General features: G+C 72.7%; 91 protein-coding genes and 2 CRISPR repeat arrays (1 of these 93 running past the window's edge). Of the genes, 38 read left to right on the top strand and 53 right to left on the bottom strand.

Going from position 1 to position 115,343, the window contains the following annotated elements:
* Positions 1 to 465 precede the first annotated feature (465 nt).
* Positions 466 to 1,185 carry an ABC transporter ATP-binding protein gene (locus FHS22_RS25620; protein ID WP_184945623.1) on the top strand — a complete coding sequence of 240 codons (720 nt, stop codon included), beginning with the start codon at positions 466 to 468 and terminating at the stop codon, positions 1,183 to 1,185.
* Positions 1,182 to 2,000: an ABC transporter permease gene (locus tag FHS22_RS25625; protein WP_184945625.1), complete on the top strand. Its 819-nt coding sequence runs from the start codon at positions 1,182 to 1,184 to the stop codon at positions 1,998 to 2,000. The genes FHS22_RS25620 and FHS22_RS25625 overlap by 4 nt, the downstream gene beginning before the upstream one ends.
* A gap of 36 nt (positions 2,001 to 2,036) precedes the next feature.
* On the opposite strand, the gene FHS22_RS25630 is transcribed toward FHS22_RS25625, so the two are convergent.
* Positions 2,037 to 2,621, bottom strand: a complete 585-nt coding sequence (locus FHS22_RS25630; RefSeq protein ID WP_184945627.1) for a TetR family transcriptional regulator — start codon at positions 2,619 to 2,621, stop codon at positions 2,037 to 2,039.
* A 187-nt stretch (positions 2,622 to 2,808) separates the two neighbouring features.
* Here FHS22_RS25630 and FHS22_RS25635 point away from each other — a divergent pair, with 187 nt between their 5' ends.
* The 5 genes from FHS22_RS25635 to FHS22_RS25655 all read left to right on the top strand — a co-directional run bounded on the left by FHS22_RS25635 (position 2,809) and on the right by FHS22_RS25655 (position 9,128).
* Complete coding sequence (locus tag FHS22_RS25635; RefSeq protein WP_260408279.1) at positions 2,809 to 4,143, top strand: glycosyltransferase family 4 protein; 1,335 nt, start codon at positions 2,809 to 2,811, stop codon at positions 4,141 to 4,143.
* A 45-nt stretch (positions 4,144 to 4,188) separates the two neighbouring features.
* A complete protein-coding gene (locus FHS22_RS25640; RefSeq protein WP_221474116.1) occupies positions 4,189 to 5,883 on the top strand; it encodes a serine/threonine-protein kinase in 1,695 nt (564 codons plus the stop codon).
* 51 nt (positions 5,884 to 5,934) lie between these two features.
* A complete protein-coding gene (gene gndA / locus FHS22_RS25645; RefSeq protein ID WP_221474126.1) occupies positions 5,935 to 7,365 on the top strand; it encodes an NADP-dependent phosphogluconate dehydrogenase in 1,431 nt (476 codons plus the stop codon).
* Positions 7,366 to 7,476: 111 nt separating this feature from the next.
* Entirely contained in the window at positions 7,477 to 8,103 is a 627-nt protein-coding gene (locus FHS22_RS25650; RefSeq protein WP_184945631.1) for a nucleoside/nucleotide kinase family protein, read from the top strand.
* 50 nt (positions 8,104 to 8,153) lie between these two features.
* A complete protein-coding gene (locus tag FHS22_RS25655) occupies positions 8,154 to 9,128 on the top strand; it encodes a D-2-hydroxyacid dehydrogenase family protein (RefSeq protein ID WP_338047943.1) in 975 nt (324 codons plus the stop codon).
* A 36-nt stretch (positions 9,129 to 9,164) separates the two neighbouring features.
* On the opposite strand, the gene FHS22_RS25660 is transcribed toward FHS22_RS25655, so the two are convergent.
* From FHS22_RS25660 to FHS22_RS25725, 14 genes are all read right to left on the bottom strand, one after another.
* Positions 9,165 to 10,031 carry an NAD(P)-binding domain-containing protein gene (locus FHS22_RS25660; RefSeq protein ID WP_184945632.1) on the bottom strand — a complete coding sequence of 289 codons (867 nt, stop codon included), beginning with the start codon at positions 10,029 to 10,031 and terminating at the stop codon, positions 9,165 to 9,167.
* Positions 10,032 to 10,049: 18 nt separating this feature from the next.
* A complete protein-coding gene (locus FHS22_RS25665; RefSeq protein WP_184945633.1) occupies positions 10,050 to 10,208 on the bottom strand; it encodes a hypothetical protein in 159 nt (52 codons plus the stop codon).
* Positions 10,209 to 10,245: 37 nt separating this feature from the next.
* Positions 10,246 to 11,283 carry a WD40 repeat domain-containing protein gene (locus FHS22_RS25670; protein WP_184945634.1) on the bottom strand — a complete coding sequence of 346 codons (1,038 nt, stop codon included), beginning with the start codon at positions 11,281 to 11,283 and terminating at the stop codon, positions 10,246 to 10,248.
* 162 nt (positions 11,284 to 11,445) lie between these two features.
* A complete protein-coding gene (locus FHS22_RS25675; protein WP_184945635.1) occupies positions 11,446 to 11,850 on the bottom strand; it encodes a TerC family protein in 405 nt (134 codons plus the stop codon).
* 448 nt (positions 11,851 to 12,298) lie between these two features.
* Positions 12,299 to 15,498: a CRISPR direct-repeat array (repeat unit 29 nt; unit sequence CGGTTCACCCCCACGGGCGTGGGGATCGG).
* A gap of 88 nt (positions 15,499 to 15,586) precedes the next feature.
* Complete coding sequence (cas2e, locus tag FHS22_RS25680) at positions 15,587 to 15,889, bottom strand: type I-E CRISPR-associated endoribonuclease Cas2e (protein ID WP_184945636.1); 303 nt, start codon at positions 15,887 to 15,889, stop codon at positions 15,587 to 15,589.
* A 12-nt stretch (positions 15,890 to 15,901) separates the two neighbouring features.
* Complete coding sequence (gene cas1e / locus FHS22_RS25685) at positions 15,902 to 16,840, bottom strand: type I-E CRISPR-associated endonuclease Cas1e (protein ID WP_184945637.1); 939 nt, start codon at positions 16,838 to 16,840, stop codon at positions 15,902 to 15,904.
* A 65-nt stretch (positions 16,841 to 16,905) separates the two neighbouring features.
* A complete protein-coding gene (locus FHS22_RS25690) occupies positions 16,906 to 17,538 on the bottom strand; it encodes a type I-E CRISPR-associated protein Cas6/Cse3/CasE (RefSeq protein ID WP_184945638.1) in 633 nt (210 codons plus the stop codon).
* Positions 17,535 to 18,284 carry a type I-E CRISPR-associated protein Cas5/CasD gene (gene cas5e / locus FHS22_RS25695; RefSeq protein WP_184945639.1) on the bottom strand — a complete coding sequence of 250 codons (750 nt, stop codon included), beginning with the start codon at positions 18,282 to 18,284 and terminating at the stop codon, positions 17,535 to 17,537. Before cas5e ends, FHS22_RS25690 begins: the two co-directional genes overlap by 4 nt.
* Entirely contained in the window at positions 18,281 to 19,420 is a 1,140-nt protein-coding gene (gene cas7e / locus FHS22_RS25700) for a type I-E CRISPR-associated protein Cas7/Cse4/CasC (RefSeq protein WP_184945640.1), read from the bottom strand. The genes cas5e and cas7e overlap by 4 nt, the downstream gene beginning before the upstream one ends.
* Positions 19,417 to 20,061 (bottom strand): type I-E CRISPR-associated protein Cse2/CasB, encoded by a 645-nt coding sequence (casB, locus tag FHS22_RS25705; protein WP_184945641.1) that lies wholly within the window; start codon positions 20,059 to 20,061, stop codon positions 19,417 to 19,419. The genes cas7e and casB overlap by 4 nt, the downstream gene beginning before the upstream one ends.
* Positions 20,058 to 21,620, bottom strand: a complete 1,563-nt coding sequence (gene casA, locus FHS22_RS25710; RefSeq protein ID WP_184945642.1) for a type I-E CRISPR-associated protein Cse1/CasA — start codon at positions 21,618 to 21,620, stop codon at positions 20,058 to 20,060. The genes casB and casA overlap by 4 nt, the downstream gene beginning before the upstream one ends.
* Before the next feature lie 348 nt (positions 21,621 to 21,968).
* A complete protein-coding gene (cas3, locus tag FHS22_RS25715) occupies positions 21,969 to 24,668 on the bottom strand; it encodes a CRISPR-associated helicase Cas3' (RefSeq protein WP_184945643.1) in 2,700 nt (899 codons plus the stop codon).
* Between the two features lie 205 nt (positions 24,669 to 24,873).
* Positions 24,874 to 28,074: direct repeats of the CRISPR family, unit length 29 nt; unit sequence CCGATCCTCACGTCCGTGGGGGTGAACCG.
* Between the two features lie 50 nt (positions 28,075 to 28,124).
* Positions 28,125 to 29,384: an IS256 family transposase gene (locus tag FHS22_RS25720; RefSeq protein WP_420830012.1), complete on the bottom strand. Its 1,260-nt coding sequence runs from the start codon at positions 29,382 to 29,384 to the stop codon at positions 28,125 to 28,127.
* A 437-nt stretch (positions 29,385 to 29,821) separates the two neighbouring features.
* The gene (locus FHS22_RS25725) at positions 29,822 to 30,268 is read right to left on the bottom strand and encodes an NYN domain-containing protein (RefSeq protein ID WP_184945644.1); all 447 of its coding nucleotides are present in this window, start codon (positions 30,266 to 30,268) and stop codon (positions 29,822 to 29,824) included.
* Positions 30,269 to 30,375: 107 nt separating this feature from the next.
* Here FHS22_RS25725 and FHS22_RS25730 point away from each other — a divergent pair, with 107 nt between their 5' ends.
* The 4 genes from FHS22_RS25730 (at position 30,376) to FHS22_RS25745 (ending at position 35,150) form a co-directional block, all read left to right on the top strand.
* The gene (locus tag FHS22_RS25730) at positions 30,376 to 31,173 is read left to right on the top strand and encodes a hypothetical protein (protein WP_184945645.1); all 798 of its coding nucleotides are present in this window, start codon (positions 30,376 to 30,378) and stop codon (positions 31,171 to 31,173) included.
* 97 nt (positions 31,174 to 31,270) lie between these two features.
* Positions 31,271 to 32,374, top strand: a complete 1,104-nt coding sequence (locus FHS22_RS25735; protein WP_184945647.1) for a hypothetical protein — start codon at positions 31,271 to 31,273, stop codon at positions 32,372 to 32,374.
* The gene (locus FHS22_RS25740) at positions 32,371 to 33,840 is read left to right on the top strand and encodes a hypothetical protein (protein ID WP_184945649.1); all 1,470 of its coding nucleotides are present in this window, start codon (positions 32,371 to 32,373) and stop codon (positions 33,838 to 33,840) included. Before FHS22_RS25735 ends, FHS22_RS25740 begins: the two co-directional genes overlap by 4 nt.
* Complete coding sequence (locus FHS22_RS25745) at positions 33,837 to 35,150, top strand: AAA family ATPase (RefSeq protein ID WP_338047944.1); 1,314 nt, start codon at positions 33,837 to 33,839, stop codon at positions 35,148 to 35,150. Before FHS22_RS25740 ends, FHS22_RS25745 begins: the two co-directional genes overlap by 4 nt.
* Positions 35,151 to 35,235: 85 nt before the next feature.
* On the opposite strand, the gene FHS22_RS25750 is transcribed toward FHS22_RS25745, so the two are convergent.
* Positions 35,236 to 36,171, bottom strand: a complete 936-nt coding sequence (locus FHS22_RS25750) for a helix-turn-helix transcriptional regulator (RefSeq protein WP_184945814.1) — start codon at positions 36,169 to 36,171, stop codon at positions 35,236 to 35,238.
* 107 nt (positions 36,172 to 36,278) lie between these two features.
* Here FHS22_RS25750 and FHS22_RS39025 point away from each other — a divergent pair, with 107 nt between their 5' ends.
* Positions 36,279 to 37,655 carry an MFS transporter gene (locus tag FHS22_RS39025; RefSeq protein ID WP_184945650.1) on the top strand — a complete coding sequence of 459 codons (1,377 nt, stop codon included), beginning with the start codon at positions 36,279 to 36,281 and terminating at the stop codon, positions 37,653 to 37,655.
* A gap of 104 nt (positions 37,656 to 37,759) precedes the next feature.
* On the opposite strand, the gene FHS22_RS25760 is transcribed toward FHS22_RS39025, so the two are convergent.
* Positions 37,760 to 38,737, bottom strand: a complete 978-nt coding sequence (locus FHS22_RS25760; protein WP_184945652.1) for a GNAT family N-acetyltransferase — start codon at positions 38,735 to 38,737, stop codon at positions 37,760 to 37,762.
* A 187-nt stretch (positions 38,738 to 38,924) separates the two neighbouring features.
* On the bottom strand, positions 38,925 to 40,571 hold the full coding sequence (locus FHS22_RS25765) for an MDR family MFS transporter (protein ID WP_338047945.1): 1,647 nt from the start codon (positions 40,569 to 40,571) through the stop codon (positions 38,925 to 38,927).
* Positions 40,572 to 40,687: 116 nt separating this feature from the next.
* On the opposite strand from FHS22_RS25765, the gene FHS22_RS25770 reads away from it, so the two are divergent.
* The 3 genes from FHS22_RS25770 to FHS22_RS25780 are packed head-to-tail and all read left to right on the top strand — an operon-like array spanning position 40,688 to position 42,021.
* Complete coding sequence (locus tag FHS22_RS25770; protein WP_184945654.1) at positions 40,688 to 41,239, top strand: TetR/AcrR family transcriptional regulator; 552 nt, start codon at positions 40,688 to 40,690, stop codon at positions 41,237 to 41,239.
* A complete protein-coding gene (locus FHS22_RS25775; protein ID WP_184945655.1) occupies positions 41,236 to 41,547 on the top strand; it encodes a DUF4031 domain-containing protein in 312 nt (103 codons plus the stop codon). The genes FHS22_RS25770 and FHS22_RS25775 overlap by 4 nt, the downstream gene beginning before the upstream one ends.
* Positions 41,548 to 41,571: 24 nt before the next feature.
* Positions 41,572 to 42,021 carry an ATP-binding protein gene (locus FHS22_RS25780; RefSeq protein WP_184945657.1) on the top strand — a complete coding sequence of 150 codons (450 nt, stop codon included), beginning with the start codon at positions 41,572 to 41,574 and terminating at the stop codon, positions 42,019 to 42,021.
* On the opposite strand, the gene FHS22_RS25785 is transcribed toward FHS22_RS25780, so the two are convergent.
* From FHS22_RS25785 to FHS22_RS25795, 3 genes are all read right to left on the bottom strand, one after another.
* Positions 41,986 to 43,422 carry a WS/DGAT/MGAT family O-acyltransferase gene (locus FHS22_RS25785; protein ID WP_184945659.1) on the bottom strand — a complete coding sequence of 479 codons (1,437 nt, stop codon included), beginning with the start codon at positions 43,420 to 43,422 and terminating at the stop codon, positions 41,986 to 41,988. The genes FHS22_RS25780 and FHS22_RS25785 overlap by 36 nt on opposite strands.
* A gap of 3 nt (positions 43,423 to 43,425) precedes the next feature.
* Complete coding sequence (locus tag FHS22_RS25790; RefSeq protein ID WP_184945661.1) at positions 43,426 to 43,581, bottom strand: hypothetical protein; 156 nt, start codon at positions 43,579 to 43,581, stop codon at positions 43,426 to 43,428.
* 176 nt (positions 43,582 to 43,757) lie between these two features.
* Positions 43,758 to 44,606, bottom strand: a complete 849-nt coding sequence (locus FHS22_RS25795; RefSeq protein WP_184945663.1) for an SDR family NAD(P)-dependent oxidoreductase — start codon at positions 44,604 to 44,606, stop codon at positions 43,758 to 43,760.
* 75 nt (positions 44,607 to 44,681) lie between these two features.
* On the opposite strand from FHS22_RS25795, the gene FHS22_RS25800 reads away from it, so the two are divergent.
* The gene (locus tag FHS22_RS25800) at positions 44,682 to 45,317 is read left to right on the top strand and encodes a TetR/AcrR family transcriptional regulator (RefSeq protein ID WP_184945664.1); all 636 of its coding nucleotides are present in this window, start codon (positions 44,682 to 44,684) and stop codon (positions 45,315 to 45,317) included.
* Positions 45,318 to 45,407: 90 nt separating this feature from the next.
* Here the strand turns inward: FHS22_RS25800 and FHS22_RS25805 are convergent, their stop codons facing one another.
* On the bottom strand, positions 45,408 to 46,313 hold the full coding sequence (locus FHS22_RS25805) for a helix-turn-helix domain-containing protein (RefSeq protein ID WP_184945666.1): 906 nt from the start codon (positions 46,311 to 46,313) through the stop codon (positions 45,408 to 45,410).
* 101 nt (positions 46,314 to 46,414) lie between these two features.
* On the bottom strand, positions 46,415 to 46,666 hold the full coding sequence (locus FHS22_RS25810; protein WP_184945668.1) for a DUF397 domain-containing protein: 252 nt from the start codon (positions 46,664 to 46,666) through the stop codon (positions 46,415 to 46,417).
* Positions 46,667 to 46,971: 305 nt separating this feature from the next.
* On the opposite strand from FHS22_RS25810, the gene FHS22_RS25815 reads away from it, so the two are divergent.
* Positions 46,972 to 47,793, top strand: a complete 822-nt coding sequence (locus FHS22_RS25815) for an SAM-dependent methyltransferase (protein ID WP_184945670.1) — start codon at positions 46,972 to 46,974, stop codon at positions 47,791 to 47,793.
* Between the two features lie 39 nt (positions 47,794 to 47,832).
* Here FHS22_RS25815 and FHS22_RS25820 read toward each other — a convergent pair whose 3' ends face one another.
* Positions 47,833 to 48,468, bottom strand: coding sequence for a hypothetical protein (locus tag FHS22_RS25820; protein ID WP_184945672.1), 636 nt, complete (start codon positions 48,466 to 48,468; stop codon positions 47,833 to 47,835).
* Between the two features lie 17 nt (positions 48,469 to 48,485).
* Between FHS22_RS25820 and FHS22_RS25825 the strand changes: the two genes are divergently transcribed.
* Positions 48,486 to 48,695, top strand: a complete 210-nt coding sequence (locus FHS22_RS25825; RefSeq protein ID WP_184945674.1) for a hypothetical protein — start codon at positions 48,486 to 48,488, stop codon at positions 48,693 to 48,695.
* Between the two features lie 32 nt (positions 48,696 to 48,727).
* Here the strand turns inward: FHS22_RS25825 and FHS22_RS25830 are convergent, their stop codons facing one another.
* The 3 genes from FHS22_RS25830 to FHS22_RS25840 all read right to left on the bottom strand — a co-directional run bounded on the left by FHS22_RS25830 (position 48,728) and on the right by FHS22_RS25840 (position 51,783).
* Complete coding sequence (locus FHS22_RS25830; protein ID WP_184945676.1) at positions 48,728 to 49,681, bottom strand: cation diffusion facilitator family transporter; 954 nt, start codon at positions 49,679 to 49,681, stop codon at positions 48,728 to 48,730.
* A 54-nt stretch (positions 49,682 to 49,735) separates the two neighbouring features.
* Complete coding sequence (locus tag FHS22_RS25835) at positions 49,736 to 50,071, bottom strand: ArsR/SmtB family transcription factor (protein WP_184945678.1); 336 nt, start codon at positions 50,069 to 50,071, stop codon at positions 49,736 to 49,738.
* Between the two features lie 89 nt (positions 50,072 to 50,160).
* Entirely contained in the window at positions 50,161 to 51,783 is a 1,623-nt protein-coding gene (locus tag FHS22_RS25840; protein WP_221474118.1) for a methyl-accepting chemotaxis protein, read from the bottom strand.
* A gap of 213 nt (positions 51,784 to 51,996) precedes the next feature.
* Between FHS22_RS25840 and pgm the strand changes: the two genes are divergently transcribed.
* Entirely contained in the window at positions 51,997 to 53,634 is a 1,638-nt protein-coding gene (gene pgm, locus FHS22_RS25845) for a phosphoglucomutase (alpha-D-glucose-1,6-bisphosphate-dependent) (protein WP_184945679.1), read from the top strand.
* Positions 53,635 to 53,693: 59 nt separating this feature from the next.
* On the opposite strand, the gene FHS22_RS25850 is transcribed toward pgm, so the two are convergent.
* Positions 53,694 to 54,851 (bottom strand): anhydro-N-acetylmuramic acid kinase, encoded by a 1,158-nt coding sequence (locus tag FHS22_RS25850; protein ID WP_184945681.1) that lies wholly within the window; start codon positions 54,849 to 54,851, stop codon positions 53,694 to 53,696.
* A 146-nt stretch (positions 54,852 to 54,997) separates the two neighbouring features.
* On the opposite strand from FHS22_RS25850, the gene FHS22_RS25855 reads away from it, so the two are divergent.
* Complete coding sequence (locus FHS22_RS25855) at positions 54,998 to 56,011, top strand: N-acetylglucosamine kinase (protein ID WP_221474119.1); 1,014 nt, start codon at positions 54,998 to 55,000, stop codon at positions 56,009 to 56,011.
* Between the two features lie 32 nt (positions 56,012 to 56,043).
* Here FHS22_RS25855 and FHS22_RS25860 read toward each other — a convergent pair whose 3' ends face one another.
* Positions 56,044 to 57,600: a glycoside hydrolase family 10-like protein gene (locus tag FHS22_RS25860; protein WP_184945682.1), complete on the bottom strand. Its 1,557-nt coding sequence runs from the start codon at positions 57,598 to 57,600 to the stop codon at positions 56,044 to 56,046.
* 156 nt (positions 57,601 to 57,756) lie between these two features.
* On the opposite strand from FHS22_RS25860, the gene FHS22_RS25865 reads away from it, so the two are divergent.
* Positions 57,757 to 59,337: a glycoside hydrolase family 3 protein gene (locus FHS22_RS25865; RefSeq protein ID WP_184945683.1), complete on the top strand. Its 1,581-nt coding sequence runs from the start codon at positions 57,757 to 57,759 to the stop codon at positions 59,335 to 59,337.
* A 185-nt stretch (positions 59,338 to 59,522) separates the two neighbouring features.
* Positions 59,523 to 60,422: a MurR/RpiR family transcriptional regulator gene (locus FHS22_RS25870; RefSeq protein WP_184945684.1), complete on the top strand. Its 900-nt coding sequence runs from the start codon at positions 59,523 to 59,525 to the stop codon at positions 60,420 to 60,422.
* 119 nt (positions 60,423 to 60,541) lie between these two features.
* Here FHS22_RS25870 and FHS22_RS25875 read toward each other — a convergent pair whose 3' ends face one another.
* The 4 genes from FHS22_RS25875 to FHS22_RS25890 all read right to left on the bottom strand — a co-directional run bounded on the left by FHS22_RS25875 (position 60,542) and on the right by FHS22_RS25890 (position 63,363).
* A complete protein-coding gene (locus tag FHS22_RS25875) occupies positions 60,542 to 61,408 on the bottom strand; it encodes an AraC family transcriptional regulator (protein WP_184945685.1) in 867 nt (288 codons plus the stop codon).
* Between the two features lie 170 nt (positions 61,409 to 61,578).
* A complete protein-coding gene (locus FHS22_RS25880) occupies positions 61,579 to 62,052 on the bottom strand; it encodes an NUDIX domain-containing protein (RefSeq protein ID WP_184945686.1) in 474 nt (157 codons plus the stop codon).
* A gap of 43 nt (positions 62,053 to 62,095) precedes the next feature.
* On the bottom strand, positions 62,096 to 62,326 hold the full coding sequence (locus FHS22_RS25885; protein WP_184945687.1) for a hypothetical protein: 231 nt from the start codon (positions 62,324 to 62,326) through the stop codon (positions 62,096 to 62,098).
* Between the two features lie 50 nt (positions 62,327 to 62,376).
* Positions 62,377 to 63,363, bottom strand: a complete 987-nt coding sequence (locus tag FHS22_RS25890; protein ID WP_184945689.1) for an aldo/keto reductase — start codon at positions 63,361 to 63,363, stop codon at positions 62,377 to 62,379.
* Between the two features lie 404 nt (positions 63,364 to 63,767).
* Between FHS22_RS25890 and FHS22_RS25895 the strand changes: the two genes are divergently transcribed.
* Entirely contained in the window at positions 63,768 to 65,411 is a 1,644-nt protein-coding gene (locus FHS22_RS25895; protein WP_184945690.1) for an OmpA family protein, read from the top strand.
* Between the two features lie 75 nt (positions 65,412 to 65,486).
* Here the strand turns inward: FHS22_RS25895 and FHS22_RS25900 are convergent, their stop codons facing one another.
* From FHS22_RS25900 to FHS22_RS25945, 10 genes are all read right to left on the bottom strand, one after another.
* Positions 65,487 to 66,641, bottom strand: coding sequence for a serine hydrolase domain-containing protein (locus FHS22_RS25900; protein ID WP_338047946.1), 1,155 nt, complete (start codon positions 66,639 to 66,641; stop codon positions 65,487 to 65,489).
* Entirely contained in the window at positions 66,634 to 67,551 is a 918-nt protein-coding gene (murQ, locus tag FHS22_RS25905; RefSeq protein WP_184945692.1) for an N-acetylmuramic acid 6-phosphate etherase, read from the bottom strand. Before murQ ends, FHS22_RS25900 begins: the two co-directional genes overlap by 8 nt.
* Before the next feature lie 164 nt (positions 67,552 to 67,715).
* A complete protein-coding gene (locus tag FHS22_RS25910; RefSeq protein WP_260408280.1) occupies positions 67,716 to 67,991 on the bottom strand; it encodes a hypothetical protein in 276 nt (91 codons plus the stop codon).
* Positions 67,988 to 68,998, bottom strand: a complete 1,011-nt coding sequence (locus FHS22_RS25915; RefSeq protein WP_184945694.1) for an ABC transporter ATP-binding protein — start codon at positions 68,996 to 68,998, stop codon at positions 67,988 to 67,990. The genes FHS22_RS25910 and FHS22_RS25915 overlap by 4 nt, the downstream gene beginning before the upstream one ends.
* The gene (locus tag FHS22_RS25920; protein WP_338047947.1) at positions 68,995 to 70,113 is read right to left on the bottom strand and encodes an ABC transporter ATP-binding protein; all 1,119 of its coding nucleotides are present in this window, start codon (positions 70,111 to 70,113) and stop codon (positions 68,995 to 68,997) included. Before FHS22_RS25920 ends, FHS22_RS25915 begins: the two co-directional genes overlap by 4 nt.
* A 1-nt stretch (position 70,114) precedes the next feature.
* On the bottom strand, positions 70,115 to 71,014 hold the full coding sequence (locus tag FHS22_RS25925; protein WP_184945696.1) for an ABC transporter permease: 900 nt from the start codon (positions 71,012 to 71,014) through the stop codon (positions 70,115 to 70,117).
* An 82-nt stretch (positions 71,015 to 71,096) separates the two neighbouring features.
* On the bottom strand, positions 71,097 to 72,137 hold the full coding sequence (locus FHS22_RS25930) for an ABC transporter permease (RefSeq protein ID WP_184945697.1): 1,041 nt from the start codon (positions 72,135 to 72,137) through the stop codon (positions 71,097 to 71,099).
* 3 nt (positions 72,138 to 72,140) lie between these two features.
* Positions 72,141 to 73,952 (bottom strand): ABC transporter substrate-binding protein, encoded by a 1,812-nt coding sequence (locus tag FHS22_RS25935; protein ID WP_184945699.1) that lies wholly within the window; start codon positions 73,950 to 73,952, stop codon positions 72,141 to 72,143.
* Positions 73,953 to 74,150: 198 nt separating this feature from the next.
* Positions 74,151 to 75,536: a sensor histidine kinase gene (locus tag FHS22_RS25940; RefSeq protein WP_377297022.1), complete on the bottom strand. Its 1,386-nt coding sequence runs from the start codon at positions 75,534 to 75,536 to the stop codon at positions 74,151 to 74,153.
* Complete coding sequence (locus FHS22_RS25945; RefSeq protein WP_184945701.1) at positions 75,533 to 76,186, bottom strand: response regulator transcription factor; 654 nt, start codon at positions 76,184 to 76,186, stop codon at positions 75,533 to 75,535. Before FHS22_RS25945 ends, FHS22_RS25940 begins: the two co-directional genes overlap by 4 nt.
* 143 nt (positions 76,187 to 76,329) lie before the next feature.
* Here FHS22_RS25945 and FHS22_RS25950 point away from each other — a divergent pair, with 143 nt between their 5' ends.
* The 7 genes from FHS22_RS25950 to menC all read left to right on the top strand — a co-directional run bounded on the left by FHS22_RS25950 (position 76,330) and on the right by menC (position 83,283).
* Positions 76,330 to 76,848, top strand: coding sequence for a hypothetical protein (locus FHS22_RS25950; RefSeq protein WP_184945704.1), 519 nt, complete (start codon positions 76,330 to 76,332; stop codon positions 76,846 to 76,848).
* Entirely contained in the window at positions 76,845 to 77,915 is a 1,071-nt protein-coding gene (locus tag FHS22_RS25955) for an efflux RND transporter periplasmic adaptor subunit (RefSeq protein ID WP_338047948.1), read from the top strand. Before FHS22_RS25950 ends, FHS22_RS25955 begins: the two co-directional genes overlap by 4 nt.
* On the top strand, positions 77,912 to 78,706 hold the full coding sequence (locus tag FHS22_RS25960; RefSeq protein WP_184945706.1) for an ABC transporter ATP-binding protein: 795 nt from the start codon (positions 77,912 to 77,914) through the stop codon (positions 78,704 to 78,706). Before FHS22_RS25955 ends, FHS22_RS25960 begins: the two co-directional genes overlap by 4 nt.
* The gene (locus FHS22_RS25965) at positions 78,703 to 79,905 is read left to right on the top strand and encodes an ABC transporter permease (RefSeq protein ID WP_184945707.1); all 1,203 of its coding nucleotides are present in this window, start codon (positions 78,703 to 78,705) and stop codon (positions 79,903 to 79,905) included. The genes FHS22_RS25960 and FHS22_RS25965 overlap by 4 nt, the downstream gene beginning before the upstream one ends.
* Before the next feature lie 156 nt (positions 79,906 to 80,061).
* Positions 80,062 to 81,354, top strand: coding sequence for a M20/M25/M40 family metallo-hydrolase (locus FHS22_RS25970; protein ID WP_338047949.1), 1,293 nt, complete (start codon positions 80,062 to 80,064; stop codon positions 81,352 to 81,354).
* Positions 81,339 to 82,136: a GNAT family N-acetyltransferase gene (locus FHS22_RS25975; RefSeq protein ID WP_338047950.1), complete on the top strand. Its 798-nt coding sequence runs from the start codon at positions 81,339 to 81,341 to the stop codon at positions 82,134 to 82,136. Before FHS22_RS25970 ends, FHS22_RS25975 begins: the two co-directional genes overlap by 16 nt.
* Positions 82,137 to 82,173: 37 nt before the next feature.
* Complete coding sequence (gene menC, locus FHS22_RS25980; protein WP_184945709.1) at positions 82,174 to 83,283, top strand: o-succinylbenzoate synthase; 1,110 nt, start codon at positions 82,174 to 82,176, stop codon at positions 83,281 to 83,283.
* A 66-nt stretch (positions 83,284 to 83,349) separates the two neighbouring features.
* Here the strand turns inward: menC and FHS22_RS25985 are convergent, their stop codons facing one another.
* Positions 83,350 to 84,540 (bottom strand): alpha/beta hydrolase family protein, encoded by a 1,191-nt coding sequence (locus tag FHS22_RS25985; RefSeq protein WP_221474120.1) that lies wholly within the window; start codon positions 84,538 to 84,540, stop codon positions 83,350 to 83,352.
* Between the two features lie 222 nt (positions 84,541 to 84,762).
* Positions 84,763 to 86,148 carry a serine hydrolase domain-containing protein gene (locus FHS22_RS25990; protein WP_338047951.1) on the bottom strand — a complete coding sequence of 462 codons (1,386 nt, stop codon included), beginning with the start codon at positions 86,146 to 86,148 and terminating at the stop codon, positions 84,763 to 84,765.
* A 44-nt stretch (positions 86,149 to 86,192) separates the two neighbouring features.
* On the opposite strand from FHS22_RS25990, the gene FHS22_RS25995 reads away from it, so the two are divergent.
* The 3 genes from FHS22_RS25995 (at position 86,193) to FHS22_RS26005 (ending at position 88,628) form a co-directional block, all read left to right on the top strand.
* Positions 86,193 to 86,468 (top strand): tryptophan-rich sensory protein, encoded by a 276-nt coding sequence (locus tag FHS22_RS25995; protein WP_184945714.1) that lies wholly within the window; start codon positions 86,193 to 86,195, stop codon positions 86,466 to 86,468.
* 98 nt (positions 86,469 to 86,566) lie between these two features.
* Positions 86,567 to 88,048: an amidohydrolase family protein gene (locus tag FHS22_RS26000; RefSeq protein ID WP_184945716.1), complete on the top strand. Its 1,482-nt coding sequence runs from the start codon at positions 86,567 to 86,569 to the stop codon at positions 88,046 to 88,048.
* Positions 88,049 to 88,151: 103 nt separating this feature from the next.
* Positions 88,152 to 88,628, top strand: coding sequence for a low molecular weight protein-tyrosine-phosphatase (locus FHS22_RS26005; RefSeq protein WP_184945718.1), 477 nt, complete (start codon positions 88,152 to 88,154; stop codon positions 88,626 to 88,628).
* Between the two features lie 54 nt (positions 88,629 to 88,682).
* Here the strand turns inward: FHS22_RS26005 and FHS22_RS26010 are convergent, their stop codons facing one another.
* Positions 88,683 to 89,645 carry an NAD(P)-dependent alcohol dehydrogenase gene (locus FHS22_RS26010; protein WP_184945720.1) on the bottom strand — a complete coding sequence of 321 codons (963 nt, stop codon included), beginning with the start codon at positions 89,643 to 89,645 and terminating at the stop codon, positions 88,683 to 88,685.
* 166 nt (positions 89,646 to 89,811) lie between these two features.
* On the opposite strand from FHS22_RS26010, the gene FHS22_RS26015 reads away from it, so the two are divergent.
* Complete coding sequence (locus FHS22_RS26015) at positions 89,812 to 90,951, top strand: helix-turn-helix domain-containing protein (protein WP_184945722.1); 1,140 nt, start codon at positions 89,812 to 89,814, stop codon at positions 90,949 to 90,951.
* Here FHS22_RS26015 and FHS22_RS26020 read toward each other — a convergent pair.
* Both FHS22_RS26020 and FHS22_RS26025 read right to left on the bottom strand, forming a co-directional pair.
* Positions 90,893 to 91,864, bottom strand: a complete 972-nt coding sequence (locus FHS22_RS26020) for an alpha/beta hydrolase (RefSeq protein ID WP_184945724.1) — start codon at positions 91,862 to 91,864, stop codon at positions 90,893 to 90,895. The genes FHS22_RS26015 and FHS22_RS26020 overlap by 59 nt on opposite strands.
* A 165-nt stretch (positions 91,865 to 92,029) precedes the next feature.
* The gene (locus FHS22_RS26025; protein WP_184945726.1) at positions 92,030 to 92,914 is read right to left on the bottom strand and encodes a DMT family transporter; all 885 of its coding nucleotides are present in this window, start codon (positions 92,912 to 92,914) and stop codon (positions 92,030 to 92,032) included.
* Positions 92,915 to 93,088: 174 nt separating this feature from the next.
* On the opposite strand from FHS22_RS26025, the gene FHS22_RS26030 reads away from it, so the two are divergent.
* Entirely contained in the window at positions 93,089 to 94,501 is a 1,413-nt protein-coding gene (locus FHS22_RS26030; protein WP_184945728.1) for a dihydrolipoyl dehydrogenase family protein, read from the top strand.
* A 28-nt stretch (positions 94,502 to 94,529) separates the two neighbouring features.
* Here the strand turns inward: FHS22_RS26030 and fxsT (FHS22_RS26035) are convergent, their stop codons facing one another.
* Together fxsT (FHS22_RS26035) and FHS22_RS26040 are read right to left on the bottom strand one after the other, a co-directional pair.
* Positions 94,530 to 97,001, bottom strand: a complete 2,472-nt coding sequence (gene fxsT / locus FHS22_RS26035) for an FxSxx-COOH system tetratricopeptide repeat protein (RefSeq protein WP_338047952.1) — start codon at positions 96,999 to 97,001, stop codon at positions 94,530 to 94,532.
* Between the two features lie 304 nt (positions 97,002 to 97,305).
* Positions 97,306 to 97,551, bottom strand: coding sequence for a hypothetical protein (locus FHS22_RS26040; protein ID WP_184945732.1), 246 nt, complete (start codon positions 97,549 to 97,551; stop codon positions 97,306 to 97,308).
* A gap of 194 nt (positions 97,552 to 97,745) precedes the next feature.
* On the opposite strand from FHS22_RS26040, the gene fxsT (FHS22_RS26045) reads away from it, so the two are divergent.
* The 3 genes from fxsT (FHS22_RS26045) (at position 97,746) to FHS22_RS26055 (ending at position 103,645) form a co-directional block, all read left to right on the top strand.
* Complete coding sequence (gene fxsT / locus FHS22_RS26045) at positions 97,746 to 100,382, top strand: FxSxx-COOH system tetratricopeptide repeat protein (RefSeq protein WP_184945734.1); 2,637 nt, start codon at positions 97,746 to 97,748, stop codon at positions 100,380 to 100,382.
* 10 nt (positions 100,383 to 100,392) lie between these two features.
* A complete protein-coding gene (locus tag FHS22_RS39365; RefSeq protein ID WP_184945736.1) occupies positions 100,393 to 102,375 on the top strand; it encodes an nSTAND1 domain-containing NTPase in 1,983 nt (660 codons plus the stop codon).
* A 232-nt stretch (positions 102,376 to 102,607) separates the two neighbouring features.
* A complete protein-coding gene (locus FHS22_RS26055) occupies positions 102,608 to 103,645 on the top strand; it encodes an LLM class F420-dependent oxidoreductase (protein ID WP_184945738.1) in 1,038 nt (345 codons plus the stop codon).
* 63 nt (positions 103,646 to 103,708) lie between these two features.
* Here the strand turns inward: FHS22_RS26055 and FHS22_RS26060 are convergent, their stop codons facing one another.
* The 3 genes in view from FHS22_RS26060 to FHS22_RS26070 are tightly spaced (at most 15 nt apart) and all read right to left on the bottom strand, a layout consistent with a single transcriptional unit that may run on beyond the window.
* Entirely contained in the window at positions 103,709 to 109,240 is a 5,532-nt protein-coding gene (locus tag FHS22_RS26060; protein WP_184945740.1) for a type I polyketide synthase, read from the bottom strand.
* The gene (locus FHS22_RS26065) at positions 109,237 to 114,453 is read right to left on the bottom strand and encodes a non-ribosomal peptide synthetase (protein ID WP_184945741.1); all 5,217 of its coding nucleotides are present in this window, start codon (positions 114,451 to 114,453) and stop codon (positions 109,237 to 109,239) included. The genes FHS22_RS26060 and FHS22_RS26065 overlap by 4 nt, the downstream gene beginning before the upstream one ends.
* Positions 114,454 to 114,468: 15 nt before the next feature.
* On the bottom strand, positions 114,469 to 115,343 hold the 3' portion of the coding sequence (locus FHS22_RS26070) for a thioesterase II family protein (RefSeq protein ID WP_184945743.1). It continues 394 nt past the right edge of the window; only the last 875 of its 1,269 coding nucleotides appear in the window; the start codon falls outside the window, past its right edge; it ends in the stop codon at positions 114,469 to 114,471.

The following is a 115,343-nucleotide window of genomic DNA, read 5'->3' on the forward strand; positions in this document are numbered from 1 at the left end:
ATGCACTGGCTTTTAACACACTGTTGAGTTCTCAAGAAACGGACGCGTTCACCATCGGCCGACTCCGACCCGTGGTCGGTCCCGGCGTCCGGGGCGTTTCGTTCGCTTCGTTGTGTCTTTATTCTTTCAGACCGGCTTTTCCGTGTCAATTTGACCCGTTCGAGCTGATCTGTCGGGAATTCCGACCACCCCGCTTCCGGGGCAACCCCTCTAACTTACTCCCGCATCCGTTCCATGTCGAATCGAATGGCGCGGGCGATCGTCAGAGGGGATTTCCCGGGCTTCCGGCGTCACCGCCGTCGCGCTCGGGCCTGTGAAGGTTACGAACCTTCTCCGGGACCGTCAAATCGGCCCGCGCCCCGCGGCCAGACGTCTGCGCGCCCCACCGCCCCGGGCGTCCGGGCGTCCGGGCGTCCGGGTGAAAATCCTTTGCCCCGCGTGGGTGGCGGAGCGCACGCTTGACTGGTGTCGATTCTCGAGGCCGCCGCGCTGACGAAGAGGTTCGGGCCCGTGACCGCCGTCGACGGGATCAGCCTCGACGTCGGCCCAGGCGAGATCATCGGCCTGCTCGGCCCCAACGGCGCGGGCAAGTCCACCACCCTGCACATGCTGCTCGGGCTCATCACCCCCGATTCCGGGAGCATCCGTATGTTCGGCCTGGAACTGGGCGCCCACCGCATCGAGGTCCTCAGCCGGATCAACTTCGCCGCGAGCTACGTGGACCTGCCCGGGGTCCTGCACGTCCGCGAGGTCCTGGACGTCTTCGCCCGCCTGTACGGCGTGCGGAACCCCAAGGCCCGCGTGGCGGAACTCCTCGATCTCCTGGAGCTCGGCCCCCTGCGCAGGCGCCGGGTGATGGAACTCTCCTCGGGCCAGCGCACCCGCGTCCAGCTGGCCAAGGCCCTCGTCAACGAGCCGAGCCTGCTCATCCTCGACGAGCCGACGGCCAACCTCGACCCGGACGCGGGCGACCGGATCCGGAACCTCCTGGTCCGCCTCGCCCGGGAGAACGGCAGGGCGATGCTGATCACCTCGCACAACATGCAGGAGGTGGAGCGCATGTGCGACCGCATCCACTTCATGTCCGCCGGCCGCGTGGTCGCCAGCGGCAGCGCCGCCGAGCTCACCGGCGTCTACGGCGCCGACAGCCTGGAAGAGGTCTTCCTCAAGGTGGCCCGATCATGACGATGACACATCCCCCGCTCGGCGCGGCCGCCCGCCGTACACGGATCGCGGGCGTGGTCCTGCGGGACTTCGCCGCGCTGCGCCGCAGCCCGATCCGGATGTTCGAGATCGTGTTCTGGCCCACGATCGAGTTGCTCGTCTGGGGCTTCGTGACGCTCTTCCTGCAGTCGCAGCGGGTCCCGTTCGTGGCGGCCTTCCTGCTCGGCGCCGTACTGCTCTGGCAGGTGCTGCAGAAGGCCAGCAACGAGATCTCGATCGCGTTCCTGGAGGACATCTGGAGCAGGAATCTCCTCAACGTCCAGGTGAGCCCGCTCTCCACCGTCGAGTACGTGATCGGCCTGATCGTTTTCTCCTTCGGCAAGGTGCTCTTCGCCATCGCGGTCATGGCGGGGCTCGCTCTGGCCTTCTACGGGTTCGGCGTCACGAGCTTCGGCGTGGGCGTGGTCCCGTTCATGGCGCTGCTGCTGGTGATGGGCTGGTCCCTCGGCCTGGTGGGCATCTCGGCGGTGCTCCGCTTCGGCGAGAACGCCCAGGTGATCGCCTGGTCCCTCGTCTTCGTCGTGCAGCCGCTGGCCGGGATCTTCTACCCGGTCGAGGTGCTGCCCGCCCCGCTGCAGGCCGTCGCCTCGTTCCTGCCCGCCACCCACGTCTTCACCGGCATGCGGACCGTGCTGGGCGGCGGCGCCGTACCGTGGGACAGCCTGGCCTGGGCCGCGGCGCTGGACGCCGGCTACCTGGCCGCGACGCTGGGCCTGTTCGCGTGGGCGCTGCGCCACGCCCGCGCCCGGGGGCGGCTGTCCCGCTTCGGGGAGTGACCCCGCTCCCCCGGGGCAGCGCCCGGCGGGGGCCCGTCAGCGGGCCACGGTGGCGGACATCGCCGCCACGATCACGCTGACGAGCCCCTCCACGACCTCGGCGCGGTCGACCTCCGGGTGCTCCAGCCACCAGTCGCCGGTGGCCTGGACCATGCCGACGAAGGCGTGCCCGAGCACCTGCGCCCGGAGCGGGTCGACGCCGCCCGGAACGGCGGCGATCACCTCGCCGAGCTCCTCGCCCAGGCCGCGGACGATCGCGGTCATCTGCGAGTGCGTCTGGCTGTCCTCCGCCCCGGCCCGGTGGAACAGGAACCGGTAGAGGCTCAGGTTGGCCTCGATCATGTCGAGGTAGGCGGTGATCGTCGACCGGGCGCGGCCGCGCAGGTCGGTGTCGGACGCGTCGAACCGCTGCCGCAGCAGACCGATCACGGTGTGGACGTGCCGGCTGGCCAGGGCCTGGTAGAGGCCGCTCTTGTCGCCGAAGTGCCGGTAGAGGATGGGCTTCGTTATCCCGGCCTCCGCCGCGATCGACGCCATCGACGCCTCCGGGCCCTCCCGCCGGATCACCCTGTCCGCGGCGTCCAGGAGTGCCCGACGCCGGTCCGGATCCCGTCCGCTCACGTATGTCCCCTCTCGCGAGAGATACAGGATAGGTGCGACAGCCGATCACGGCCCGGTGGTGTGATCGCGGAGCGGTGAGCCGCCGTCCACCTGCGGCGCAGGACTGCCCGCCCGCTTCCGGGGTAGGGCGGAGCTCCGGGAGGGATGCCTGTCGCGGACAGGGAACCGGTCGTGCAGGGGGATTCCATTGGCATCGGCGAGGAGAATCCGCGCGGCGGCCGCCCGGGCGGCGCTGCGGTTGCTGGAGGCGCGCAACGCGAGGCGGGCGCGCCGGGCGCCCGCGTCCGGCGCCGGGACCGTGCGGATCCTGCTGCAGCACGCGTACGGCATGGGCGGAACCATCCGCACCGTGCTCAACCTCGCCGGCTACCTGGCGCGGGAGCGCGACGTGGAGGTCGTCAGCGTGGTCCGGACGGCGCGGGAGCCGTTCTTCCCGATCCCGCCCGGAGTGCGGGTGTCGTTCCTGGACGACAGGACGGCGCCGCGCGGGCCGGTCGCCCGGTTCCTGTCGCGCTTCCCCAGCGTCCTGGTCCCCGAGCAGGAGAAGGTCCACCACGCGCTCACGCTCTGGACGGACGTGTGCCTGGTCCGCCGCCTGCGCTCCACGCGCGGCGGCGTCGTGGTCTCCACCCGGCCCGCGCTGAACCTGGTCACCGCGCTGTTCGCACCTCCGGAAGTGATCACCATCGGCCAGGAGCACGTCACGTACGGCGTGCACGCCCCCGAGGTCCGCCGTCTGATCAGGAGGCGGTACGGCAGGTTCGACGCCTTCGTCACCCTCACCCGGGCCGATCTGGAGCGGTACTCCAAGGCGCTGAGGGCCGCCCCGCCGCGGCGGCTGCTCCGCATCCCCAACGCCGTGCCCCACCTGCCCGGCGGCGTCTCCGGCCTGGAGGAGAAGGTCGCGGTGGCGATCGGCAGGCTGGTGCACGCCAAGGGCTTCGACCGCCTGGTCACGGCCTGGAAGGACGTCGCGGCCGCGCACCCGGACTGGGTGCTGCGCATCTACGGCGCCGGGACGCGCGAGGCCGAGGCCAGGCTCCGCGCGCGGATCGAGGACGCGGGGCTGACCGGCAGGGTGGTCCTGATGGGCAGGTCCGCGGAGGTCGGCGCCGCGCTGGCCGGATCGTCGGTCTACGTCGTCAGCTCCCGGTACGAGGGATTCGGCATGGCGATCCTGGAGGCCATGAGCAAGGGCGTGCCGGTGGTGAGCTTCGACTGCCCGCACGGTCCCGGAGAGATCATCACCCACGGGCACGACGGCCTGCTCGTGCCCTCCAAGAGTCCCGCCGACCTGGCCCGGGCGGTCCGCCGGGTGATCGAGGACCGAGAGCTCCGCCACCGGCTCGGCGCGGGCGCCCTGCGCACGGCCGCCGGCTACGACCTCGACGCGGTCGGCGCCCGGTGGGACAGGCTGCTGGACGACCTCTCCGCCGCGCGCCGCGCGCCGGCGCGCTCCGCCGTACCGGACCGGGCCGCACCCCGGCCGCCGCTCGTGAAGAGCCGGGTCTTGCCAGGATGAAGGTGAAATTCCGGTAATCTTGCCGCTCTCTCCAGGAGGTGGCAGGTGACCGGAACAGGTGCCGGGGCGGGCGCCGTGGTGGTGCCGGGCTACGAGGTGTCCGGCATCCTCGGGCAGGGCGGTTTCGGGATCGTCTACCGGGCCCGCCAGCTCGCGGTGGACCGGGAGGTGGCGCTCAAGGTCGACAACCGGGTGCTCGTGTCCGAACGCGACCGGCGCCGCTTCATGCGCGAGGTCACCTCGGCCGGAGCGCTCTCCGGGCACCCGCACGTCGCCCACGTCTACGACGCCGGAGTGCTGCCCGACGGCCGGCCGTACATGGTGCTGGAGCTCTGCCCGGGCGGGTCCCTGCTGGACCGCATGCGCGCCGAGGGCCGCCTGGATCCGGCGGAGGTCGCCGACATCGGCATCCGGATCGCCGACGCGCTCTCGGCCGCCCACGCCGCCGGGGTCCTGCACCGCGACATCAAGCCCGCCAACATCCTCGTCAACCGCTACGGCAACGTGGTGCTGTCGGACTTCGGCCTGGCCACCATGCCGTCGGCGGGGGGCGAGGTCTCGGTCACCCGCGAGTCGCTCACCCCCGCCTACGCGCCGCCGGAGGCGTTCGAGCTGGCCGAGCCCAACGCCGCCGGAGACGTCTACTCCCTGGCCGCCACGCTGTACGCGCTGCTGTCGGGCCGCCCGCCCCGCTTCCCGGAGAGCGGCGTGGCCAACATCGCGGTCATCATGGCCCTGCACCGCCAGCCGATCCCGGAGATCCCGGGCGTGCCGCCGGAGCTGACCGAGGTGCTCCGCCAGGCCATGGCCACCGACCCGGCCCGGCGCACGTCCTCGGTGGCGGCGCTGCGCGACGCCCTCACCGACCTGCGCCTGGCGCGGACCGCCCCCGCGCCCCGGCCGGTCCCCCCGCCGCCCGCGGCGTCCGGCCCCCGGGCGCCGCACGCCGCGGCCGTCCCCGCCGGGCCTCCGGGGCCCGCCTTCGTCTCCGGCCCGGTTCCGCAGCAGCACCCCACCGGGCCCTCGCCGTTCGGCATGCCGCCCGCGGCCGGAAAGGAACCGGTGCGCGCCCACCTGACCTCGCCGGGCCTGCAGGGCATGTCGAGCACCCGCTCGCCCGCCGCCGTCGCCCCGTCCGGCGGGTCGAACGGCAAGGTGTTCGTCGCGCTGGCCGTGGCGTTCGTGATCCTGCTGCTGGTCGGCGCCGGGGTGATGTACCTGGAGAGCCTCAACGGCGTGGGAACCGGCAACGCGTCCGCCCCCGGCCTGCAGGTGGAGCCCGGCGACGATCCCCGCGAGCGGATCGCCGACGCCGCGGGGGCCGGCACGACCACCGCGTCCTGCCCCGCCGCCGGGGTCTCCGGGGCGGGGGCCGCGTGCGTGGAGAAGGCCGAGTGCTGGAACGGACTGGTGAGCGAGTCGGGTGACGTGAGGACCACGCCGCTCGGCTGCGAGAAGTCCCACGTCTGGGAGACCTACGCGATCGCGCCGCTCCCGGAGAACGCCCTCACCTACGACCAGCAGGCGCTGGAGAAGAACCCCGCCGTCAAGCAGGTGTGCTCGGCACGGGTCCTGCTCGCCTCCCGGTACGGCGACGCCCGCGCGGTCGCGGCGGACAAGTGGCGCTCGGCGGTGCTGCCGCCGTCGAAGGCGCAGTTCGACAAGGGCGTCCGCACCTACCGCTGCATCGGCGGGGTCCTCGGCTCCGAGGAGTCGGGCACCGTTTTCCGCCCTTACTAGCCCGTAGCGGACCGCCTCCTGGCATCGTGGATGTGAAGGGAGTGGTCCATGATGACCCAGGCGCGAATCGGGGTGACCGGCCTCGCCGTGATGGGGGCCAACCTCGCCAGGAACCTGGCCCGGCACGGGCACGTGGTGGCCGTGCACAACAGGTCGCGGCACCGGACGAAGACCCTGGTCGAGGAGCACGGGCACGAGGGCGCGTTCGTGCCCTGCGAGACGCCCGAGGAGCTCGTCGCCGCGCTGGAGCGCCCCCGGCGCCTCCTGGTCATGGTGAAGGCGGGCGCGCCGACCGACGCGGTGATCGAGGAGTTCGCCCCGCTGCTGGAGCCCGGCGACATGCTCGTCGACGGCGGCAACGCGCACTTCGCCGACACCCGCCGCCGGGAGGCGGCCCTGCGCGAGCGCGGGATCCACTTCGTGGGGGCAGGGGTCTCCGGCGGCGAGGAGGGGGCGCTGCTCGGGCCGAGCATCATGCCCGGCGGATCCGCCGAGGCCTACGCGGCGCTCGGGCCGCTGCTGGAGGACATCGCCGCGAAGGTCGACGGGGTGCCCTGCTGCACGCACATCGGCCCCGACGGCGCCGGGCACTTCGTGAAGATGGTGCACAACGGCATCGAGTACGCCGACATGCAGCTCATCGCCGAGGCCTACGACCTGCTCCGCCAGGGCCTCGGCCTGTCCCCCGCCGAGCTCGCCGAGGTCTTCGCCGAGTGGGACCGGGGCGAGCTGTCGTCCTACCTGATCGAGATCACCGCCGAGGTGCTCCGCCAGACCGACGCGGCGACCGGCAGGCCGTTCGTGGACGTCGTGGCCGACCGGGCCGAGCAGAAGGGCACCGGCCGCTGGACCGTCCAGATCGCGCTCGACCTGGGGGTGCCGGTGAGCGGCATCGCCGAGGCGGTCTTCGCCCGCGCGGTCTCCGGCCACGCCGAACTGCGCAGCGCCGCCCGCGACCTGCCCGGCCCCGCCGCCCCCGCGGCGGGCGCGGCAGGCGAGGGCTTCGCGGAGGACGTACGGCAGGCGCTGCACGCATCGAAGATCGTCGCCTACGCGCAGGGCTTCGACCAGATCCGCGCCGGGAGCGACGAGTACGGCTGGGACGTCGACCCGGGCGCGCTGGCCGCGATCTGGCGGGGCGGCTGCATCATCCGGGCCGCCTTCCTCGACCGCATCCGCGAGGCCTACGCCGCGGACCCGGCGCCCGTCTCGCTGCTGCTCGCGCCGTACTTCACCGACGCCCTGGCGCGCGCGCAGGGCCCGTGGCGGCGGGTGGTCGCCCGCGCCGCGGAGCTGGGCGTCCCCGCGCCGGGGTTCTCCACCGCGCTGGCCTACTACGACGCGCTGCGCGCCGAGCGGCTCCCGGCCGCGCTCATCCAGGGGCAGCGCGACTTCTTCGGCGCGCACACCTACCGGCGCGTCGACCGCGAGGGCGCCTTCCACACGCTCTGGTCCGGAGACCGCACCGAGACCGAGGCCTGACCCCGTCCGGCGCGGCGCCCCGTCACCGCACGGGGCGCACCGTTCTCCCCGCCTCCTGCGCCCGGCACACCGCACCGGCCCCGCGGGCCCGCCGTTCGGCAGGATGGTGGGATGCGCGTACGCCCCATATCCCCGTCGTCGCTGGCCGAGGAACTCGCCGACCGGATCGCCGGCACGCCCCGCGGCTCCTGGACACGGGTCGCCTTCGACGGGGCGCCCGCCGCCCGGCCGGAGGAGCTCGCCGACACGCTCGCCGAGCCGCTCCGGCTGCGCGGCCGCGCGGTCCTGCGCGTGTCCGCCTGGGACTTCCTGCGCCCGGCCTCGCTCCGGTTCGAGTACGGCAGGACCGACCCGGACGCCTTCTACGACGACTGGCTGGACACCGGCGGCCTGACCCGGGAGGTCCTGGCTCCGCTGGATCCGGGCGGTTCGGGCAAGGTCCTGCCCTCGCTCTGGGACACCGCCACCGACCGGGCCACCCGCGCGCCGTACGTCACCATGCCGCCGGGCGGGGTACTGCTGCTGGACGGGGCGCTGCTGCTCGGCCGGTGGCTCCCGTTCGACCTGACCGTGCACCTGCGGCTCTCCCCCGGCGCGCTGGCCCGCCGTACCGCGCCGGAGAGGCGGTGGACGCTGCCCGCCTACGAGCGCTACGAGCGGGAGGCCGACCCGGAGGGGACCGCCGATGTCGTCGTCCGGGCCGACGATCCGAGGCACCCGGCGGTCGTGCTCCGGTAGGGGCGCCACCGGCCGCGACCTGCGATTGCGATCCGGTAGGGTCGTGACCCGTGTTGCGCTGCGCCGTACTCGACGACTACCAGAACGTCGCCCTCACCATGGCCGACTGGTCACGGGTGGGGATGAGAAGCTTCCGTGAGCACTTCGACGACCGGGACGCCCTGGTGCAGGCGATCGGCGACTGCGAGATCGTGGTCATCATGCGCGAGCGCACCCCGTTCCCCCGGGCGCTCTTCGAGCGCCTGCCGAACCTGCGGCTGCTCGTCACCTCCGGCGCGCGCAACGCCTCCATCGACCTGGCCGCCGCCGCCGACCACGGCGTCACCGTCTGCGGCACCGGCAGCTCCTCCGCCCCGCCCGCCGAGCTGACCTGGGCGCTCATCCTCGGCCTGGCCCGCCACCTGGTGCCGGAGAACACCGCGCTGCGCACCGGCGGCCCCTGGCAGAGCACCGTCGGGACCGGCCTGCACGGCAGTGTGCTGGGCCTGCTCGGCCTGGGCAAGATCGGCACGCAGATGGCCCGGGTCGGGCAGGCCTTCGGCATGGACGTCCTCGCCTGGAGCCGGAACCTCACCGCCGAGCGGGCGGAGGCGGCCGGTGCACGGCGGGCGGGGTCGCTGGAGGAGCTGTGCGCGGCGAGCGACTTCCTCTCGGTCCACGTCGTGCTGGGCGAGCGCACCCGGGGCCTGATCGGGGCGGCCGAGCTGGCGCTGATGAAACCCTCCGCCTACCTGGTCAACACCTCCCGGGCCGCGATCGTCGACCAGGCCGCGCTGGTCGACGCCCTCCGGGAACGGCGGATCGCCGGAGCCGGGCTCGACGTCTTCGAGACCGAGCCGCTGCCCGCGGGACATCCGCTGCGGACCCTGCCGAACGTGCTGGCCACCCCGCACCTCGGCTATGTCACGACGGGGAACTACCACACGTACTTCCGCGAGGCCGTCGAGGACATCGAGGCCTTCCTGGACGGTTCCCCGATCCGCGTCCTCGGCACGTTCCGAACGGACTCCCGGACGAGGTCCTGAGGCGGGTCCCGAAGACGGGTCCCGAACGAGGAGGCGCTACCCGATGGTCGCGGTCAATCCCTCGCCTCCGCGGCCCTCCTTGATGAGCGTTTCGATCCTCACCGCCACCTCCGGCAGTCCGCCGTCGCCGAGACGCCGACCGGCCCGGAGCCCGATGAGGTGGCGGACGACCGTGAGGTGCTCGGTGAGGTCGGCGGGGCCCGCCGGGTAGGCGGCCCGCACCAGCCCGGAGACCGTGGCGGGAACCCCGGTGACCACATGACCGAGCTGAACGGCCGCCGCACGGGAGAACTCGGCGACGTCGACGCCGGTCTCCCGCACGGTGTCCAGGGCGCGCAGCAGGCCGAGCTGGGCGTCGTACCAGAGCCCGAAGAGGGCGAGATCCCAGACCGCGGCCGCCTCCGGCGCCTCCCCGACGAAGCGCGGCTCGCCCAGCAGGCCGAGCGTCACGGCGTGCTCCTCGAACGCGGGACGGGAGCCGCTGTACAGGATGCTCGCCGCGCCGGTGCCGATCACCTCCGGTGAGGCCTGGATGCCCGCGTCGAGGTAGCGCGCCCCCAGGGCGGCGACGCGCCGAGCGGACCGCCGGGCCTCGTCGGCGGTTCCGGTGTACATCCCGACGATCGTCCGACCGGACAGGTCCGCGTCCAGGCCGGCGAGGCACTGCCGCACCGCCGCGTAGTCCGTGAGGGTGAGGAGGATCAGGGCGCAGGACGACGCCGCCTCCCGGACCGATCCCGCCGGCAGCGCGCCGACCTCCACCAGCCCGGCGGAACGGCTCGCCGTACGGTTCCACACCACCACGTCGTGTCCCCCGGCGAGCAACCGGCGGGCCACCGCACCGCCGATGGCCCCCGTCCCGATCACCGCAACCCGCCGCCCCGCACTTCTGGTCTCCGTCATGGCGGCAATCTTCAGATATCAACCGGACTTGAGGTCAAGACGGCGACAGGCCGCGACGCTCTGCCGGACGTGCTGCAGCGCCGGTTCGGCCGCGCCGGGAGCGGCGTCGGACAGGAAGGTGAGCCGGCGGGAGACCGGCGTGTCGGCGCTCAGTCCCTTCGCGTTCGAGCGCCGCACGACCTCGCCGAGAAGGTGCGCGGATCATTGATCGTGATCAGTCGATGGACGGATGAGGGGGCGACGGGCTCCACGCTCGCAGTACGAGGTCGTCACCGGCGGAGACGACGACCGGGTGGCCGTCCGCCCTGGCCACCGCCACCGACCGGACCACGTCGGGGTGGGCGAACGACGGGTCGATCTGCTCGCCGGTGGCCAGATCCCATACCCGCACCGTCCGGTCGTGGCCGGCCGAGACGACGACCGGACGGTCGTCCAACCGGGTCACGGCCGCCGACCAAGCCGTATCGGTGTGGCCTTCGAACGGTTCGCGGAGCGCCCTGCCGGCGGTCAGGTCCCACACCCGTATCGTCCCGTCGCTCCCTCCGGTGACGGCGACCGGACGGCCCTCCACCTGCGTGGTCTGCACCGATGTGATCGCGAGGTCGTGACCGGTGATGGGCGTGCCGATCTGCCTGCCCGTGGCCAGATCCCGCATGCGCATGACACCGTCGTCACCGCCGAGGAGGACGACGTGGCGTCCTTTCACCTGGGTCACGGCCATCGACCACACTCCGGAGGTGTGCCCCTTGAACGGCGTGCCGATCTGCTCGCCGGTGGCGAGATCCCACATGCGTACCGTCGTGCCCACGTCGATGGAGACGATTACCTGGCGGCCGTCCAGCCGTGTCACCGCCACCGCCCCGACGCCGTCGGTGTGACCGGTGATGGGCGCGCCGATCTGCTTGCCCGTGGCCAGGTCCCACACCCGTATCGTCCCTTCGCCCCCTCCGGTGACGGCGACCGGATCGCCGTTCAGCTCCGCCACCGTCAGCGCCTCGACCCGGTAGGTGTGATCGGTCTGCTGCGCATAGAGCTGCGTGCCGAAGGGGGCGGTCACCGGAAAACGGGCCGTCGGGGTCACCTTGGCCGGGGCGGCGGAGGACGTTTCGAAGCCGCCCCCCTGCCAGTACAGGAGGGTGGCGGCGCACAGGGCGAGGACGACAGCGGCCTGCTTGGCGGCAGGTGGCATACGACGGCGTCCGGCCGGAGAGTAGGACGGGCCACCGATGGTCCATACGTCAGGGTCGGGCATTCGATCACTCTGCTCCAGTGATCTTGTTGTCGGCTTGGAAGCGGCTTGCATCCATCTCCGCGGTCTCCGTGACCCGTTCGCTGGACATGCTTCGGTGTCAGCGCGACCGCGGCGGGAGCGATATCAAGCAGGAGGGTGAGCCGGCGGGAGACCGGCGTGTCCTCATGCGGGCCTCTCTCCCCCGCCTTCCTGCCCGGGCTCGCGGCTCCCCGTACCGGCCTGCGCCTTCTTCCGGTTCTTCCGGGTGAGCCGGCGCAGCGAGCCGGCGTGCGCCCGTTCCTCCGGGTGCTTCCGTACCCGCCGGAGGCTCGCGACGACGGTGACGAGCAGCACGGTGAGGATCACCCCCAGCGACACGGGCGTGGGGATCTCCGGGATCGAGGAGGACACGTCCTCGTGCAGGAAGACCAGGACGAGTTTCACCCCGATGAAACCGAGGATCGCGGAGAGCCCGACCGACAGGTAGACCAGCCGCTCCAGCAGTCCTTCGATGAGGAAGTACAGGGCCCGCAGGCCGAGCACGATCCCCACGACGACGGCCCAGGCGCCCAACGAGTCAACGATCACTGCCCCACCCTGGGTTCACGACATATACACGATCATGTCCGTGTACCCCGTGGCCGCTCCCTTGCCCGGCGTGGCGGCCCGACTGGGACCTCCACGTGTTCGAAACGTCGATCACGCGCCCCCGACGGTGGCTCCGGACGCCTACGCCAAGGCAACCGCTGAGCAGCCCACCTCCGGGTACGGCAAGCAGCACCATCAGCCTCAGCCTTGCAGAGAAGTGAAGTCAACCATGACTCCGCCGTCGTGAACGTATGACTCGCTCCCATCAGACCGGCGACTCGTGCAGCGTCTTCAGACGTCGGCGCCGCCGCACCCGCGGCCCGGTTCTCCTCCTCGTTGGGTACGGGAGTGAGCTCCATCTGCCCGACGGTAACGCCCATACAACGGTTCACCACCCCCACTGACGTGGGGACCGGACAACTCAGGCCCCCAGCGAGTCGATGATCACCGGTTCACCCCCACGGGCGTGGGGATCGGCCGATCATGCGGATCGACGGCATGTAGCTGAACGGTTTACCCCCACGGGCGTGGGGATCGGGACTGAGGCGCCTGCTGGCGGGGACGGTGGGACGGTTCACCCCCACGGGCGTGGGGATCGGTCGGGCGAGGTCGCTGTCTCCGGTGCGGCCAGCGGTTCACCCCCACGGGCGTGGGGATCGGTGCTCGGCGTCAGCGACGAACCGGTAGCCGCGCGGTTCACCCCCACGGGCGTGGGGATCGGCTGACCAACCGCGAGTGCGCAAGAGGCCAGGGCGGTTCACCCCCACGGGCGTGGAGATCGGGTGCCCTTGGTGATGGCAAGCGGCTCGTAGGAGGGTTCACCCCCACGGGCGTGGGGATCGGGACTGATCGCTCGGCGGCATCGCGATGCCTCTCGGTTCACCCCCACGGGCGTGGGGATCGGTGCGTGGAGTGCGGGCAGAGGCCGATGTACGCCAGTTCACCCCCACGGGCGTGGGGATCGGGCGCCCGCCTATAAGAAGATCAACGGCACGAACGGTTCACCCCCACGGGCGTGGGGATCGGTCGAACTCGGTAAGGTCGACGTCGTCTGTGATCGGTTCACCCCCACGGGCGTGGGGATCGGGGCGATCGGCTGGGCCCACGCCCATGCGAACGCGGTTCACCCCCACGGGCGTGGGGATCGGGTGTCGATCACGTCGATCGCGACGTCGAACGCCGGTTCACCCCCACGGGCGTGGGGATCGGCATCTCTTCCTGCGGGGACGTCACGTTTCCTCCGGTTCACCCCCACGGGCGTGGGGATCGGCCTTGCCCGCCGCTGTCCACGGGTCGGCCCGTCGGTTCACCCCCACGGGCGTGGGGATCGGGACACGAAGGTCAGGCTGGTGACGACGTCGCCCGGTTCACCCCCACGGGCGTGGGGATCGGCGGGCGAGGTGGGTGTAGGTGGAGGCGTTGGCCGGTTCACCCCCACGGGCGTGGGGATCGGCCATCCCCCCTTACCGAGCCGTACGGCCAGAGCGGTTCACCCCCACGGGCGTGGGGATCGGGCCCCGAGAACCGGTCGAGCTGCCCGCCGGTCGGTTCACCCCCACGGGCGTGGGGATCGGTGCTGGGCGGCGATGACGTGGTCACCGAGCCGCGGTTCACCCCCACGGGCGTGGGAATCGGTCGACTCCACAACGGAGGCCAGCGGGCGCACGCGGTTCACCCCCACGGGCGTGGGGATCGGCTGGGCGACGGCATGCAGGAGGTCTCCGAGGTCGGTTCACCCCCACGGGCGTGGGGATCGGTCCTCGTTCGTCCCGTCCAGCGCAGAGCGGACCGGTTCACCCCCACGGGCGTGGGGATCGGGGCCGCGGCTACGACGCCTGGCCACCCGACGGCGGTTCACCCCCACGGGCGTGGGGATCGGGCCCGCGGTCTCGACCTCACCACCCAGGCCCGCGGTTCACCCCCACGGGCGTGGGGATCGGAGGGGCAGCGCCTGGATGGGGAGTCCTCGTAGCGGTTCACCCCCACGGGCGTGGGGATCGGCAGCCCTCCGAGGACGTCGCCGACCTCGCATCGGGTTCACCCCCACGGGCGTGGGGATCGGCTGTGCGTGCCAGACGGTGTAAGCCCGATCGCCGGTTCACCCCCACGGGCGTGGGGATCGGAAGGTGGAGAAGGTCACCGGGCTGGTCAAGAACGGTTCACCCCCACGGGCGTGGGGATCGGCCACGCTCGGGACCTGCGACATGGGGAAACTCCGGTTCACCCCCACGGGCGTGGGGATCGGCCGGCGTAGGCGGCGTGCTCGGCCGGCCAGCCCGGTTCACCCCCACGGGCGTGGGGATCGGGCGGCCACCGCGTACACGACGCCATCCTCGGCCGGTTCACCCCCACGGGCGTGGGGATCGGGATGTAGGCCACCAGCTCATCGATGTGGTGGTCGGTTCACCCCCACGGGCGTGGGGATCGGAGGCGAGCGAGCAGGGTTGTCAGAACGTCCTGCGGTTCACCCCCACGGGCGTGGGGATCGGCCGTGCTCGCCGTACGGCGGGCGGGTGTGCCGCGGTTCACCCCCACGGGCGTGGGGATCGGCCTCGAGGTGCGATGGGGCAGGAAAACTCACCCGGTTCACCCCCACGGGCGTGGGGATCGGGCCCCCGTCATGCTGCCCATCCCCGGCAAGGGCGGTTCACCCCCACGGGCGTGGGGATCGGACGGTCATCGGCCGGGACCTGGCCCAGCTCGACGGTTCACCCCCACGGGCGTGGGGATCGGCTGGCCGTCGTCGTTGCGGCCAGCCCATACGGCGGTTCACCCCCACGGGCGTGGGGATCGGGAGACCTGGCCGTCGTCCCAGGCGACAGTGACCGGTTCACCCCCACGGGCGTGGGGATCGGCGAGCAGTTGCACGCGTCGGCGCGGGCAAGCCCGGTTCACCCCCACGGGCGTGGGGATCGGACTCTCGTAGGCGCCGAGATCCAGGCCGCTGACGGTTCACCCCCACGGGCGTGGGGATCGGTCCTGAGCGTCGAAGCGCTCACGGACGAGGTGCGGTTCACCCCCACGGGCGTGGGGATCGGAGACGCCGGTCTACCGCCAGATCGCCGACGCCCGGTTCACCCCCACGGGCGTGGGGATCGGTCGGGTTCGTGGCGGGCGACGGTGGTCGAGCAGGGTTCACCCCCACGGGCGTGGGGATCGGCACCCGATGTCCAGGATCTGGCGGATCCCGGCGGTTCACCCCCACGGGCGTGGGGATCGGGACCCCGCGACCTCCGCGCTGCTCATGGTCGCCGGTTCACCCCCACGGGCGTGGGGATCGGTGCTCCCCCTCGGCGGAAGGTCCGGCGGCCTCCGGTTCACCCCCACGGGCGTGGGGATCGGCAGCGGCGTGGAGAACACCGGGTACCCCTTGCCGGTTCACCCCCACGGGCGTGGGGATCGGCCTTGCCCTTATCTATTCCGGCAACAAGGTTCCGGTTCACCCCCACGGGCGTGGGGATCGGGGAAATCTGCTGGTCAGCGCCGGTAAGGATCTACGGTTCACCCCCACGGGCGTGGGGATCGGCGTCACTCACACGATCTCCGCCTCCGGCCATGCGGTTCACCCCCACGGGCGTGGGGATCGGCGCGTCCAGGTGCCAACGCCTCGCTCGAAGCTCGGTTCACCCCCACGGGCGTGGGGATCGGACTTACCGACCTGGAAAAATTTCCCTGAACTGCGAAGACATACGTGTCGGAGTTTGTCGGTGATCGGAAATCATCAACCTTCCGCCGATCAAGAGACGCCGGAATCCTCTGGGAGGAAACGAACCAGCTGGAGTCCATCAAAGTCCGCTACACGACGACGGCGCTCGCCCGCCGTATGGATGACGAACTTCTGCTCGTTGTCCGCTGGATGCATGCAAACGGCCGCACCCTCGCCAACACAGGCGCTGACGGCTGACCACAGTTCATCGCGGACTCGGGCGGAGACCGTCCCCACATAGAGCCCCGGGGCGGGTTCGATCAGCCATCGGCTCAAGGCTCCTCGGACGTGGTCAGGGACGGCGGTTGTGGAGATCACGACCATGGATGCCATTGCGGCCTGCTTTCACCAAGGGTTGTCAACGGCACCGGCCGCTTCGTCACCGTAGTTGACGCCGGCCGGAAGTGATCCGAGATCCGGGTCCCAGAGATGGATAACGTCCGCGACCCGCTCTGCGGACTCACGCGGTGACTCGGGGTCGATCAGCCCTTGGATGTCCGTGACGATCGCAGGCATCAGCTTCAGCAGTCGGAATTCCTCCCTCAGACGAACCCGCGCCTCGCGTTCGGGCTGAAACGATCCCGCCAGTGAGAAAGCCAGCGGGATCGTCACCTTCGCCTTGTAGAGATCGGCGACGTCGTAGACGAACGACATCTGCGTCCCCGAGTGGATGAATCCGAGCGCCGGAGAGCAGCCGAGTGCGAGCACAGCCGCGTGGACCACGCCGTAAAGAGCCGCGTTGGCGGCGGACAGTGCCAGATTGACGGGGTCCTGGTCGTCCCAGGCTGCGGGGTCGTAGTTTCGCCGGAACCGTTCGATGCCATATTTCATGGCCAGCGTTCGGTAGAGCGCCTTGACGCGCTGTCCTTCCAGACCGCGCAACTGCGCCAACGTGACACCAGTCGGAGCAGCAGCAGTACCGAACCGGTGTTCGTACATCCGTACGGCCACCCTCAGTCGCTCCTCCTCCGAAGCCCAGGCTCGCGCCTGGCGCTCCAGCCATCCCGAGGTGAGCTGGGCCGGCGTCACACCTGCGTACGAGCGGACACCGCCCGCGCCGACGCAGACAAGCGACGTCCCGTGCCGAGCGAACGTGGCCATCGCCGGTTGGGTGATTGAAGTTCCGGGACCGAGAAGGACACACGCGAGGGAGGCTGTGGGCAGGTAGACCCGCTCGTCTCCCCTTGATGAATCGACCCGGGCGCAGATCCCTGTGTCGTCTTGAACGATCTTGACGCTCTCCATGTAGAGAAACGACAGGGAGTCGGCGATTCTGGGCAGCATCGCGAGGGTGGGCGCGCCGAGCTTACGTCGGCCGTCAGAGCCCGGCTTCCCGCCCGGAGCACGCTTCACCCGTTCACCGGCGCAAGGCTGAGAAGTCCACATCCGTAGGCCTTACCACGCCCGACACCGGTGACGACGGCCCGCCGCAGCGCCTCGACGTCCTGTACCACGGCCATCCCGGCGAAGCGGGTGACGGCATGGCGAACCGCGTCCTTGCCTCGGCCCCGGATATCAGGCATCGAGGTGGAGACCGAGGTACGCAAGACGAGACCGTTGGCCGCCGCCCGAGTGTGCCACCACTCCTCCGCGTCGGAGCCATGGAGGGCGACGACTTTTCCGGCCTGGTCAGCCGTACGCCCCAGACGCTTGGCGGTGTTGGCCGTGATCCGGTAGTGGACCACGGCACCTGACTCGAGCTTCTCGAGAAACGAGGTGATCTCCCGTACGGCCACCGCCCCGTACCCTTCGGGCAGCCGCTCCGGATTCGTCGGCAGCAAGGACTGGACGAGGAGATGCGGGCCTGCGGAGGCGGTGTCGTCGTAGCGGTAGAGCACCCCACTGGTGGCCCGGGCGTTCTTCCCGAGTCCGTCTGGTACCAGCAACATCACTCGCTTGTGCAGCAGTTCGGCGTTGCCGAGATCCCGGCGGGCGGCCGGATTGCGCGGATCCAGAATGACTCTGGTCAGCCACACGTTCATGATCTCCCCTCAACGTAGGCGAAAAGGGCTTTGAGGTAGGCGTTTCCTCGGCCGAGCCAGAGGTGCTCGGCGATCTCTCGGCGCGCGATGCTGACGGCGCGAGAGCAATAGCGGCGGTCGAGGTGGGAGAAATTCACCGGGACATCCACCAGTTCAGCCACCGCAGAGGCGTCCTCCCTCGCCCCTTCGAGAACGAAGTCCACCCGGTGCGGCCGCCCGTCCTTCGGAGGTCTTCTGGCCAGCGGAACCGCTTCAGTGAGCTCATGTAGTGGATCTTTGACCTGTTTGAGCAGCATGGGCTGGTCAGGCGGGCAAGCCCTACGGCCGAGATAGGGCTGCCAACGAGGGTTCGCCAGCCGCTCGGCCAGCTCACCGATGGCCTCGGAAGATCCGGCTACACCAACGGCGAAGACCGCGTCGGCCAGGTAGTGTCGCCGGGTGACGATGGTCGCGGTCTCGACACTGCGTCGTCCTCCTTCGGAGGTCGGTACGGTCTGCTCCCGGGTACGGCCGCCGCCGACCGTGTGGAAGTCGGTCATCAGAATGCCGGGCCGATCGATCCGCACGATGATCTCAAGCCCGTCGAAGCGGTCCAGGGGCTCGTCCCGCCGCAGGCCGTACGCTCCGGCGAACATTCCGATCAGGCCCGAGCGGGTGGGGTGGCGCATGGTGTCACGGTCGGCGAAGGCGCTGTGCTCCCCCCACGACTGCAGTGGACCGGCGAGCCGTAGCACCAGTCCGCTCACGCGCCGGCCCCAGGGTACGCAGCGGTGACCACGCTCGAGATGAGCGCTGCGAAGGATTTCTCGCGCTTCCCCAGCGCGGACGCGTCCTGGTCGATCGTTTTGACCTCGTCGATCGCAGCGTAACCGTGACGCACGATGCCTTCGGTCCCCCACAGCCCGTGCAGCCTCGCGGCATAGTCCGCCAGATCATCACGCGACAGGGCAGCGAAACCGTACTCCCCCGTCACTCGCACCGGAGCTTCGAAAGCGGGAGCGAGGGAGACCGGGCGATCAGAGCGGACGGCCACGTAGGCGAGATCGGGAATGGTGTATGCGGCGGTGGAGTTCTGCTTCCCTGTGGGGAGTGCGGCGATGAACGCGGTCAGGAACTCTCTCGTCAGTTCGGTGGCCATCGCCGTGTCCCCGCCGAGGTTGGCGAGCAGGTCGGCCACGTCCACGCTCGCGTAACGGTAGAAGACGCCGGACGCGAACTCGGCCGAGTTCATGTGGCCGCTGCCGCGCATGTCATCGGGGTTGAGGTCGTCGACGGCGGTGAAGAAGTCCACCTCGGTGTTGGTGGCGTGAGTGGTGAAGGCGTGCGCGACCTGAACCACCCCGTCGACCTCGGCACCGGGCAGCTCTGCGAGCATGCGTCCGAACAGGTTGATGACCCCGTTGCGCGCGGACAGGATCGCCGCGACCTTCGCCGGGGGAAGTACAGCGGGCGGCTTCTTCTTCCCCATCTCAGCCTCGATCTCCGCGCGGTGCTCATCGGCCAAGTCCGCCAGCCCGTCGAGGGCGGAGGCCGGAAGGTAGAGCAGCACGGACGTCATGCCGTCGTCGAGCTTCAGGCCACTCTTGCCCACGGAGGCAACGATCTGCTGCCCTGCCAGCTCAGCGGCCTCAGCGTGCCAGCCGCGCCGGGTAAGCCGCTGAGCCACCTGCTCGGGCACGCGGCGCGTGCGGACGGCGGGGTCGCCGAGGGAGCGTTCGACTGCCAGCCGTACGGCGCGCTTCCAGCTCTGGCTGCTGACCCGGGTACGGCTCGCCCCACCGTAGACGACGGTTTTCGGCGAACCGAGATCGTCACGGTTGATGTTGCTGTACGGCAGCGTCTGGAGAAGGTGGATGTCGATGAATCGGGGGGTGCCGCTCATGGGGCCTCGCTTCCGTTGTTCGCGCTCTTGGCCTGCATGGCTTTGATCGCATATGAGGTTCGGTAGTAGTCCTGCAGCCAGCGTTTACTGATCTCGTTCCGCCGGACGTCCCAGCGTGCGAGGTCGATCGTCAGCCGCACCCAGTCGACCGGCACCAGGTCGGCGCGGAGCCGGGTGATGATCCGGGGCAGATGCCGGTGGACGCCCGCGATGTCCTGACGGCAGAGAAGATGCAGTCTGGCCTCGGTGGTGCTTTCGGAGAGCGTGCCGTTCCCGACGGCTCTGCCCAGAGCGGCTCCCAGGCTCTCCCTCTTCGTTTCCGGAACAACCGTCTCAGGATCGGGATCGTCGTCGATTTCTCCGGGGTCGAGGCGGCCCGTGGTTTCGTCTCTGGCGTCACGGGGCTGAGCCGCGATCATCGCAGCGACCGCGTAGAACGCCCGCTCGGTCGAGGGGTCGGGTCTTTCCGGAAGTACCGGCGCGACGACCATGTGAGCCGCGCGGCTGGCCGGGTCCTCGGGCAGGCGCCCCAGGGCCCGCCGGAGGGCGACCTGCGGCCGCTTGTTCTCCCCCCGGAGCACCCTGACCGTTTTGCCCACCAGGTTGACCGCTCTGCGCTCAAGCTCCTCGTCTGAGATCACGAGCCCTCCTTCGTTGCCATCGGCTTACGGGCGGCGAATATGTAGCCCCTGGCGCGTTCCACCGCTCTGACCAACCGCGGCGAGTTCCCGGCGTCCGAGGTCACGGCGTCATACGCGCGGAGGGCGAGTTGCACGAACTCCAGTCCGGGATCGTCGAAGTCGCGTTCGAAGACCTTCCGCCAGAAGATCTGCTCGGCTTGTGACCAGTAACGCGCCGCCCCTCGCTCCAGCCATGGACCGGCGGGGATGTCCTTGCGCGCCGGAAGCCCGTTCCCGTCGGAGGGATCGTTGATCGCCACCCATGCGTTGCGCAGCGCTCCCCGCAGATGCCGGGCCGCGCGTTCGGCCGCCTCCCGCGTTCGGCTGAGGCCGCGCGCACCTGCCATGTCCTTCAGCAGTGAGAGGACGGGGGGCGTGATCGCGGTGAACCACTGCCGATCTCGGGTCTGTCCGTCCTGATCGAACCCGAACGCCCGCACCCTCAGGTTGTCCAGGACGTCGAAGGGCAGTTCCACCGCGTCCTCGAACACCATGGGCAGCTGCGACTTCTGATCACCGAGATTCTTGAGGAGCAGCGCGTCCACGTCCCGCCAGATCGCCCGGGTGGCATCCGCGGGCTTGGCGTACAGGCTGCCCGTTTTGCTGTACTGGTAGACCAGGTAGGGGTCTTTCGCAGGTGACGTCGGCTTGCGCCAGGCCCAGGTGATCCAGGCGTCGCTGACGTCCTCTCCAGATCGTTTCAGCAGGACGGCGTGGCGTGTGCGCCCGATCAGTGCGCCGGCCAGTCCCGCCGGTGTCGGCGGCAGAGCAAGAGGGTCAAGGAGGCTGTCCCTTTCCCAAGGCGCGAGGTCGTCACCCTTGGGGAGAGCTCCGGGATAGGGAATCCCCGCGATGAGCGATTCGAAGATCGTGCGGCCCAGGGGATGAAAGGAGATCACACTCCGGAGGGGGCCCGCCGTGCTGTTCGCTTCGCTCGTGCCGTTCACCGTCCGGCTCGTACAGCGACCTGACGGACCGTAGAACAGCTGGGCCAGGAGATGCCAGACCGCTTCGCGAGCCGGGATCGGCACTGTTTTGAGATCGCTGTGGTGGCTGAACCAGGGCTGGTTGTTGCCGGCCGGACGGGAGAGCACGAGCTTGTTGATCCCCGAGCTCTTGCCGCACTCCTCGGCCAGGCGAGGGTCCTGCAGAAAGGGCCGTTCCGGGTGGAAAAGATCGAACCGCTCGCCGTACCGGTCGAAATAAGCCGCGACCCGGTCCTCGCCGAAACCGGACTGAGCAGTCAGGAGATCAGTCCGTCGGGTATGCCACTCGTCGGGAGAAAGCGTCATGTCGTCCAGGCCGGCCACTCGGGCGGCGATCACCGTGAGTATCCGCCAGAGCGCCGATGCCGCCGGGACCGCCGGGGAGTCGATGTCCGTCAGCTCATGAGCCCTGATGAACAGCTCTCGCAGACCGGTCGGCTCGATCCGCGAACCGGACCTGGCCAGAATCCACTTCTGGGATCGCAGGTCGAAGGCAGTTGCGTAGTCGATGCCGGGAAGGGGAATGATAGCCATCAACAATCCTCATCTCCATGAGGGTGAACCCGGCAGGTGGCGACACGGTTGCCTTGCATCCGTCTCTTCTGCCGCTCCTCACGACCGTGGGGGTAGGGACCGGGCACCGCCTATCGCGGTGCCCGGTCATGTTTCAGAGACGATCCGCCAGAACCCATACGATGAGCACAAGGACCAGGATGCGATAGGCCGTGATTCGTGCCGTGGTCACTACTCGGCAGAGCTGGCCAGGCGACAACTGCGCGCTCACATACATCAGGGACCCCTCTCGTTGAGCGGTAGGACTGGGCGCTGACCTCAGCGTCTGCCTGAACCACCTCCTCGTCAAGGGTAGGTGGCGACATGTTCTTATGAACTCACTTGAAGACCGAGCATTTCATCCAGTTCGAACCTTTTCGTCCCAAGCTCTCCTCGCATTGCACCGTCGGTGGCGAGCCGGAGAGGGATGAGGACAAGGTCACGGAGCCACGCGTTCTTCTGCCAGTTCGCGGGAGGCTCGTTGACAGCGGTGCGCCCCTTGGCGAGGGTGGCGCGGAGCGGGATCGTCTCGGCCAGGATCTCCTTGATCTGGCGCCGGTCCAGCTTGTTCTGATCCGGGAGAGGGCGTGCGCCTTGAGGGTCGAGAGACAGACGACCGTCCGCCGCCTGGTAAACGCACAGCACCCGAACCGATTCGGCACCGAGACGGGTAGCCACCATCTCTTCGTCGACCTCGGCCGAGGTGAGCATGTGCAGGTGCTGCACATGCTCCGGCTCAGGGATCGACGCCATTTCGGCAAGGCCGAGCTCGGCCATCTCACGTCCGATCCGATCGAGATCCTCATCCGTCTCGATCGCGTCGTTGTACACCGTTTCGACCAAGCCCTGAACGGCCCCGGGGATGGCGATGACACCGTCCCCGATCTTCGTGAGTTCGGCATCCGTACGGCGGAGCAGCGAAGGATGGTAGACGAACGGCCATGCGGCAGGAATCGCCAGGGCCTCGGATTCGGAGCTGGGACGGAGTACCGCCAGGCGAGGTTCTGTGGCCCATGACGGCCGCGACCGCCCGTCATGCCGCCAGCAACGCCCCGCCCGCTGAAGCAGGAGCGCGATCGGAGCCAAGTCACTGATCAGCAGGTCGAAGTCGAGATCCAGCGACTGCTCGATCACTTGTGTGGCCACTACGATCGCGGCGCGCGGCCGGTGCACGCATCTCTGCAGTTCCCGGCACTCATCGCACCTACCGAACTTCCGGGTGATCTCCTTGGTGATCTCCTCCCGACGCCGGGCCGGGAACCGGGCGTGGAGCAGAGACAGTTCCGGCTTTCCCCCAGGAGGAAGATCGGCAAGCCAGGAGCACAGGACACGGTAGGTGTTCTGTGCTTCGGCCACGGTGTTGCAGATCACGGCGGCACACCCTCCCTCCGCGATCAGAGGGGCCAGTAGTTCCTGAAGCGCCCCGCTGCGGTCCAGCTCTCCCCGGATGACCGGTGTTTGCCGGACATCGAGACGGAGGTCTCGCGTCCTGCTCTCGACGGTGAACGATGCGGTCCTTCCTGTACCGGCGTCCATGTATGCCCAGCCTGGGTAGTGGATCTTCGGAAGATCCGCGTCGGCATGACCCGCCCCTCGCATGTAGGCGGCCGCCAGGCGAGCAGCAGTCCGATTCGGAAGTGTGGCCGACATCAACACCACCGGGACTCCTATATGCCCGAGCCACGACAAGAGTCTTTCAAGCAGGCTCTGCATATAAGTGTCATAGCTATGAGCCTCGTCGATGATGAAGACCTTCCCTGAGAGCCCTAACATCCGGAGCATCATCCGCTTGAGCGGCAGGACGGCCATCAACGCCTGGTCTATGGTCCCGACGGCCATCGAGGCAAGAAGGCCCCGATTCCTTCCATGCAACCAGTCTGGGGCAACGATGTTCGACAACACAGAGCTGTCGCTTCCCTTGGCGCTGTAAGCATCGTTCAGCCATGACATGCTGTGCAACAAGGTCAACGCTGCATCGCTCTCAGCCTGGCGTTGACCGTACTTTCTGAGCCTGACGTACATCTGGTCCGTCGTCGCCATCGTAGGAAGCGCGAACAAAAATCCGGAAGCACCACTCGCCCGAGCGAGCAACCGCCCACCGTGCAACGCGGTCTCGGTCTTTCCTTCCCCCATGGGAGCAGTGATCAGCAGCATCCCTGGACTGGAAGCAAGCAGAGCAGGGAGATTGCCTGCAACCGACCGCTGCAAGTCGTATGGAGCATCTATCTCGGGGAACTCTTCCGCGAAATTGACATCGCGTAGCCGTACAGGGGCCAGGCCGGCGTGCTTCATCAACTGCGGAACGGTCTCCAGCGAACGCCGGTAATGTTTTTCGGTGTCCTCCCCTTCGCCAAGTCTGGCCGAGATATATTCTTCCTGGCTCACCAGCCAGTCAGCCAAGATGATCAACCCGCAGACCAGCACCGCCACGTCCGACTTCACCTGCGCCGGAGTCTCAGGCGGATCCAGAAGCCCATACACCGCGTCGAACACAGCCTGACGCTGATGTTCCCATTTCCCGGTCCCCAACTCGGGAAGGATCTCCACGGGAGAGAATCTACATTCACGGTGATCCCGCCTTAAGAATCGTCCGTGATGCCCGCCAAGCAACTGAGCAACCTGAAAGGCGCTTGCCCGAGGTGTTCCATTCTCATACCCCCGCCCCGCCAGGGCTTGCCCCAACCAGATATGAACGGCCTCCTCATGCCGTCGCTTCTCGCCCTCGACGGCCGGGTAATCGTCGAGCTTGGCATAAGCATCCTCATCCATACTCTGGAAGCAGGCCATGATCTTCCCGATGTCATGGAATCCGGCCCAGAGAGAAACCACCTTGCATGCTGCCTCCTCATCCATCCCAAGGCCCTCAGCAATGAACCGACCGGTTCCTGGCGAGAGATAGTCCCTCCACAAGACGGTCGCCATGGCCGCAGTATCCAGCAAGTGAAAAACCAAAGGATAAGGATTATCCAGCCCTCCCGACTTACCCCACAACCTCAGATCGACGGACAGCCGTTCTTCAGACTCGCCCATACACCCTCCCGTGCACCCCAGATGAGCTTCTGCAGAGGTCAAGGATCAGGAGCATACGAGAACGCTCCGACAAAATCTATTCGTTCACAGCAACATCCAAAATCCTCAAAATACGAGAATTTTTCATATCGGCAAACTGGATCACCGACAAAATCTTGTCGCTTGCATATGTGCAGGTGAACCGTATCCTTGCTGCTCAAGGAGTCCGATCCTCACGTCCGTGGGGGTGAACCGTAGCAACACCGCTACCAACAGGAGAGGAACCCCCGATCCTCACGTCCGTGGGGGTGAACCGCCGACAAGACCGCCGCCTCGCTGGCCGAGCAACCGATCCTCACGTCCGTGGGGGTGAACCGTCGGTCGGGCTGGTCCGGTCGGCGGGGTCCTGCCGATCCTCACGTCCGTGGGGGTGAACCGCGGGAGGACCTTGCCTCTCTCCTCACGCTGTACCGATCCTCACGTCCGTGGGGGTGAACCGACCCTCCCCGACGCCATGGGGATCCTGATCCGCCGATCCTCACGTCCGTGGGGGTGAACCGCCAGGCGGGGATGGAGACGAACGCGGTCTCCCCCGATCCTCACGTCCGTGGGGGTGAACCGCCCCGCCGCGCGTACGGCCCGCCCCCGCCCGCCCGATCCTCACGTCCGTGGGGGTGAACCGGCATCGCATGCGGTGGTGTCCTTGCCCGAGGCCCGATCCTCACGTCCGTGGGGGTGAACCGGAGCTGCTCGTCGTAGGGGCCGGAGTAGAGGACCGATCCTCACGTCCGTGGGGGTGAACCGACAATGATCATGGCGGCCGCGCGTGGTGCCTGCCGATCCTCACGTCCGTGGGGGTGAACCGACCACAGTCTGGACGCCGCGAGGTATGCGATCCCGATCCTCACGTCCGTGGGGGTGAACCGATCAGCACCCGCAATACGTGGTGGTCGACCCGCCGATCCTCACGTCCGTGGGGGTGAACCGGTCTCGGCTCCGCGGCTGTCGTGTGTCATCTCCCGATCCTCACGTCCGTGGGGGTGAACCGATGTCTCCGGCGATCGTGCGGTTCGCGCAGGGCCGATCCTCACGTCCGTGGGGGTGAACCGACCCCAAGTGACGATCTGATCTTTGATGGTGGCCGATCCTCACGTCCGTGGGGGTGAACCGGCGATCGGCCGGAACGTGCAGATGGCCCGCGACCGATCCTCACGTCCGTGGGGGTGAACCGCTGTACCGGCTATGGCCAAGCTCGGCGGAGACCCGATCCTCACGTCCGTGGGGGTGAACCGCCGCGGGGGGGTCGGCGGCGGTCAGTTCCGCACCGATCCTCACGTCCGTGGGGGTGAACCGCCGGTCACCATCGTGTGGATCAGCCAGGTGATCCGATCCTCACGTCCGTGGGGGTGAACCGTGGGCGTTCGGGGAACTCGACGTCTTGATGGCCCGATCCTCACGTCCGTGGGGGTGAACCGGATCATGGTTTGAGGGGTTGTGCAGCCGGCCCCCGATCCTCACGTCCGTGGGGGTGAACCGGTGCAGGCGCACCCGGCCGTGGTGACCGGGACCCGATCCTCACGTCCGTGGGGGTGAACCGTCTTCGCTGTTGTTGTAGGCCAGCACCACCGCCCGATCCTCACGTCCGTGGGGGTGAACCGAACGCCCGCGCCGCTTCCTGGAATTCGAGGTCCCGATCCTCACGTCCGTGGGGGTGAACCGCCGTCCAAGAGGCGCTGCTGCCGCGCCTCCAGCCGATCCTCACGTCCGTGGGGGTGAACCGCACGCACTCCGATGTGCGGCGGGTTATGGCGCCCGATCCTCACGTCCGTGGGGGTGAACCCACCGGGCCTTCGAGTGGTCCGCCTCTCCAACACCGATCCTCACGTCCGTGGGGGTGAACCGTCAGCGCCGTCTACGTGATCGGTGTCCTGCGTCCGATCCTCACGTCCGTGGGGGTGAACCGACGGCGGGCGGCGGTGTGGGCCTGACCGCCTCCCGATCCTCACGTCCGTGGGGGTGAACCGGCGATCCGGCTGTCGTCCGGCTCCCGGTGGAACCGATCCTCACGTCCGTGGGGGTGAACCGGTCCGCCTGCTTGCTAACTGGCTTGCTAGTTGCCGATCCTCACGTCCGTGGGGGTGAACCGGTACGGACGTCGACGCTCGCCATCCCGCGGACCCGATCCTCACGTCCGTGGGGGTGAACCGCACAGCTCATCTTGGAGGGGGTGGAGGTGTCGCCGATCCTCACGTCCGTGGGGGTGAACCGTCGACACCGGCTCCGTGCCGCCTCCGCCCGGTCCGATCCTCACGTCCGTGGGGGTGAACCGGGCATCTGTGCCAGGGCTTCATGGGCGACCAGCCGATCCTCACGTCCGTGGGGGTGAACCGGCCAGTCGCGAGAACACGCGGCTGCTGATCGACCGATCCTCACGTCCGTGGGGGTGAACCGACCGGGCAGGACATCGTCCGCGTGGATGAGCCCCGATCCTCACGTCCGTGGGGGTGAACCGCTCATGGTCCGGGGCGCTCTCGGCAATGTGATCCGATCCTCACGTCCGTGGGGGTGAACCGGAAACCCCGCCATGCAGACCCCGGACACCGGACCGATCCTCACGTCCGTGGGGGTGAACCGGGTTTCGGTCACGGCATACACTCACAGCGCACCCGATCCTCACGTCCGTGGGGGTGAACCGGTGGTCGTCGAGCCACTGCCGGCCCTCGGCGACCGATCCTCACGTCCGTGGGGGTGAACCGAGGAGGAGGGAGTGGGGGAAGCGGAGCCCCCGCCGATCCTCACGTCCGTGGGGGTGAACCGGCACCTGCCCCGCCGTCTACGAAACCGACCACCCGATCCTCACGTCCGTGGGGGTGAACCGCCCTACCGCGGCAGGCACCGCTTCGTCCCGGACCGATCCTCACGTCCGTGGGGGTGAACCGCCCCGGAGCAGTCCGGGGCTTCGTCGTTGGAGCCGATCCTCACGTCCGTGGGGGTGAACCGGGTCCCACCTGTCAGGTGGGACCCTTTCGTATCCGATCCTCACGTCCGTGGGGGTGAACCGACGTACATCGACAAGATGAACGCCGCCGCCCGCCGATCCTCACGTCCGTGGGGGTGAACCGGTCAACACGCGCCCGGATCACGATGGCGTGGGCCGATCCTCACGTCCGTGGGGGTGAACCGATGCCAATAGCCCCAGAACCGGCCGGGCCCTTCCGATCCTCACGTCCGTGGGGGTGAACCGTGACGACTTGTGTGTCGTGATGAAGTCGTGACCCGATCCTCACGTCCGTGGGGGTGAACCGCGCGAGGAGATCCGCGCGAAGGACGCCGAGATCCGATCCTCACGTCCGTGGGGGTGAACCGGCCGGTAGGACGGCTCTCCGCAGGCGCGTTCACCGATCCTCACGTCCGTGGGGGTGAACCGTGATCGACATCAGCAGCACCGGCCCCGTCCGCCCGATCCTCACGTCCGGGTCATGCCCCCTGTAGTGGTGTAGCCGCGCGAAGTTGATCTGTCCGCTGGGCGGAGAGTTCGCCGTGGGCCTGTTTGTCGGGATAGAGCTCGTCCATGCTGCCTTCGGGCAGGTAGCGGCGAGGGAAGGCGATCCACTCGTCGTGCATCTCGACCAAGACGGCGGTGGTGAGCCGTTCGAGGGCTTCGGGGTTGGGGAAGATCTGCACGACGTCGGCTCGGCGCTTGATCTCGCGGTTGACTCGCTCCAGCGGGTTGGTGGACTGGATCTTCTTCCAATGCCGGTCGGGGAAGTCGGCGAAGGCGGTCAGGTCGTCCTTGGCCTCCAGCAGCATGGTCTTGACCTTGAGGAACTGGCGGCCGAGCAGGTCGGCGACGGTGTCCAGCTGGGCGCGGACGGCTGGTGCGGCGGGCTGGGCGAAGATGGTGCGGATGGTGGCCGCGACCATTTCGGCGGAGTCCTTGGGGATGACCGCGAAGACGTTGCGCAGGAAGTGGACGCGACAGCGCTGGTAGCCGGCCCCGATCATGACCTTGCGGATGGCTTTGAGCAGGCCGCTGTGGTGGTCGGCGATCACCAGGCGGACTCCCGTCAGACCCCGCTCACGCAGGGAGCGCAGGAACTGGCTCCAGAACACCTCGGTCTCGCTGTCGCCGACCATCAGCCCGAGGACCTCGCGTCCGCCCTCTTCGGTGATGCCGGTGGCGATGACCACGGCCTGGGAGACGATCTGGTGGTTGAGGCGGGCCTTGCAGTAGGTGGCGTCCAGGTAGAGGTAGGGGAAGCGGGTGTGCTCCAGCGGCCGGGTGCGGAAGGCGGTCAGTTCGGTGTCCAGTCCGGCGCAGATCCGCGAGACCTCGCTCTTGGAGACCCCGCTGTCGGCGCCCAGCGCTTTGACCAGGTCATCGACGCTGCGGGTGGAGACTCCGTGCACGTAGGCCTCCATGATGACCGCGTACAGGGCCTGGTCGATGCGGCGTCGGCGCTGGAGCAGGCTGGGGAAGAAGCTGCCGGCGCGGAGCTTGGGGATGGCCAGGTCCAGGTCACCGGCCTGGGTGGTGATGACCTTCTCCCGGTGGCCGTTGCGCCAGGTGGTGCGGGAGTCGGTGTGCTCGCCCGGTGCGGCGCCGATCCGGGCGGTGGCCTCGGCCTCGATCAGTTCCTGCATGATCCGCTGGGTCAGGATGCGGATCAACTCGATTCCATCAGCGGTCCGCAGTGACTCCAGAAGGCGGAGTAGGTCATGCTGGGACAGGGCCATCGTGTCGCCTCTCGCTTCGAGCTTCGCTACTCGGAGAGTCGCGCGATGGCCGCCTTCTGACCAGGGTCTACTTCAAGATCTCTGCTACACCACTTAGCGGGACACCATCTCACGTCCGTGGGGGTGAACCGTGATCGACATCAGCAGCACCGGCCCCGTCCGCCCGATCCTCACGTCCGTGGGGGTGAACCGGCGGCGTGGTGCTCGGCGGTCCACTCGCCGCTCCGATCCTCACGTCCGTGGGGGTGAACCGCGCGGGACCCTCGACGGTGCCGAGGCCGGCGCCCGATCCCCACGCCTGTGGGGGTGAACCGAGCTGACCCGTGTAGTTGGGCAGGTTGAACGTCCGATCCCCACGCCTGTGGGGGTGAACCGGTCAGGTTCGCAATCAGCTTCCTTGGCCTGCACCGATCCCCACGCCTGTGGGAGCGACGTAGTCAGGCGGCCAGTTCCAGGGGGATGACCTGGCCCGCCGTACGGCGGAGGCGGTGGCTGAGGGCGTCCGGCCGGGAGACCACGACGACCTGGACGCCGCGGCGGCGGAGCCAGTCGGCGAGCTCGGTGAAGATGCCGTCGCCGGATCCGATGATCACCCGCTCGAAGCGGTCGTCCAGGTGATCCAGCCGGATCACCTCGCAGAGCGCCTCGTCGGCGCCGTCGCGGCCGGAGCGGATCAGGATCTGGATCCCGGCGAGGGCGAGGCCGACGGGGACCAGGGCGCCGTGGTTGACGGCGGCGACGTACTGGTCCATGCCGCTGGCGGGGACACGCCGGCGATAGTGGTCCATCATCGTGACGACGTCTGAGGTGGCGGGGCGCGGGGCTCCGACCAGGTTTTCCACGTCCAGCAGGTGAACGGACCGGCCCAGCGAAAGATTACGCATCGCGATGCCCCCTTGCCTCAGCGCTACCACCACATGGCCTGCACTTTAATGCTGGAAATCGCTGGAACTCAAGGGAGACACGTGGAACTCCTGTTACGATCCGGGCCGTGAGTGAATCACTGGACGCGCTGGAGCGGCGGATCGCCGAACTCCGCGCCGAGGTGCGGCGGGCCGTCAAGGCGCGGGACAACACGCGGGCCCGGGTGCTGCGCGGGGATCTGCGCCGGGCCGAGCTGGCCTGGGACGAGGCGATCGTCGCCGAGGACCCCGCGACGATCGTGCCGGGCCTGCGGGAGCTGCAGGAGCCGGGGACCTCGCTGATGCCGATCCGGGAGCAGGTGCACCAGGCGCTGCTCCTGCTCGGCGTGCCGTCGGCGGCCAAGCTCGTCGTGACGGTGAACGAGGCGTTCTTCTCGGGTGCGCTGCGCGGGCCGCAGCTCACCAGCCTCCGCCGGGACGAGGAGCGCTCCTTCCGCAGCGATCCCTACGCCCGGCCGTACTACCTGTGCGCCGCGCTGACCGACCGCCTCTCCCCCGCCCGGGGGCTGCTGGCCGACAGCACCTGGCCGCTGGAGGCCCGGGTGGTGGGGCCGCTGAGCCCGCGCGTCGACTACCTCACCGCCGCCGTCCGCATCGCCGAGCACCTGGTCCGGCTCGCGGATCCGCCGCCGGGTGCGGTCCGGCTGCTCTCCCGGATGGCGCAGAACATCCCCGGCGGGGCCGAGGGCTTCGCCCCGGTGGACCCGGCGGCCGTGATCCGCGCGGCCCGGGCCGAGCTGGAGGTGCACGCGGCCTCCGACGCTGCGCAGCGGGCCGAGGTGGCGGCGCGGGCGGGCGGGCAACTGACCGATGTGGAGCGCCTGTTCGGCGTGTCCGCGCTGAGCACGCTGAGAGGGGCCTGTTGATGGACAGGCGTACGCCGCCGGGGTCCGTCCGGACGGACACGGACGGGCGGATCCCCGCACGGCCCGCAGGCGGAAGTGAGCACGGCGGAGGTGCCCGGTGAACCGGCTGCTGGACGAGCTGCGCGGGCCGGTGCCGCCGCGCGCGCACGACGCCCGTGCCATCGCGGCGCTGGCCGCCAACCCGGGGTGCGCCCGGCGGGCGGTGCTGGACGCGGCGGGGGTGGACAAGGACGGTACGGCCCGGCACCTGGGTTTCCCGGCCCCCTTCGGCCAGTCGCAGTTCGCGATCACCCGGGGGAACGCGTTCGAGGCGCTGGTGAAGGAGAACGGCTGCGCGGAGCTGCTGCGGCTGCTGCGCGAGTTGCTCGGGCTGCCGGTCGCGCAGGTCGGCTACCAGGACGTGGAGAACGTCGGCTCGCACCTGCGCGCCTCGCACACCCGGGCGCTGATCGACCGGGCCGTCCGGGACCGCGACGACAGCGCGGTCTTCTACGACCATCCGCTGCTGGGCCTGGAGATCGCCGGGCACACCTCCTATCTGGAGCCGGACGTGCTGGCCTTCCAGCTGGGCGGGCGTTTCCACATCGTGGAGATCAAGTCGTTCGCGGTGATCGACGGCCAGGCGGAGCCCGAGAAGGTGGCGGCGGCGGCCCGGCAGTCGGCCGTCTACGTGCTGGCGCTGCGGGCGCTGCTGGAGGACCTGGGGCACGCGCCGGAGCGGGTCTCCCACGACGTGGTGCTCGTCTGCCCGGAGAACTTCGCCAACCGGCCGGTCGCGACGCTGGTGGACGTGCGCCGGCAGCTCGCGGTGCTCAGGAGGCAGCTGGCCCGGATGACCCGGGTCGACCGGCTGCTGGAGGGGCTCCCGCCGGGGTTGACGTTCTCCCTGGCGCCGGATGCCGAGGGGGTGCCGACCCGGTCGGCGGGCGAGCTGGCCGAGGCGCTGTCGCAGGTCCCGGCCCGGTACGCGCCGGACTGCCTGTCGACCTGCGACCTGTGCATGTTCTGCCGGGACGAGGCGCGGAGCTGCGGTTCGACGGACCTGCTCGGCCGCCAGGTCCGTGACCGGCTCGGCGGGGTGGCGGGGATGTCCGAGGCGCTGGGCCTGGCCGAGGGGACGGTGGAGCCCGCCGAGGACCAGGAGGAGATCGCCGGTGTCCTGCGGCTGGCGAACCGCCTGCGGGAGGAGTGCCTGGCATGAGTGCGCTGCTGGCGCTGGCGCAGTTGCGCGCGGTGCGGGACGGGGTGGCGCAGCCGGTCACGACGGTGCGGCACTGCCATGTCGCGGACCGGCCGATGGTGTTCGTCCCGCTCAAGCTCGCCGGTGAGGCCGCGGCCCCGCTGGGGGCGATGGTCGGCACCGATCCGGAGCATCCCCGGCTGCTGGTGGTGCCGCAGCCGCGGAACCGGGATCTGCGCTTCGCCTTCGCCGGGGAGCTGGCCGAGGTGCTGCTGCCGTACGTCGAGGGGTTCGGCAAGACCACGGAGACGGTGGAGAGGAAGAGCGGCGAGCCGTATGAGCGGTGCCTGGACGCGCCGCAGATCGTCGTGCCGAACCGGCCGGCGGTGGCGTTCACCGGGCTGCTGGGGCGCTCCACCCGGTTCCGGCGGGCGGACGGGCCGTATCCGGTGCATCCGTCGGTGCCGCTGCTGGGCCGGTGGCTGACGTATTTCGCCGACCGGTCGGCGCAGCCGGGCTCGTCGCTGCTGCTGGCGGCGACCGAGGCGCTGGGGGCGCACTGGGCGACCGGGCAGAGCGGGCTGGAGGACGCCAACCTGGCGGCGCTGCTGGGCTGGATCGATCCACCCGCGGGGATGGACGGGCGGCGGGCGGCGGAGGAGGCGGAGGACCCGCTGCTGTGGCCTCCGGCGGGCCCTGCGACGGATCCGGGGTTCGACAACGAGGTGCTGGGCCCGGCGATCCGGGCGTACGAGGAGGCGCCGACGGCGCGGGCGGTGGAGCGGATCTCCGAGGCGCTGCGCACCCAGCTGGAGCCGACCTGGCGGCTGGTGTGGCGGGCGGTGGAGCTGCTGCGGGCGCTGCCGGAGGGGTCGCGGGTCGGGGACCGCTGGGAGGCGGACCGGGGGTCGTTCACCCGGTTCACGGAGCGGATCGCCGAGGGCGGCCCGCCGCAGGCGCGCCGGGACGGCGCGGTGAGCGCGGCGGCGCGGCTGGCGGGACTGGAGCGGGCGCGGGCGGCCTACGACGTGCAGCGGGCCTACGACGATCCGCTGGTCATGGCGGAGTACCGGCTGAGCGGTGAGGCGTTCGCCGGGGTGGTGACGGCCGCGGAGCCCGAGCGATTCGAGGGTGAGGGGCGTTCGCGCAAGCTGCGGCCGCTGGTGACGGTGCGGACGGACGATCCGGTACGGCTGGCGCCCGGCACGGCGGTGGGCAGCCCGGACCGCAAGGGCCACGGCGCGGAGGTGGTCGAGGTCGCGGGCGGCGAGGTCGTCCTGAAGGTCACCAAGGGGATGGGCCGGGGGAGGACCCCGGCGCCCGGGGCGGTGCCCGAGCCGGGCGAGCGGGTCTGCTACACCTCGCTGACCGACGACTTCCAGACGTCGGCGGCGCTGCCGGATCCGGAGGAGACGCCGTGGACCCACGGTGGCCCGCCGGCGGAGTACGTGCCCGATGACGACGACGCGCGGGAGGAGTGGGCGTGACGCTCAGGGTGGTGGGGACGCCGACTCCGCAGCAGGAGGCGGCGGCCGTGGTGGCGGGCGTGCTGGCGGACCTGCCGCGCCATCGCGGCGTGGTGGTGGACTCCCCTCCGGGGGCGGGCAAGTCGACGCTGGTGGTGCGGGCGGCCGGGCACGTCGCGGAGACGGGCGAGCCGCTGATGATCGTCGCGCAGACCAACGAGCAGGTCGACGACCTGGTGGACCGGCTGGCGGCGGAGCATCCGGACCTGTCGATCGGCCGCCTGTCGGCGAGCGGGTACGTGACGCCGCAGCGGATTCTGGCGCACGGGAACGTCTCGGTGGCGGGCAAGCTGCCGGATCTGGGCGACCCGGCGGTGGTGGTCGCCACGGCGGACAAGTGGGCGTGGGTCGGGGACCGGAGCTGGCCGTGGGCGATCGTGGACGAGGCGTACCAGATGCGCTCGGACAAGTTGCTGCGGATCGCGTCGCTGTTCGAGCGGGCGCTGTTCGTGGGCGATCCGGGGCAGTTGGACCCGTTCTCGATCGTGGACGGCGACCGGTGGGCGGGATTGTCGTGGGATCCGGTGCAGAGCGCGGTCTCGGTGCTGCTGCGGCACAATCCGGATCTCCCGGTGCACCGGCTGCCGGTCTCGTGGCGGTTGCCCGCCTCGGCGGCGCCGGTGGTGTCGGAGGCGTTCTACCCGTTCACGGGGTTCCGGTCGGGGACGGGGCACGCGGACCGGTCGCTGGAGCTGACGGTGGACGGCATGCGTACCTCCTACGACCGGGCGCTGGAGGAGGCGGCGGCGTCGGGGTGGGCGCTGTACGAGCTGCCGAGCCGGCACACGGTGCGGACCGACGCCGAGGCGGTGCGGGCGGTCGCGCTGCTGGCGGTGCGGCTGCTGCAGCGGGCGCCGGTGGCGCACTCGGAGCGGGGCAGCCATCCGGTGACCGCGGACCGGATCGCGATCGGCGCGGCGCACCGCGACCAGGTGGCGGCGATCCGGGCGGCGGGGGTGCCGGAGGAGATCACGGTGGACACGGCCAACCGGCTCCAGGGCCGGGAGTACGACGTGACGATCGTGCTGCACCCGCTCTCGGGGCGGCGGGACGCGACGGCGTTCCATCTGGAGTCGGGGCGGTTGTGCGTGCTGGCGTCGCGGCACCGGCACGCGTGCATCGTGGTGGCGCGGGCGGGCATTCCCGAGCTGCTGGACGCGCATCCGTCGGCGGAGCCGGTGCAGCTGGGGGTGCCGGTGAAGTTCCCGGACGGCTGGGAGGCGAACCAGGCGGTCCTGGCCCATCTGTCGAAGCACCGCGTGGCGCCCTGAGCCGGGGCCGTACGGCGGCGGCCCGGGGCGTCACGCGTTCCCGCCGTGTCCGGTCCGGTGGCCTCCCCGGCTCGGCGCGGACCGGTCAGTGGACGTGGTCGGGGGCCGGCGCCCCCGCGGTCGCGCGGAGCCGGTCGATGCGCTCGCGGCTCTCGTCGTCGGCGGGCGTGTAGACCACCATGCGGGTCTCCGGCGGTGAGGCCAGGGTCATGCTCGTCGAGACGGTGTGGATCAGCCCGACGGCGCGGTGCAGGAAGGTCTTCGCCCGGTTGCCGGGCCTGGCCACGTCGTGGGTGGCCCACATGCGGGCGAACTCGGGGCTGGCGGCCGAGAGGCGCCGGACGAAACCGGTCCAGGCGGGTTCGCCGAGGTGCCGGGCGAACCCGGCGCGCAGCGTTGCCACCATCTGCGGCAGTTCCTCCTCCCGGTTGACCACCGGGTTGCAGCAGTCGCGGCCGGCGAAGAGCTGCCAGAGCGCGTTGCGGGTGGCGGGCGGCTGCCCCGTCACCCGGGGGAACATCCACTCGAAGGTGTCGTTCCACGCCAGCAGGTCGTAGCGGGCGTTGTAGACGGCGGCCGGGATCGGGTCGAGCTGGTCGAGGATGAGCTGCGTCTCGGGTTCCAGGCCCCGGGAGGTCTCGGCGTCGGCCACCTCGGGCACGTCGGCGAGCCGGTAGAGGTGCTCGTGCTCGACATGGTCGAGGCCGAGGGTGCGGGAGATCGCGTCGAGCACCTGCACGCTGACGTTGATCGGCCGTCCCTGCTCCAGCCAGGTGTACCAGGTGACGCCCACCCCGGCGAGCTGGGCGACCTCCTCGCGGCGCAGGCCGGGGGTGCGGCGGCGCAGGCCCGGGGCCAGGCCGACGTCGGCCGGGCCGATGCGTTCGCGTCGGCTGCGCAGGAAGGCGGCGAGTTCGGTACGGCGTGCGCGCGGCCGGTCCACCGCGCCGGGGGCGTCCGGGCGGACTCCGGGCCGGGGGCCGGACGGGGGCAGCGGGGGCCGGAGGCCGGACGGGGGCATGGTCACCTTTCCATGCTGGCCGATGCGTGGGCCGCCTGCCAGGTGCTGCCGGTACCAGGATCGGCAGGCTCTCACCACCCGTATCCGCGCGGCCGCAGTATCGCCGTATGACTGCGATCTCCACCCCTGCCGGGGCTTCCCCGGCGCTGCGCACGCCGTGGTTGCTGACGATCCTGCTCGCGGGGCAGTTCATGGCGATTCTCGACGTCTCTATCGTCAACGTCGCCTCCCCGGTGATCCGTTCCGATCTCGGCGCGTCCGGGTCCGGGCTCCAGATGATCGTCTCCGGGTACACCGTGGCCTACGCCATGCTGCTGGTCACCGGTGCCCGGCTCGGCGGCCGGTACGGCGGGCGGCGGCTGTTCCTGTCCGGTCTGGCGGTCTTCACCGCCGCATCGCTGGCCTGCGGCCTGGCCGCCTCGGCCGGGCAGCTGGTCGTCTTCCGGCTGGTGCAGGGGGTGGGGGCGGCGTTGATGGTGCCGCAGGTGCTGATCCTGATCCAGACGAACTTCGAGGGGGCGGCGCGGGCCCGGGCGCTCAGCCTCTACGCCGCGGTGATCTCGGGGGCCGCGATCGCCGGGCAGGTCCTGGGCGGGGTGCTGGTCTCGGCCGACCTGCTGGGCAGCGCGTGGCGGCCGGTGTTCCTGGTGAACGTGCCGATCGGGGCCGGGCTGCTGGCCGCCGGGGTCCGGCTGCTGCCCGCCGGAGGCCGCGGCGACCGCCGGCCGCTGGACCTTCCGGGCCTGGTGACGCTCTCGCTGGCGGTGAGCCTTCTGGTGGTGCCGCTGGTGCTGGGGCACGAGCAGGACTGGCCGCTGTGGGGGTGGGTGGCGATGGCCGCGAGCGCGGTGCTGGCGGGGGTGTTCGTGCTGGTGGAGCGGGGGGCCTCGGCGCCGCTGATGCCGGGGCGGGTGCTCGGCGCGCCGGGGGTGGCCCCGGCGGCGCTGGCGGTGTTCGGGGCGATGGCGACCTACGGCGGTTTCCTGTTCGCGGTCGCGCTGCACCTGCAGGGGCGGCTGGGCGCGAGCCCGGTGGAGGCGGGCCTGACGTTCCTGCCCTCCGGGGTGGCGTTCGCCGTGGTCAGTCTCAACTGGCGGCGGCTCCCCGAGCGGCTGCAGCACCGGATGATCGTCGTGTCGTTCGGCGTGGCGGGGCTCGGTTACCTGTGCCTGGCTCCGGCGCTGGCCGGGGGCGGGCGGCCGCTGCTGGCGGTCGCGCTCGCCGTCACGGGTGCGGGACTGGCCGGGACGTTCAGCCCGGTGCTGGCCGTCGCGCTCACCCGGGTCGCGCCCGCCGACGCGCCGGATGCCGGCGGGTTGTTCGTGATGGTGATGCAGCTGGGCCAGGTGGTGGGTGTGGCGACGTTCGGGACGCTGTATCTGAGCCGGGGGTCGGTCGCGGCCACCGCGGTGGCGCTGGCGGTCACGGCGGTGGCGGCGGGCGTGTGCGCGCTGCCCCTGTTGCGGGTACGGCTCTCGCGCTGAGCCGTACCCGCATGTCCTTCGGGCCCGCCGAGGCCCGGTCCCGGCCGCGGCCGTGCCCCCTTCCCCTGGGGCGTGGCCGGGTCTGCCGGAGGCGGCCGGGCGGGTCAGACCGTGCGGCGCCAGACGTCGATGGCCAGCACCTGGCGCATGCCCACCGACAGGTACAGGTCCAGCGCGGGGGTGCTGTTGTTGGCGTCGACGTGCAGGTACGTGCCGGCCCGGCCGCGCCGGGCGTCGGCGGCGAACGCCGTACGGAGCATGAACCGGCCCAGGCCCCGGCCGCGGAAGGCGGGCAGGACGGCGAGCTGGCGGACGTAGCCGCAGTTCTCGTCGCCGGCGAACATGTTGCTGCCGAGCAGCATGGCGGCGGGCTCGCCGTCGGCGCAGGCGACGACCAGCTGGGCCCAGTCGGTGCTGCTGGAGGCGTCGAGGTCGGAGAACCACTCGTCGAAGCCCTTGGGGGTGAACCCGAAGTGCTCGGCGAAACCGGCCTGCTGGACGGCGTGCCCCTGGCGGCGCACCTCCTCGGTGAGGCCGTTGCGGAGGGTGACGCCGGCGGGGGCGGTGGGGTCGGTGACCGGTGCCTCGTGGTCGACGAGGAGGCGGATGAAGCTGGTGGCGGGGGCGAAGCCGCGGGCGGCGGCGACGGCGCGCTTGCCGCTGTCCTCCCGGTAGAGGCCGATGTCCAGGACGGCGTGGTCGTGGCCGAGGGCGGTGGTGATCTGGGCGGCGCGTTCGGTGACGGCGTCCCAGAGGCGGCCGGTGAGGGCCTGGGCGTCGGGGTGCACGACCACGTCGATGTCGACGTTGTCGCTGTCGCCCTTGCGGCGGGCCCATGCCCAGGCGACCAGTCGGCCGTCGGCGTCGTGGACGAGCCAGCCGTCCTCGCCGGCGTCGAAGGCGGGGTCGTTGAGCTCGTCGATGACGTCGTCCAGGGTCATGTCCGCCTTGCCGATCACCTGCGTGTCGCAGAGGGAGATCAGCTCGTGGATGGCCTTGGCGTCTTCCGCCGAGGGACGCCGGGTGGAGTACCCGGCGGCCGCTGCGGTGCTTACTGCGGTGTCGGCTGCGGTGCTGTTCATGGCTTCAGCGTGTCCTGGCCGACTTGGGACCGGCTGGGTCGCGACTTGGGGACCGGCTGGGTCGCGGCCTGGGGACCGGTTGCGCGGGGCCCGCGGGGGCCCCGGCCCCGCGGCCTCCGCCGTGCGCGGCCTGCGGCCTGGGGCCGGTCGCAGGCCGTTCCGGCGTGTGCCGGGGAGCGTGCGGCGGCTAGTCGAGGGCGGCCGGGACGGCGGGCGCGGCCTCGTTCCCCCGCCTGCTCCCCGGCTCGCCGGCCTCATCGGGGTCCTCGCCGGGGCCCTGGTCGCCTCCCCGGTCACCGGGCTGCTCGGGGCCGCCGCGCAGCGGGATCTCCTTGACGAAGGCGGCCAGCAGCGGGACGAGGACGGCGAACGGGATGGCCCACCAGAAGATGCTGGAGATGGAGACGGCCAGCGATTCCAGGAAGCCGTGGATGGGGACGGGGAGATTCTTCAGGGCGCCGGGCTGGAACTGGCCGCCGCCGGAGGCGAGCTTCTCCCCTGTCGCGCCGAACTTCTCGGTCAGGCTGTCGGTGAACTGGTTGTTGAAGACGGCGCCGAACAAGGAGACGCCGAACGAGCCGCCGATGGAGCGGAAGAAGGTGGAGGAGCTGCTGGCGACGCCGAGGTCCTTCTGCTCCACGCTGTTCTGGGCGATCAGCATGGTGGTCTGCATGAGGAAGCCCATGCCGAAGCCGAGGACGGCGATGAACACGCCGGTCTGCCACAGGGGGGTGTCGATGTCCATCAGCGACAGCAGCCACATGCCGACCGCCATGCCGATGCCGCCGATGATCGGATAGATCTTGTACTTGCCGGTCACGGTGATGGCGCGGCCGACGAAGAGGGAGACCACCATGGCGGCGGCCATCATCGGCAGCATGAGCAGGCCGGAGTTGGTGGCCGAGGCGCCCTGGACGAGCTGCTGGAAGAGCGGGAGGAAGTTGATCGCGCCGAACATGGCGAAGCCGAGCAGGAAGCCGATCAGTGAGATCAGCGCGAAGTTGCGGTTGCGGAACAGGCCGAGCGGCATGATCGGCTCTGCGGCGCGGCGCTCGACGGGGACGAAGAGGGCGAGGGTGACCACGGCGAGGGCGGCCAGGCCGAGGATCTGCGGGGAGCCCCAGGTGTACTCGTTCCCGCCCCAGGTGGTGATGAGGACCAGGGCGGTGATGCCGACGGAGAGCAGGGCGGCGCCGAGCCAGTCGATGCGGTGCTCGGTGCGGAGCTTGGGCAGCTTCAGCTTGGCGGCGAGCAGTGCCAGGGCGAGGAAACCGACGGGCAGGTTCACGTAGAAGGCCCAGCGCCAGTCGAGGTGGTCGGTGATGAAGCCGCCGACGAGCGGGCCGGCGATCATCGCCAGCGACATGACGCCGGCCATGATGCCCTGGTACTGGCCGCGTTCGCGGGGCGGGACCAGGTCGCCGATGATGGCCATGGCGTTGACCATGAGGCCGCCGGCGCCCAGTCCCTGGAGGGCGCGGAAGGCGATGAGCTGGGTCATGCCGCCGTCGGCGCCGCCGAGCAGGTCGGAGCCGGCCATGCCGCAGAGCGCTGAGCCGATCATGAAGATGACGATGGAGACGAGGAAGATGGTCTTCCTGCCGTACAGGTCGCCGATCTTGCCCCAGATGGGGGTGGAGACGGTGGTGCCGAGCACGTAGGCGGTCACCACCCAGGAGAGGTGGGTGACGCCGTTGAGTTCGGCGACGATGCGGGGCATCGCGGTGCTGACGACCATGTTGTCGAGCATGGCCAGGACCATCGCGAGCATCAGGCCCGGTAGGACCACCATGACCTCGCGCCGCCGTACCGGCCTGGCTGCGGTCTCCGCCACTTCGGCTCCCCCATCAAGGATCTTGCTTACTTGCCGACCGGCAAGTTTCGGATATGCTCGGAATGTAGGCGGCCTACTTACCGGCCGTCAAGTCAGATTTCGCCGCGAAGGACACCATGAGGGACCAAGCCGACACCCGCACCCGGATCCAGGAGGTCGCCCTGAAGCTCTTCGTCGAGCAGGGCTACGAGGCCACCTCGCTCCGCGAGATAGCCGAGGCGCTCGGCGTGACCAAGGCCGCCCTCTACTACCACTTCAAGACGAAGGACGACATCGTCACCAGCCTGGCGGAGAACCGGCTGCACGCGATCGAGGAGCTCGCCGCCTGGGCCGGCGGGCAGCCGCGCTCCGACGAGACCCGCCGCGAGCTGATCCGCCGCTACGCCGACGAGCTGTACCAGGAGCGCCACCACGAGATCATGCGGTTCTTCGAGCGCAACCAGACCGCGCTCAAGCACCACCCGGTGATGGAGAAGACCCGCGAGCGGATGCTCGACCTGATCACCTCCCTGATGGAGCCCGGCGACCCGCCCGCCACCCGGCTGAGGAACTCCATGGCCCTGTTCGCCATGCACGCGTCCTGGTTCCTGCTCAAGGACGACGCGCTGACCGACGACGAGCGCAAGGCCGCCGCCCTGGAGGTCGCACTGGAGCTCCTGCGCCGGTGAGCGTGCTCATCGACCCGCCGAACTGGCCGGGCCCGCGCGGCCTGCTCTGGTCCCACCTGGTCAGCGACGTCTCGGTGGAGGAGCTGCACGCCTTCGCCGCGGCGCTGGGCGTGCCGGCCAGGGCCTTCGACCGGGACCACTACGACGTGCCCGAGAGCGTCTACGAGCGGGCGCTCGCCCTGGGCGCCGAGGCCGTGTCCTCGCGCGAACTGGTCGCCCGGCTCACCGCCGCAGGCTTACGCAGGCGTAAAACTCGCCCCCCAATCGTCGCATTTCCGAATACGGAGGGTTCCTCGGGGCAGTTCTAGGGGCCAGCCGTGAAGGAGGGGACTGTGGAGGCCACGATCGCGTTGCGCCTGCCGCGTGACGCCGCGAGTGTTCCGGTCATCAGGCAGATGCTGGACTCGTCACTGGACGCCCTGGGCGTGCAGCGGCAGATCCGCGAGGACATCCAGCTCATGCTCTCCGAGGCGTGTTCCAACGTGATCAAACACGCTGCCGCCAGCGACGACTACATGGTGCGCACCGAGCTCTGCCATGACCGCTGCATCATCAAGGTGGTGGACGCCGGACAGGGGTTCGACTTCACCGGCACCCACCAGGCCCCCCCGAGCGCCGAGTCCGGCCGGGGCCTGCAGATCATGGAAGCGCTGGCGGACAAGATCCGTTTCGACAGGCGGGAGGAGAAGGGCTCCATCGTCTGCCTGGAGAAGGAACTGCGCTTCGAGGCGGACGCGCCCGGGGAGTCACTGCTGCTCAACGATGAGCTTGAGTTCCGTTAGGGCGTCCCGCAGGCCGTCGGCGAGCGCCCACACGTCGGGCACCATCTCCCGGCAGGCGACCACGCCGACGTCCAGGGAGCCGTCGTAGGAGAAGACGGTGATGTTGACGCCGCCGCTGGCGTCGGTGATCACCGAGACGGGGTGGTAGGACAGCAGCCGCGCGCCGCAGACGTAGAGGGGGATCTGCGGTCCGGGGACGTTGGAGATCACCAGGTTGATCGGGCCCGGGGTCTCGGCGGCCAGGGCGAAGGCCGCACGGGCCGCCAGGCCCGTCAGTGCGGCCGGCATCAGGTCGCTGACCTGCTGCAGCCAGCGGGCGGGCGCGAGCGACGAGCGGTCCTTGATCCTCTTCATGGCGTCCCGTACGGCGTGCAGCCGCTCCACCGGGTCGGCGATCTGCGTGGCCAGCGTGGTGATCATTATGGTCACCTGGTTGCCGCCGCCCTGGTCACCCGGCGTGCGCAGCGAGAACGGGACTCCGGCGACGAGCGGCCGGCCCGGCAGTGCGTCGTGCTTGAGCAGCCACTGCCGCAGCGCCCCGGCGCAGACGGTCATCACGACGTCGTTCACCGTGACCCCGAAGGCGTTCTTGACCTGCTTGACGTCGGCCAGCGGCAGTGCGGTGAAGGCGAACCTGCGGTGGCCGGTGACCTTTCCGCTGAAGGGGGTGCGCGGCGGGACGAGCCGGGGCAGCGCGGGAACCTCGGTCCCCCCGGTCAGCCGGTGGGCCAGGCCGCGGGTCAGGCGGGAGACCAGCCCGGCGCCGGGGACCTGGGAGACCACCGGGATCTCGTCCAGGTGCGGGACCGCCCCGGCCAGGAACCTGACCGTGTTGACCGGGTTGGCGACGGCCCTGGCCACTCCCCTGGCGAGCATCTCCCGCGTGCCGATCCGCTCCTCCTGGCCGGCGGCGGGCCGGTGCGGGAGTTCCGAGGGCTCCGGAGAGGCGTCCAGAAGCGCGGCGAGCACGTCGGCGCCGGTGATGCCGTCGACCGCGGCGTGGTGGACCTTGGTGTAGAGGGCCATGCGGTCGCCCTCGAGGCCGTGGATCAGGTACATCTCCCAGAGCGGGCGGCGCCGGTCCAGGCGGCGGGCGTGCACCCGGGCCACCTGCTCGCCCAGTTGCTCGTCGCTGCCCGGGGCGGGCAGGGCGAGCTCGCGCACGTGGTAGTCGAGGTCGATCCGGGACTCCTCGGCCCAGTAGGGGCGGTCGATGCCGAGCGGGACCGCGACCAGCCGCTGCCGGAGCGGCGCCGCCGCGTGGAGCCGGCGGGCCAGCAGGGAGAGCAGGTCTCCCCGGGTCAGCCCGCCGTCCAGGATCGCCAGCCCGGCGATGTTCGCGACGTTGGTCGAGGTCTCGAAGTTCAGGAACTGCGCGTCCACCGCGCTGAGCTGCCGCATCGCCTACCTCCAGCGGACCTGTCCGTCATCCCGTTCCCGTCCGGTGACCAGGGCCATCACCACCAGGACGAGGATGGCGATCACGGAGATGGCGAGGACCGCCAGCCCGGCGAGCCCGAGCACGACCACGATGGTGAAGATCTCTCCGATCAACCGCACCGCAGAACTTTGCCCGGATTATCCCCTCGCTATACCACCTCGCGGCGAGCGGCAGGGAGTTCTCACCGCCGGGTGCCGTCACGGGCGCGGGCGTCCGCCCCTCCGCGGGCGGCCGGTCACCGCTCCGTGGCCGGATGACCCGCGCGGCCGGATGACCCGCGCGGCCGCCGCCCGGATCACCCCCGCCCGGACTCTCCGAGCATGGACGACAGGGCCGCGTGCAGCCGGGCCGCGCTCCCGGGGTCGAACCCGGGGCGGTCGAGATCCACCGGCCTGCCCTGGAAGAACCCGCTGAGCGGGGCGGCGGGAGGGGCGTCCAGGAGCGCGGCGACCGGAGGGACGGCCCGGTCCACGGACCGGGCGAACACCGCGGCCGCGGCCCTGGTGAGGGCGCGCATGGGCTGCCTGAGCGACTGCGTCATCCCGGTCGCGACGAATCCCGGGTTGTACAGGACGTAGCGGGTCCGGCCCTCCGCATGCCGCTCCGCGAACGAGACGCCGAGCAGGTCGTTCGCCCGGGCTCCCTGCATGGTCACCCGGGTCGCCCGGTACGGCACCCGCTCGTGCTGCAGGTCGTCCCAGCGCATCGCCCCCGCCCTGATCCCGCCCACCCCGCACAGGCTGAGGATCACCGGGGTCCCCGCGGCGCGCTCCAGGGACCCGAGCAGCCCTTCGGCGAGCAGGTGACGGCTGAGGACGTAGAGGGCGAAGGTCTGCTCGAACCCCTCGCCCGTCCGGATCCGGACGGGGTTGTAGCGGTAGGCGCCCAGGACGAGGGCGTCGACGGCCGGGTGCCTTCCGGCGATCTCGGCGGCCACGGCCCGCGACCGGGCGACCGAGCCGAGGTCGGCCCGGACGAACTCGGCCCGTTCTCCGGCGCCGAGCCGTCCGGCCTCCTGCAGGAGACGGGCGCCCTTGGCCGGGTCGCTGCCCAGGGCGACGACCCGCTCCCCTCCGCGCAGGTAGCGCAGGGCCAGTCCCCGGCCGATGCCGTCGGTGCCTCCCGTGATGACGATCGTTCGCACTCGCCCTCCATAAGTTGAGACTCACCTCAATTTAATGGGAAGTTGAGGCCTGCCTCAAGTCGCTAGGCTGAAGGCATGGCGAAACCGCTGCGCAAGGACGCCCAGCGCAACCGCGACCTGCTCGTCGCGGCCGCCCGGGAGCTCTTCGCCGAGCGCGGGCTCGACGTCCCGCTGGAGGAGATCGCCCGGTGCGCGGGAGTGAGCATCGGCACGCTCTACAACCGCTTCCCGGGCAGAGGAGAGCTGGTCGGCGCCGTGTTCGCCGACCGCGTGGCGGCCACGCGCGCGCTCGCCGAGGAGGCTCTGGCCATGCCGGGCGCCTGGGACGGCCTGGTCCACCTCCTGGAGGGGGTGTGCGCGCTGCAGGCCGCCGATCTCGGCTACAACGCCCTGGCCTCCGGGCGCGGCCCCTCCTCCGCCGTGAGCGGGGAGATCCTGGCGGAGGGCCGCGACCTCATGCGGCGGATCGTCACGAGGGCGCAGGAGAGCGGCGAGCTGCGCCCCGACGTCACACTGGAGGACATGGTCTTCGTGATCTGGGGCCACGCCCGCACCGTCGAGGCCACCGCGGAGATCGCGCCCCGCCTCTGGCGCCGCCACCTGGCCCTTCTCCTGGACGGATTCCGGGCCCCCGCGCCCGGCCCGCTTCCCGAGCCTCCGCTCACCCCCGAGCAGGCGCGGCGGGCGATGTCCCCGCACCGCCCGCCGTGAGACCCGGTTCCCGGTACGGCCTGCGCCCCCCTCCGGCCCGGCGCGGCCGCCCCGCCGCGCCCGGCCCGCCTCCGCGCAGCCGGGTCCCGGTCACAGCTCGCCGCGGATGCGGATGAGGATCTCCCTGGTCTCCGAGGCCGGCTCGGCCTCGATGCACAGCCGTTCCATCACCTCGAGATAGCGGTCCACGTCGGCGGGCTTGTCCAGGTAGACCGCGCTGGTGAGCTGCTCCAGGTAGACGATGTCGGGCAGGTCGGGCTGGGCGAAGCGCAGGACGCTGAAGGGGCCGCCGGCCGCGGCGTGTCCGCCGATGCTGAACGGCGCGATCTGGACGGTCACGTTGGGCAGGTCGAGCGCGCGGAGGATGTGGTCGATCTGGCCGCGCATCACCTCGGCTCCGCCGAGCGGGCGGCGCAGCACCGCCTCGTCCAGCACCGCCCACAGATGGGGGGCCTCGGGGGCGCGCAGGAGCTCCTGGCGGGCCATGCGCAGGTCCACCCTCCGCCGGATCTCCTCCTCCGGGGCGTCGGGGAAGCCGAGCAGGACCACGGCCCGCGCGTAGTCCTCGCTCTGCAGCAGGCCGGGGACGAACTGGACCTCGTAGTTGCGGATGACGGTGGCGGCCGACTCCAGGCCGACGTAGGTCTCGAACCAGTTCGGCAGGACGTCGCCGTAGTCGTGCCACCAGCCGGGCTGGTTGGCCTGCCCGACGAGCGCCAGCAGCGCCTCGCGGTCGTCCTCGTCCGCCACGCCGTACAGGGTGAGGAGGTCCGCCACGTCCCGCACCCGGAAGCCCACCCGGCCGTGCTCCATCCGGCTGATCTTGGAGTGGGAGCCGCGGATCGCCCGGCCCGCCTGGTCGAGGGTGATGTGCCGCTGCTCGCGGAGCCGGCGGAGCTGGGTGCCGAGCATGATCCTCAGCACCGTGGAACTGCCCTGGGGCGGGGCCATCGGGATGGGTCCGGCCGGCTCTCCGTGAGCGGGGGATGCGGTCATCTGCAGGTCCTTCGTGCGGGAAATGTGAACCTCTGCTCACGTATTGTGCCCGTGCAACCCTTTACGGTACTCCGGTCGCACCATATCGGCCATATAGAACTTTATTCTTCAACTACTCCGGCGATAAGCTCGTCGAAATCGCCGTTCTTCACGCCGAGGACGAAGGCCTCGAACTCACCCCGGGCGTAGACCAGCGCCGGCCCCGCGGGGTCGCGGGAGTTCCGTACGGCGACCGCCCCGCCGGGCAGGGCCGCCATCTCCACGCAGTTCCCACTGGGGTTGCTGAAGCGGCTCTTGCGCCAGACGACCGCACCGAGCAGGGTCGCCGGCATGCCGTTCCGAACCTGGTCCATTCCCACCCCTCGGATCGCCGGACAGAAAGCGGGGCCACCGGAGCCTCAGGTGGATGCACGTGCATCCGTACTTGCATACGGGACATCCTCGCACGGCAGGGACCACATAGATCGCCTACGTCATGAAATGCCTTCAAGGACCGACCGCCGGCTCCTACGAGAACACTCTCCGGTCACAGTCTCGCTTTACTCTCATCTCGGCCGGTCCGATGCGATCCGGAAGAATCACCTACCGAAATACTCCTCCAAGTACGACGAAAGCGGATAATCTCCTTAGGACTTGGAGCCGCCGGACGGAGAACGCGATGGCACCGCCGAGACCGGAACGGGCGAAGTTCGACACCACGGTCCCGAGCGAGGGGCGGATCGCCGACTACTTCCTCGGCGGCAAGGACAACTTCGCCGCCGACCGCGCGGCCGCCGAGCAGGTGCTGGCCATCGCCCCCGAACTGCCCGCGCTGGCGCGCGAGGGGCGCCGCTTCCTCGGCCGGGCGGTCCGCTTCCTCGCCGCGGACGCCGGCATCCGGCAGTTCGTCGACATCGGCTGCGGTCTGCCCACCCAGGGCAACGTGCACGAGATCGCCCAGTCCGCCGCCCCCGGCGCGCGGGTGGTCTACGTCGACAACGACCCCATGGTCGCGACCCACGGGCAGGCGCTCCTGCAGGACGACCGGCTGACGACGGTGGTGGAGGCCGACGCGCTGGACCCCGCACGGATGCTCACCCACCCCCGGCTCACCGCGATGATCGACCTGGGCCGGCCGGTGGCGATCCTGCTCTTCTCCCTCCTGCACAACTTCCCCGACGACGACCTGGTCACGCAGATGATCAAGCATCTGCAGAAGGCCGTGGCGCCCGGCAGTTACCTGGCCTTCTCCCACGCCGTCTCCGACCTGCGCCCGGAGACGACGGCGCGATTGGCCGCCGTCTACCAGGCCCAGGGATCGATCATGGGCCCGCCGCGCGGCAACCTGCGCACCAAGGCCCAGGTCGAGCGGCTCTTCGAGGGGCTCGAGTTCGTCGACCCCGGCGTCGCCTACATCCCCGAGTGGCGCCCCGACGGGGCCGTGCTCCACCGGCCCGGCTCGGTGTGGGTGGTCGGCGGGGTCGGGCGCACGACCCGCTGAACGGCGGCGTCCCGGGACGCCGCCGGCCCGCCCGGGCATTCAATCGATCTTGACGGTGATCTCCCCGCCGAGCCGGAAGCCCTCGCGCAGTTCGAGGTCGTCCCCGCTCCAGAACCGGCCCGGGTCGTACCAGTTCGGCCTGCGCCCGCCGGGCAGCAGCCCCATCGCCTCGTAGGTGACGGCCACCACCTCGGCGCAGTAGGCGCTCTCCAGCGCGCTCTCCTGCCCGCCCCGCTTCAGCAGCCGCGGCAGCCTCCCGCGCATCCAGCGCCCCGCGAGCCGCGCCGTGGACGGGAACGGCGTGCCGTCCAGACGGGCGACCGTGCGCAGGACGGCCTCCTCCATCTCGGCGGTGGCCTGCGGCTCCAGCTGGCGCAGCCAGCCGCGCTGGCCGTACCGGTCGGCCCAGACGCGCACGGCGTCGCGCAGGTCGTGCAGCTGGACGCCGCGCTGGTGGGTCCCCGACCAGAGGTCGGGCAGCGAGCGGCCGAGCTCAGCGTGCCACATCAGAGGGGGCATGTCCTCGATGACGACGGACATCCCCACGTGGTTGACCGGGCTGTTGGTCATGGTCTGGATGGCCCGGTCCGGCACCGAGCGCCCCCGGAACAGCCACACGTCGCCGGTTCGCGTCAGGTTCAGCGCCTCGTCCAGGCCGATGCTCGCAGCGGGCATTCCCCTACTCTAGAGACATGCGCTGGTGGAAGGTACTCGGCCTGGCGGGCGTCGCGGGCGTCGCGGCGACCGGAGTGGTGATCGCACGGGCGGAACGGCGCCGCCGCGCCTACACCCCCGAGGAGATCCGGGAGCGGCTCCGCGCCCGGCTGGAGGAGTCCTCGCAGCGGGAAGGCGGGGGCCGGGACGCGGCGGGCGGCGCGGAGGCGGGACGCCCTCCGGCCTGAGACCGGGGACCCGAGGCACGGCGCCGGAGCGCTCAGGCGTGGGCGGGCTGCTCGTGCTCGACGTGGGCGGGGGGTTCGAGCTGGAAGGTGGAGTGCTGCAGGTCGAAGTGGCCGCTCAGGCACTCCTGCAGGGCGTCGAGCATCTGCGGGGCGTGGCCGTCGGCGAAGCACTCCTCCTCGACCACGACGTGCGCCGTCAGCACCGCCATGCCCGAGGTGAGGGTCCAGGCGTGCAGGTCGTGCACCGCGCGTACGTGCGGTACGCCCATGATGTGCGAGCGGACCTCGTCCAGGTCGATGTGGGCGGGGGCCGCCTCCAGCAGCACGCTGACGGCCGAGTGCAGCAGCTTCAGCGCCCGGGGCACGATGAGCAGGCCGATCAGCACGGCCACGATGGAGTCGGCGCGGGTGAAGCCGGTGAGCTGCGCGACCAGGGCGGCGGCGATGACGCCGAGGGAGGTCAGCGCGTCGGTGGCCACCTCCAGGAAGGCGCCCCGCATGTTGAGGCTCTCGCCCTGCACGCGCACCAGCAGCAGCATCGAGACGAGGTTCCCCGCCAGGCCGATCACACCGAACACGAGCATGGATCCGGCGGCGACCTGCGGCGGGTCGGCGAGCGTGAGCCTGCTGACCGCCTCGTACAGGACGTAGGCGCCCAGGCCGAACAGGACGGCGGCGTTGACCGCGGCGGCCAGGATCTCGGCACGGGCCAGGCCGAAGGTCCACCTGCCGGTGGCCGGGCGGGCGGCGAGCGTGATGGCGACGAGGGCCAGCGCGATGCCCGCGGTGTCGGTGAGCATGTGGCCGGCGTCGGCCAGCAGCGCGACGCTGCCCGTGAGCAGCGCGCCCGCCAGTTGCACGAGCATGACGCCGCCGCTGATGGCCAGCACCCAGGCCAGCCGCCCTCGGTGGCGGCCGGCACCGGTGAGGTGGCCGTGTCCGTGGCCGTGGCTTCCGCCATGACCGTGTGCGTGGTTGGCGCCCACAGCGGTTCCTCCTTACGCGGATCGGGAACGGGAGACTCCGGGCCGTACCGGCCGTCAGTTGCAGTTCTCTCCTGCGGCGCGCACGCAGGCCCGGTCGGTCTCCACCGCCGCCACCGCGGCGCGCAGGTCGTCCAGGGCGTGCCCGAGCCGGGCGTCGGCCAGCTCGTAGCGGGTGCGCCGGCCGACCGGCACCGCGACGACCAGGCCGCAGTCGCGCAGGCAGGCCAGGTGGTTGGAGAGCCGGGTCCGGGAGATGCCCAGCGACTCGGCCAGGTCGGACGGGTGGGCCGGGGCCTCGCGCAGCGCGAGCAGCAGCCGGCAGCGGATCGGGTCGGCGAGCGCGCGGCCGAAGCGCGCCAGCACCTCGATCTCGGAGGCGATCATCAGCATGCCCCCACAGTACACATAATCCTGAATTCAGGAAATCCTGTATAGAAGGAGCGGCTTCCGGTGCGGCGGTGAGGGACCCCGGGCGGGTGTCAGTACCGGAAGGAAGAGGCGATCTCCTGCAGCGCGTCGGACATCGCGGCCAGCTCCGCCGAGGCCTGACGGGTGGCCTGGGCCTCTCCGGTCGTGGCGGCGGCCGTCTCCGCGACGTCGGTGATCGCGGTGGCGATCCGCTCGGAACCGCCGGCCAGCTCGGTGACGCTGCGGTTGATCTCCTTGCTGGTGGCCGACTGCTCCTCGACCGCGGCGGCGATCGTCGACTGGATCTCCGACACCCGCTCGACGATCGCGGAGATCTCCGCGATGGCCTCGGTCGCCCGCGCGGTCTCGTCCTGGATCGAAGCGATCTTGGAGATGATGTCCCCGGAGGCGCGGGCCGTCTCCTGGGCCAGGTCCTTGACCTCACCCGCGACGACCGCGAAGCCCTTGCCCATGTCGCCCGCCCGCGCCGCCTCGATGGTGGCGTTGAGGGCCAGCAGGTTGGTCTGCTCGGCGATCGAGGTGATCGTCTTGATGATCTGCCCGATCTCCGCGCTCGCCTCGCTGAGGTGCCCGACCGTCTCCGAGGTCGCCCGGGCGCTCGTCACGGCCTCGCCGGCCACGCTCGCCGCCACGCTGGTGCTGCGGGCGATCTCATCGATCGCGGCGTTCATCTCCTCGGCGGCCGCCGCGAGGGTGCCGACGTTCACCGACACCTCCCTGGCCGACTGCGACACCTCCGCCGCCTGCCCGCTGGTGCCGACCGCCTGGGTGTCCAGCCGCTGCGACAGCGAGGCGAGCTGCCTGCCGGAGGCGGTCAGGGAGCCGGCGCGCTCACCGACCCCGGTCAGCGCCTCGCGCATCGCGGCGGTCGTCCGGTTCAGCGCCCGCGCCATCTCCGCCATCTCGTCGCCGCCGTCCTCGGGAAGGCTTCCCGACAGGTCACGCCGGGCCAGGGTGCGCAGCCCCTCGGCCACCTGCTGCGCGGGGCGCACCACGCTCGCGGTGATGAGCATGGTCAGCACCACGGCGACGAGCAGCGCCAGCGCCACACCCGCCAGCATCATCGTGCGCGAGTCCGCCGCGACGTTCTCCGCCTCCCTCTGGGCCGCGTCCGAGCGGACCTTCACCGAGTCGATGAGCTTGCCCGTCGCCTCCAGGATCTTGTAGTAGGCGTTGTAGCCCTCACCCACGATGAGGGCGTTGCCCGCCTTGGTCCCGGCGTCGCCGTCCTTCCTGAACAGGGCCACGACCTGGGCGTCGTAGTCGAGGAAGACGCGGAACTGCCCGGTGATCTCGTCGAACAGCTCCTGCTCGCCCGGCGACAGGTACTCCGTGTGCACCCCGGACAGGTCCTTCTCCAGCGCGGCGGCCGAGTCCAGGAACCCCTTGCGGTTGGGCGAGTCGTCCGCGGTCGCGGCCGTGCCTCCGATGAACGGCACGTCCCAGGCGTAGGCGACCTGCCACCCGCTGACGTCCGCGTCGCGGAACTTCAGCTCCATGACCTCGCGGGTGAGCGTCTGCATCTGGCCCACCCGCTCGGTGACCCGCCGTTGCGTGTCGGACTGGTGCACGCCTACGGCCGCCATACCGGCCAGCATCGCGAACATGATCCCGAAAGCGGTGAGCAGCCGGGTGCGGAGGCGGACCCCGCGGAGCAGGGCGATCATCGTCATGCCTTTCGTTTCGAGCGGACATCCCTCCCATCGGACGCCGGGACGCGAGGTTGAGGACACCGAATCTCCCTCTGCTCCCGTCACCCGCCCGGCCGGAGCTCCGGCCGCCCCGTGGACCGGGCCGGAGGTCCCGTCGACCGGAACCGGCGCACCCGTCGAAACCCCGGGAAGACGGGTATGTAGCTTTCCCTGGGACGACGTGAGGAGATCTTGATGACACACGAGCGCGCCGGGCAGCCCGCCGGCCCGGACGACCTGGTGGACGTGGCCCGGCTGGTGACCGCCTACTACGCGCTGCACCCCGACCCCGCGGAGGCCGGGCAGCGGGTGGCGTTCGGCACTTCCGGGCACCGAGGCTCGTCGCTGAACGCCGCCTTCAACGAGGACCACATCACCGCCACCAGCCAGGCCATCGTGGAGTACCGCGCGGCACGCGGCGTCGACGGCCCGCTGTTCCTCGGCGCGGACACGCACGCGCTGTCCGAGCCCGCCCGGGTCTCGGCACTGGAGGTCTTCGCGGCCAACGGGGTGACGGTCATGATCGACTCCCGGGACGGGTACACCCCGACCCCCGCGGTCTCGCACGCCATCCTCACCCACAACCGGGACCGTACGGCCGGGCTCGCCGACGGCGTGGTCGTCACCCCCTCGCACAACCCCCCGGGCGACGGCGGTTTCAAGTACAACCCGCCGGACGGCGGCCCGGCGGGCACCGAGGCCACCTCCTGGATCCAGGACCGGGCCAACGCGCTGATCGCGGACGGCCTGAAGGAGGTCAGGCGCGTCCCGTACGCCAGGGCGCTGGCCGCCGGGACGACCGTCCGCCACGACTTCCTCGGCGCCTACGTGGACGACCTGCCCTCGGTGGTCGATCTCGACGCGATCCGCGCGGCGGGAGTGCGGATCGGCGCCGACCCGCTGGGCGGGGCGAGCGTGGCCTACTGGGGCGAGATCGCCGAGCGGCACCGGCTCGACCTGACGGTGGTCAACCCGCTGACCGACCCGACGTGGCGCTTCATGACCCTCGACTGGGACGGGAAGATCCGCATGGACTGCTCCTCCCCCCACGCCATGGCCTCGCTGATCGCCGACCGCGACGCCTTCGCCGTCTCCACCGGCAACGACGCCGACGCCGACCGGCACGGCATCGTCACCCCCGACGGCGGGCTGATGAACCCCAACCACTACCTGGCGGTGGCGATCTCCTATCTCTACTCCCACCGGCCGGGCTGGCCCGCCGGGGCGGGGGTCGGCAAGACCCTGGTGAGCAGCGGCATGATCGACCGGGTCGCCGCCGACCTGGGCAGGCGCCTGGTGGAGGTGCCCGTCGGGTTCAAGTGGTTCGTGCCGGGGCTGCTGGACGGCTCGCTCGGCTTCGGCGGGGAGGAGAGCGCGGGCGCGTCGTTCCTGCGCCGGGACGGCTCGGCGTGGACCACCGACAAGGACGGCCTGATCCTGGCCCTGCTCGCCGCGGAGATCGTCGCGACCACCGGCCGCTCGCCCAGCGGGCACTACGCCGACCTGGTCTCCCGGTTCGGCGCCCCGGCCTACGCGCGGGTCGACGCCCCGGCCACCCGGGAGGAGAAGGCGGTGCTCGCCCGGCTCTCGGCCGAGCAGGTCACCGCCGGCACCCTGGCCGGGGAGCCGGTCACGCAGGTGCTCACCGCCGCGCCCGGCAACGGCGCGGCCCTCGGCGGGGTGAAGGTGTGCACCGAGAGCGCCTGGTTCGCCGCCCGCCCCTCCGGCACCGAGGACGTCTACAAGATCTACGCCGAGTCGTTCAAGGGCCCCGGCCACCTGGCCGAGGTGCAGCAGGCGGCCAGGGAGCTGGTCTCGGCGTCACTCGGCTGAGGCGGGAGCGGGAGCCCGCCGGGCCGTACGGCTTCGCGCCCCGGGCGGGCCGTACGGCTTCACGCCCCGGGCGCGCGCGGGACGAGGCGGAGCCGGGCCGGAGCCCGGCGGGCGGGCTCCGGCAGGCGCAGCGGCCCGCGGCCGGGGGTGACGGCGCCCAGCACGCGCGCTCCCGCGGCGCCCGTGCATCCGGGCACCGTCGCGGGCAGCCCGTGCGCGGTCAGCCAGCCGAGGAAGGAGAAGGCGACCGCCTCTTTGGCGTCGGACGGCACGCCGAGCCCGTCGCTCGGGACGAGGCGCGCCGTCCCGGCCCGCTCGCGCAGCATGCCCATGACGACCGGGTTGCGGGTCCCGCCGCCCGAGACGACGACCGTGTCCAGGCGGTGCCGGCGGATCTGCGCGCCGGCGGTCTCGGCGGTCAGCGCGGCCAGCGTCGCCAGCAGGTCCGCCGGGCCGAGGCCGTACGGCGCGGCGAACCGGTCCAGGTAGCCGAGGTGGAACAGCTCCCTGCCGGTGCTCTTGGGCGCCGGGCGGCGGTAGTAGGGCTCGGCGAGCAGCTCCGCCAGCAGCGGCTCGCAGACCTTCCCGGCCGCGGCGAGGCGGCCGTCCTCGTCGTACGGCCTGCCGGTGGCGGCCAGCACCGCCGCGTCCATCAGCGCGGAGGCGGGCCCGGTGTCGTAGGCGAGGGCGGACCCGCCGCTCCCGCGCACGGTCAGGTTGGCGATCCCGCCGAGGTTGAGCGCCCCGGTCCGGCCCGGGAGCCCGGCCAGCAGGAGCAGGTCGAAGGCGGCGACCAGCGGCGCGCCCTGCCCGCCCGCGCTCACGTCCCGCGCGCGCAGGTCGGAGACGACCGGCACGCCGAGCCGCTCCGCGATCCAGGCGGCCTGGCCGAGCTGGAGGGTGCCGCGCGTGCGGCCGTCCTCCACCCAGTGGAAGAGCGTCTGCCCGTGCGAGCAGACGAGGTCGGCGGCCGGGCACCGCGCCGCCGCGGCGGCGAACGCCCGGCCGATCAGCGTGTCCAGGCGGCAGACCTCTTCCATGTCCGTCCGGTTCGGCGGCAGCGCGGCGGCGACGGCCGCGCGGAGTCCCGGATCGTACGGCGTCACGCCGGTGTGCTCGACGACGCCCGTGAGCACGTCTCCGGAGGCCGACCAGTCCACGACCGCGCTGTCGATCCCGTCGTGGGACGTCCCCGACATCAGCCCGAGCACCCGCACACCGACTCCTTGCAACGATTTTTCATATCGATATAACTTCAGGAAGAATATCTTCCATCATGTCGGCCGTGTCCCGGGCCGGGGACCTCGGCGCCGGACCCCGGGCGGTGGGCCGGCGGGAACATCGCACGGGAACGGAAGTGAGCATGACGGCAGTGGTGGTCGGCGTCGACGGCGGCGGGACGGGCACGCGGTGCGTGGTGGCGACGGAGTCGGGGGAGGTCGCCGGGCGGGGACGCGCCGGGGGCTCCAACGTCCTGTCGGCCGCCGATCCCGGCGAGAGCCTGCGCGCGGCGCTCCGGGACGCCCTGGAGGGGGTCGCGGGGGCGAGGGTGGCGGGCGGCGTGTTCGCCCTGGCGGGCGCGGAGTCGGCGCGCGAGCGGGCCGAGTCGCTCGTCTCCGGGGTGTGGCGGGCCTGCGGGCTGGACGGGCGGGTGGAGATCGTGCCCGATCCGCTGGCCGCGTTCGCCGGCGCCACCGCGGAGCCTTCGGGAACCGTTCTGATCGCCGGGACCGGTGCGATGGCCGCCCGGATCAGCGGACGCCGCCTCACCGCCCGGGTCGACGGGCACGGGTGGCTCCTCGGGGACGAGGGGTCGGGGGTGTGGATCGGGCGGCGGGCCGTACAGGCGGTGCTGGCCCTCCTCGACGGCCGGGCCGCCCCGACGGCGCTCCTGGACGCGGTCGCCGCCCGGGTCGCGGCATGGGAGACCGGGGAGGCCGGGGTCCCGCCCGGGGAGGAGGCGGCGACCGCCGCGACCCTGACCCCCTGGCGGGTCGTCCGGGCGGTCCATGGGGGGATCTCGGCGGCGGGCCCCGCCTGGCTGGGACGGCTGGCCCCGGCGGTGGAGGCGGCGGCGGGGGACGGGGACGCGGCGGCCCTGGAGATCATCCGGGAGGCGGCCGGCCGACTCGTCTCCACGGCCCTCGCGCTCGGCCCCGGCCCGGAGCCCGGAGCTCCCGGCGGATCGGGGCCTCTGGTGTTCGCGGGCTCCCTGCTCACCGGGCCCACGGCGCTGGCGGCGATGGTCCGGACCGGCCTCGGCGACGCCGCCGGCACCGTCGTCGCCGCCCGTGACAGCGCCGCGGGGGCCGCCGCCCTCGCCCTCCACGCGGTGCTCCCGGACGCCCTGGCCGCCCATCGGAAGCTGATCGTCTGACCTCGCGGGCGGACCGGCCCGGCGGCTCCCCGTCAGGCGACCACGCGGCGGCCGCGGCCGGGCTCGCTCAGGCGGCCGGCCCGGTCGGCGGCCACCGCGTAGTAGTACGCGCCCCTGGCGCCCTCCGGGTCCGTCCAGCGCACGTGGCGGCCTCCGGGGACGACGGCGGCCAGGTGGCGGGCGTCGTCGAGATCCCCGGGGCGGGCCCTGCGGTCGAGGCGGAAGACCGCGAACTGGAACGGGAGGTCCCGGCCGGTGGCGGTGACGCGCACCTCCACTCCCCCGGCCACCGTACGGGCCGCGGTCAGGACCGGGCGGCGCGGCGCGGGGCCGTCCGCGAGGCGGGGCAGCAGCGGCGGGAGCGCGGGCCGGGTGTAGTGGTCGGACACGACCGTGGTGATCGAGCCCAGGCGGTCGGCCCGCACATCGCCGGAGTTGTACCAGATGTCGCCGCCGACCTCCGGGTGGTCCCGGTTGAGGGTCAGGTGCCGGGTGAGCTCGTCGGGCTGGAACCACGGGGCGGGCTGACCGGCCGCCCCCGCCTTGTAGGCCGCCTGGCCGATCCAGAGCTGCACGCCGGTGCCGGCCGCCACGCCGGACCACCAGGGGACCAGTTCGGCGTAGTCGGCGTTGGACTGGCCGATGTACCAGTAGAGCTGCGGGGCGATGTAGTCCAGCCAGCCCTTCTTGACCCAGCCCCGGGTGTCGGCGTGCAGGTTGTCGTAGGACTGGCCGCCGGAGGTGTCCGAGCCGAGCGGGTCGGTGGCCCGGTTGCGCCAGATGCCGGACGGGCTGATGCCCCAGGCGACCTCCGGCTTGGCCTGCCGTACCCGCTGCTGCATCTCCTGGACCAGCAGGTCGACGTTGTTGCGCCGCCAGGCCGCGAGGTCGGGGAAGCCCCGGCCGTGTTCCGCGTAGGCGGCGGCGTCGTCGAAGGCGGTGGTGTTGACCGGGTAGAAGTAGTCGTCGAAGTGCAGGCCGTCGATGTCGTAGCGGGTGACCGCGTCCATCATGGCGTCCTGCACGAACGCGCGGACCTCGGGCATGCCGGGGTTGTAGTAGAGCCGGCCGCCGTAGGCGACGATCCAGTCGGGGTGCCTGCGGCCCGGGTGGTCGGGGTGGAGGCCGGCCGGGTCGCCCTGCATGGACACGCGGTAGGGGTTGAACCACGCGTGGAAGGCCAGGCCCCGCCGGTGCGTCTCCTCCACCAGGAACGCCAGCGGGTCGTAGCCGGGGTCCTGTCCCTGCGTGCCGGTCAGGTACTGCGACCAGGGCTCGTACGGCGAGGGCCAGAAGGCGTCGGCGGTCGGCCGGATCTGCACGAAGACGGAGTTGAGCCTGCGGGCCCGGGCGACGTCGAGCCAGGCGAGGTACTCGGCCTGCTGCTCCTGCGCGGTGAGGCCGGGCGTGGACGGCCAGTTGATGTTGAGCACCGAGGCGATCCACATGCCGCGCATCTGGCGCAGCGGCGGGACCTCCCCTGCGGGGGCGGGCGCGGCCGCGGACGCGAGGGCGGGCAGCGGCACGGACGACGCGGCGGCGGCGAGGGCGAGGCCGCGCAGGACGGTACGCCGGGTGGGTGAGCTCATGCGGACTCCTGGGGGCACGAAGAAGAGAGCGCCGCTGATGACGGTGGCAGAAAATTACTTTCAGATCAATGATGATGAAAGAAAGCGTCATCGATGTGTAATCTGCTCGGGACGTCCGGTCCCCGATGCCGTCCGCGTCCCCCAGGAAGGCGGCCCATGCCCCGCAGCAGTCCCGATCTGGCCCGGTCGGCGATGGCCGTGCTCCAGCCCGGCTTCGACGGAACCGTCCCGCCCGCCTGGCTGCGCCGGGCCCTGGGCGACGGCCTCGGCGGAGTCGTGCTCTTCGCCCGCAACCTGACCGGCCCCGCCCGGACGGCCGGACTCGTCGCGGCGCTGCGCGCGGAGAACCCGGCCGTGGTGGTCGCGGTCGACGAGGAGGGCGGGGCCGTCACCCGGCTGGAGGCCGGGACCGGCAGTTCCTTTCCCGGCAACCGGGCGCTCGGCGTCGCCGACGACACCGGGCGGACCGAGCGGGTCGCCCGTGCGATCGGCCGCCTGCTGGCCGCCGCGGACGTCACCCTGGACTACGCTCCCGTGGCCGACGTCAACGCGGACCCGGCCAACCCGGTGATCGGCGTGCGCTCCTTCGGTCCCGACCCCGCCCTCGCCTCCCGGCACACCGCGGCCTGGGTGCGGGGGCTGCAGGGCGCCGGGGTCGCCGCCTGCGCCAAGCACTTCCCCGGTCACGGCGACACCGTCACCGACTCCCACCTCGCCCTGCCGACGGTGCACGCCGCCGCCGGCGTGCTCCGCGAGCGCGACCTGCCGCCGTTCCGCGCCGCGATCGAGGCCGGGGTCCGGGCCGTGATGTGCGGCCATCTGCTGGTCCCCGCGCTCGACCCGGACGCCCCCGCCACGCTCAGCCGCCGGATCCTGACCGGCCTGCTCCGCGAGGAGCTCGGCTTCGGCGGTCTGCTGGTCACCGACGCCATCGAGATGCGCGCGGTGGCCGCGCTCCACCCGCCCGGGGAGATCGCGGTCCGCGCGCTGGCCGCGGGCGCCGACGCGATCTGCTCCGGGGTCTCCTCCCCGGGAGGGGAGAGCGTCTACGCGCTGCGCGACGCGATCGTCGAGGCCGTGCACGCCGGGCGGCTCCCCGAGGAGCGCCTGGCCGAGGCGGCGGCCCGGGTCCTGGCCCTGGCCGCCTGGCACGCCGGCCGGGCGGGCGCGCGGAGCGCCGCGGGCCGGGACGGCGAGACCGGCGAGGCCGTCGGCCTGGAAGCCGCCCGCGCGGCCGTGCGGGTGACCGTGCCCCGTCCCGCGGGCCCGGACGGCGCGGCTCCGCGGGCGGGCGGCGCCGCGGGCAACGGCGCATCACCGCGGCCCCGGGACACCGGCGTCATCGGGGACGACACCCCGCCCCCGCTCCAGGCGCCGCCGTTCGTCGTCGATCTCGCCCCCCGCCCGAACCCGGCCGCCGATCCCGCCGCCCCCACCGGCCTGCTCGGCGCGCTGGGCGAGTCGCTGCCCGGCACGACCGGCCGCACCGTCACCGCCGGGGCCCCCGAGCTGCCCGCCCTGCCGGAGGACCGCCCGATCGTGCTGACCGTCCACGACGCCGGGCGCCACCCGTGGGTCCGGGAGCTGCTGGCGGAGGCCGTACGGCTCCGCCCCGACGCGATCGTGGTCGAGACCGGGACCCCCGGCGAGCCGGTCGGGGCCGTGTACGTGGCCACGCACGGCGTCTCACGGGCCTCCGCCCGCGTGGTCGCACGATGGCTGACCGGTGGCAAATAAGCTGATCTCAACACAGGACGGTGAAAATGAACGAGCACGACGGCCCCGCCGCCGGGCGCCTCCCCCACGAGGGGCCCGCGTGACCGGGCGCCGCCGGCCCACCGCCGGACGTCCCCGCCGCGGAGACCCCGCGTGACCGGGCACGACGGCCCCACCATCGAAGATCTTCACCTTGAGGGTTGCGCATGACCGAGAACGAGAGCCCCAGCCCGGCCAACCTCGTGGCGACGATCCGGGCCGTGCTGCCCTCGCTCACCCCCGCCGCCCGGGCCATCGCCCACCGCATCCTCGACGACCCGGGGCTGGTGGCGCGCAGCACCATCACCGAGTTCAGCGCGATCTCCGGCACCAGCGAGGCCACGATCGTCCGCACCGCCCGCGCGCTGGGCTTCGCCGGCTACTCCCAGCTGCGCTTCGCGCTGGCCGCGGCGGTGGCCAGCCAGGCGCCCGAACGGCTGGTCCCCGGTGACCTCGGGCCCGACGACCCGCTCACCGACGTGATCGCGAAGGTGACCCGGGCCGAGTCCGAGGCGCTGGCCGACACCGCCGCGCAACTCTCCCCCGACACGCTGGACGCGGTCGTGGGGGCCGTGTCCGCCGCCCGGCGGGTGGACGTCTACGGGGTCGGCGCCTCCGGCCTGGTCGCGGTGGACATGGCGCAGAAGCTGATGCGGATCGGCCTGTCCGGCCACGCCTTCACCGACGCGCATCTGGCGGTCACCAGTGCCGCGCTGGTCAGACCGGGCGACGTGGTGGTCGGGGTGAGCTGCACCGGCGAGACCCCCGACGTGCTCGGCCCCGTGCGCGTCGCGCGCAAGGCCGGCGCCACGACCGTGGCGATCACCAACAACCCCCGTTCCTCCCTGGCCGGTCTCGCCGACCACGTCATGGTCTCCGCGGGCCGGGAGACCGCCTTCCGCCCCGGCGCACTGGCCAGCCGGATCAGCCAGCTGCTCATCGTCGACTGCGTCTTCGTCGGCGTCGCCCAGCGCACCTTCGGCGCCGCCGATCCCGCCCTGCGCGCCACCCGCGACGCCCTGGAGGAGTTCCTGGCCGGCTTCCCGCGCCGGGGCCGCCCCTCCTGAAGCGCCGATCCTCCGGAACCGCCGCGCGGCGCCCGCGGCCGGGGACACCGCGCCGTCCGGTCGGGGCTCCGCCGGGCCTCCGGCGGCCGGGGTTCGTGTCCGACCCCCGGCCGCCGCCCTCACTCCCCGGTCCGCTCCACCGGGATCCACAGCTCGGCGTCCGCCGTCGTCCCGTCCGGCGAGATCACCGTGCGCGAGATCTCCGGGCCGGGCCTGCTCCGGTACGGGTTGGACGGGAACCACTGCGTGAACACGTCCCGCCACAGGTACTGCAGGGCCTGCGGGAACGCGCCCGAGCTCTCGAAGACCGCCCACGTGCCCGCCGGGACGGTGAGGGTCTCCATGTCCCCCGGCGCGTCGGCGCTCGTCACCGCGCCGCAGTAGTAGTCCAGCTCCGTGCCCTCCGCACGGTCGTCGCCGATGCGGTCGGCCACGTTGACGACCCCTCGCGGCTCCTGGTCCGACAGCGCCGCGATGCGCCCCATGGCCTCCTGTCCGATGCCCCGCATGAACTCGACGATCGCCGGGTTCATCCCCTCGTGGACGAGGGGGACCCGCGCCTTCCTGCCCACCAGGCGGAACTCTTCCTTCTCCACGATCCGGTACCGCATGTTGCCGCTCCCTTCGATGATGAGGCGGAAGGACATCCGTGGCTGGGACTGCAGCGCCGCGCCGGTCCGCCTGGCCTCGCCGGGGCCGACGCCGTGCACGGCGCGGAACGCACGTGCGAACGCCTCCCCCGAGCCGTAGCCGTAGCGGACCGCGATGTCGAGCAGCGGCTCGGTCCCGGCGAGCACCCGGGCGCCCGCCACGGTGAGCCGCCTGCGGCGGATGTACTCCGACAGCGGGATGCCGGCCAGCGCGGAGAACAGCCGCCGGAAGTGGTACTCCGACGTGACGGCGATCCGCGCGAGCTCGGCCGCCTCGATCCGCTGGTCGAGGTGCTGCTCGATGTACTCCATGGCCTGGTTCAGCCGTTCCAGCACTCCCGGCCTCCTTCCCTTGCGATCACCACGCTAGGCGGGGCCGCCCCGCCGCACCCGACATCCTGTGCCCGGTGCGGTCGGGTGCGGTCGGGCGCGGCGGAAGCGCTCGTCTGGAGTGACGCCCGGCGGAGCCGCTGCGGGGCCGCCGGCCCGAGACCGGGTCGGCGCGGTCAGCCCCGACGCCCGCGCCACCAGGCGAAGACGTCGGGCAGCACGACGGGCGCCCAGCGGGACAGCCGGAGCCCCTCCGTCTCCGCCTCGGTCATGAAACGCGCCTCGCTGATCTCGTCCCCGTCCGGGACGATCTCACCGCCGGCGACCGCGCAGCCGTACACCGTGATCACGTAGGAGGCCTGGTCCCCGTTCGGGTAGTGCACCCGGAACTCCGGCCCGCCGTAGACCCCGATGAGGCCGAGCGGTTCCACCTGGAGGCTCACCTCCTCGCGGATCTCGCGGACGAGTGCGCCGGCGGGGTCCTCGTCGGGCTCGACCAGGCCGCCCGGCGGGGCCCACACGCCGTTCTCGTGCCGCGCCATGAGGAGGCGGCCGTCGCCGTCGAACACGCAGCCGGACACGGACGGCAGGACGAGGAGGTCGTGGCCGATGCGGGCCCGCAGCGACGCGAGGAACTCGGGGATCGGCATGCTACCGGCCGGAGCCCGTGGGGAAGCAGGTCATGTAGACAGCCTAGGCGCACCCGACCAGCCGCCAGCGCCTGCCGGTCGGCAGCTCGGCCACGTCGTCGCCGGGTGCCGCTCCGGCCGGCAGGCACTGGACGTACGTCGCCGGAAGCTCGCCAAGTGGCCGCGACAGCACAGCGGGCTCGGCGATCGGCGCCTTCACCGCCGCCCCGCCGTCCGGCCAGGCGGAGACGAACGCCTCGCCGTCGGCCGGAAGGCAGGAGTCGACGAAGACCACGTGGGCCAGCCGGTCGCCGATCCGCTCCGAGGACGCCTTCGACGCGCGCCCTAGTGCGCCGCGTCCAGCCGGGCGCGCTGGTCCTCCGTCAGTTCCAGGTCCACCGCGGCCAGGTTCTCCTCCAGCTGAGCCACCGAGGACGCCCCGGCCAGCGGGATCACCGGCAGCGGGCCACCGAGCTGCCAGGCCAGCACCACCTGGTTGGCTGTCGCCCCGGTCTCCTTCGCGACCTCCCGCAGCACCGCCAGCCGGGCGGGCGTCCCCGGATGGTCGTAGTCCGGCGGGAGCGGCTTGTCCCGCCGGGTGTAGGCGCCGGTGAGCAGCGGCGAGTAGGCGACCAGGGTCAGGCCGGGCTCGGCCCGCAGGTAGCTGCGCAACTCGGCTCCGGCGTGGCCGAGGCTGCCGTCCTCGAAGAGCGGCTGGGACACGTCGGTGCGCGGCCTGAGGTAGCTGTGCTGGTACTGCAGGACCTCGTAGCCGGGCAGCCCCGCCGCCGCGGCGAGGGCACGGGCCCGCTCCACCCGCCAGGTCGCGTGGTTGCTCACCCCGAGCAGTCCGACCGTGCCTTCCGCCACCAGTTCGGCGAAGCCCTCGACGGTCTCGCGCACCGGGACCGTCCGGTCCTCGATGTGCGCGTAGAGCAGGTCGATCCTGTCCACTCCGAGCCGCTCGCGGCTGCGCTCGGCGGCCTCCCGGATGACCTTCGCCGAGAGTCCCTCGGGGTTGTCGACGTATCCGGTGCCGGGCGCGAGCGGCCGCGCACCCAGTTTGGTGGCGATGACGATCTCGCCGCCGACGCCGCGGCTGCGCCGCCACCGCCCGAGCAGCTCCTCGCTGTGCCCGCCCTGTCCGCCGTCGATCCAGAAGGCGTAGTTGTCGGAGGTGTCGATGAACGTCCCGCCGGCCTCGACGTAGCGGTCCAGGATGGCGAAAGAGGTCTTCTCGTCGGTCACCGAACCGAAGAGCATCGCCCCGAGGGCGAGCACGCTCACCTCGCGGCGGGTCTCCGGGCCGGTGCCGATGGTGCGGTACTTCATGGGGTTCCTTCCGTCCGGGGCCGGTCTCCCCGGACCCTGGATGGGAGTCTCGGCGGTGGAGCGCGCTCCAGGTCAAGCCCGTGGCGGCCGGACCCTGCGGGCTCCGGCACCGCCGGCTCCGGCATGTCTCCGAACGCTCCGGTGCGGTCCCCCTCGGGCTTCCGCCTCGTCAGCGCGACGCGCCTCCCGTCTACTGCGGCAGGCGGATCCGTGCTACCGCGGTAGGTGGAGCCCGGTTTCAACCCAGCGGATATAGGCCCGAAGATCTCTCCGGGCTAGTGTTCTCCCAGCGGCCTCTCGTTGAGACATCCGGATCCGGCCGCCCTCAGCGCCGCCCTCCGCGCAGGATCTCGAAGACCTGCTGCCTGGTGCCGGTTCCGTTGACGCATAGGAGAAGATCCTCCATGAGAGCAGTGGTCGCCGCCGTCTCCGCTCTGCTCGCGACCGCGCTGGCGGGCTGCGGCGTTCTGCCGGCCGAGCAGGCTGGGCAGGCTCCGCCCGAGCGGGCCGGGGAGTCCGCGTCCGCCGTCCCGTCCGGCACCCTCCCGTCCGGCACCGTCCCGTCCGTGAGCACACCCGCGCCCGCGGACCACACGGCCGAGGGGATGGTCGGCTTCCACGGCGCGGAACCCTTCAGGATCGACATCAGGTCGGTCGAACGCCACCCCCGGCTCACCGTGCTCCGCATGGAGATCATGACCACCGCCGGCCGCGGCACCAAGGGCGACTTCGGCTACGGTTCCGTGCCCAGCGACTTCGCCAGGTTCCGCCTGCTGGACCCGGTGGGCAGAAAGCTCTACAACACCCTGCGCGAGAAGGACCATGACGGTCCGGCCTTCGGCACCAGGCACGTCCTGGCGACCGCCGGATTCCCGGAGGACTTCGTCCCCGGCGTGCGCTACCCGGTCGAGGTGTACTTCCCCCCGCTGCCCGGCACCGTCACGGCCGTGTCGGTCGTGCCCGACATGCCGATCGGCCCCATGACCGGGATTCCCGTCACCGGCGGCGGTGCGGAGCCGGTCGCCAGGGAGCGGAGCTCGCCCGACACGCCCACGGCCGGCCAGGTGTTCCAGTGGCCGGTGGTACCGCCCTCGGGCGAGGTCTGGTCCTGGGTCGCCGACCTGACCGAGCTGGTGGAGACCCCGCAGAAGACCACCACGCAGGAGGGCCCCAGGGAGACCGTCGGCCTCCGCACCGACGTGCTGTTCGCCTTCGACGAGGCCGCGCTGAGCCCGAAGGCGGCGGCCGTGCTGGACGAGGCGGCCGCCGAGACCCGGCTGCGGGCCGATCCGGCCAAGCCGCCGATCACGATCACCGGTCACACCGACAGCAAGGGGGACGACCTCTACAACATGGAGCTGTCACTCAAGCGGGCGCAGGCCGTCAAGGACTACCTCGCCGCCAGACTCGGCGCCGGCTACCGGTACCGGCCCGAGGGCAAGGGCGAGACCGCGCCCATCGCCGGGAACGAGAAGCCGGGCGGCGGCGACAACCCCGCCGGGCGGGCCCGCAACCGGCGGGTGGAGGTCTCGTACACGATCAGGCAGCAGGGGCCGAACGTGACCGCGACCGCCCCGCCCGCCGGCGCCGTACGCGGCTCCGCCCTCGCCCCCGCACCCTTCCGCACGGATCCGGGCCCCGCGGCGGCGCACTTCGACTGGGCGCCCCGCGGCGGCGAGCGGGACCTGGGAGTGGACGTGCTCCCCCTCTACCGCGACGGCGCCTACCTGGTGGCCTCCTTCGACGTCACCAACCTGCGGCGGGAGGGCTTCACTGCGGCGCTCCCCCAGCCGTTCGGGACGTGGAGGCACGAGTTCACCCAGGCGGCGAACCTCAGCGCGTTCACCCTGCTGGACCCGGTGACCGAGGCCCGGTACCACCCGGTGAAGGTGCACACCTCCTTCCTGGAGAACGCGGTGCCCGCGCTGGACCCCGGCGAGGTCGGCCGTGCCTACGTCTACTTCCCGGCGCCTCCCGACGATCGCACGTCCATCACCCTGGAGGTCGCCGGCGGCTCGGCCTACCCCGGCATCCCGATCACCCGCTGACCGGTCCGGACAGGAGCGTCCGCCGTCCTGAGCCGGGGCGGGAACGGGAGCCTCGGGCCTGAGGCGCCGGAGCTGTCAGGTCAGGCGCAGGGCCTCGGCGGCGACGGCGTGGCGCAGGTCGCGGATGCCGGGGCGGCCCCGGAGCGGGTGGACGTTGTTGGTCAGCAGCACGACGCTCAGAGCGCGGGCGGGGTCGACGACGAGGGAGGTGCCGGTGAACCCCGAGTGGCCGTAGGCGGCGGGCAGCGGACCGACGATGGCGGGGTCGCCGATCCGCACGCCGAGCCCGTGGCGGAAGCCGTCGCCCTCGACGCCCTGGTCGCGGGTCATCTCCGCGACGGTGTCCGGGCGCAGGATCGGGCCTCCGCCGGTGCGGAGCGTCTCGGCGAAGGCGAGCAGGTCGGCGGCGGTGGAGAAGATCCCCGCGTGCCCGGCCACACCGCCCAGGCCGTACGCGGTCTCGTCGTGGACCTCGCCGCGCACGCATCCGGGGACGGGGCGCTCGGTCTTGTGCTCGGTGGCGACGGCGCGGGGCAGCAGCGGGGGCCCGGGCCGGTAGCCGGTGTCGGCCAGGCGCAGCGGGCCGGTCACACGGGCGCGGACCAGCTCGTCGAGGGGTGCTCCCCCGGCGAGCTCGGCCACCCGCCCCACGGTGATCATCCCGACGTCGGAGTAGAGGTAGCGCTCGCCGGGCGCGTGCAGCGGGGTGGTGGAGAGGATCCGCTCCAGGCGGGCGGCGTGGACTCCGGCGCCGTCCCCGGGGATCTCCCGGTCGGCCCGGCGCCCCGGAGGCAGTCCCGCGGTGTGGGTGAGCAGGTGGCGGAGTGTGATCTCCGGGTGGCCGCCGTAGCAGGCGGGCAGCAGCGCCGCGACGGGCTCGTCGAGGCCGAGCAGTCCCTCCTCCGCCAGGGACAGGACGGCGGCGGTGGTGAACAGCTTGGTGACCGAGGCGAGGTCGAAGAGCGAGTCGTGACGGGCGGGCGGCCGCTCGGGCAGGAGCTCCTCCGACGCCCCGGCGTACCGAACGGCCTCGCCCGCGACCGCTGCGGCGACCGCCTCCCCGCCCACCGCCACCGCGGCGACGGCCGCCGAGCACACGCCGGGCACGGCGGCGGCCAGGACGCGCTCCAGCGCGGCGCAGGCCCGCGGGTCACCGGGTGCTCCGGGCCCCCGCGCCCTGCCGGGTGCACCCGGGCCGGGCGGTCCGGGCGGCCCGTACGGCTCAGGCACCGCGCACTCCCCCGGACGCCAGCGCGGCCTCCAGGCTGTCGCCGTGGGCCGCCAGGAGGGCGCGGGCGCCGTCGCTGTCCAGGCCCTGGCCGATCATCAGCACCGCGACCTTCACGTTCCAGTCCGCCGCCTCCAGCGCGGGGCGGGCCGCGGAGAGCCCGGCGCCGGTGATGTCGCTGACCATCCGGGCTGCCCGGTCGGCGAGCTTCGCGTTGGCCGCGGACACCTCGATCATGTTGTTGCCGTAGGTGCGGCCCAGACCGATCATCGCGATCGTGGAGATCATGTTGAGGACCAGCTTCTGCGCGGTCCCGGCTTTGAGGCGGGTCGAGCCGGTCACCACCTCGGCGCCGACGACGACCTCGATCGGATGGCGCGCCGCCGCCGAGATGGGAGTGCCCGCGTTGCAGGACAGCGCCACGGTCAGCGCGTCCCTGCGCGCCGCCTCCCGCAGGGCGCCCAGCACGAACGGCGCCCTGCCGCTGGCGGAGACGCCCACCACCGAGTCCAGCGCGCCCACCCCTCGCTCCCCGATGGCGGCGGCTCCGGCCGGGGCGTCGTCCTCGGCCCCCTCGACCGATCGGGTCAGGGCGGGCACGCCGCCCGCGATGACGCCCTGCACCAGTTCCGGGTCGGTGCCGAAGGTCGGCGGGCACTCGGAGGCGTCCAGCACGGCCAGCCGGCCCGAGGTGCCCGCGCCGACGTAGACCAGGCGCCCGCCCCGCTTCATCCGGTCGACGATCGCCTCGACCGCGGCGGCGATCTGCGGGATCGCCTCGGCCACGGCCGCGGGCACCGTCGCGTCGGCGGCGTTCATCAACCGGGCCACCTGCTCGGTCGAGAGCCGGTCGATCTCCCGGTAGCGCGGGTCGCTCTGTTCGGTGGCCAGGCCGGCGAGCGGATCAGTCATGATGCCCCATGTCGCTAATTTTCATCACAGACTTCTCTCGTGCAAATTATCTTCCATGAATGGCCGCATGTCACTCATCCGCACCGGGCCGCGGGGCCGTGCGTCCCGCCTCCTCCGGACGCGGCGGGTCTCCGGCGCCACCACCGGCGTCGTCCGTCCGCCGGTCACCGCAGGTCGCGGCGGTAGAGCCAGAAGACCCGCTCGGCGCGCGCGCCGACCGCCCGGGAGGAGAAGCCGAGCGGGCCCACCCAGGAGATCTGCGCCCTCACCAGGCCGGCCGCCCGCGTCTCCGCCAGGCAGCGGCGCAGCAGCACCCGTCCGGCGCCGAGGCCGCGGGCGGCCGGAGCGGCGGGGGGCGCCTCGCGGACCCCCTTCCCGTTTCCCGCCCCGGGCCTGCGGAGATCGCCTGCGGGCTCCCGGTCCCCGCCCACCGGGTTCACGCCCGGCCCGCCGGCGCGGCCACGACGCTGCGGCGCTCGGGATGGAAGCAGGCGTGCTCCTGGGGGAAGCCCCCGGCCGCGCCGAGGACCGGGACCTCGGCGGTGCAGCGTCCGGTGGCGAACGGGCAGCGCCGGGCGAACAGGCAGCCCGCGTCGGGCCCGCCCTCGTCCAGCGGCTCGGTCGGCACCACCCGCTGCGCGCCCGGCTCCTCCAGCCCGTGCAGCACGGGGATGGCCGAGAGCAGCGACTGGGTGTAGGGGTGGACCGGGCCGGAGACGACCGCCTCCACCGGGCCGCGCTCGACGACCCGCCCCCGGTAGATGACGTACAGTTCGCCGTCGTCGCCGAGGTAGCGGGCGGTCGCCACGTCATGGGTGATGAACAGCACGCTCACGCCGAGCCGTTCGCGCAGGTCCCTCAGGAGCGCGAGGATGCCCAGCCGGAGCGAGACGTCGATCATCGAGACGGCCTCGTCGGCGACGAGCATCTCGGGGTCGACGGTGAGGGCGCGGGCGATGACGACGCGCTGGCGCATTCCGCCGGAGAGCTGGTGCGGGTAGCGCGGCAGCACGTACCCGGGGTCGAGGCCGACCAGGCCGAGCAGCTCCCCGGCCCGCTCGTCGATCCACGATCCCGGGCGGCCGGTCTGCCGGGCCCGCAGCGCCAGGGGCGCGGCCAGCGCCTGGTGGATCGTGCGCGTCGGGTTGAGCGCCGAGTAGGGGTCCTGGTGGATGAGCTGGATCCGGCGGAAGTACGGCCGGCGCGCCCGGGGGCGCAGCGACGACATGGGGACGCCGTCGATGGCGATCTCGCCGGAGTCGTGGCTCTCCAGCCCCGCGACGATCCGGCCCAGCGTGGTCTTGCCGCAGCCGGACTCGCCGATGAACGAGACCGCCCCGCCCTTGCCGACGGCGAAGTCGACGCCGCGCAGCGCCCGCACCTCCCGCCCGCCGAGCACGGCGCCCCGCTGCCTGAAGGTCTTGGTGATGCCCTGTCCCGTGATCACGCCTGCTCCTCCCGCGCCCCCGCGGCGACCTCTTCCCCGCCGCGGGCCTCCGCGCCGTCCTCCCCGTCCCGGTCCCCCGCGGCGGTCCCCGGGCCGCCGTCCTCCGGCCCGGCCCGGTTCTCCGCGGCGGCGTGGCACGACACGCTCCGCGCGCCGTACGCGACCGCGGGCGGCCGCCCGGTCTCGCAGGCGTCCATGCGCAGCGGGCAGCGCTCCCGGAAGACGCAGCCGTCCGCGGGGATCGTGCCGAGCGTCGGCGGCCGGCCGGGCAGCGCCCTGGCCTCGCCGATGTCGCCGGTCAGGCGGGGGACGGCCCGCAGGAGGCCGCGGGTGTAGGGGTGGCGGGGATCGGCCAGCACGTCCCGGGTGGGGCCCTGCTCGACCACGCGCCCGCCGTACATGACGGCCAGGCGGTCGGCGACCTCCGCCACCACGCCGAGGTCGTGGGTGATGACGAGGGTGGTGAGCCCGCGCTCGGCGTGGACCTCCCGGACGATCCGCAGGATCGTCGCCTGGGTGATCATGTCGAGCGCGGTGGTGGGCTCGTCCAGCACCACAAGGTGGGCGTTGAGGACCAGCGCGAACATGATGCCCACCCGCTGGCGCATCCCGCCCGAGAGCTCGTGCTGGCAGGAGTCGAGCACGCGCGCGCCGTCCAGGCCCATCCGGCCGAGCAGCTCCCTGGCCTCGCGGACCAGGGCGCGCAGGTCCCGCACACCGTGCGAGCGGCCCAGGTCGAGCAGCTGCTTGCCGACCGTCTTGAGGGGGTTGAGGGAGTTCTGCGCGGCCTGGAAAACGTAGCCGACGTGCCTCCCGCGCGCCCTGCGCAGCTCCTCGCCGCGCAGCGCCACGACGTCGCCGAGGCCGTCGATCTCCACGCTGCCCGCGCTGATCCTGCCGGGCGGCTGGACCGCGTTGAGCAGCGAGAGCGCCAGGGTGGACTTTCCGGAGCCGGACTCGCCGACCACGCCCGTGATCGTCCCGGGTGGCAGCTCCAGGTCGACCCCGGAGACGGCGGGCAGCTCGCCGGCCGGGGTCCGGTAGACGACCGACAGGCCGCTGATCCGCACGCCCGGCGCTCGCCCGTCCGGGGTGGCCGGTGGGGTCTCGGGCACGTCACTCCTCACGCAGGCGGGGGTTGAAGATCTCGTCCATGGCGTCGACCACGAGCACGATGCCCAGGGTGAGCAGCAGGACCGCCAGCAGCGGGGCCATCATGTACGGCAGCGCCGCCGTGGAGGTCAGCGCGCCGCCGCCGAACACCGAGAGGTTGAGCATGACCCCCCAGTTGCTGGCCTCGAACGGCAGCACGCCCAGGAAGAACAGGCCCACCTGCGCGTAGACCGCGCCGGTGACGGCGATGAGCATGTTCATCGCGATGAACGGGGCCATGCTGGGCAGCAGTTCCCGGCCGACGATGTGCCCGGTGGACAGGCCCAGGCCCCGGGCCGCCTCGATGAACCCGCGCTCGCGCAGGGAGAGCGTCTGGGCCCGTACGGCCCGCGCCACCCCGCCCCAGCCGAGCAGCCCGAGCACCAGGCCCATCTCCAGGGCGCTCTCGAACTTCCAGACCGTGGACAGCACCAGCAGCAGCGGCAGGCCGGGGATGGTCAGCTTCATGTCGGTGATCCGCATGAGCACGGTGTCCCAGCGCCCGCGCCGGAACCCGGCGAACAGGCCGATCGCGGTGCCGAGCACGACCGTGATCACTGCGGTGACCAGGGCGGTCAGCAGCACGTACCGGGAGCCGGTGACGACCAGCGCGAGCACGTCCGTGCCCTCGAAGTCGGTGCCGAAGGGGTGCTCCCAGCTCGGCGGGGCGTAGAGGGCGTCGTCGTCGCGCGGGAGCCGCTCGGGGTAGAGCAGCGGCCCGACCGTTCCCATGAACGCGAAGCCGGCCAGGATGAGCACCCCCAGCAGGCGGCTGGGCTTGCGCCGCAGCACCCGCCAGACGCCGCGCCGGAAGTTGCGCCGCAGGGCGGTCCGGGTGCCGCCCGCGCCGGTCGGGGCGGTCACGCGTCCTCCCCCGCCGCCCGGGCGGCCGGGCCGCCGCGCCGTCCGGCCGCCCGGTCCTCCGGGCGGTTCGCCGCACGGTCCGTCATGCGGACTCCTCTCCGGAGCGGACCCTCGGATCGATCACGCTGTAGAGCAGGTCCGCCACGATGTTGGCGACGACGGTCGCCACGGTGATCAGCAGGAAGGCCCCGCCCATCAGCGGGTAGTCGCGGTTGGCGATGCTGTCGAACAGCAGCAGCCCCAGCCCGGGGTAGGTGAAGATCCGCTCGATGAAGATCGCGCCGCCGAAGAGCAGGCCCAGCGAGAGCGCGAGGATCGTGAACAGCGGCAGGATGGCGTTGCGGGCCACGTAGCGGAAGACGGTCCCGCGGCTGAGGCCGCGCAGCTCGGCGGCGAGGATGAAGTCGTCGCCGAGCACGGTGACCACGCTGGACTTCATCGCCAGGATCCAGCCGCCGTAGGAGGCCAGCGCGTAGGTCAGCACCGGCAGCACGGCGTGCTGGGCCAGCGAGCCGAGGTACTCGGCGGTGAGGCCCGGCTCGATCATGATGTCCGCGGTGCCGCTCGACGGCAGGACCGGCCAGAGCGTGGTGAAGACCGCGCCGAGCAGCAGCGCCAGCACGTACTGCGGCACCCCGTGCAGGAGCGAGCCGGAGATCGAGAGCAGGTCGCCCAGCCGGCCCGAGCGCCGGATCGCGGCGTAGACGCCCATCGTGACGCCGAGCAGGAAGCTCAGCAGGGTCCCGGCCAGGACCGGGACGACGGTCCACGTCGCCGCGGAGGCGAGCATGTCGGTGACCTCGGCCCCCGGGGTGCTCAGCGACTGGCCCAGGTCCAGGGTGAGCAGCCCCGCCATGTAGTCGGTGTACTGCTCCCAGACGGTGCCCTGGGGCATGAAGCCGTACAGCACGGCCGTGGCGCGCTCGGCCTGGTCGGGCGACATGCCCTGCTCGACGAGCTTCTCGTAGCGGGCGGCGATGGGGTCGCCCGGGATGTTCCTGATGATCACGAAGCTGAGCGACGTGACCACCAGGACCATCACGAGCCCGCGGGCCAGATGGCCCGCGAGCCTCCGGGCGAGGGCGGTCTTTCCGGGACGGGCCCGGGCCCCGATGAGCGCCATCGCCTACTTCTTCTTGATCATGCCGAGCTGGAGCCAGACGCCGGAGGTCAGGCGCAGCGCGTCGCTCTCGGCCCCGGGGAAGCCGGTGAAGCGCGAGGTGTTGACGAACTGCGTGTTGACGTAGTCCCACATCTGGATCACCGGGAGGTCCTGGTTGGCGGCCTTGGCGAGCGTGGCGATGATCTCCTTCTGCTCCGCCTCCGGGGCGGAGTTGAGCTTGACGGCCAGCTCACCGGGGTTGACCTTCGCGCCGTCGACCTCCACGGTCTCCGCGCCGCCCATCCAGTTGCCCTCCTTGCCGGGGGCGACGTGCTTGAGCTTGCCGCCGAACAGCTGCCAGCCGTTCGGCGCGCCGTACAGGCGCTGGTAGATGTTGTACGGCGCCGGCCCGAGCGCCACCAGCCAGAACCCGGCGTCGTACTTTCCTGCGGCCAGTTCCTCCAGGTAGAGGGGGTAGTCGGCGGTGGTGACGACCTCGGCGTCGATCCCGGCGTCGTTGAGCTGGCTGGTGACGGACTTGGCTCCGGCCACCCAGTCGGAGAACGGCGCGGGCACGTGGACGGTCATCTTCCAGGGCGTGCCGTCGGGCATCGTCCAGGTGCCGCCGTCCTTCTTCATCCCGGCGGCCTTCAGCTCCTCCTCGGCCCTGGCGGGATCGGGCCGGTACGGCTCCAGCGCGCCGAACGCCGCGCCCAGCCACGCCTCGGCGGCCTTCTGGTGCAGGCCGGAGGTGGTCACCGAGGCGGTGCCGCCCTCCGGCGAGGCGACCTTGGTGACCTGCTCGCGGTCGATGAGGTAGGCCAGCGCCCGGCGGACGTGCACGTTGTCGTAGGGCTTCCTGGACTGGTTGAACGCCAGGGCGTTGCCGACCGGCGAGTAGCCCTTGACGACCTCGTTGCCCGGCGTCCGGGTGATGCGCTTCATCACGTCGGCGGGGACGGCGGTGAACGGCGCGTTGTCGAGCCTGCCGGCGATCAGGTAGTTCCAGATCTGCTCGTTGCCGGTGTAGTTGAGCAGTTTCACCTGGTCGGGGGCGACGTTGGCGGCGTTGTAGAAGTGCTTGTTCTTGACCAGCAGCGCCTCGCCCGGGTTGACCCGCTCCAGGACGAAGGGACCGGCGGAGACGTCCTTGGGCGGGGCGAAGGCGATGACCTTCTCGGCCAGCCCGGTGATCTCGGCCCGGGCGGCCTCGGCGTCGGCGCCGTCGCCGCGCGCGGTCTTCAGCCTGTCCCAGAAGTCGGCGGGCAGCAGGCTCCCCCAGACGTGCGCCGGGACGATGATCGTCTCCATGACGCCCCGGACGAAGGTGACGCTCGGGTTCTCCGCCGACTGAGTGATCTTGATGGTCTTCTCGTCGACCACCTCGACGTCGGAGGCGGTGCCGGCCGCGGCGGGGTCGAGGGCGTAGGCCGTGCCGCCCTGGGTGTAGGCCAGGGCGATGGAGACCTTGACGTCCTCGGCGGTGACGGGCCTGCCGTCGGACCACTTGTTGCCCGGCTGGAGCCTGAGGGTGATCGAGGACTGGTCGGGGGCGATCTCCCAGCTCGCCGCGATGCCCGGATAGAACTGGTTGGGGTCGGTCAGGTGGTTCTTCGTCCAGCCGAGCCACATCGAGTTGTATCCCCGGAACGCGTTGCCCTTCGGGTTGTAGGGGTTGATCGGCGCGTTGGCGTCGATGCCCGGCCGGAGGCCGTCGATCGTGGTGTAGACGCCGCCACCGCCACCCGCGGGCCTCGCTCCCGCGCCGCCGCCGCTGCTGCATGCCGTGACGGCGGCGAGGCTGAGCAACGCCGCTACCGCTGCTAGACGCTTCATGAACCGCTCCGTGGGGGGTCTTCGCTGAGCCGGAAAGGGCACTTCCCCGGACCATACGAACCCGCGCGGAGTGGTGTCAATAATTTCCACGATACGTGAAGCTTCTGTAATTTTCCTTCATTTCCTCCCGGAGCGGCGCCCTCCCGGCTCCCGGAGGCGACGTGGCCGCAGGCTCCGCCCGGGTGCGTACCGCGGGCCTCACGGCAGGCGCACGGTGACCGCCAGTCCCCCCTCGGGGCGGGCCCGGGCGGTGACGCCGCCGCCGTGCGCGTCTGCGATCGCGCGCACGATGGACAGGCCGAGCCCCGCGCCGCGGGCCGAGCGGACGCGGTCGCCGTTGAGCCGGTGGAACGGCTCGAACAGGTCGTCCACCTCGTACGGCGGGACCGGGGGCCCGGTGTTCTCCACCGTGACGGCCGCGCCGCCGCCCTCCTCCCCGAGGCGGACCCAGACGTCACCGCCGCGGACGTTGTACTTGACCGCGTTCTCCAGGAGGTTGAACACGCAGCGTTCCAGGAAGAGGGGGTCGCCCTGGACGACCGCGGAGCGCAGGTCCCGGTGGACGGTGACGCGCCGTCCGCGGGGCTGCAGGTCGAGCTGCTCCAGCGCGGTGCGGACGACCTGCTCCAGGTCCACGGCCCTGCGGGTGGCGAGCTCCTGCTCGGACTGGGCCAGCAGCAGCAGGCCCTCGATCAGCCGCTCGTAGCGGGCGTTGGTGCCCAGCAGCGCCCGGGCCAGCGCCTTGAGGTCCGCCGAGGCGGCCGGTTCCTCCAGCGACACCTCCAGGACCGTGCGGTTGACCGCCAGCGGGGTGCGCAGCTCGTGGGAGGCGTTGGCGATGAACCGCCGCTGGGTGTCGAACACCCGGTGCAGCCGGTCGAGCATCGCGTCGAAGGTGTCGGCCAGCCGCTTGATCTCGTCGTGCGGGCCCTGCAGGGCGATCCGCTCGTGCAGGGTGCTCTCCGAGAGCCGCTGCGCGGTCTCGGTCACCCGGTCGAGCGGGCGCAGCGCGCGGTCGGCCACCAGGTAGCCGAGCAGCAGCGCGACGATCCCGACCAGGACCAGGACGACGAGCGAGGAGCGCAGCATCTCGCTGAGCACGTCGGCCGCCCGCCGCTGGATCTCCCGCTCCGCCTCCCCGTTGAGGGCGTCGCGCAGGATGGTCGCGCCGGGCGGCTCCGCGGACGGCACGGGCTGGACGGGCGGTGCGACCCCCCCGGACGGCGTGGGCTGCGCGGACGGGGGCGCCTTCGGGCCGGCGAGCATCCTTCCCTCGATCTTGACGAGGAACTGCTGGTTCAGCGCCCGGGCCGTCAGCAGGTAGGTCAAGCCGAGCAGCACCGATCCGGCCAGGAAGAACAGCCCGCCGTACAGCAGGGTGAGCCGTGCGCGCAGGCCCCGCCCGCGCCAGGGCGGGACCGCGGAGGCACCGGCCCGCCCCCCGGAGGCGGCGGGTCCCGGGGAGGCGGTGGGCCCCGGGGAGGCGGTGGGCCCCGGGGAGGCGGCCCCCCGGCGGGACGGGCCGGACGGGGTCCCGAACGGTGTCTTGGACGGTGTCTCGGGCGGTGTCTTGGAGGATGTCACAGCCGGTATCCCCTGCCGGGCACGTTCTCCACCGCCTGGGGCTCGCCCAGCTTCCTGCGCAGCGAGGTGACGGTGACGCGCAGCACCGCGGTGCCCTCCCCCGCGTACTCGTCCCAGACGCTCCGGCGCAGCTCCGCCGAGGTGACGAGGTCGCCGCCGGCGTGCAGCAGCTCCCGCAGGACGTCGAACTCCTTGCGGTTCAGCGCGATCTCCCGCCCGTCCCTGAAGACCGTACGGCGGGCGGGGTCGAGCCGGATGCCGGCCCGCTCCAGCACGGGCGGCGCCGTACGGGGGCGGCGGCGCGCGAGCGTGCGGATCCGGGCCACCAGCTCGGCGAAGGCGAACGGCTTGGCCAGGTAGTCGTCGGCGCCCAGGCCCAGTCCGCCGACCCGGTCGCGGACCTGCCCGGCCGCGGTCAGCATGAGGATCCGGCTCGCCGCGCCCCCCGCCGCCAGCTCGCGGCAGACCTCGTCGCCGTGCACCTCCGGCAGGTCGCGGTCCAGCACGACCACGTCGTAGTCGACGTAGGAGGCCATCTCCAGCGCCTCCCGGCCGTCGTAGGCCACGTCGACGGCGATGGCGTGCAACCGCAGCCCCCGCGCGACCGCCTCGGCCATCTGTTCCTCGTCCTCGACGACAAGCACCCTCATCCCGATCCCTTCCGTCCGCTCCGAGGGTCCTCCAGCGGGCGTTAGCCGGAGATAAGGGATCTCGGCTTATCCGGGTTTAGCACCGTGCCCGCTGGAGTTGGGCCACGCCCCGGGCGACCGCCCCGCGGCGTGGAGGAGGATCCATGAACGTCCGACTGCTGCCGGCCGCGGCCTTGCTGGCGCTGGCCCTGACCGCGTGCAGCGGCTCCGAGCCCGGCGGGGACGGCGTCGCCAGCGCTGCGGGAGGCACGGCGAAGCCCACCGCCTCGGCGTCGTCCTCGGCCCCGGCGGACCCGCAGGAGGCCCAGCTGAAGTTCGCCCAGTGCATGCGCGAGCACGGCGTCGACATGGAGGACCCGGACGGGAGCGGCCGGGTCCGCATCAAGGCCGGCCCCGGGGACCAGGCCGAGACGGAGAAGGCCATGAAGGAGTGCCAGCCGCTGATGGAGAACGCGGTCAAGGACCGGGGCCCGCAGAGCCCGCAGGACCGCGACCGGATGCTCAAGTACGCCCAGTGCATGCGCGAGCACGGCGTCGACATGCCCGACCCCGGCCCCGACGGCAGGATGCAGCTGCGGCTCACCCCCGGCAACGAGCAGAAGCTCGAGGAAGCCGAGGAGGCCTGCAGGGAGTTCGCGCCGGGTGCCGGGGGGCAGCAGTGAGGAAGAGCCTGGTCGCTGGGGGCGCCGCCGTGCTCGCGGCGGCCGCCGCCTGGACGGCGGTGGCCGTGGCGGGCGACGGCTCCACCCAGGCCGCGACGCCGGGCGGCCCCGCCGTCCCGGCCGCCACCGCCGAGGTCACCCGCCAGGACCTGGTGGACACCAGGACCGTCGACGGCACGCTCACCTACGCGGGCGAGCGGCACCTGGCCGCCGCCGGCGGCGGGACCGTGACCTGGACGGCCGCCGAGGGCGCGGTGGTCCGCCGGGGCCGCCCGCTGCTCAGGATCGACAACGAGCCCCTGGTCGTGATGTACGGCAGGCTGCCGCTCTACCGGGAGCTGCGGCGGGGGGTCTCCGACGGCCCCGACGTCGAGCAGCTGGAGCGCAACCTCAGGGCGCTCGGCCACGGCGACGACCTGACCGTGGACGAGCACTTCAGCTACGCGACCTACCTGGCCGTGCTGGAGTGGCAGGACGACGAGGGCCTGCCGGAGACCGGGGCGGTGGACGCCTCGCAGGCGGTGTTCCTGCCCTCCGCGGTCCGGGTGACCGACGCCGAGGCCGAGGTCGGGCGGCGGGTCGCCCCCGGCCAGGAGGTCCTCACCGTCACCGGCACCCGGCGGCTGGTGCACGTGGACCTCGACGCCGCCGACCAGGCGCTGGCCAGGAAGGGCGCGAAGGTCTCGGTCGAGCTGCCCGGCGGCGAGCGGGTGGCAGGGAAGATCACCTCCGTGGGCCGGGTGGCCGAGACCTCCGGGGGCGGCGCCCCGGGAGAGGAGAGCGAGACCACCGTGGACGTCGACATCACCCTGGACAAGGTTCCCAGGACCAGGATGGACCAGGCACCGGTCGAGGTGGAGCTGGAGAGCGAGCGGCGCGAGGACGTGCTCGCCGTACCGGTGGAGGCGCTCGTCGCGCTGCGGGAGGGCGGCTTCGGCGTCGAGGTCGTCGAGGGGACCGGCACGCGGATCGTGGCCGTGGAGACCGGGGCCTTCGGCAGCGGCCTGGTCGAGGTCACCGGCGAGGGCCTGGCCGAGGGGACGAAGGTCGGGGTGCCGGCCTCATGAGCGAGCCGTACAGCCGGCCCCACGTGGTGGAGCTGCGGGGGGTGAGCAAGTCCTACGGCGGGGTGCGCGCGCTGCGCGGGGTGGACCTGACGGTCGCCGACGGCGAGCTGCTGGCCATCGTCGGCCCGTCGGGTTCCGGCAAGTCCACCATGCTCCACCTGATCGGGACGCTGGACCTGCCCACCAGCGGGGACGTGCACATCGCCGGCCACGACGTCGCCACGCTCTCCGACCGCGAGCTGTCGGCGCTGCGCGCCCGCTACCTGGGCTTCGTGTTCCAGCAGTTCCACCTGGCCGCCGGGGTGAGCGCGCTGGACAACGTGGCCGACGGCCTGCTCTACACCGGTACCCCGCTGCGGGTCCGGCGGGAGCGCGCCGCCGCCGCCCTGGAGCGGGTGGGCCTGGGCCACCGGCTGGGGCACCGGCCGCACCAGCTCTCGGGCGGCGAGCAGCAGCGGGTGGCGGTGGCCCGCGCGGTGGCGGGCGGGCCGTCGCTGCTGCTGGCCGATGAGCCGACCGGCAACCTGGACTCCGCCGCGGGGGCCGAGGTGCTGCGGGTCCTGGGCGACCTGCACGCGGCCGGGACCACGATCGCCGTCATCACGCACGACATGGAGATCGCCGAGTGGTGCCCGCGGCGGGTCCGGGTCCGCGACGGCCTGATCGTCGAGGACAGCGGGTCCGGCCGCGCGGCGCCGGGCGGGACCGGGAACGGCGGGCCCGGCCGTACGGCTCCCGCCGGGCGCGGCGGCGCGGTCGCCGCGGAGCTCGCGAAGGGGGCCGGGGAGTGACCCGCGACCGGCGGCCGGCGCCCGCCCGGCTCAGCCCCTCCGACGTGCTGCGGGTCGGCGCGGCCGGGCTCCGGTCCCGCCCGGCCCGGGTGGTCCTGTCCGCGCTCGGCATCGCCATCGGCATCGCCACCATGATCGCGGTGATCGGGATCTCCTCGTCCTCTCGGGAGGAGCTGCTGCGCCAGCTCGACCGGCTCGGCACCAACCTGCTCACCGTCTCACCCGGGCAGACCGTGTTCGGGCAGGACGCCGAGCTGCCCACCGGCGCGCTCGCCATGGTCGAGCGCATCGGGCCGGTGTACACGGCCGCGGCCACCGGCTCCGTCGAGAAGGCGACCGTACGGCGCACCGACCGCATCCCCGAGGCGGTGACCGGCGGCATCGCCGTGCAGGCCGCGACCACCGAGCTGCTCACCACACTGGAGGGCGCCGTCGTGCGGGGGACCTGGCTGAACGCCGCCACCGAGCGGCAGCCCGCCGTGGTCCTCGGCGCCAAGGCCGCCGAGCGGCTCGGCATCACCAGGGCCGGCCTGCAGGTGTGGATGGGCGGGCGGTGGTTCACCGTCATCGGCATCCTCGGGCCGATGCCGCTCGCCCCGGAGATCGAGCGGTCGGCGCTGGTCGGGTTCCCCGCCGCCGAGGAGCACCTCGGCTTCGACGGGCATCCCACGACGATCTACGAGAGGTCGTCGGAGGAGGCGGTGGAGGCCGTACGGGCGGTCCTGCCCCGCACGGTCAGCCCGGAGAACCCGGAGGAGGTCGAGGTCAGCAGGCCCTCCGACGCGCTGGCCGCCCGGGCCGCCGCCGCGGGCGCGTTCACGAACCTGCTGCTCGGGCTGGGCGCGGTGGCGCTGCTGGTCGGCGGGGTCGGCGTGGCCAACACGATGGTGATCTCGGTGCTGGAGCGGCGCAGGGAGATCGGGCTGCGCCGCTCGCTGGGCGCCACCCGGGGGCAGGTGCGCGTGCAGTTCCTGGCGGAGTCGCTGCTGCTGTCGGCGCTGGGCGGCGTCACGGGGGCGGTGCTGGGCGCCCTGGCCACCGTCGGGTACGCGCTGTCGCGGGACTGGCCGCCCGTCGTGCCGCCCTGGGCGATCGGGGGCGCGGTCGGCGCCACGCTCGTCATCGGCACGCTCGCCGGCATCTACCCCGCCATGCGCGCCGCCCGGCTGTCGCCGACGGTCGCCCTGGCCACCGCCTGACACCGGGCGCCGCCCCGCCCTCCCCGCCGGCCGCCCGGGGCGGCGGGCTCCGGACCGGGCGTCGTGCGTCTCCGTTCCGGGATGCACGACGCCCGCGAGCACGGCGGTCGCGTGCCTCCCGTAAGGTCACGGTAAACCCCGTCGAAAGGCTGGTCCGTGTCCGCCGACTCCATCGACCCGGCCGCTCCCCGCTCCCGCCCCGCCGTGCTGGAGGCCATGCTGCGGGACCTGGAGGAACTCGTCACCTGCGAGTCCTTCTCCGCCGACCTGGCCGCGGTCGCCCGCAGCGCCGCGGTCGTCGCCGCGCAGGGCACCCGCCTGCTCGGCGCCGCACCCGAGACGATCGTGACCGACGGCGTCACCCACCTGCGCTGGTCCTTCGGCGTCCCCCGGGTGCTCGTCCTCGGCCACCACGACACGGTCTGGCCGGCCGGTTCCCTGGAGACCCGGCCGTGGTCGGTGACGGGCGGGATCGCCCGGGGACCGGGCGTGTTCGACATGAAGGCCGGGCTGGTCCAGGCGTTCCACGCGCTGGCCTCTCTGCCGTCCCTGGACGGGGTGTGCCTGCTGGTCACCGGGGACGAGGAGGTCGGCTCGGTCACCTCGCGCGCCCTGGTGGAGGAGGCGGCGCGCCGGTGCTCGGCGGCGTTCGTGCTGGAGGCGAGCGCCGACGGCGGGGTGCTGAAGACCGCGCGCAAGGGCACGTCGAACTACGAGGTCCTGGTGCACGGCAGGGCCGCGCACGCGGGACTCGACCCCGGCCGGGGCGCGAACGCCGCCGTCGAGCTGGCCCACCAGGTCCTCGCGATCGGGGGCATCGCCGCGCTGGCGGACGCGGAGGACGGGGACCCGGCGGCCCCCGGAGCCGTGCCCTCGGGCGGCGCGGCTCCGGCCGCACCGGCGGCTCCGGGCATGGGCACCACGGTCACTCCGACCGTCCTGGCCGCGGGGACGACGGTCAACACCGTGCCCGCGCTGGCACGGGTCTCCGTGGACGTCCGAGCACCGTCGCTCGCCGCGCAGGACCGGGTGGACGGGCTGATGCGGGCCCTGTCCCCCCGGATCGCCGGGACCCGGCTGGAGGTCATCGGCGGGCCGAACCGGCCGCCGATGGAGGCTTCCTCCTCCGCCGGGCTGTTCGCGCTGGCCGAGCGGGTCGCCGCCGGGCTGGGGCTCGGCCCGCTCGCCGGAACCGCCGTGGGAGGGGCCTCCGACGGCAACTTCACCGCCGGGGCGGGGTGTCCCACCCTCGACGGGCTCGGCGCGGTCGGGGGCGGCGCCCACGCCGACGACGAGCACGTGGTCGTCGCCGAGATGCCGGGCCGTACGGCGCTGCTGGCCGGGCTGGTCGAGGCGGTCCTGACCGGGGGCGGAGGACGGGAGGAGAGCGGCGCCCGCGCCGGGGCCGGGACGGGGACCGGGGAGGGTGCGCGGTGGGCGGCTCCGTGACGGGCGGCATCGCGGTGCGCGAGCTCCACTCCCTGGAGGAGTTCGGCGAGGTCTTCCGGCTGTTCGACCGCATCTGGCGGCCCGACCCCGGCGGTGCGCCGGTCACGGTCGAGCTGATGCGGGCGCTGTCGCACGCGGGCAACTACGTCGCGGGGGCCTACGCGGAGGACGGGCGGCTGGCCGGCGCGTCGGTCGGGTTCCTGGCCGCGCCGGCGGGCCGGGCACTGCACTCCCACGTCACCGGCGCCGAGACCGGGCGCGGGGTCGGCCTGGCGCTCAAGCTCCACCAGCGCGAATGGGCGCTGGCCCGGGGCCTGGACCGCGTCACCTGGACCTACGACCCGCTGGTGCGGCGCAACGCCCACTTCAACCTGGTCAAACTCGGCGCCCTGCCGGAGGAGTACCTGCCGTCGTTCTACGGCGCCATGGACGACGCGATCAACGCCGGGGACGAGTCGGACCGGGTACTGGCGGTCTGGCGGCTCGCCGAGCCGCGCGTGGCGGCCGCCGTCCGCGGGGAGCCGTGCCCGCCGGAGGTGCCGCCGGACGCCGCGACCGGGCTGGGCGAGCGCGACGGCCGCCCGGTCCCGGGCCGGGCCGACGCCCGGGTGGTGCTGGTGGCGGTGCCCTCCGACGTCGAGGCCCTGCGCCGCCGGGATCCCGGCGCGGCCAAGGCCTGGCGGCACGCCGTACGCGAGGTTCTGGGCGGCCTCATGGCTGAGGGCGCCCGCGTCACTGGATTTCACCAGAAATCGTGCTATGTCGTGGAGAGACCCGGCTGACCGGCCGGGAGACCGGACGCACCGTCAAGGAGATCCGATGAAGATCACCGGAGTCGAGCTGCGGCGGATCATGATGCCGCTGGTCTCGCCGTTCCGCACCTCGTTCGGGACCGAGACCGCCCGCGACGTGCTCCTGGTCCGGGTCGTCACCCCGGAGGCCGAGGGCTGGGGCGAGTGCGTGGCCATGGCCGAGCCCCGCTACTCCTCCGAGTACGCCGACGGGGCCGCCGAGGCCCTGCGCCGCTTCCTCGTCCCCGCCCTGCCCCGCAACGCCGCGGAGCTCGACGTCCACGCCGCGGGCCGGGCGATGGAGCCGTTCAAGGGCCACCGGATGGCCAAGGCCGCCCTGGAGACCGCCGTCCTGGACGCCCGCCTGCGCGCCTCGGGCGAGTCGTTCGGCTCCTTCCTCGGCGCCGCCCGGGACCGCGTCCCGTGCGGCGTCTCGGTCGGCATCATGGACTCCGTCCCCGAGCTCCTCGACGCCGTCGCCGGCTACGTCGAGGAGGGATACGTGCGGATCAAGCTGAAGATCGAGCCGGGCTGGGACGTCGCCCCGGTCCGGGCGGTGCGCGAGCGGTTCGGCGACGACCTGATGCTGCAGGTCGACGCCAACGCCGCCTACCGCCTCTCCGACGCCCACCACCTCGCCCGGCTGGACGCCTTCGGGCTGCTGCTGATCGAGCAGCCCCTGGCCGACGACGACCTGGTCCAGCACGCCCGGCTGGCGAAGCTGCTGCGCACGCCGATCTGCCTGGACGAGTCGATCGAGTCCGCCGCGCACGCCGCCGCCGCGATCTCCCTGGGCGCCTGCTCCATCGTCAACGTCAAGCCCGGCCGGGTCGGCGGCTACCTGGAGGCCCGCCGCATCCACGACCTGTGCCGGGCGCACGGCGTGGCCGTCTGGTGCGGCGGCATGCTGGAGACCGGCCTCGGCCGCGCCGCCAACGTCGCCCTGGCTGCGCTGCCCGGCTTCACCCTGCCCGGCGACACCTCCGGTTCCGGCCGCTACTACGCCACCGACATCACGCCGCCGTTCGTCCTGGACGGCGGGCACCTGCCCGTCCCGGCAGGCCCCGGCCTCGGAGTGGAGCCCGTGCCGGAGATCCTGGACGAGGTCACCGTCTCCACCGAGTGGATCGCCCTCTGACTCCGTCCGCCCCCGGCACGGGCCCTCCTCCGCCTCCTGCCGCGGAACGCCGGTCCGCGGACCGGGTCACTTCAGGACGGTGACCTCGGGGTAGCGCTTGGCGGGCCCGTCGAACAGCGGCTGCGCCCGCCCGCGCAGGTGGAGGTCGAAGAAGGCGCCGGCGTACGCACGGGTGATCTCCAGTGAGCGGCTCCCGGAGAGCGTGCCGAACATGTCCTCGTCCCCGATCCGCTCGGCCAGCAGCGGCGCGTAGTCGGTGAAGGATCCGTGGCCCGCGGTCCCGACCGAGGCCCAGCGCCGCCAGCCGGTCATGTGCCGCCAGTCCCGCGTCCACGTCGGGTCCCCCGCACCCGGCCGGGTCTGCCCGGCGCCCAGCAGCAGGAACGGCTTGCCGAGCCCCTTGTCCGGGATCGGGATCCAGAAGGTGCCGTCCATGTTGATCCCGGCGCGCACCCGGGAGTCGGTGAGCATGGTGTGCGTGGCGCTGTTGCCGCCGACGGAGTGGCCGGCCATGCCGATCCGGGACCGGTCGATCAGCCCCGCGTGCTTCCAGGCCGGGGCCTTCCCGGTCAGCCGGTCGAGGACGAAGGAGACGTCCGCCGCGCGGGTCCGGGTGCTCTTCTCACCGAATCCGGGCTCGTTCTGCGACGCGCAGGAGACGCAGGTCTCGGTGCGCCCGCCCGGGAAGGTCGTGGCGGCCTCGTGCGTGTGGTCGATGCCCGCCACCGCGTAGCCCCGGCTCGCCAGATCCTCCGCCAGCGCCGTCAGCGAACTGCGGGGCATGCCGAAGCCCGGGGAGAGCACGACGAGGGGCAGCCCGCGACGGCGCCCGAGCGGCGCGGCGTCCGCGGCGGCGTTGGTCCGCGTCCGGCTCAGCGCCTCCCCCGGCACACCGGCACCCTGCCCCTGCAGCAGCAGCTCCGCCTCCTTCACGGTCATGTACGGCGCCGTCCGCCTCTTGGCGGTCCTGGCCGGGTACCAGATCGAGACCATGAGCTCCCGGGCCTTCTGCTCGGGCACCCACGGGTCGGGGCGGGAGCCGTCCACCAGGTGCAGCGTCGTCACGCCCACCGCGTGCGGTCCCGTCGGCCGGGGCAGGGCGAGCGCACCGGCCGGATCCGGTGCGGCGGCGGGCGCGGGCGGCGCCCCGGTCGCGGCAAGAGCGGTGACGGGGGCGGCAAGGACGGTGGCGGGGGCGGCAAGGACGGCGGATACGACAGAGGCGGCCAGAGCGCCGCGACGTACTGATCGTGACATGTGGATCATCCTCGCGGCGCCCGGCCGCGCGCACCTCGGCCGAAAAGGCACTCGGCGGATACGACTTCCGCAGGAACCCCTCCGCCGATGGTCGCGGTCGCACGCCGCGCGGACCGCGACGAAAGGCGGTGCCCCTCAGCCCGTGGTCGGAGGCCGCACCGGGCCGCGGCCCTTCTCGGATGCCGGGGCGGCCGGCCCGGGGTCGCGTGAGCGGACGTCCGCTCACGCGACCCTGGGCGTGGCCCGGACGCCGAAGTGCACGTACGGCGAGCCGTCGGCGAGCGTGTAGAAGACCACCGGGATCCAGTGCGGATCACCGTCGGGACGCCCGACGAAGGTGGTCGCGTCGACCGGGACGAGCTCGAACTCCAGCGGAGGGCGGAGCCCGGCGAGGCTGCCGGTGGCCTCGCTGTGCAGCCGGAGCCGGCCGTCGCGGACGGTCAGCGTCACGCGGTTGCCGGTCCGCTCGTAGACGCCTGCGTACCGCTCGACGTCGACCTCGACGGGCGTCCCGGGCGGTCCGAGCGGCGGCGGCACGGCCAGGCCGAGGAGCTCGGCGAAGAGCTCGGTGACCAGGGCGTGCTGGAAGGCGGCGGTGTGGCCGCCGTTGGCCAGCACGCACACGGCGGTCTCGCTGTCGGGCACCGTCCAGAGCATGGCGGCCTGCCCGATGGTGTTGCCGCCGTGGGAGACGATCCGGCGTCCGTCCCACTCGTCCAGGATCCATCCGATCCCCCACTGCCTGCCCAGGGTGTGGGGGTTGGGGATGTCCACCTGAGGCTCCCGCATCGCCCCCGGGTCGGCCAGCAGCGCCGTACCGAAGTGGGCGCGGGCGAAGGAGACGACGTCGGCGGGGCGCGAGCAGATCAGCCCGGCCGGGCCGCACGAGCGCATCAGGCCCCAGACCGGGCTGGGCTCGCCGTCGAAGTGGCCGGTGGCGGCGCGGAAGCGGATCACGTCCTCGGGCAGGGTCCAGGTGTGGGTCAGGCCGAGCGGCTCGATGATCTGCTCGCGCAGCGCGGCGTCCCAGACCTTCCCGGTCAGCCGCTCGATGATCCGCCCGGCGATGACGAAGCCGGAGTTGCCGTAGGACTGGGTGGCGCCGAGCGGGTGGTTGCGGGCGAGGCCCGCGCAGGCCGCGACGTACCTCTCCAGGCAGTCGTCGCCGCGGCCGGTGTCGAGGAACAGGTCGCCGTCGATGCCGGAGGTGTGCGAGAGCAGGTGCCGGACCGTGACGGTCCCCGCCAGTCCGGCGTCGGCGAGCCTGAACTCCGGCAGGACCTCGATGACGGGGGTGTCCAGGGTGATCCTGCCCTGCTCGGCCAGGAGCATGATCTGGGTCGCGGTCCAGACCTTGGTGACCGACCCGATCTGGAAGAGCGAGTCCGTGGTGACCTCCACGCCGGTGCCGGTGCTGAGCACCCCGGCGGCGAACTCGTGCACCCGGCCCTCGTGCAGGAAGGCCAGGTTCGCGCCGGGCACCCCGAACTCGGCGATCAGCCCGGCGAGCCGGGCGCCCCAGCGCTCGGGGTCCGCCGCCCCGGCGGACGCCCCCGCCGCCGCCCCGGCGGTCTCTCCGGTGGTCGCTCCGGTGGTCGCTCCGGCCACGCGGGGCTCCTCTCCTCGGTCCGGCCCGTTGGGACGATCATCCATTGCGGGCCGGGCGAAGGGAACCCTCGGACAGGCCTCCCCCGCGGCCGGGCCCGCCGGCGGAGCGGACACGGACGGAGACCACGGCGAGGGCCCGGCCGAAGACCCTCGCCGGGACCCTGATCACCGCGCTCAACGTCTCGAACGCGGCCCTGATCCGGCAGGCGTGGGGCACCGACCGGGCGGCCGGGGCCGCGCTGCTCCCCTACGGGGCGTGGACGCTGTTCGCCACCGCCCTCACCACGGCGATCGTCCGCCTCAATCCCGGCGACGCGTGACGCCCGTCCGCAGGCTCCGGCCGTACCCGCGACCGGACACGAAAACGTCCGCCTCCGAGGACGAGCCGTTCCGGTTCCCCTGCCCGTAGATTCGCCTCATGAGGCGGACAGCGGAGATCCACGACGTCGTGTTCCGCGGCGGCCGGGTGCTCGACCCCGAGACGGGCCTCGACGCGGTCGCGGACGTCGGCGTCACCGGCGGCGCCATCACCGCGGTGTCCGCCGGGCCGCTCGCCGGGCGGCGGACGGTCGACGTGGGCGGGCTCGTGCTCGCCCCGGGCTGGATCGACCTGCACAGCCACTCCGGCACCGTCGCCGGCCACCGCCTGCAGGCGCTCGACGGCGTGACCACCGTGCTGGAGCTGGAGGCCGGAGCCGCCCCGGTCGCCGAGGCGTACGCGGGCGCCGCCGCCGAGGGCCGCCCGCTCAACTACGGCTTCTCCGCCTCCTGGGGGCAGGCCAGGATGGCGGCGGTCGGCGGCCTCCCCCTCGGCGGCGGCATCGTCGCCGCACTGCGCAACCTGGGGAATCCCGCCTGGCAGCGCGAGGCCTCCGCCCGTGAGCTGGACGCGCTGTTCGAGCTGCTCCGCCGGGAGCTCGCCGACGGCGCGCTCGGCGTGGGGGTGCTGGTCGGCTACGCCCCGCGCATCGCGCCCGAGGAGTATCGTGCCGTGGCCGCGCTCGCCGCCGAGGCCGGCGTCCCGGTCTACACCCACGCCCGCGACCTCGTCGAGCAGACCCCCGACATCCCGGTCGACGGCGCCGAGGAACTGGTCCGGGCCGCCGCCGCCACCGGCGCGCACATGCACTACTGCCACGTCAACAGCACGTCCCTGCGCCGGCTCGACCGGGTGCTCGCGCTCGTGGAGGCGGTCCGTGCCGAGGGCTCCCGGGTCTCGACCGAGGCCTACCCGTACGGCGCGGGCATGACCGGCATCGGCGCCGCCTTCCTCGCCCCCGAGCGGCTCTCCGCCCGCGGCCTGGAGCCCCGCTCGATCGTCTACGCGCCGACCGGGGAGCGGGTGGCGGACGCCGCGCGCCTGCGCGAGCTGCGGGCCGCCGACCCCGGCGGGCTGGCGGTCGTGCACTTCCTCGACGAGGACGCCCCCGCCGACATGGCCTTCGTCGACCGGGCCCTGCTCGCCCCGGGGACCGTGGTCGGGTCCGATGCCATGCCGCTGACCTGGACGGGGGCGCGTCCCGGCCCGATGGACTGGCCGCTGCCGCCCGGGGCCGTCACCCACCCGCGCACGGCGGGCACGTTCTCCAAGGTCCTGCGCCGGTACGTGCGCGAGACCCGGGCGCTGCCGCTGCTGGAGGCCGTACGGCGGTGCAGCCTGGCCCCCGCCCTGGTGCTCCAGGACGCGGTGCCCGCGCTGCGGCGCAAGGGCCGGATCCAGCCGGGCTGCGACGCGGACCTGGTCGTCTTCGACCCGGAGGCGGTCAGCGACCAGGCGACCTACGCCGAGAGCACCAGGCCCTCGACCGGCTACGCCCACGTGCTCGTCGGCGGCGAGCACGTGGTGCGGGACGGCGCGCTGGTCCCCGGCGCGCTCCCCGGCCGCCCGGTCAGGCGCTGACCCCGCCCGGGGAGGCGTCTCCCGGGCAGGCGTCTCCCCGGCGGGAGGCCGCCCGGCGACGCCGCGGTGCCGGCCGCCCGCCCCGGGCGGCATGCTTGGAGTCATGACGTATCGCGTGTGTGTCGTGTGCCTGGGAAACATCTGCCGCTCCCCCATGGCGGAGGTCGTGCTGCGCCGGACGCTCGCCGACCACGGGCTGGACGGGCTGGTCGCGGTCGACAGCGCGGGAACCGGCGGCTGGCACCGGGGCGGCCCGATGGACGAGCGGGCCGCCGAGACGCTGGCCGAGCACGGCTACGACGGCTCCGCGCACCGGGCCCGGCAGTTCCTGGAGGAGTGGTACGGCGAGGTGGACCTCGTGCTGGCGATGGACCGGGAGAACCTGCGCGCCCTGCGCCGCCTGGCCCCGCCGGGGGCCGACGTGCGGCTGTTCCGGTCGTTCGACCCGGCCGCGCCGGAGGGCGCCGAGGTGCCCGACCCCTACTACGGCGGGCGCGAGGGCTTCACCGAGGTGCTGGAGATGGTCCGGGCCGCGTCCAAGGGCCTGGCCGAGCACCTGTCGGAGAGGCTCCGTCCCTGAGGAGCCCCTGAGGAGTGCCGCCGGACCCGCGGACCAGGGCTCAGGGATCAGGGATCAGGGATCGACGGTGACCACCACGTTGCCGCGCTTGTGCCCGGTCTCGACATGGCGGTGGGCCTCGGCGAGCTGGTCGAAGGAGTAGCGCCGGTCGATCATGATCTGCAGTTCCCCGGCCTCGACGAGCCGTTTGACGAAGATCAGCGCTTCGTTCTTCTCCACCGACATCCCCGTCACCACTCTCCTGCCGCGCGACACCGACGTCGCCAGGGACAGGAAGGTGTTGCGCAGCCCGGTCGTGGACGCGTAGCGGCCCCGGCGCGCCAGTACGGACCTGGCCCGGGAGAACGAGCTCTTGCCCAGCGTGTCGAAGACGATGTCGTACACCGCTCCGCTCCTGCTGTAGTCCTCCCTGGTGTAGTCGATCACCTCGTCGGCTCCCAGCTCGGTGACGAGGCCCGCGTTCGCCGGCCCGCACACCGCCGTGACGTGCGCCCCGAAGCGTTTGGCGAGCTGCACGGCGTAGGTGCCGATGCTGCCGGACGCGCCGTAGACCAGGACCCTGTGGCCGCTGCGGATCCCGGCCTTGCTGAGGAAGTACAGCGCGGTCGAGGCGCCGTCCACCGCGGCGGCGGCCTCCTCGAAGTCCGTGTTCACCGGCTTGGGCGCGAGCGAGGCCCGCTGCGGCAGGCACACGTACTCGGCGTTGGCGCCGAGCCGGAACCCGGTGAACCCGAAGACCTCGTCGCCGGGCCGGAAGCGGGTGACCTTGGCGCCGACCGCCTCGACCTCCCCGGCCAGCTCGGTGCCCAGCGTGCGCATCCTCCTGCGCGGACGGCGGAACCCGAGGACGACCCTGCCCCACAGCGGCTCACCGCGGCGCATGGCGCACTCCGCCGAGGTGACCGTCATCGCACGCACCCGGATCAGCACCTCGTCGTCCCGGGGCGCCGGTTTGGGCACCTGCCGCAGAGCGAGGACCTCGGGGGGCCCGAACCGGGTGTAGACGGCTGCCTTCACGCGCGTCCTTCCTGTCGTGGCTGTCCGGAGAGGACCGGTGGGTCGAAGAATGGCCGAGGCGAGCTGTGAGGACACTGAGAGGAGCTGAGAGGAGCTGAGAAACGGGTCTCCGGAGCCGTACGGCCGGCGGCTCGGCCGTACGGCCGCCGGAACCTATGCTGAGGCGATGCAGGAACTGCTGCTGCACCTGTCGGCGCTGGACGCCGGCGCGGAGAACGCCGTCCGGGTCATCGCCTACTTCGACTCGCTGATGCGGGACCGCGCGAGCGTGCCCGTGCTGCTGCAGGCGACGGCGCGGCTCGCCCGGTGCCGGGTCGGCCTGACCGACGCCGCGGCCGGGAAGCACCTGTCCGTGTCGCCCGGCGGTCCCGTGGAGCACGCGGCGGAGCACGCGGCGGAGCACGCCGGAGGCCCTCCGCCCTCGGCGGTCCTGCGGCCGCTCGGGTCCGGCCTCGGCACGGTCTGGATGGAGCTCCCCGCACCGGCCCGCGGGTTCGAGGAGATCATGCTGGACCGCTTCGCCCAGGCGGCGGAGGTCGCCCTGGAGCGGGCCTCCGCCCGGGCCCGGGCGGGCGAGGACCCCGCCCTGGTCGAGCTGGCGCTCTCGGCGGGCGCCGGGGAGGCGGAGCGGAGCAGGGCCCTGCGGCTGCTCGGGTTCGGGCCCGCGGCCCCGCTGCGCGTGCTGGCCGTACCGGACGAGGACGGCGGGGCGGCGCTCGTCGCCCATCTGCGCGCCGCGGGCCACCACGCCCGGTCCGCCTCGATGGGCGGGGCGGCGGCGGTCCTGGCCGCGCCTCCCGGCGTCGGCGCGCTCCCCGACGGGCAGCGCGCCGGGCTGGGGCCCGCGGTGCCCGGCGGGCGGGCCGCGGACTCCTGGGCCGGCGCGCGCGCCGCGCTGCGTTTCACCGGCCCGCACCCCGCCGACCGGGTGGTGGACTGGGCCGGGCTGGGCGCGCTCGCCCTCTTCGCCGAGCACGTGCCGGACGAGGCGGTCGCGGCCCTGCCGGACGTGCGGGCCCTCCAGGGGCTGGCCCGCCTGCCGCACGGGGCGGAGGCGCTGGAGGCGGTGCGGGCGCTGTGCGCGGAGGGCTCGGTACGGCGGGCGGCCGCAGCCGTGCACCTGCACCACAGCTCGCTGGCCGCGCGCATCGCCCGCGCGGAGACGGTCCTGGGTTTCCCGCTCGCCGATCCCGCGGGCCGCCTCAGGGCCCATCTGGCCCTGAGGCTCCTGCGGCTGGTCTCCGGCGTCAGCGCGCCATCGCCCGGCGCAGCACCGCCAGCCGCTCGGCGGCGGCCCGCCGGCTGATCTCCGCGCCGGGCACCATCCCGTCGAAGGCGTGGAAGGCGCCCGGGTAGAGGTGGAACTCGGTGGACACCCCCGCCTGGACCAGCCGCAGGGCGTACTCGGTGCACTCGTCCCGGAAGACCTCCAGCTCGCCGACGTCGACGTAGGCCGGCGGCAGTCCCGACAGGTCGGTCGCGCGGGCCGGGGCCGCGTACGGCGGCACGTCGTCGGTGCCCGTGCGCTCGCCCAGCAGGCAGCTCCAGCCGAACAGGTTGGCGGTCCGGTTCCAGACCACGGCCTCGGTGAACTCCCGGCTGGAGGGCGTGGTGTTGCGGTCGTCCAGCATCGGGCAGATCAGGAGCTGGAACGCGATCTCCGGCCCACCGCGGTCGCGGGCGAGCAGGACCGTACCGGCCGCGAGCCCGCCTCCGGCGCTGATCCCGCCCACCACGAGGCGGCCGGGGTCGATCCCGAGCTCCGCCGCGTTCTTGGCCGTCCACACCAGTCCGGCGTAGCAGTCCTCGACCGGGGCCGGGTGCGGGTGCTCGGGCGCCAGGCGGTACTCCACCGAGACGACCACGCAGCCGAGCTCCAGGGCGTACTCGCACAGCCGGGCGTCGTCGTTCTCGACGGTGCCGAGGATCATGCCGCCGCCGTGGATCCAGTACAGGCCCGGCGCGTCCGCCTCCAGCCCGGCCGGGCGGTAGGTCCGCAGCCGGATGTCGGGCTCCCCCTCCGGGCCCGGCACCGTCCGGTCCTCGATCGTGACCCGGTCGTGCGGCAGGGGCGGGGCCAGGGCCGCCTGCAGGGCCGCCAGCTGGACCCGGACTCCGGGCATGTCCTCCGGCCGGACCGCGGCGAAGTCGACCAGGGAGGCGCCGAGCTGCTCGGCGACCGCGCCGAGCTCGGGATCGATGTTGGGGTGAAGTGCCATGTCGCCCGCCTCAGGGTTCAGGGGGTTGGGAGGGTTCCGCCGCCGGCGCGCGCGGCCGGTGGATGGATCGTCCCCGGGGCGGGGCCCCTCCCACAACCGCGACCTGGCCGCGATGTGCGGGCATCCGCCCGCCGGTCGGCGGGTCGGGCGAGACGGGGCGGATGGTCACTTCCTGCGGGAGACGGCCACCCCGGCCAGGCAGAGCAGGCCACCGGCGAAGGTCAGCCAGCCCGGTACCTCGCCGAGCACCACCCAGGACATCAGCACCACCAGGGCCGGGACGACGTAGGTGGTGGCGCCCATCTTCCCCGCCGTGGTGCGCGCCAGCGCGTAGGCCCAGGTGGTGAAGGCCAGGGCGGTCGGGAAGACGCCCAGGTAGACGACGTTCAGCAGCGCGGGCGGCGGAGCCGCGGCGGCCTGCTCGATCAGCGCGCCGGCGAACGGCAGGCAGGCGGCCGTCCCGACGAAGCAGCCGAAGGCCGTGACCTGCAGCGCCGAGGCGTGCCGCAGGGCGGGCTTCTGGCAGATGACGCCCCCGGCGTACGACACGGCCGCGAGCAGGCAGAGCAGCACGCCCAGGACCGACGAGCGCCCGCCGCCGGACATGGAGACGCCCACCACGACGGCTCCGGCGAACGAGACCGCCATCCCGGCCAGCAGGTTGCGCGGGAAGCCCTCCTTCAGCAGCCAGCCGCCCAGCAGCGCGATCAGCACCGGCCCGACGTTCACGACCATCGCCGCGGTGCCCGCGTCCACCTCCTGCTCGCCCCAGTTCAGCACGACCATGTAGAGGCCGAACCAGAGCACCCCCGCCCCCGCGATCCCGGGCCACGCCGCCCGCGGCGGCCACCCCTCGCGCCGCACGAGCAGGATGGCCCCCAGGACGGCCGAGCCGGCCAGCAGCCGTCCCAGGGCCAGCGGCCCCGGCGAGAAGTACGGCGCGGCGCCCCGGATGGAGACGAAGGCCGAGGCCCACAGCACCACCGTGACCCCCGCCGCCGCGAGCGCCCGGCGGTCGACCGGGGCCTGTACTGAGATGTCCTGGTTCATGTGTCGCACCCTAGGTGGAGAGCCCTTCGGCCCGCACCGAAGTATTCGGACGTCGTTGTGGCGCCCCGGCAGGCGCCCGGTGCCCTCCGGCCGTCTGCCGGGGCGCGTTGCGGTGGGGGGCGTGCCACGGGAGGATACGGATCAGGATCTTCGGGGGCTCCCAAGGAGGCAGCGGTGTCGGACGAGTTCGACGTGATCGTGATCGGCGCCGGCCCTGCCGGGGAGAACGCGGCAGGCAGGGCCGTACGGGGCGGGCTGAGCGCCGCGGTCGTGGAGGAGGACCTGGCCGGCGGCGAGTGCTCCTACTGGGCGTGCGTGCCCAGCAAGGCGCTGCTGCGCCCGGTCGAACTGGCCGCCGAGGCCCGCCGCGTGCCCGGCCTGGAGGTCGGCCCGATCGACGCCGCCGCCGTGCTGGCCCGGCGCGACGAGGCCGTCTCCCACTTCGACGACGCGGGCCAGGTGGAGTGGGTCACCGGCCTGCCGGCCGAGTTCGTCCGGGGGCGGGGGCGGCTGGACGGACCGCGGAAGGTCCGGGTGGCCCTGCCGGACGGCTCCGAGCGGCTCCTGACGGCCCGGCACGCGGTCGTGCTGGCCACCGGGAGCCGCGCCGTCGTCCCGCCGGTCCCCGGCCTGGCCGAGGCCGAGCCGTGGGGCAGCCGCGAGGTCACCGCCGCGACGTCCGTGCCCGGGCGGCTGGCGGTGATCGGCGGCGGGGTGGTGGCCTGCGAGATGGCCCAGGCCATGCACGGCCTGGGCGCGGCCGAGACCACGGTCCTGGTGCGCGGCGCGGGCCTGCTGGAGCGGATGGAGCCCTTCGCCGGGCGGCTGGTGGCCGAGTCGTTCGCCGCCTCCGGCATCGCCGTACGGACCGGGGCCGAGGTGGTCCGGGTGGAGCGGCCCGAGGCGGGCGGGCCGGTCACCGTGCACCTGTCCGAGGGGCCGCCGGTCGAGGCCGACGAGCTGCTGGTGGCCACCGGCAGGCGTCCGGCCACCGGCGGCCTGGGGCTGGAGACCGTGGGACTGCCCGCCGACCGGCCGGTCGAGGTCGACGACAGCATGCGGGCGAACGGCGTCGAGGGCGGCTGGCTGTACGCCGTGGGCGACGTCAACGGCCGCGACCTGGTCACCCACATGGGCAAGTACCAGGCGCGGGTGTGCGGGGACGTCATCGCGGCGCGGGCCAAGGGCGAGGGCGACGACCGGCCCGCACTGCGGGACTCCGCGGGCGGGTACGGCGCGCCGCAGGTGGTCTTCACCGACCCGCAGGTCTGCGCGGTCGGCCGGACCGAGGCACGGGCCCGCGAGGAGGGGTTCGACGTGCGCGCGGTCGAGTACGACCTGGGCTCGGTGACCGGCGCCTACCTGCTGGGTGACGGATACCGGGGCCGTGCCAAGGCCGTGGTGGACGAGGACCGCAAGGTGCTGCTGGGGGTGACCTTCGCCGGTCCGGGCGCGGCGGAGCTGCTGCACGCGGCGACGATCGCGGTGACCGCGGAGGTGCCGCTGGAGCGGCTCTGGCACGCGGTGCCGTCGTTCCCGACGGTCAGCGAGATCTGGCTCCGCCTCCTGGAGGCCTACGGCCTCTGACCGGCGGAGCCGCATACCCCTCAGCAGGTCAGAGCGCCGGTGGGTCGAAGTCGAAGTCGAGGCGCACGCCCGCCATCGCCAGCTGGACATCCGGGTGAGCCGCGCCCAGGGCTTCCCGATAGTGACCGAAGGTTTCGGCGGCCAGCGCCTCCGCCTCTCCCACAGCACCCCCTGCTCTCAGATCCACGACCAGATTGGCGGCCGATGCCAGCGTCAGCGGATGGCGCTCCCCCAGGAGGGCGCGCAGCTCGGCCAGAGCAGCCTGGCCGAGCCTTCTCGCCGTCTCGTGGTCTCCCAGAAGCGCGTGGTCGCTGGCCAGGTTGACGGCGCAGGCGAGGGAGTAGTGATGTGAGCGGCCGAGTCGGCCATCGAAGCCGCTCAGGGACTCCTGGTCGAGCCTCCGTGCCTCGTCGAGGTGGCCGTTGACCCTGAGCAGGACGGCGAGGTTCATGTCGCAGCCGTAGCGGAAGGGATGGTCCGCCCCGAAGGCCCGCCAGTACCGACGGGTGGTATCCCGCAGAAGCGCGAGCGCCTCGACCGTTTCTCCCCTGGCACGCAGAATGTTGGCCAGGCAGAGGGCCGCGGCCAGCGTGTCGGGGTGGTCGCGGCCGAAGATGCGCTCCTCACGCTCGAACGTCTGCTGGGCGAGATCGAACGCCTCGTCGATCAGTCCGGCCCGCCGTTTGGCGGTGGCCAGGTCCTTGGCTGTCCGCAGAGTCCATGGATGGTCCGCGCCCAGTTCCAGGCAGCCGAACTCGTAGGCATCCTCACCGAGGTCGCAGGCGCCGAAGTAGTCGCCTCTCAGCCGCACGATCCTCGCCAGACCGTTCCACGAACTGAGCACGTCCTGCCGGTTCCCCGACAGGACGCGGCGGCTCTGCGAGTATGCGCTCGTCTGCAGTTCGAACGCCCGCTCGTAATCACCGACCAGCAGGTAGTCGGTGGCGAGGTTGTTCACGACGCGCAACGTCTGGGGATGGTCGGGGCCGAAGACTTCACGGTGCCGTTCCAGCGATCTCCGGTCGTGCTCCAGGGCCTCGGCGAAACCGCCGCGTGCCCGGAAATCGGCCCCGTGGCTGTTGGTGAGAAGCAGCGTCTCCTCGTGTTCCGGCCCGAGAACCGCCTGCATCCTCGCGAGGGTCTCCTTGTTGAGTTCGAAGGAAGCCAAGTAGTCGCCGAGCTCCTGCAAGACGATGCCGAGGTGCCCCCGCGCCAGGAGCACCGACATGTCCTCGTCCCCGCTAGCGGCCTGCCACTGATCGAGTAACTCCACGACGAGATCGTGCGCCGACGAATAGTCACCCGAAGAGTAGAGGTAGCTCACCATGTCGAGAGCGAAGCGGCGGACGGGGGGTTCGTGGGACAGTTTCACCTGAGCGGGACTCATGTGGCCCAGAAGCGCCGCATAGTACGGCCAGCCGGTGGTGTCGTTAGGGCTGTGGGACATCACCGCCGCCGCCAGGAGGAGATGCACCTCGTGCCGGAACGCCAGGCGGTCAGCCTCTCCCACCTCCTCGCGGAGGAGGGCCTGGACGAGCCGGTGAACTTGGATGGTCCGGTTCTCCGAGTCGATGCGTGCCAGCGCGTAGCGGCCCAGTTCCCTGATCGCCCTGCTCAGCAGGATCGGATCACCCAGAAGTCCCCTGAGACGTGACTGGGTCGCGTGCTCCTCGTCACGCGCCCCGAAGACGTCTCTCGGAATGGGTTCCGGCCCGAAGAACGCGCAGCATCGCAGGAGCTCTCCGGCCTCCGGCAACTTCGACTCCAGCTGGGACACCGACAACGACCAGGCGGCCGTCATCGACAGCGGGTAGTCCGACGGTTTGTTCGCGTCGAGCAACTGGATCGTCTGCTCCCTCAGGAGCCGGAGGTACTCATCCACCGACATACCCGTCTCGTGGTGGAGGGCTCCCGCCTGCTCAAGAGCCAGCGGCAGATCACCGAGCTCCGTGGCCAGCCGGTCAGCGTCCTGAGGGCTGATGCCTCCGTCGGTCCTCCTCAGCAGGAACTCGATGCTCTCCTGCCGAGTGAACACGTCCACCGCGACGGTGTCGGCCACCGACGTCCAGGCGTGATTGCGAGAAGTGATCAGTACGTGCCCCGGCCCGTGCGGGATGACGTCGCTCAGGTCCTCGGGCTGCTCGGCGTTGTCGAAGATGAGCAGCCACTTGGAGTACGGCTCACCCCGGCGCAACGCGTCCAGCACACCTGCGGCGGTGTCCTCAATACCCGCAGAGCCGGCGGGCGGCAACCCGAGGTGCGGCGAGAGGCCCGCCAGCGCCGAGCGCACGAGCATCGGCTGGTCCGCCGGGATCCACCAGACCAGGTCGTACTCATGGTGGAACCGGTAGGCGTACTCGATCGCGACGTAGGTCTTGCCGACACCTCCGAACCCGTGGAGGGTGTGGGGGACGACCACCGTGACGTCCGCCGCGATCCCCTCGTGCAGACTCTCCAGGAGGTCGTCCCGCCCGGTGAAATTCTTGTTCCGCTGCGGCACTCTGCCCCACACCTGCGGCTGTGATCCCGGAGGCCGGGAGGGGCCTGCAGCCGGGGGAATCGACATGCGCCCGCCTCCGCTCGCCCGGTTCCAGATGAAGCCTAAGATCCTGCCTCTGCGAACGCACGGCCGGCGAGGTCGGGTTCCCGTGACGGGCCCGTCGCGGGTGCCGCACCGCATGTCGCGTCTCCTGTACTCCAGCGTAGAACCGCCGACCCGTGACCGACATAGGCGCGGAGCCTCTGCGGAACCGTACCGACGGACTTCAAGACGCCGCAGGCAACGACGACGGACCTCCCCCGAGTCACCTTCGCGGCGCTTTCAATGGCTCCGGCCGATTGGCCACCCATCGGAGCAGGCGGAACGCCCGCTCGCTCACCCGGTCCGAGCCGAACAGGCCAGCCATGATCACCGCCATGCCCAGCGCGGTCTCCGCGCAGGCCAGCACCGCGCCGAAGGCCGGGTGCACAATCCACGATCCCACCGAGGAACCCAGCGCCAGGACCCCCACGCCGGTCAGCCGGCTGTTACGGAACTTCGTACCTGTCATAGATGAAATGGAAGTCCGGGAACGCGCGGCGGTACCGATTCCCGGGCGACCTCGGGTGAGCTCGCGGCCACCCGGGGCAACCCCGGGTTTCGGGATAATTGGCATAGATCCACAGCCCAGGGTGCCGAAGCGTATGATTGCCGTCACATGAACCCGGGTCCGTCGGTCTTCCTGAAAGCGGAGAGGGGCTGCCCGTGCAAGCTCGGGATTCCGCGCCCGGCACTCCTGTGCGGCTTTTCATCGACGACCTCAGACGGCTCCGCCACGCCGCGGGCAACCCTTCGGCCGACTGGCTCTCGCGCCGATCGGGAATCAAGAAGACCACGGTGGAAACCCTGGTGAGCGGCCAGCTGAAAAGACTGCCGAGCTGGACCGATCGGGTGGAGCCGCTGCTGCGGGCCTGCCGCGAGAAGGTACGGGCCGAGGGCGGCGATCCCGACACGGCGCTCGGCACCGTTCGGGTGTGGAAGCAGGCATACGACGACATCCAGAACGAGCGGCCCGCACGTAGCCCGCTGCCGTCCGCAGCCGGGCGGGCCGGGCCCACGCCGGGTGACGCCCGCGACGTCCCGGGCCCCTCCGTCTGGGGCGGGCACCTACCGGTCAGGGTGCATTTCATGGGACGGGAGGAGGAGTTGCGGCTCCTCCGCAGGAGGATCACGGAAAGCAGCCACCTGCCGATCGGGATCATCGGTCAGGGCGGGGTGGGCAAGACGCAACTCGCGCTGAAGTACATCCATGAATACGCGCCGCAATATGACGTCATCTGGTGGATCCGAGCCGAGGAGCCCACCCTGATCAGATCGGCCTTCGCCGCCCTCGCGGGGCAGCTCGGCCTCGACCCGGACGACCGCCCGGTCGCGGAGTCCGTCTTCCACAGGCTTCGCGACCCCTCCGCGCCCATCAGATGGCTGCTCGTCTTCGACAACGCCGAGCGGCCGGAGACGCTCGGCGAGTTCCTGCCTCCCCACGGGGGCCACGTCCTCGTCACCACCAGGAATCCCGAATGGGAACAGGTGGGGGTCCCCCTCCGGCTCGATACGTTCGGCAGGGATGACAGTGTCGCGCTTCTCCAGCGGCGGGTGCCGAGGATGTCCGCCGAGGAAGCGGACACGGTCGCGGACGAGCTCGATGATCTCCCGCTGGCCATCGTCCAGGCGGCAGCGTTCATGGCGGAGACGGGAACCCCTCCGGACGAATACGTGGCGCTGGTTCGCGGCCGCACAGCCGCAACTCTGCAGCAGGGGCAGCCCACGGACTATCCCCTCTCCCTCGCCTCGGCGTGGAACCTCGCCCTCGAACGGCTGGCCGCCGATCTTCCGAACGCGCTCCAACTACTCTTCCGGTGCGCGTTCTTCGGTCCGGAGTCCATTCCGCGGCGGCTCCTCACCGAAGGCGACCTGCCGCTGCCCGGCGAATCCGCGGACGTCTTCCGCGATCCGATCCTGCTGGGCCGTGCGATCAGGGAACTCCAGCGTTTCGGCCTCATGCGCATGGACAGCGGGAGTGCGACCTACCAGGTCCACCGCCTGCTGCAGTCGATGCTGCGGCAGCAGATGACCGAAGAGCAGCGAAGCGCCATGAGGCATGACGTCCACCTGCTCGTCGCCGGATCCGAGCGGGGAAGCCCGGAGGACCCGGCGTCATGGCCCCGCTATGCCCAGTTGGTCGGCCACGCCGAGGCATCGTCTCTCGTCGAGTGCCGTCAGTCCGCCGTCGGGGAGTTCGTCACCGACCTGGTGCGCTATCTCCGGGCGGTGGGAGACGGCCAGAGCGCGGAGCACTACACGAGGGTGGCGCCGGAGGGAGCGGTGCGTGAACCGGCCGACTCCGTATCGGGCCGGGCTCCCTCCAGCGTGGGGAACACGCCCTCGGCGCCATCGGGCATCCCATGGGGAAAGGGCGCCGGTGACACCGACTGGCGCAGACTCATCGACCAGCTGAGGCGCGGGGACTGCGTCCCGGTGATCGGCAGCAAGGCGTCCGGCGGCGAGAACTCCATCATCGACAAGCTGGTCCGGGACTGGGCCGACCGCTTCTCGTATCCGTTCGACGATCCGTGGAACATGGCTCGGGTGGTCGGCTACGCCGCGACGGTGCACGGCGGCCCCGAGACGGTGAAAGCGCTGTTCGCCGCCGAGTACCAGAGCCGCCGGAAGCAACTCGCCGACGACACACCGGGAGTACTCGACGAATTGGCGAGGTTCCCGGTCTCCGGATATGTGACGACCTCCTTCAGCGACCGTTTGTTCCAGAGTCTGCTGTACGAAGGGAGAAACCCCTCCCGGAGTTCACCCGCCTGGTGGTCGGAGGAATCCTCACCGAAACCGGAAGGCCTCTCCGAACCAACGGCGGAGAGGCCGCTCGTCTACCACCTCAACGGATTCTTCTCCAACCCGTCATCCCTCGTGCTGACCGAAAAAGAACGCAGGTCGCGCAGCAGATTCGTCCACGGACACCCCTATGATTCCGGCCCGTTCCCCCTCAGCGTTCTCCACATGCTGACCACCCGCCCCCTGCTGATCGTCGGATACGCTCCCGACTCGATCGAGTTCGAATCGCTGATGAGTTTTATCGAGCAGATCATCACCAGATCCAACAGAAGGCGTCATTACATGGTGCTGAGCGACGTCTCGACCGCGGATTCCACGGAGGCGACGATTTCCGCCGCCCTCTTCTATTACCGTGAGCAGTTCCGTGAATGGAATCCGGCCATCTTCTGGGGGGTGCCGGATGCGTTCACGAGAGAGTTGCTCCTCCGCATGGGTGAATCCGAGTGGATATCCACGTCACCGCGCCGCGGCCCCGCGAGGGTTCCTGGCGGGGAATGAGGCGGATATCGTGACGCAGGAGGCGGGGAAGGCGGCCCAGCCCTATGTCGGGCTGCGTTCCTACGAGGAGAATGAGGGCAGGCTCTTCTTCGGGCGCGAACGGGAGTCCCGCGACGTCGCCGCCCTCTGGGAGGCCAGTGGGCTCACCGTGCTGTACGGGGCCTCAGGCGTGGGAAAGACCTCGATGCTCCGTGCGGGCGTCCTGCCCCGCATCGAGGCCGAGCGCGCCGACGTCCTGCCCATCGCCCGCGCGTCACTGCACAGGATCGCCGCGTTCCCGCCGGCGCCTCACGTCAACCACCACGTCCTGTCCCTGCTCTCGGCCTGGTCCCCGGAGCAGCCCCTGCCGGCTCTCGCTGGGCTGACGGTCTCGGAGTTTCTGGCGCAACGCCCCGTGCGCGTCGACCGGTACGGCGACCCGGTTCCGGTCCTGGCCGCCATCGACCAGGCCGAGGAATTGCTCAGCGGCCCGATCCACCGGGGGGACGAACGGAACGAGCTGATGGCGCAGTTGGCTCGGGCGATGGAGGATCACGACGGGCTCCACCTGCTCCTGTCTCTGCGCCAGGAGCACCTGGCAGCCGTCCTGCCGTACGAGCAGCCTCTCGGTCACGGTTCGAACGCGAGATTCCACCTACGTCCTCTCACCCGCGCCGCCGCGCTCGACGCCGCGGTGAAGCCGCTGGAGCACACCGGCCGCTTCTTCGCGCCGGACGCGGCCGAACTGCTCGTCGACGATCTGCGCACCGTCACGATCGTCGACGACGAGGGGCGGACGACCATGCTGGAGCTGGACGTGGTCGAACCCGTCCAGCTCCAGGTCGTCTGCTCCGCGCTGTGGGAGTCGCTGCCGGCGGAGCTGACCGAGATCACCGTGGACCACGTGAACCTGCACGCCGACGTCGACCGGTTCCTGACCGGTTTCTGCAAACGCGTCCTCACCCGGGTCGCAGCCGAGCAGAACGTTCCCGTGACCGAGATCCAGTACTGGCTGCGCAACTCCTTCGTGACCGAGCACGGCACGCGCAGCACCGTCTACGAGGGCCTCCAGGAGACGGGCGGCATGCCGAACGCCGTCGCCAGAGCGCTGGAGGACCGCCATCTCCTCAAGGCGGAGCACCGGCTGGGCATCCGCTGGTACGAACTGCAGCACGACCGACTGATCACCGCCGTACGCCGGCCGGAACGCCCCGCCGCCTATCTGGTGGACGCGCGGGCGGCGCTGGCCCGGAAGAAGTGGGAGACGGCGCGCAGGCTCGCCGACGAGGCGACGCGCGCGGCGGAGTTCGACGAGGTGTGGGTGCGGGCCGAGGCACAGGAGATTCTGGGAGAGGTCGCGGCCGCACGGGGAGAGATCTCGACCGCCAGGAACCTGTTCGAGGAGGCGGCGGGGACGTTCGCGATGCTCCAGCAGTTCGACGGGGTGGCCCGGGCGCTGACAGCGGGCGGGCGGCTCTGGCTGGCGCAGGGAGATCATGCCAGGGCGGTCGAGCTGTTGAAGGCGGCTCTCGGGTGGGCGCCCAACGACCTTTCTGCGCGATTGGTCCTCGGCCAGGCCCTGTGGCACGCCGGACAGCCGCGCGCCGCTCTCGCCTGCCTCAACGGCGCCGTGGCGCTCGCGGCCCGGCCGCCGGTCGAGGCGCTCGCCCTGCGCGGTGAGATCCACGCGGACCTGGGGGATGCGGTAGAGGCCCTGCGCGATCTGGACCGGGTGCGCGCGCACCAGCACCCGGGGACGGTGTCCGCCCGGGCACTGGCGCTCGCGCTGGCCGGGCGCTTCGACGCCGCCGAGCAGGAGGTACTCGACGCGGTCGCCGCCGGATCGGCCAGCGGGCCCGTCCTGCTCCGCGCCGCCCGCGTCCACGTCCTGCTCGGCCGGCAGGCCGGGGCTGCGGGACTGGCCATGCGGGCGATCGAGGCGCTCGACCCCGCGCTCCCGCCCCATCTGCGCAGGCAGGCCGAGGAACTGTCGCGGTCGGCGCGGGCGGACTGAACGGCCGGCCTCGTCCCTGCGGCGAAGCAGGGTCCCGCCCAGGCGACGGCCGAGAGTCGGCGCCCCGGCCAGGGCGGGCGAGGCCGGATCCGGTGCGGCGGGAACCCGCACGGCCTTCCGGATTTCGCGAGATGCCCTGTTTCTCCAGAGACGCCCTGTGCGGGGGGGCCGTCTCCGGAGATGATGCGATCACGACAGCGGGACTACAGCCATGAGAAGCGAGGAGGCGTCCGTGCGTCTGGGATTCAGCATCGGCACCCTGGGACCTGTCGCATCCGGTCCGGACGAGCAGCTGAAGCTGGTCGGAGAGGCCGAGCGGCTGGGGTACGAGTCGGTCTGGGCCTCCGAGGGGTACGGCGCCGACCCGGCGACGACGCTGGCCTGGCTGGCCGCCGGAACCGAGCGGGTCGAGCTCGGCAGCGGGATCATCCAGATCTCCGGCCGCACCGCCGTCGCCACCGCCATGGCCGCGGCGACGATCGACCGGCTGTCCGGGGGCCGGTTCCGGCTGGGTCTGGGCACCTCCGGCCCGCAGGTGACGGAGGGCTGGCACGGCCGGCGCTACGAGCGCCCGCTGGCCCACCTGCGCGACTACGTCCAGGTGGTGCGGACCGCGCTGGCCCGCGAGCCCGTGCGCCACACCGGCCCGACCTTGGAACTGCCCCTGCCCGACAGCCGCGGCAAGGCGCTGAGCATGGCCATCGGCCCGGTACGGCAGCCGCTCCCGATCCACCTGGCGGCCATGGGCCCCAAGGCGATCGCCCTCGCCGGTGAGATCGCCGACGGGTGGCTGCCGATCCACTTCCCGCCCGAGCACGTGGCGGAGTCCCTCGGCCACCTGCGCACGGGGGCGGCCCTGGCCGGGCGGGACCCGGCGGGGATCGCCGTCTCCCCGATGGTGATGGCGATGGTGGACGACGACGCCGACTACGCCCGCGACGTGGTCCGTCCGATGCTCGCACTGTATCTGGGCGGCATGGGCAGCCGGGAGGTCAACTTCTACAACCGGCTGGCCCACCGCCTGGGGTTCGCCGCCGCGGCCGCCCGGGTGCAGGACGCCTACCTCGACGGCGGGATGGGCGAGGCCATGGAGGAGCTGCCCGACGACGTGGTGGACGCGCTGGCGCTGTGCGGCACCCCGGGGCGGGTGCGCGAGCGCCTGGAGGCCTACCGCGAGGCGGGGGCGACGACCCTGATCGTCGGGCTGAACGCGCCGACGCTGGACGACCGCCTGGAGCAGCTCGGCTGGCTGGCCGAACTGAACTCCTGACGCACCCGCCCCGGGAGGGGCGGCTCACCGGAGCCGGTCGCTCCGGTGGGCCGTCCCGCCGGATCAGCCGGGGGTGGTGGTCCGGGGCTGGCGGGCGATGGCGGCCGGAGCCGTCTCCCTCGCGTTCCCCTTCGCCCGCATCTCCTCGACCAGGGCCGCCATGCCCGTCACCGTCGGGACCTGGAACAGGGTCCGCATGGGGAGCTTCACCCCGGCCTTCTTGCGCAGCAGCGCGATGAGCTGGACCGCGACGAGCGAGTTGCCGCCGAGTTCGAAGAAGTCGTCCTCCACGCCGACCCGTCCCGCGCCCAGCACCTCGCCCCAGAGCCCGGCCAGCATGCCCTCGGTCTCGTTGCGGGGCGCGACGTAGCCGTCCGCGCTCCCCCCGCCGCCGTCCGCCGCCAGGTCCAGCTGCTCGGCCACGGTCTCCTGGGTGAGCTCGCGCACGCCCGCCACGAACTCCGCCAGGGCGGTCGCGTTGACGACCGTCTGGGGGCCGAGGCCGGCGGCGAGCAGGCGGCGGAAGGCGTCCGCGCCGCCGGCGGGCGAGATGCCGCGCTGGGCCCCTTCCAGGTCCACGCCCGCTCCGGCCGCCGCGGACTCCTCGGCCACGACGGGCTGCTCCGCCGTCTGCCGGGCGCCCTCCCCGACGGTGGCGGCGACGGCGCCGGTGTCGACCCGGCGGAGCACGAAGTCGGAGATGTCGACGAGCGCGCGGCCGTCGTCCCCGTAGATCGTCAGATCGACGGAGACGATCTCCCCTCCCCCGGTGTCCCGGTGCCTGGCGTGACTCCAGATCCGTGCCTGGAGCGGTGCGTGCACGGTGATCCGGCCGTAGCCCAGCGGCAGGTAGCTGTGCTCGCCCGCGGCGCTGACGAAGGCGGTGGCCTCGTCGAGCAGGGCCGGGTGGATCCCGAAACGGCCGAGTTCCTCGGCGGCCTCGGGCGCCGCCTCCAGCCGGGCGAGCTCCTCCTCCTGCCCCAGGTGCACGGCGCGCAGGCTCCGCCAGCGGGGGCCGAAGGCGACGAGGCCGGACGCGGAGGCGAACATGTCCGCCGCCCCGTCGCGGGAGCCGTACGAGCACCGGTCCCGCAGCTCGGCCAGGTCGGCGGCCTGCTCGTCCGCGGGCACCCACGCCGCGCCGCCTCTGGCGTGCGACCTGGTCGTCCCGCCGACGACGCTCACCACCTCGAAGTCCACGCCGTCCCCGCCGGGTGAGAACAGCACCCGCAGTTCGGCCGTGGCGCCCTCGGCGACCGCCAGCGGCGCCACGAAGGCGACGTCGCGCAGCTCGACGACGTGACCGGGCGCCGGAGCGGGCACGGTCGCCTCGAAGGCGTGGCGGACCGTCTCCAGGTAGCCGGTGCCGGGCAGCACAGGCTCCCCGGCGACGCGGTGCTCGGCCAGCAGCCAGTGGGTGTCGGGGGAGATCGTCCCGGAGGTCCAGGGCAGCCGGTCGGCGGAGTCGTGCCGGTGGGTGAGCACGGGGTGGTCCAGCGGGCTGACCCGGTCACCGCGCTGCAGCGCGCGGAAGGCCACCGGCGCGGCGACCTCGGCGGCCATGCCGACCTCCAGCCAGGCGCCCCAGTTGGCCGAGATCACCCGTCCGGGCCAGGTCTGCGCGTAGGCGTCGAGGAAGTTGTTGGCGGCGCAGTAGTCGACCTGGCCGAACCCGCCCGCCACCGCGGTCACCGAGGAGCACAGCAGCACGAAGTCCAGGTCGAGGTCTCCGAAGACCTCGCGGAGCGCGACCGTGCCGGTCAGCTTCGGCGCCATGACCCGCTCGGCCGCCTCGCGCTCCTTGACCTCGGCCATGCCTCCGCCGGGCAGGCCCGCGGCGTGCACGATGCCGTCGATCCGGCTGAAGCGCGCCAGCGCCTCCTCGCGGACGCGGCGCAGGCCCTGCGGGTCGGTCACGTCGCAGGCCAGGACGAGCACCTCCGCGCCCGCCTCCTCCATCCTGCGGACCGCCGCCACCGCGCGGGCGGCGCGGTCCGCGCCGTCGAGCGCGTCCCACCGCTCGCGCGGGGGCAGCCCCGACCTGCCGAGCAGGACCAGCCGGGCCCGAACGCGCCGGGCGAGGTCCTCGGCCAGGGTGAGGCCGATCCCGCCGAGGCCGCCGGTGACGAGGTAGACGCCGCCGTCGCGCAGTCCTTCCGGAGCGCCCTCCCGGCCGGCCGGGGCGGCCACCGGCACGGGCTCGTAGCCGCGTACCCAGCGCCGCCCGGACCGCAGCACCACCGGCGACGGCGGCGTGCCCTCCGCGGGCGCGTCGAGCGCGGGATCGCGGGCGATCTCGGCCAGCACGGGGCCGAAGTCGTACGGCGCCGCGCCGCCCTCCGCGTCCGGGCCGCCCGTCCCGGCCTCCAGGTCGATGTGCCGGACCGACAGCCAGGGCGCCTCCAGCGGGACGACCTTGGCGATCCCGGCCACCGTCGCGTGCTCGGGGCGGCGCAGGTCGGGACCGAGCACGCCCTGCGTGCCCGCGGTCAGCACGTCCAGGTGCACCCCGGACTCCCGTTCCGCCTGGGCGAGCGCCTGCACCAGGGCGAGCAGGCTGAAGAAGCCGGGATCCTGCGCGGCGAGGACGCCGGCCGCGTCGCGGGCGGGCGCGCCGTCGAGGGCCCAGGCGTGGACGATCCGCTCCGGCACCCCGGTCTCGGCGACCAGCGCCTCGTAGTCCTCGCGGGAGCCGGGCCGGATCGTGATCCCGCCGTCGGCGGTGCGGCCGTACCGCTCTCCGGGAGAGACGGTCAGCACCTCCGTCCCGGCCGCGCGCAGCGCCGCCGCCAGCGGGGCGGCGGACGGGCCGGCGAAGACGAGGCAGCGGTCCGGTCCGGGTGCGCCGGAGACGGGGACGGGCTCCTGCCGCCAGGCGGGGAGGCTGAACCACTCCTCGACGGGGAGTGCGCCGGTACGCGGCGGGACCGGGTAGATCAGCTGCGGGTCGGGCAGGACCGGCACCCAGTGGTGGGAGCGTTCGAAGGGGTAGGCCGGCAGCGGGACACGCCGCCCCGGCGCGCCGAGGGCTTCGGCGTCGAGCCGGATCCCCGCGGTCCACAGGGATCCGGCGGCGGCGTAGAGCACCTCCGGGTCGGACTTGGGGTCCGCGGGACCGGGCAGGCTCGCCAGCGGCGCCGGGGCGCCGGAGGGCAGCTGGGTCCTGGCCAGACCGGCCAGCTGGCGGCCGGGACCGCACTCGACGAGCCGCCACTCCCCCTCCGACAGGAGGGTCGCCACGCAGTCGCCGAACCTGACCGCGCTCCGCAGGTGGCGGGTCCAGTAGGCGGGGTCGACCGCGTCCTCGGCGGTGATCCACGTTCCGGTGACGTTCGACAGGAAGGGCAGCGCGGGGGCGTTGCGGGGAATCGAGGCGACGATCTCGTGGAACTCGGCGAGGACGGGGTCCATCATGGCCGAGTGGAAGGCGTGCGAGGTGCGCAGCATCGTGCGTCCCACGCCCTGCTCGGCCAGGCGCGCGCCGTACTCCTCGACCAGGCCGGTGGGCCCGGCCACGACGCAGGTCCCCGGCCCGTTGACGGTCGCGATCGACAGGCCGTCGGGCAGGCTCTCCCGGACCTCCGCCTCGTCCAGGCGGAGCGCGAGCATCGAGCCCGGCGGCATGCTCTGCATCAACCGGCCCCGGGCGGCGACCAGGCGCAGCGCGCCGGGCAGGTCGAAGACCCCGGCCACGGTCGCCGCGACGTACTCCCCGATGCTGTGGCCGATCATCCCGGCCGGTTCGACGCCCCAGGAGCGCCAGAGGCGGGCCAGCGCGTACTCGACGGTGAACAGCGCCGGCTGGGTGAGCGCGGTCTGCCGGAGCCTCTCGTCGGCGGCCTCCCGGCCGTCGTCTCCGGGGAAGAGCAGGTCCCGCAGGTCGAGGCCGAGCTCGGCGCGGAGGAGCTCGGCGCACTCGTCCACGGCCTCCCGGAAGACCGCCTCGGTGCGGTAGAGCCCGGCCCCCATCCCGGCGTACTGCGCGCCCTGGCCGGAGAAGAGCCAGGCCACGCGCGGCTCCGCGCCCGCCTGGCCCTTGACCAGGCGGCGGGGGTCGGCGAGCGCGCGGACCGCGTCCCCGGTGTCGGTGGCGACGACGACCGCGCGGTGCTTCATCTCCTTGCGCCCGGTGCGCAGCGTGAAGGCCACGTCCGCCAGGTCGAGGTCGGCCGCGCCCGCCAGCCGGTCGGCGAGCCTGCCCGCCATGGCGTCCAGCGCGGACGGGGTGCGGGCCGACAGCCGCAGGAGGTGGACCGGGCGGTCCTCCCGGGGCGCGGGTTCCGCGGCCGGGGCCTGTTCGAGCACGGCGTGCGCGTTGGTGCCGCCGATGCCGAAGGAGCTGACGCCCGCCCGGCGGGGGAACTCGCCGGTCTCCCACTTGGTGAGGGCGGACACGACCTGGAAGGGGTTGTCGCCGAAACCGATCCGGGGGTTGGGGCTGGTGTAGTTGAGGTTCGGCGGGATCATGCCGTGCTCGATCGACAGGACCGTCTTGATGAATCCGGCGATGCCCGCGGCGGGGCCGAGATGCCCGATGTTGGTCTTGACCGAGCCGATCCCGCACCAGCCGGCCTCGTCGGTGTCCCTGCCGAACACGCTCGACAGCGCCGCCACCTCGATCGGGTCGCCGAGGGAGGTGCCGGTGCCGTGCGCCTCCACGTAGGTGACGGTGCGCGGGTCGACGCCGGCCAGGTCGAGCGCCTGGGAGACCGCGGCGGCCTGCCCTTCGACGCTCGGCGCCGAGAAGCCCACCTTCGTGGCGCCGTCGTTGTTGATGGCGTTGCCGATCACGATGGCCCGGACGTGGTCGCCGTCGGCGAGGGCGTCCGACAGCCTCTTGAGCACGGCGATCCCTCCGCCTCCGCCCCAGATGGTGCCCGCGGCGGAGGCGTCGAACGCCCTGCAGTGCCCGTCGGAGGCGTAGATGCCGTCCTGGTGGTACTGGTAGCCCCACTCGGGCGGCATCTCGATCGACACGCCGCCGCTGAGCGCCATGTCGCATTCGCCCGACCGCAGCGCCTCGCAGGCCACGTGGATGGCGACGAGGGAGGAGGAGCAGGCGGTGTGCAGGGTGAGGCTGGGGCCGCGCAGGTCGAGCTTGTAGGAGACCAGCGTCGACAGGTAGTCGGGATGGTTTCCGGTGTAGATGGCGAGGTTGCCGACGGAGGCGTGCGTCTTGCGGTCCCTGCGGATGAACATCCACTGGTACTCGTCGGAGCCGATCGCCCCGTAGACGCCGACCTCTCCCGGGTAGCGCGCGGGGTCGTAGCCGGCGTCCTCCAGCGCGCTGTGCGACAGCTCCAGGAACATGCGCTGCTGCGGGTCGCGCAGTTGGGCCTCGCGGGGGGACATGCCGAAGAAGGCGGCGTCCAGGGCGCCGTAGTCGTCGGCGATGGACGCCGCGCGCACGAAGTTGGGGTCGTCGAGGAGGTAGTCGGGCACGCCGAGCGCGGCCTGCTCCTCCCGGGTGTAGAACCTGACCGACTCCACGCCGTCGATGAGGTTGCGCCAGAACGACGGGACGTCGGGCGCGCCCGGCATCCGGCAGGCGAGCCCGACCACCGCGATCGGCTCGACCGCATATTCCTCGGTCATTCCTCATTCTCCTGTCTTCCGGCCGGGTACGGCCGGCGGGATGGTGCCCTGCGGGACGGGGTCCGGACCTGCCTGGCGGCGATCCGCCGGGAGGCGCGTTCCGGGCCCGGGGTGCGCCCGGCGCCGTCGAGGTGGGCGGCGAGGGAGCGGATCGTGGGGAAGCGGAAGAGGTCGACGATGGGGACGGCGCGGCCGAGCAGCGCCGCGAGCCTGGCCTGGACCTCGGCGGTGGCGAGCGAGTGCCCGCCGATCTCGAAGAAGTTCTCTCCTGCGGAGATCCTCGGCAGGCCGAGCACCTCCCGCCACACCCCGGCGACGAGCCGTTCCGTCGCGCCGGCCGGCTCGTCGGCGCGCGTGCCGGCCGGGCGGGGCGCGGGTTCGGGCAGCGCAGCCCGGTCGGCCTTCCCGTTCGGGGTGAGGGGGAGCGCGGGCAGCAGGATCACGTCGGCGGGGACGGCGTGGGACGGCAGCCGGTCGCCGAGGTGCCGGCGGAGGTCGGCCGGCCGGACCCCGGCCCTCGCCGGGACGGCGTAGGCGCGCAGCACCGGCCCGCCCGGCCGGTCGGCGACCGTCGCCGCCGCCGCCCGGACGTCCGGGTGCTCCATGAGCGCGCCCTCGATCTCGCCGAGCTCGACCCGGTAGCCGCGGATCTTCACCTGGCCGTCGGCCCGCCCGGCGAGCACGACCCGCCCCGCGGGGTCGTACCGGCCCAGGTCGCCCGTGCGGTACCGGCCCGTCTCCCCGTCCGCCTCGGTGGTGAAGCGCTCCCGGGTGAGCCGCTCGTCGAGGTAGCCCTCGGCCAGCCGCCGGCTGCGGATCACCACCTCTCCCAGCTCTCCCACGGCGGCCGGCAGGCCGTTCCCGCCGAGTACGAGCAGTTCCGCGCCGTCGGCCCCGCGTCCGACCGGGACGGCGTCGCCGTGACCCCCGGGGCCCCCGGGCCCGGCCTGGTCCGCGCGGTCGCCGTCCGCGATCTCGAAGACCGCCTGCACCTGGGGCGTCTCGGTGGTTCCGTAGGCGTTCACCAGCCGCGCGGCCGGCGCGACCTGCCGGAACCGGGCCGCCTCCGCCCACGTGAGCCGGTCCCCGCCGAACAGGACCAGCCGCAGGGCCGGCAGCGGCACCCCGGCGGCGGCGACGAGCACGGCCAGCTGCGGGGTGAGGTGGGCGACGGTGACGGCGCGGTCCCGCAGCCATCCGGCCAGCCGTGCGGGGTCGCGGATGTCGTCCTGGTCGGGCACGTGGAGCGGGCCGCCCAGGACGAGCGGGGTGAGGGCGTCGCGGAGCAGGGGGTCGTGCGCGAGCCCGGCGAGCAGGGCGAACCGGTCCCGCCCGGTCAGGCCGTACGCCTCCGGGTACCAGCCGAGGAAGCGGGCGAGCGGCCCCTCCGCCGCCCGCACGGGCTTGGGGTCGCCCGTGCTGCCGGAGGTGAAGGAGAGGTACCCGCGCTCCCCGGCCGGCACGACCGGCACCGCCTCCGGGAGCGGACGCCGGCCGGCGTCCGCTCCCGGCTCCTGCGCGCGGCCTCCTCCCGGGGGGAAGGGCTGCACCGGGGCGAGCCCGGCCAGCTCGGGCGGCGGGGCCGTACCGGGGCAGCACAGCAGCGCGCGGGCGTCCACCGCGGCCGCCTGGGCCGCCAGCCGGGCGGGCGGGAGGGCGGGGTCGAGCACGGCCCAGCGGGCCCCGGCGGCCAGCACCCCGAGCAGCAGGGCGGGCAGCTCGACGCGGCGGGCGGCCAGGATCGCGACGGCCCGGCCGGGACCGGCGACGGCGGCGGTCGCGGCGGCGGTCCGCGTCACCAGGGCGGCCAGTTCGCCGTAGGTCAGCTCGCCTCCCGCGCCGGTCACCGCGATCCTGTCCGGGTGTTCGGCGGCCCTGGCCAGGACGCGTTCCACGACGCCCTCGGCGGCCGGGCCGGGCGGGGCTCCGGCGGGTGCGGGCGCGCCACCGGCCGACGCGTCACCGGCCGACGCGTCACCGGCCGACGCGTCACCGGCCGACGCGTCACCGGCCGACGCGTCACCGGGCGGCGGGGCGTCCTGGGGGCGCATCGACGCGAGCCGTACGGGCTGCTCCGGTGCGGCGACTAGCTCTCCGAGCAGGTGGACGTAGCCGGCCAGCAGCGCCTCGATGCGCCCGGCGTGGAACAGCCGGGGGTTGTACACGGCCTGGAACACGTAGCGTCCGCCGCGCTCTCCGACGTAGAGCGTCAGGTCGAACAGGGAGCCCGGCAGCCCGGGCGGGAGCGGGCGGGCGCTCACCCCGGGCAGGTCCAGCCGGGGCTCGGTGAAGTCGTACATGTTGAACAGGACCTGGATCAGCGGGTTGCGCGACAGGTCGCGCCCCGCGCCCAGCCTCTCGACGAGGCGCTCCAGCCGGACGTCCAGGTGGGCGAAGGCGCCGGACAGCTCCCGCTGGCACTCGGTGACGTGGCCGGCGAACGCCGCGTCGTCCGCCACGGCCAGCCGTACCGGGACGACCTGCACGAGGCAGCCGACCAGCGGCTCGAACGCCGGATCGCGCCGGTCGGCGACCGGTGTCCCGACGACCATCTCGGGCTGCCCGGTGAGCCTCCTCATGACCTGGGCGAACGCGGCGAGCATCACGGCGTACGGCGTCGCGCCCAGCCGGGCGGCGAGCGCGCGGACCCCGGCGCCGGTCTCCGCGTCCGCCTCGGCCCGGGCGGTGGCGCCCTCGAAGGTCTGCACGGCGGGGCGCGGCAGGTCCCGCGGCAGGTCCAGTACGGCGGGCGCCCCGTCGAGGTGGCCGGCCCACCGGTCGAGGGCCGCGGCGTCCTCGCGCCCGGTGAGCCAGGCCGCGTAACCGCCGAAGGAGGTGGCGAGCGGGGTGAAGGGGTCGCCCCGGTAGGCGCGCGCGATGTCGTCGTAGAGCACGTCCTGCGACCAGCCGTCGAAGACGATGTGGTGCGCCGTGACCGCCAGTACGTGGTCGTCCTGCGCCAGCCGGAGCAGCCGGGCCCGCCACAGCGGGCCCGCCGCCAGGTCGAAGGGCGTCCGGGCCTCCTTCTCCAGCCATTCCCCGACCCGTTCCGGGACGCCGTCCTCCGCCCACTCCCCGGCCGGTGCGTCGGCGGGCAGGACCTCGACCGGCAGCCCGACCTCGCCCGGCGGGTCGACGGCCACGGCCGGCACGCCCCCGGACTCCTCGATCCGCCAGCGGAGCACCTCGTGCCTGGCGGAGACCGCCGACAGCGCCGCGCGCAGCGCCCCGGCGTCGAGCGGGCCGGTCAGCCGCTGGGCCATCGCGATGTTGTGCACGGGCGTGCCGGGCGCCAGCCGCTCCACGAACCACATCCGCCGCTGCGCGGCGGAGAGGGCGGGGGCGGCGGTCCCGGCGGGCGGGTCCTCGATCGGCGGAGCCTGCCCGGCTCGCAGGGCGATGCCCTCGACCGTCCGGCCGGCCAGCACGTCCTCGACGGCGATCTCCCTGCGCAGACCGGCCCGGAGTCCCGCCACCAGGTGCATGGCGAGCAGGGAGTGGCCGCCCGCGGCGAAGAAGTCGTCGTCGAGGCCGGGTTCGGGCACCTCGAACGTCCTCGCCCAGACGGCGGCGACCGTCTCCTCCACCGCGTTCCGGGGAGCCCGCGTCCCGCCGGAGTCGGCGTCGCGCGTCCCCCTCCCGGCGGGGAGGCCGTTCCCCGTCCCGGCGGGCGGGCCGCTGCCGTCCCCGCCGGAGCGCAGGAGGCCGAGATCCACCTTGCCCGCCACGGTCAGCGGCAGCGACGGCAGCCGGACGACCCGGGTGGGGACCATGTAGGCCGGGAGCCTGGCCAGGCAGTGGTCGCGGACCCCGTCCAGCGCGGGGGCGGACGCGGGCGCCAGGTAGGCGGTCAGCTCGGCCAGCCCGCCGGGCCCGGTGTCCAGGTCGACCACCGCGTGGCCGACGTCCGGGTGGGCGCGGAGCACGGACTCGATCTCCCCGATCTCCACCCGCTGGCCCTGCACCTTGACCTGCCGGTCCAGCCGGCCGAGGAAGCCGATCCGGCCGTCGGGCTCCAGCACCACCCGGTCGCCGGTGCGGTAGAGCCGGGCGCCGGGCGGGCCGTAGGGGTCGGCGACGAACCGTTCGGCCGTCAGGCCGGGCCGGTCGAGGTAGCCCCGGGCGAGCTGGGGGCCGCCGATGCACAGCTCTCCCGGCGTGCCCGGCGGGCAGGGGGCGAGCCGGTCGTCGAGGATCCGGGCGGTGCACCCGGGCAGCGCGCGGCCGATCGGCAGCGGACGGTCCCAGGTGCCGGTCAGCTCGCCGCCGACCACACAGACGGTGGTCTCGGTCGGGCCGTACCAGTTGTGGAAGCGCCGCAGCCCCGGCCGCGACCAGCGGGCCACCTGCTCGGGGCCTGCGGGCTCCCCCGCGGTGAGCAGGTCGCGCAGCAGGGGCAGCCGGTCCGGGTCGAGCAGCGGGAGCAGCGCGGGCGGGATGGTCCCCCAGGTGACCTCGTGGTGTTCCAGGAAGCGCTGGAGCCGCACCGGATCGGTCCGGTCCCCGTCGGGGATGAACATCACCGAGCCGCCCCTGGCCAGCGGGGCGAACACGTCGAGGACCGACACGTCGAACCCGAGCGCGGCGAAGCCGATGCTGCGGCATCCGGCGTCGAGGCCGAACAGCTCTCCGGCCATGGTGACGAAGGAGACGGCGGCGGCGTGGCTCACCACGACGCCCTTGGGCCGCCCGGTGGACCCGGAGGTGTACAGGACGTAGGCCGCGTGGTCCGGACGGATCCGGCACGGCGGGGTCCCGGCCGGGCCGGTCGCGGGCTCCGGGGATCCCCCGTCTCCGGGGTGCCCGGGCGGCGCGCCCGCGGCCGTCCCGCCGCGCGGTCCCGTCAGCCGCACCGGGATCCCGGCGAGCAGCCCGCGTCCGTCCCCGTCGGCGACGACCGTGCCGATGCCGGCGTCCTCGATGACCGTGCGCAGTCTGGCCGGCGGATGCGCGGGGTCCAGCGGCACGTAGGCCCCGCCCGCCATCATGACTCCCAGCACCGAGACCAGCAGGTCGGGTGTACGGCGGCCGCAGACGCCGACCCGGGTCTCCGGGCGGACGCCCGCCGCGCGCAGGCGGCCGGCCAGCTCGCCCGCGGCGTCGACCAGCTCGCGGTAGGTCAGCGTCCGGTCCCACTGCCGGACCGCCGTCGCGTCCGGCGTGCGGGCGGCCTGGCCCACGACGAGATCGTGCAGGGACTGCCCCGAGGTCATCCGCTCACCGCTCCATCATCGATCGGTCCGCATGTCGGCGCTCAGCCGGGTCCGGTCGCGGGGCACCGCGACCGCCGCCACCGCCTCGCCCAGCGGCGTGTTCAGGGACAGGAGGATCACCCACCAGCCGGCGCCCGCGGGCCACGGACCCGGGGCGGCCAGGTCGGGGAAGCCGTCCGCGGCCCGGCCGTGCGCGCCCGCGCGGGACAGCGCCCGCCGGGCCGTCCTGGCGCGGAGCTCCAGCCACGGCCGGTCCTCCTCGGCCGCGTCCGCTATCTGCTCCCGCTCCCCCGGCCCGAGCCCGTCATCGCGGGAGGACCCGTGGGAACCTCCGGGAGAGGCCGCGCCGTACGCGTCCAGCAGTCCCACGGCCGCACCGACGGCGCCGCCGCGGACCGTCGCCTCGATCGTCAGGCCGTCCGCCCGGTCCACGGCGCGGGAGGGCCCGCCCGCGTCTTCGCCGGGCGCGTCTCCGCCGGGGTACACGCGGATGTGGATCTCGTCGTCCTCCGGATCCGGCGGGCCCGCGCTCCCGCCGGGGCCGGGCCCCGCGAGATCGGCCGCGATGAGCCGGGCGAGCTCCGCGGCGCCGTCCCGGAGGAAGAGGTGGCCGCCGCGCAGCGTCCGCAGGCCGAATCCGGCGCGGGTGTGGCGCGCCCAGCCGAGCATGTCGTCCGGCGGCACCTCTCCGTCGTCGAGGCCCGCGAACGCCACGACGGGGACGTCCAGCGGCGGCTCGGGCGTGTAGCGGTACCGCTTGATCCAGGTGAAGTCCGACCGCAGCACGGGCAGGAGCAGCTCCCGCAGCTCGGGCACGTCCCTGAGCTCCTCGGGGGCGCCGGCGCGCCGTACGAGCTGGTCGACGAACGCCTCGTCGGGCAGGTCCGCCG

Source organism: Thiemannella venezuelensis (assembly GCF_014203605.1).
In the GTDB taxonomy this organism is placed as follows: Bacteria; Actinomycetota; Actinomycetes; order Streptosporangiales; family Streptosporangiaceae; genus Planomonospora_A; species Planomonospora_A venezuelensis.

What these genes read in the sequence shown, in the direction of transcription:
- casA (WP_184945642.1), bottom strand. Translation starts at nt 21,620, where the DNA reads ATGGCTATCATTCCCCTTCCCGGCATCGACTACGCAACTGCCTTCGAC.
- FHS22_RS25870 (WP_184945684.1), top strand. Translation starts at nt 59,523, where the DNA reads ATGACCGAGAACGAGAGCCCCAGCCCGGCCAACCTCGTGGCGACGATC.
- FHS22_RS25895 (WP_184945690.1), top strand. Translation starts at nt 63,768, where the DNA reads ATGAGAGCAGTGGTCGCCGCCGTCTCCGCTCTGCTCGCGACCGCGCTG.
- cas7e (WP_184945640.1), bottom strand. Translation starts at nt 19,420, where the DNA reads ATGAGCGGCACCCCCCGATTCATCGACATCCACCTTCTCCAGACGCTG.
- FHS22_RS39025 (WP_184945650.1), top strand. Translation starts at nt 36,279, where the DNA reads ATGACTGCGATCTCCACCCCTGCCGGGGCTTCCCCGGCGCTGCGCACG.
- FHS22_RS25960 (WP_184945706.1), top strand. Translation starts at nt 77,912, where the DNA reads ATGAGCGAGCCGTACAGCCGGCCCCACGTGGTGGAGCTGCGGGGGGTG.
- FHS22_RS25880 (WP_184945686.1), bottom strand. Translation starts at nt 62,052, where the DNA reads ATGCCGATCCCCGAGTTCCTCGCGTCGCTGCGGGCCCGCATCGGCCAC.
- FHS22_RS25660 (WP_184945632.1), bottom strand. Translation starts at nt 10,031, where the DNA reads ATGACGGAGACCAGAAGTGCGGGGCGGCGGGTTGCGGTGATCGGGACG.
- FHS22_RS25670 (WP_184945634.1), bottom strand. Translation starts at nt 11,283, where the DNA reads ATGCCCGACCCTGACGTATGGACCATCGGTGGCCCGTCCTACTCTCCG.
- FHS22_RS25800 (WP_184945664.1), top strand. Translation starts at nt 44,682, where the DNA reads ATGGCGAAACCGCTGCGCAAGGACGCCCAGCGCAACCGCGACCTGCTC.
- FHS22_RS25725 (WP_184945644.1), bottom strand. Translation starts at nt 30,268, where the DNA reads ATGCGTAATCTTTCGCTGGGCCGGTCCGTTCACCTGCTGGACGTGGAA.
- FHS22_RS25810 (WP_184945668.1), bottom strand. Translation starts at nt 46,666, where the DNA reads ATGGACCAGGTTCGGAACGGCATGCCGGCGACCCTGCTCGGTGCGGTC.
- FHS22_RS25865 (WP_184945683.1), top strand. Translation starts at nt 57,757, where the DNA reads ATGCCCCGCAGCAGTCCCGATCTGGCCCGGTCGGCGATGGCCGTGCTC.
- FHS22_RS26060 (WP_184945740.1), bottom strand. Translation starts at nt 109,240, where the DNA reads ATGACCGAGGAATATGCGGTCGAGCCGATCGCGGTGGTCGGGCTCGCC.
- FHS22_RS25750 (WP_184945814.1), bottom strand. Translation starts at nt 36,171, where the DNA reads ATGCCCCCGTCCGGCCTCCGGCCCCCGCTGCCCCCGTCCGGCCCCCGG.
- FHS22_RS26000 (WP_184945716.1), top strand. Translation starts at nt 86,567, where the DNA reads ATGAGGCGGACAGCGGAGATCCACGACGTCGTGTTCCGCGGCGGCCGG.
- FHS22_RS25860 (WP_184945682.1), bottom strand. Translation starts at nt 57,600, where the DNA reads ATGAGCTCACCCACCCGGCGTACCGTCCTGCGCGGCCTCGCCCTCGCC.
- FHS22_RS25740 (WP_184945649.1), top strand. Translation starts at nt 32,371, where the DNA reads ATGAGTGCGCTGCTGGCGCTGGCGCAGTTGCGCGCGGTGCGGGACGGG.
- FHS22_RS25815 (WP_184945670.1), top strand. Translation starts at nt 46,972, where the DNA reads ATGGCACCGCCGAGACCGGAACGGGCGAAGTTCGACACCACGGTCCCG.
- FHS22_RS25770 (WP_184945654.1), top strand. Translation starts at nt 40,688, where the DNA reads ATGAGGGACCAAGCCGACACCCGCACCCGGATCCAGGAGGTCGCCCTG.
- FHS22_RS25945 (WP_184945701.1), bottom strand. Translation starts at nt 76,186, where the DNA reads ATGAGGGTGCTTGTCGTCGAGGACGAGGAACAGATGGCCGAGGCGGTC.
- FHS22_RS25785 (WP_184945659.1), bottom strand. Translation starts at nt 43,422, where the DNA reads ATGCGGCAGCTCAGCGCGGTGGACGCGCAGTTCCTGAACTTCGAGACC.
- FHS22_RS25650 (WP_184945631.1), top strand. Translation starts at nt 7,477, where the DNA reads ATGCGCGTACGCCCCATATCCCCGTCGTCGCTGGCCGAGGAACTCGCC.
- FHS22_RS25840 (WP_221474118.1), bottom strand. Translation starts at nt 51,783, where the DNA reads ATGACGATGATCGCCCTGCTCCGCGGGGTCCGCCTCCGCACCCGGCTG.
- FHS22_RS26015 (WP_184945722.1), top strand. Translation starts at nt 89,812, where the DNA reads ATGCAGGAACTGCTGCTGCACCTGTCGGCGCTGGACGCCGGCGCGGAG.
- pgm (WP_184945679.1), top strand. Translation starts at nt 51,997, where the DNA reads ATGACACACGAGCGCGCCGGGCAGCCCGCCGGCCCGGACGACCTGGTG.
- FHS22_RS25855 (WP_221474119.1), top strand. Translation starts at nt 54,998, where the DNA reads ATGACGGCAGTGGTGGTCGGCGTCGACGGCGGCGGGACGGGCACGCGG.
- FHS22_RS25625 (WP_184945625.1), top strand. Translation starts at nt 1,182, where the DNA reads ATGACGATGACACATCCCCCGCTCGGCGCGGCCGCCCGCCGTACACGG.
- FHS22_RS25820 (WP_184945672.1), bottom strand. Translation starts at nt 48,468, where the DNA reads ATGCCCGCTGCGAGCATCGGCCTGGACGAGGCGCTGAACCTGACGCGA.
- FHS22_RS25720 (WP_420830012.1), bottom strand. Translation starts at nt 29,384, where the DNA reads ATGGCCCTGTCCCAGCATGACCTACTCCGCCTTCTGGAGTCACTGCGG.
- FHS22_RS26005 (WP_184945718.1), top strand. Translation starts at nt 88,152, where the DNA reads ATGACGTATCGCGTGTGTGTCGTGTGCCTGGGAAACATCTGCCGCTCC.
- FHS22_RS25930 (WP_184945697.1), bottom strand. Translation starts at nt 72,137, where the DNA reads ATGGCGCTCATCGGGGCCCGGGCCCGTCCCGGAAAGACCGCCCTCGCC.
- FHS22_RS25690 (WP_184945638.1), bottom strand. Translation starts at nt 17,538, where the DNA reads ATGAACGTGTGGCTGACCAGAGTCATTCTGGATCCGCGCAATCCGGCC.
- FHS22_RS25835 (WP_184945678.1), bottom strand. Translation starts at nt 50,071, where the DNA reads ATGCTGATGATCGCCTCCGAGATCGAGGTGCTGGCGCGCTTCGGCCGC.
- FHS22_RS25950 (WP_184945704.1), top strand. Translation starts at nt 76,330, where the DNA reads ATGAACGTCCGACTGCTGCCGGCCGCGGCCTTGCTGGCGCTGGCCCTG.
- gndA (WP_221474126.1), top strand. Translation starts at nt 5,935, where the DNA reads ATGACCCAGGCGCGAATCGGGGTGACCGGCCTCGCCGTGATGGGGGCC.
- murQ (WP_184945692.1), bottom strand. Translation starts at nt 67,551, where the DNA reads ATGACTGATCCGCTCGCCGGCCTGGCCACCGAACAGAGCGACCCGCGC.
- FHS22_RS25935 (WP_184945699.1), bottom strand. Translation starts at nt 73,952, where the DNA reads ATGAAGCGTCTAGCAGCGGTAGCGGCGTTGCTCAGCCTCGCCGCCGTC.
- FHS22_RS25760 (WP_184945652.1), bottom strand. Translation starts at nt 38,737, where the DNA reads ATGAACAGCACCGCAGCCGACACCGCAGTAAGCACCGCAGCGGCCGCC.
- cas2e (WP_184945636.1), bottom strand. Translation starts at nt 15,889, where the DNA reads ATGGCATCCATGGTCGTGATCTCCACAACCGCCGTCCCTGACCACGTC.
- cas1e (WP_184945637.1), bottom strand. Translation starts at nt 16,840, where the DNA reads ATGCTGCCCAGAATCGCCGACTCCCTGTCGTTTCTCTACATGGAGAGC.
- FHS22_RS26020 (WP_184945724.1), bottom strand. Translation starts at nt 91,864, where the DNA reads ATGGCACTTCACCCCAACATCGATCCCGAGCTCGGCGCGGTCGCCGAG.
- cas3 (WP_184945643.1), bottom strand. Translation starts at nt 24,668, where the DNA reads ATGGGCGAGTCTGAAGAACGGCTGTCCGTCGATCTGAGGTTGTGGGGT.
- FHS22_RS25985 (WP_221474120.1), bottom strand. Translation starts at nt 84,540, where the DNA reads ATGTCACGATCAGTACGTCGCGGCGCTCTGGCCGCCTCTGTCGTATCC.
- FHS22_RS26065 (WP_184945741.1), bottom strand. Translation starts at nt 114,453, where the DNA reads ATGACCTCGGGGCAGTCCCTGCACGATCTCGTCGTGGGCCAGGCCGCC.
- FHS22_RS25805 (WP_184945666.1), bottom strand. Translation starts at nt 46,313, where the DNA reads ATGACCGCATCCCCCGCTCACGGAGAGCCGGCCGGACCCATCCCGATG.
- menC (WP_184945709.1), top strand. Translation starts at nt 82,174, where the DNA reads ATGAAGATCACCGGAGTCGAGCTGCGGCGGATCATGATGCCGCTGGTC.
- FHS22_RS26025 (WP_184945726.1), bottom strand. Translation starts at nt 92,914, where the DNA reads ATGAACCAGGACATCTCAGTACAGGCCCCGGTCGACCGCCGGGCGCTC.
- FHS22_RS26040 (WP_184945732.1), bottom strand. Translation starts at nt 97,551, where the DNA reads ATGACAGGTACGAAGTTCCGTAACAGCCGGCTGACCGGCGTGGGGGTC.
- FHS22_RS25890 (WP_184945689.1), bottom strand. Translation starts at nt 63,363, where the DNA reads ATGAAGTACCGCACCATCGGCACCGGCCCGGAGACCCGCCGCGAGGTG.
- FHS22_RS25825 (WP_184945674.1), top strand. Translation starts at nt 48,486, where the DNA reads ATGCGCTGGTGGAAGGTACTCGGCCTGGCGGGCGTCGCGGGCGTCGCG.